Below are 113,072 nucleotides of genomic sequence, written 5' to 3'. Positions count from 1 at the left end.
GCCAGGCGGCGTTGGTATCAATAATTTGCCCGTGCAGCACCTCATCGCCGGTGCTGAGCATCTCCACCCTTAACATTGATCTCTCCCACATTTTTTGGTCATTCCACTATAGAAGCCCGTAAATAACTTTTCACTAGCCTCCTTCGGATAATTTCAGCCTTGGGTCCGTTTCTCATGTGCCATGCCGGCCGCCGCAATGTAAATATTTATTTACATCATGCGTAACGTCGGTTTGACACAAATTAGGGCTTCCACTATCCTGCCATCCTCATAAATCGTTACCTATAATTTTCAAAATCTTTCGGCTGGTAGAGAAAAAACGTGAAGAATCGCACTCTTGGCAGTGTTTTTATCGTGGCGGGCACCACCATTGGCGCCGGGATGCTGGCGATGCCGCTGGCGGCGGCCGGCGTCGGCTTCGGCGTCACGCTGGCCTTACTGGTCGGGCTGTGGCTGTTGATGTGTTACACCGCGCTGCTGCTGGTGGAGGTTTACCAGCATGAGCAGGCGGATACCGGTCTGGGCACGCTCGCCAAACGTTATCTCGGCGGCGGCGGCCAGTGGCTGACCAGCTTTAGCATGATGTTCCTGATGTACGCCCTCACCGCCGCCTATATCAGCGGCGCCGGCGAACTGCTCGCCACCAGCATCAGCCAATGGACATCGCAGGACTTCCCGGTGTCGCTCGGCGTCCTGCTGTTCACCCTGGTGGCCGGCGGCGTGGTGTGCATCGGCACCCACTCGGTCGACTTGTTCAACCGCATCCTGTTCAGCGCCAAAGTGGTATTTCTGGTGGTGATGCTCGGCCTGATGTTGCCAAATATCCACCAAACCAATCTGATGACATTGCCGCTGGAGCAAGGCCTGGCGCTGTCGGCCATTCCGGTGATCTTCACTTCTTTCGGCTTCCACGGCAGCGTGCCGAGCATTGTCAACTACATGGGCGGCAACATTCGCAAACTGCGCTGGGTATTTATCATCGGCAGCGCCATCCCGCTGATGGCCTATATCTTCTGGCAGCTGGCGACGCTGGGCAGCATCAGCTCCGACACCTTCGTCGGCATTCTGGCGCAGCAGGCCGGGCTGAACGGCCTGTTGCAGGCGGTGCGCGACGCGGTGGCTTCGCCGCACGTTGAACTGGCGGTGCACCTGTTCGCCGATCTGGCGCTGGCGACCTCGTTCCTCGGCGTGGCGCTCGGGCTGTTCGATTTCCTGGCCGACCTGTTCAAGCGGCAAGATAACGTGCGCGGCCGCCTGCAAACCGGCGCCATCACCTTCCTGCCGCCGCTGGCCTTCGCGCTGTTCTACCCGCGCGGCTTCGTGCTGGCGCTGGGATTCGCCGCCATCGCCTTGTCGGTGTTGGCGCTGCTGTTGCCTTCACTGCTGGTGTGGAAAACCCGCCAAAAGCATCAGGCGCAGTATCGCGTCTGGGGCGGTACGCCGGCGCTGGCGTTGGTGTTTGTCTGCGGGGTGACGGTGATCGCCATCCAACTGGGCATCGCCAGCGGCATGCTGCCGGCGGTCGGGTAAGCGACGAAAGACAAGAAATGATAAAGAGAAAGGGGCCGCAATGGCCCCTTTTTGCTGAGCCTCAGAAGCTCAGGCCCACGCCGACATAAGGGCCATCGGCCAGCGTATTGTCGCGACGCCCGTCTTTGCCTTCCATTTGCATGTAACGGTAGCCCACGTCCACGCTCAGCGGACGGAACTTCCAGCGCAGGCCGCCGCTGGCTTCGTTATAGGCCTTCACGCCGCTGGTGAAAGACTCAGGGGCAAAGTACCCTTCGCCGTGCAGGCTGAAGTAACGGTTAATTTCCCACTCCAGGCCGCCGCCCAGCGCCACCGCCCCGCCGCTCTTCCCGTCTTTCGGGCTGAGGTACAGCGCTTTGGCGCCCACGGTCGCCGTCAACGGCCCCAGCGGCACGCCGAAGTTCAACCCCACGCTGCCGACGTTGCCGTCGTGGTCGCTGCGCGCCCAGTTGCCGGTCAGGCCAAGACCTGAAGAGCCGGTGCTCATGCCGACGCCCAGGTTGGTGTAGTGTTGCCCGGCTTCGCCCGACACGCTGATGGCGTTCGCCGCGCCGGTCACCAACAGCAATCCTGCCGCGCACGCGACCCAAGTCTTTTTCATCATCTTTCCCTCTGGTTTGTCATCCGTACCGAATGATCGAATCAACGCATAATAATAACGTCACGAGTCTATACCAAAGCGCAATGAGTATTTAAGGGATAAAAGCGAAAAAATTCTTCAATAATCAAATAAATGTAAAAATTTGCAAACAAAAATCCATATTCGTCAAGGCGATGCCAACGATAACCGAGACCTATTTGCCGTCGCTCGGCAATAGGGCTACAACTAGTAGTGGCTTTGACCAAGGTCAGGGGAAGAAGCCCCGCCAAAGGACTATGCTGATGAACGCTTAAACCGCCCGAGTCTTTACTTAACTGCACTACGATAAGGAGCAAGTGATGAGCAAGAAAGGACTGACCACCGCAGCCGGCGCCCCGGTTGTCGATAACAATAACGTGATCACCGCGGGCAAACGCGGCCCGATGCTGTTGCAGGACGTGTGGTTCCTGGAAAAACTGGCCCACTTCGACCGTGAAGTCATCCCCGAGCGTCGCATGCACGCCAAGGGATCCGGCGCCTACGGCACCTTTACCGTCACCCACGACATCACCCGCTACACCCGCGCCAAGATCTTCTCCGAAATCGGTAAGCAGACCGACATGTTTATCCGCTTCTCCACCGTCGCCGGTGAACGCGGCGCCGCCGACGCCGAACGCGACATTCGCGGCTTCGCCATGAAGTTCTATACCGAAGAAGGCAACTGGGATCTGGTGGGTAACGATACGCCGGTGTTCTATCTGCGCGATCCGCTGAAATTCCCCGATCTCAACCACGTGGTGAAACGCGATCCGCATACCAACCTGCGCAATCCGGTCTACAAGTGGGACTTCTTCTCCCACCTGCCGGAATCACTGCACCAGCTGACCATCGACTTCAGCGATCGCGGCATTCCCAAGTCCTACCGCCACATGCACGGCTTCGGCAGCCACACCTTCAGCTTTATCAATGCCGCCAACGAACGTTTCTGGGTGAAATTCCACTTCCGCTGCGAACAGGGCATTGAAAACCTGATGGATGAAGAGGCGGAAGCGATCATCGCCAAGGATCGCGAAAGCTCACAGCGCGATTTGTTCGAGGCGATCAAACGCGGCGACTTCCCGCGCTGGAAGCTGCAAATTCAGATCATGCCGGAACACGAAGCCTCTCAGACGCCATATAACCCATTCGATCTGACCAAGGTATGGCCGCACGGCGACTACCCGCTGATCGACGTCGGTTATTTCGAGTTGAACCGCAATCCCGACAACTACTTCTCCGAAGTCGAACAGGTGGCGATGAACCCCGCCAACGTGGTGCCGGGCATCAGTTTCTCGCCGGATAAAATGCTGCAGGGCCGTCTGTTCTCCTATGGCGATGCGCACCGCTACCGCCTGGGCGTCAACCATCACCAGATCCCGGTGAACGGCGCCAAATGCCCGTTCCACAACTATCATCGCGACGGTGCGATGCGCGTGGACGGCAACAGCGGCAACGGCGCCACCTACGAACCGAACAGCTTCGGCCTGTTCCAGGAGCAGCCGGACTTCAGCGAGCCGCCGCTGAGCATTGAGGGCGCGGCCGATCACTGGAACCATCGTGAAGACGACGATTACTACAGCCAGCCGCGCGCGCTGTTCAACCTGCTGAGCGCCGAAGAGCACCAGCGCATGTTCACCCGCATCGCCGGCGAACTGTCGCAGGTGCCGGAACAGATCCAGCGCCGTCAGGTCGAGCTGTTCACCAAGGTGCACCCGGACTACGGCGCCGGCGTCGCCAAGGCGTTGGGGCTGAAATAACCCTCTGTTGCCATCCACTCAGCCGCCCTTTCGGGCGGCTTTTTTTATGCCGGACGCAGGCGCTCCGCCACCCACTGCTGCAACTGGCGGCGCGAAATCTTGATGCCGCCGTTTTTCAGCTCGTCAGGCAGCGGAAGCAATGCCGTCGGGCGTTGGAAATTGGCCAGCTGGTCCTGCGACCAGGCGAGCAGCGTCGCCAGCGACAGCGCCGGATCGCCGTCGATCACCGCCACCGGCCGCTGGCCGAATTCGGCGTCCGCCACCGGCACTACAAACGCCTGCGTGATCTGCGGATGCGCCGCCAGCACGCGTTCGATATCTTCCGGCTGCACCCCTTCGCCGCCGCTGAAAAACAGGTTGTCCAGCCGGCCGAGAATGCGCAGTTCCCCCTCGATCATCGCGCCGCGATCGCGGGTCGGGAACCAGCCCTGCTCATCGGCCAACGGCTGCAGATGGCCATGACGCCAGTAGCCAAGCGCCAGGCTGTCGGCGCGGATCCAGACCTCTTCATCCACCAATTTTACCTCGCGGCCGCCGAGCGGCAGGCCGACGCCCGGCCGCGCATCGGCGCGCTTGGCGCACACCGTGGAGGCCAGTTCGGTCAGTCCGTAGCCGCACCAGCAGCGGATCCCCGCCGCCTCCGCCCGTTCGGTCAGCTCCACCGGGATCATCGCGCCGCCGAGCAGCACCGCTTTCAACGTCATGCCCGTCAGGGGTTGCGCCAGCAGACGCCAGAGCTGCGTCGGCACCAGCGAAGCATGCGTGCATCCCGCCAATGCCTCCGCCAGCGGGTGCATCTCGCGCACTGCCAATCGGGCGCCCGCCGCCAACCAGCGCCAGACGATGCCCTGGCCGGAGACGTGAAACAGCGGCAGTGACAACAGCCAGCAATCCTCGCGTTGAAAATCCATCAACCGCAACACCCCGGCGGCGCTGGCCAGATGATTGGCGTAGCTGTGCGCCGCCGCCTTCGGCATGCCGCTGGAACCCGAGGTCAGCGTCAGCGTCGCCAGACGCTGCGCCTCCCACGTCGGCAGGTTCGGCCAACGCGGCTCGGTCGAGGGCGGCGTCAACCGAATCACCTCTTCCGGCAGCGCCGGCAACGGATCCGGGCCGAAAGCGAAGGCTATATCCAATTCCGGCAACAGCTGCGCCAACAGCGGCGTCGGCAAGGCGGGATTGAGCGGCAACAGGCGCGCGCCGCATTGCAGCAGCGCCAGATAGGCCAACAGCAACGGATAGCTGTTTTTGCCGCACAGCGCCACGCCGCAGCCCGGTTCTACGCCCTGGTGCTGAAAGTCCGCCGCCAGTTCATCCACCTGGCTTTGCAACGCCAGCCAGCTCAGCGGCCGTTCGCCGAGCAACAGCGCCGTCGCCTGCGGCTGAAGGCGCGCCCAGTGCCGCCACGGCCAATCGCTTAACCGCGCCATAGACACTCCAGCGCCGAGACATCCAGCAGCGGCAACGCGCTGCCCGGCCACGGGCGCAGCACCTGCGCCTGCATCAACCCCAGCGTGTCCAGGCCCGGCACGGTGTCCGGCGTCAGCCAATGGGCGATGCGCGCCAGCTGGGTCAACCCCAGGCTGGACTCGATGCTGGCGCTGATCACCGCCGTCAGCCCCGCCGCGTGCGCCTGCGCCACCAGCGCCTGGCAGCGCGTCAGACTGCCGACCAACGTCGGCTTGATCACAATGGCCGCCACGCCCGGCTCGGCCTGCACCACAAAGTCCGCCTCGCGCACGCTCTCATCCCAGGCGATGGCGATGCCGGTCGCCCGGGCGAAATCGCGCGATTCATCACGGGTCTTGCAGGGCTCTTCCAAAAAGGCGATGCGATCGCGCCACGCCGGGTTGACGTATTTGGCGAAGCCGTCGGCTTTGGCGCGGGTCCAACTGCGGTTGGCATCCAGCCGCAGCCGCAGATCCGGCAGCGCCTCCAGCAGCACGTTGACGATCATGCCGTCGCGCACCGCCTCATACAGCCCTACTTTCACCTTGGCGACTTTCTCGCCCGGCAAAGCGCTCAATGTCTCGAACAGCTCGTCCGGATCGCCGGTACACAGCGGCGCCTTGCGAAAATCCGCCTGCATCGGCAAGCGCTGCTCCAGCTCGGCCTGTGCACAGCTGAGCCCAAAGGCCACCGAGGGCAGCGCGCTGTCATCCGGTTCGTTGCCCGCCAACCAGGCCTGCAGCCAGCCCAACGCGGCCTGTTCGGCCTGCGCCAACGTTTCCCGACTGAATTCCGGCAGCGGCGCGATCTCGCCCCACCCCTCACGCTCGCCCTGGCACAGTTGCACCACCCATCCGTCACGCGTTTTCAACCGCTGATTGCGCAGCACCACGCCCGCCTCCATCGGCAGGCTGTAACGGTATAGCGCCGCGCTGCGGTTTGCTCCGCTCATTACGGGTTACGCTTGAATTTGCTGAAGTCCGGTTGGCGCTTCTCGTTGAACGCGTTGCGCCCTTCCTGCCCTTCGTCGGTCATGTAGAACAACATGGTGGCGTTGCCCGCCAGCTCCTGCAAACCGGCCTGGCCGTCGCAGTCGGCATTCAGCGCCGCCTTCAGGCAGCGCAGCGCCATCGGGCTGTTCTGCAGCATTTCGCGGCACCAGCGCACCGTCTCTTTTTCCAGATCGGCCAGCGGCACCACGGTATTGACCAGGCCCATGTCCAGCGCGGCGGCGGCGTCGTACTGACGGCACAGGAACCAGATTTCGCGCGCCTTCTTCTGGCCGACGATGCGCGCCATGTAAGACGCCCCCCAGCCGCCGTCAAACGAGCCCACTTTCGGGCCGGTCTGGCCGAAGATGGCGTTATCCGCCGCGATGGTCAGATCGCACATCATGTGCAGCACGTGGCCGCCGCCGATCGAATAGCCGGCCACCATCGCCACCACCGGTTTCGGGCAGGTGCGGATCTGGCGCTGAAAGTCCAGCACGTTGAGGTGATGTACGCCGCTGTCGTCGCGATAGCCGCCGTAGTCGCCGCGCACTTTCTGGTCGCCGCCGGAGCAGAAGGCCCTATCGCCGGCGCCGGTCAGAATAATGACGCCGATGCCGTCGTCGTAACGGGCGTTGGCCAGCGCGTCGATCATCTCTTTGACCGTTTGCGGACGAAACGCGTTGCGCACCTGCGGCCGGTTGATGGTGATTTTGGCGATGCCGTCGGCGGACTTGTGATACAGAATGTCTTCGAAATCGCCGGTGCAATCCTGCCAGGCGATGGCGGCATACAGGTGTTCTTCATTCGGATAAAGCATGTTCGGTTCCTTTAACCAGGGTTAACGAGAAAGGTCTGCAGCTCGGCGACGAAATCCTGCGGATTGGCCAGATGCGCGTTGTGGCCGGCCTGCGGCACGATGCGCAACGGCAACCCGGCGTCGCGCGCCAGCCGTTGAAATTTGGGGTCGTTCTCACCGCACAGCACCCGCAGCGGCACGGTCAGTTGGCGCAGCTGCGGCGCCAGATAGGGCTGCCGCCCGAGCGACGTGGCTTCGAGCATGTCGGCAATCGCCGGGCCGCTGTTGACCGAACGCGCGGCGATCAACGCCTGACGGTGCACATGGCTAAGCTCTTTGAACACCGGCTGCTGATACCAGTCCGCCAGCACCTCGGCGATCGGCTCACTGCGAAAACGCGCCGCCCACAGAGCATCCTGCTCGCAGCGATGGCGGCGCTGTTGTTCGTCCTCCAGCCCCGGATTGCCGCCCTCGACGATCACGCCTTGCAGGCCGGCATGGCGGCCGTGGCAAGCGTGATACATGGCGATGCGCCCGCCGAGCGAATAGCCCACCAGCCAATAACGTTCAATATTGCGCAGCTGCAGCGTAGCGGCGATTTGCGCGCTGATGTCGTCGAAGCCGCGGCAGGTCACCGCCACGGAATCGCCGTGGCCGGGCAGATCGATGGCCAGCGACGGCCATTCCGGGCAGCGCGCGGCGATCACCCGCCATTCGTTGTTGTTGCCGAGCAGGCCGTGCAGCCACACCAGCCACGGGCGGCCCGCTTCGCCCTGTTGCAAAATTCGCGTCGCCAGCATCATGGCACCGCCATCTGTTGCACCAGGTATTGCAGGCTTTCGGCCCCTGCGCTCGGTGGCACCTGCAGTTCTATCAGCGTGGCGCCGCCGCGCCGCCAGCCTTGCTCAACCGCCTGTTGCAGCTGGCTCCAGTTTTCCGGCCGCGCGTAGTCAAGCTGGAACATCGCCGCCGCGTGGCTGAACTCGACGTTCTGCGGCATGCAGTAAAAGCGTTGGCGCTCCTCGTCCGGCGTCGGCAACAGCGAGAAAATTTGGCCGCCGTTGTTATTGACGACGATCAGCACCGTCGGCGCCGAACCGTGGCGCAACAACGCCAGCGCATTGAGGTCATACAACGCGGAAAGGTCGCCCACCACCGCCAACGTCGGCCTCGCGGTGGCGCGCTGTACGCCGGCGGCGGTGGAAATCAGACCATCGATGCCACTGGCGCCGCGGTTGCTGAATACCGGGTAAGCGGCAGGCAGCGTCGTTAACGCGTCGATCAGTCGCACCACCAGGCTGTTGCCGAGAAACAGCTGGCCGTTCTCCGGCAGCAGCTCCGGCAGGCGGTGCGCCAGCTGCGCTTCGCCAAAGTTATCGTGCAGATGCGTGGACGCCGCCGTCAGCGCCTTATCCGCCAAGGCCGCCAGCCCGGCGGCCCACGGCGCGCGCGGTTGCGCCGGATGCTGCGCCAACCACTGCGCCACCCCGGCGCGCAAGCGCCGCCCCCGGTGCTGGGCCGGATCGAGCCGCCCCGGCAGCTCGTCGATAACCCAATACTCTTCCGGCCGGCACTGCGTCTGCCACTGCAGCAGGCGTTTGCCGGTCAAGCTGCCGCCGAACTGCACCACCAGCTGCGCGTCTTGCAACAGGCGCTGCGCCTGCGGATGCGCGAGCCATAAATCGGCGCAGGGCAGCGGTTGCCCGGTCTGCGACAGCACATCGCCGATCAGCGGCCAGCCCAGCGTCTCGGCCCAGTCGGCCAGCCGCGCGCCCTCTTCCGCGCTCATGCGGCCGGCCAGCACCACGCCGCGTTTTTGCCGCCAGAAGAACCAGTCCGGCTGCGGCGACGGCGCCGCACGCGTCTCGCTTTCCTGCAGCCACGGACGATCGCCCTGCCACCAGTCGCCCAGCGCGGCGGACCAATCGGCATACTGACGCTCATCGCCGCCGTACAGCGGTTCGGCGAACGGGCAGTTGATATGCAAAGCGCCATGCTGCAGGCGCGCCATCGCGCTGTCGACGCTGGAGGCCAGCCACGCGGCCGGAATATCCGGCGTCGGACGCGGCAGATCGATCGCCAACGTCGGGTGACTGCTGTAGAGACCGTTTTGACGGATCGCCTGATTGGCGCCGCAGTCGATCAGTTCCGGCGGCCGATCGGCGGTGAGAAACACCAGCCGTTCACCGGTCAGGCCGGCTTCGATCAACGCGGGATAAAGGTTCGCCGCCGCGGTGCCGGACGTGACGATCACCGCCACCGGCTCATGCGCCGCCTTCGCCAGACCGAGCGCCAAATGGCCGAGCCCGCGCTCATCAAAATGGGTATGGCAGATAAACGATCGGTTGGCCGCAGCGGCCAGCGTCAGCGGCGTGGAGCGCGATCCCGGAGCGATACAAACATGCCGCACCCCATGGCGGGCCAGCGCCTCGAGCAGCACAGCCGCCCACCGGCGATTAAAAACACTTGTCGACATAGTTCGCTCACAAGTCAGTTAGCAGAGATCGTCTCCGGCGCAGCCGACGGACGCCGCGCCTGTAGTTACGCTCTGTATTATATGAGGTGTTATTTTCACGGCTTTTGCGCCAGCGCAAAAACGCCGTATATCCCTGAGTGTTTACACCAGATAATTATTTGATTTAGAACAAAAAATAAACAATTAAAACACAAATACTTTACACTTGCGGCGACGCCGGCTCAATCCGTCCATACAAAAACAAGGGAAATAGAGGCGCTCCAACGGCGGCTAGCGGGAAGTATAGGCGGGATAAGGGCAAGCGATCGGGGAAACGGCGGGATGAACGACACAGTCTGCAGAAAAGCACGAGGCGGCCTGCGCCGCCCCGATGACATGATTTATTTGCGGGCCAGCAGCAGCCCCAACACCAGCCCGACGGTGGCGCCGATGCCCACGCCGTGCCAGGGTTTGTCCCGCACGTAGTCGTCGGTGCGGTGCACCGCTTCTTTGGCGCGCGCATAGTAGGATTCGCCCGTGTTCGCCCAGCGCGCCTTGACCTCACTCAGCGCCTGCTCGGCGTGCGACTTGATGTCGATATAGGCCTGATCCGCACGATCGCCGGTGTATTGCAGCACTTCTTCCAGCGTCTCGGTCAGCATTCTCAGATCGTCATCCAGCGTAGTTTGCTCAGCATCCGTATGTCTTGCCATCGTGAGATCTCCGTGGTTGAAAAATTAAGCGTTCCTACACTATAGACAAGGATCACCGCCTGCGGCCATCGGACTTTTACCCTAAAACACCAATTGCACCTTGGCGGCCTGGCGTTTATCGCCGGCAAACGTCAGCGCCTGCGCCAACTGCCCGCTGGCGAATTCCGCCGACAGCAACGGCAGCGGATCGATCACGCCGTCGGCCAGCCAGGCCACCGCCAACGCGAACTCCGCCACGAAGCGGAACGATCCAAGCAGATTCAGTTCCTTGGCAATCAACAACATCAGCGGAAAATCGGGGAAGCTGCCGCCCATGCCCACCTGCACCACAGTGCCTTTGGCGCGGGTGAGCTCCAGGCAGCGCTGCAGCGACAGCGGATGTCCCGCCACTTCGAAGGCGACGTCGAAATAGCCCTTGTCCTGCTGATAGTCGCTAAAATCGTCGTCCGCAGCATGCAGGCACCGATTCGCCCCCATTTGCCTCGCGATCGCCAGGCAGCGCGGACTGAGATCGGCGCAGACAATCTCGGCGGCGCCCAGCGCTTTCAGCGCCGCCACCAGCAGACAGCCGATCGGGCCAACGCCGGACACGAAAATCTTTTTCCCCGTCACATCGCCGGGCTGCTTCGCCGCGTGGACAGCCACCGCCAGCGGTTCGGCGAACACCATCACCCTGTCGTCGCGATCGGCGGCGTAAGGAATGCACTGCGCGCTATCCACCACTTTGTATTGGGTAAAAGCGCCGTCGACGTGCGGAAAATACATCGCGCTGCCGAAAAAACGCATCTCGACGCATTGATTGCTTTGCTGCGCCAGACAGTATTTGCACTGCCCACAGGGTTTGCTGGGATTGAGCGCCACCTTCTGCCCGACCGGCAGCTGCGGCGAATCGCTGGCGACCACCTCACCGATCACCTCATGGCCCAGCACCATCGGCTGACGCACCTGAAAATTGCCGACCTTGCCTTCCTGGAAGTAATGCAGATCCGAGCCGCAGATGCCGCCGCGGCTGATTTTCACCAGCGTTCCCTGCCCCCGATAATCCACTTCTTGCGCGATCACCGCCACGTCTCGCTTGCCGTTGACCACGCAGGACTGGGTTTGAATTTTCATCTCCAGACTCCACGGAAAAAGGTTACACCGCCGCCGACATGCCGCCATCGACAAACAGCAGTTGCCCGTTGACGAAGGCGGAGGCGTCGGCGGCCAGGAACACCGCCGCACCGATCAGCTCCTGCGGATCGCCCCAGCGCGCGGCGGGCGTGCGTTGGGTCAGCCAGGCGGTGAAGGCCGGATCGTCGGCCAGCGCCTGCGTCATCTCGGTTTTGAAGTAGCCGGGGGCGATGCCGTTGACCTGAATATTGTAGCGCGCCAGCTCCACGCACATGCCGCGCGTGAGCATTTTCACCGCCCCTTTGGACGCCGCATAAGGGGTGATGGTGTCGCGGCCCAGCTCACTTTGCATCGAGCCGATGTTGACTATCTTGCCGCGCCGGCGCGGCACCATGTAACGCGCCACGGTCTGTGACACGATGAAGACCGCCTTCTGGTTGACGGCGATGATGTCGTCCCAGTCTTGCTCCGGAAACTCGGTGAACGGGTGGCGGCGCTGGATGCCGGCGTTGTTGATCAAAACGTCTATCGCGCCGATGTCCGCTTCGATACGGTCGATGGCGGCATGCACCGCCTGAGAGTCGGTGACGTCGAACGCCGCCGCCTCGGCGCGCAGCCCCTCTTCGCGCAAACGATCGGCGGCGTGCCGGGCATGTTCTTCGGTGGTGGCGTTGATCAGAATATGCGCGCCTTGCTGCGCCAGGCCGCGTGCCAGCAGAAAACCGATGCCGCGCGAGGCGCCGGTGATCAAGACGGTCTTGTTATCCAGTGAAAACAGATTGTTCATGGTGATTCCCGGCCATCAGGCCTCCAATCGGACAGGCCTCTATCTCAGCCGATTGTTACCGGTAAAAACGTGATGGAAATCACTGAAAATCATGTTACGAAACCCTGTTACCCTTAACGTGATCTCACGCAGGCAGCAAGAGGGGAAAGATCATCTATCCGATTGAAAAATGGCTATTTCCAATAGAAGTGCATTCATTTTTATCGCCAAATCGATGGGTTAAAATACCGCTATCCCCCTTGCCGCGCCGCCTGTGAAGGCCACCGAATGAAACACCTCCGCGTTACGCGACAGGACATCACACAATGGGCCGGCGTAACCCAAACGCCGGGTGACCAAACGCTGGTGGTGAACTGCCGTCTCTCACTCGGCGGCACCGTTTGAGCCGACATTCGGGCCAACCGGCGGCGTAGCGCGGGCTTTTTCGCTGCGCGCCGCCCACCACAGACCGCTGTTTTTCATCGCATAGCCGAATAGCAGCCCCACCAGCAGGGAAAGCGTCACCAGCGGCCAATCGCCGCCGCCGGCGAAGGTCGCGCAGGCACCGATAAAGGTGCCGGGCACGAACCCCAACCACTGCTGTTTGGCCTGAATGCACATCAGGAACGCCACGACGCCGGTCAGCAGATACCCCAGCAGATTCCACTGCGGGGCCAGTTCGCTGCCGCGGATGATCGCCATTGCCCAGAAGACGCCGCTGCAGCAGGTCAACGCGCTAATCAACAGCCCTTTCAGCCCGCCCTGCGGGCAGGCGAAATACGCCGTGCAGCCCAGAAAACCGGCCCAACCGATCAGCCCCAGGCTGACGGCAACCCAGCCCCAAACGCCGGAGAGGATCCCGGTAGTAACGGCAATGGCGAAAAGAACGTTCATAAAGTGACCCGCGGCAAAAATAAAGCGCGCAGTTTAACCGAAGCGAGTGATTTTTTCGTGACTAAAATCACGAAAAAAATGCAAATAAGGAAATGTAAATATCAAAAAATCAATGTGTATCACAAAAAAAGCCAGCGTGACGAGCACGCTGGAATAACACAACACCAGGGAAATCACGATCTCAAATGAAATGCCTACATGCGACGCCTGTCGCCTCCCTCCCGAACGCCGGTTTCAGCGTGGGAAGCCCGCACGCGTTACCATGACGCTCAACGTCAAACAAATCACGGCGCTGCTCAGGAATAACAAGTGGGTCGCCAAATGCAAATCGGCGTGGTCGATCACAACGCCCAACAGGATCGGCACCCAGTTAGCAATATAAGCGATCACGTAGAACAGGGAGATCAAACGCGCATGGCTGGCTTTCGGTGAAATCAGATTCACCAGCGTGGCGCTGCCGACGAAGATCGCGCCATAGGCGTAACCGGCGATCACCATGCCTGCGGCGGCCAGCGCCAGCGAATGGATCTGAATCGCCACGGCGAACACCCCGACCGACAAAGCCTGAGCCAGGCAACCGAACAACAGCGAATGGCGGGCGTTGATGCGACGACTCAAAATCTGGCTGATGCCGGCAATCACCAGATAGACGGCGACCACATAGCCAAAGACGCCACGGCTCTGCATATCCAACAGCTTTTCGGCGACGCTCGGCCCTATCGCCAGAATGCTGGCGGCAACCGCCCAACAAATGAACAATGCCCCGGCGCACAGGAAGAATTTGCCGCCGGTCGCGCGCAGGCCATCCGCCAGAGAGCTCTTCGCCACCGGCGCGTTATCCGCCGCTGCGCTATCGGCCTGCGCCGCCACCGCCTCTCGCGGCCAACGCAGCATCACGCCCAGTGCGGCGACGGCGGCGATGGCCATGATGATGATGAACGGCAATGACGTGGTATGAAAACCGGTTTGCAGGGCGACGCCGCTAAAGATCGGGCCCAGGGCCAATCCGGTGGTAAAGGACAGCGTCGCGATCAACGCCGCATTTTTTCCGCCGTCCTGCGGCCCGAAACGCACCAACGCGATATTCGCCGCACCGGTCAGGGCGCCGGTGCCGACGCCGGCCAGCAGCCGTGCCATAAACATCATGAAGAACGATGACGCCACCGAAAACAGCAGCGCGCCAAGCAACACCACCAACAGCGCCGGCACGATCATGCTGCGCAGGTCTTTTACTTTCCCCGCCATATTGCCTACGCCGAACAGCGAAATCAGCACGCCGGCGGCATAAGCGCCGTAGATGATCGTCAGGCTGACCGAGCTCAACGCCAGCTCATGTTGATAAAGCGGATAAAGCGGCGTCGGCGCGCTGCTGTTCAACAGCGCTGACATCAATGCCAACGCCAGAAACAGCAAGATAGCGAAATGCGATGTACCCGCCTTCGCTTTAGCCGTTTCTTCAACGGCGATACTTTCTGACATGTTCAACTCCCGAATCGATCAGGCATTCGCCCTAAATAAATGCGCCTTCCCGTAGGCCACGCGGCTTAAGGAAGCGCGCTTATCATAGCGTTGGGCTATCACGCCCAAAATAGCCAAGAATGCATCATCGTGATTCATTAATGCAGCATCGCAGCGTCAGGCATGCATTTCTGCAGCATGCGACGCCGCCAGGCGATGGCGCAACCGCCCAATGCCACGCCATACACTGCATGGTTGGCCAGGCTGGCGATCAGCAAAGCCGGATTTTTACCGGCCATTCCCCAAAGCCCCAACCCCACCGAGGGATAAATGAAGCACAGCGAGATCAGCGAGCAGGCCAGGCCATACGTCAGCGCCCCGACGAACAGGCCGCCCCCGGACTTAATGCGCGGGCAGATCAGGCAATAGAACGGGATCGCCAGGCTAATGCCGGCAAAATAGTGCGCGCCGTAGCCCATCATCAGAGCCTCTGGCACATCGGGAATGTCGCCAGGCCGCAAAAACCAAAATTGCCCCTGCAGCCATTGATTCATCAGTTTGCCGATGAAGGCCAGGTTGAGCTTGCCGATGAGACCGACGCTGGAGGCGACACTGTTCACCCCATCCATCACCAACGTCGCCACCATGCCAAACAAGACCGCCATCGCCATGCCGCCAACCGGACGCATGTTCATTGTTTCGTTCCTTATCACGTTATGCCACCGCCGCCTGCTCGGACTTGGCCGAAGCACGCTTGCGCACCGCCAACGCGCCGGACAACACGATCAGCGCCATACCGGCGGCGGCGATATAAGACTGCTGTTCGCCAAATATCAGATAGCCAAGCAGCGTAGAGAAAATAATGGTGCTGTAAGAGAGAATGCTGACAATCACCGCATTGCCGCCCCCGTAGGCGCGAGTCATGGCGATCTGCCCCAGGCTGCCGAAGACGCCGATGGCGCAGACGCACAGCAGCATTGCGCCGTCCAGCAAGGAAAAGCCCAGTAACGCAGTCATCAGGCCGCCAACCAGCGTTCCCACCAGCGAGAAATAGAACACCACGCGCAGTTCCGGCTCTCCGCGCCGCACCAGCTTGCCGACGTTAAAGTAAGCCAGCGCGGTCAACAGACCGGCCGCCAGCCCGACCAGCGTGGCAACGTACTCCCCGTTGGGGGCGTCGGGGCGCAGCAATACCAAAATGCCGGCAAAGCCCAACAGCACGGAAAACAACAGCCGACCGGTCAGTTGCCCTCGGGTCGTGATAAACGCGATCGCCGACTGAAAGAGGGGATTGGTATAACCCAACGTGGTGGCGGTGGCGATCGGCAGATGTATCAGCGAATAAAAACCGCAGTACATCGCCGCATTGCCTATCGCCGCCCGCTTCATATGCAATCCGAGATGACGGGTGCGAAAACCGAGGCGCTGGATCTTGATCAGCGCCGCGACGATCAGCACATTGATGAGAGAACGATAAAAAATGATGTCGAAAAATCCGACCGTCGTCGACGCCAACTTGATGCAAGCACCCATCAGCGCAAAGAACCCGCTGGCGACGACCATCCACAAAGCTACCATGATCTTCTCTTATTAACGGCCTTTGGTCTGGGCCGTATCAACACTACCCGGCGGCTTTCACCGTCAACGGTTTATCGTCCGCGCAAGCGAAGAACACCAGCATTTCGGCGCCTTGCTCGCCGGAAACGCCCTGGTGCACGATATCCACGGTATCGGTAAACGAATCCCCCTGCCGGAACGTGCGGCGTTCACCGGTTGTCCTGACGGTGAGCGAAACGCTGCCGCCGCTCATGTACACTGCGCTGATGCAAGGATGCGTATGCCAGGCCAGTACCTTGTTCGGCTCTACCGTCACCTTAAGCATGGTGATCTGCGGTGCGCCGGCGGGATACTGACGATATGCCGAGCCCTCCCACGCGCTGTCGGTCTTGAGCAACGTCGTTTTGACGATGCCTTCGCCATGCCCCTCGGCAGCCTGAACCGGCCCCTGAAATACTGCCAACAATGCCAAAATGCTCCACTTAACCATCTGATCGCTCCATGACTGCCGCGAGTAAAAATGCCAGGCGCCGCGCGCGGTGAACCTGGCGAGTTGAAAAAACAGCGTTGTGCTACAGTCCTTTGATGCGCTGCTCGTATTCCGCGATGCTCTCGGCGTAGTAGCGGTTAGGCGCCGCAAAGTTGCCCACCATCACTTCGATGAGGTACGGCCCCGGATGTTTCGCCGCGGCGTCGAGGGCTTCGTCCAGATCCTCCAGCGTCTCCGCCTTCGCGGAGGCGACCCCCAGGCTGTTGGCAAACGCTTTCCAGTCATGGCTGGGCAAGGCGGTATAGTCAGCGGAAATGCCGCGATTTTGCAGCGTGTCGATGTGCATGGCGCCGTGCGCGTTGTTGTTCATCACCACGAACACCACCTTCACGCCATAACGCGCGGCGGTCTGAATTTCGATGCCGTGCATCAGCATGCAACCGTCGCCTGTCACCACGACGCAATCCCGCTGCGGTGCCGCCAGCTTGATGCCGATGCCCGCGCAAATGGCCCACCCCATCGGCGCCAGGGAGCTGGAGGTGTGATAATCCCCCCGCCCGGCCGCCAGCCAGTGATGCGCCATGAAGATGCGGTGTGCGCCCGAATCGACCACGACGTTGGTATCCGGATTCATGCGGCTGCGAATGTGTTTAATCGCATCGCCGGGATACAGCCGGCTTTCGCCCTGGGCGATGCGCGCCTGCAACGTCGGCTGCGGCTGTTCCAGCGGCAGTGCGCGAACCCCTTCCAACCAGGCGTCACGCAAGTGAGCCGCGTCGCCAAGCCGCGCGTCCTCATCGCCAACCGCGGCCAACAAACAGTGCAACGTACCGCTCAGGCTGGAAAATATCTGCAGATCCGGCTGGTAATGCGAGCTCACTTTGTCGAAGTCTTCGTCGATCGCCACCAGCGTTTTATTGCCGTGCAGTCTCGGGTTCCAGTTCAGACTGTCGCGCTGGCTGAGATCGCAGCCCAGCACCAGCAGCACGTCGACGCCTTCACCGTTGAGGGTTTCTACCGCGCGGGCATGCCCGGCAAAACCGTAGACCCCTAATGCCAGGGCGTGCCCTTCGGGAAACGCGCCCTTGCCGGACAACGTCGTGGCGACAGGCAAGCGGTATTTTTCCGCTACCCGCAACAACAGCGCGGCATCCTGCGGATTGTTCATCCGGTTGCCCACCAGGCAGGCGACGTTGAGGCCGCGCAGCAGATAATCATGCAGCAGCTGTTCCACCGCTTGCACATCCACGGCCGCTTCACGGTGCTGCGGCACTCGCTCAGGCTGGTCGCGACGATCGCCGAACGCGGTTTTCTTCTGCATGTCGACCGGCACGCTCAGATAGGCGCGCCCTTTCCGCTGTGGGTTCAGACTGGAGAGGCTGCGGCGCAGCTCATGCTGCAAGGTCAGGTTGTTTTTCGTTTCTATCGCGGCGCAAAGCAACGGTTTGACGATGGTCAGCTCATCGATGCCGCTGTTGCTGCCGTCCTGAAAAGCGCCCTGCGCCTCGTGATAGGTGGCGATGCTGCCGGCCAGGTACAGCACGGGGATCTTATCGGCTTGCGCGGCGGCCATCGCCGGCAGGAAATTCATGGTGCCGGGGCCTGAAATGCCCAAGCAGACGCCAAACTTTCGGCTGGCGCGGGCATAGCCATCGGCCATAAATCCGCATGCGGTTTCATGGGCACCGACGATGCCGACAATCTCGGAACGGTCAATAGAAGTGATTAACGGGTAAACCAGTTTGCCGGGGACCAAAAAGATATGTTGAATGCCGCGCGCTGCAAGGCCTTGAATAATGATATCGGCGTTGTTGCGTTCCATCTTCTCGGCGCCTGGCGCCACGGTAACTCTGACTCCGTCCTCCGTCGCCAGCGCAACGGGGGGGCACAGCATCTCTGCGTGAGACTCCATTTTTTTATATCCAGTCATATCATCGTGAGCTAACTTGATTCAGAGTCGATCCCACTTGGCGGTCGCCCAGAAATAACGGGAACCGGCTCTTATTCGTATTGCTTATGCATTAGGGTAGCCTTGGTGTAAAATATGCGTCGGGTCGCAGCATAAGCGCCGATAAGAATAAGCATTACCAGACAAAAATAAAGGTGCAAAACCGCTTCACGGTGATGCATTTATACATATCCTGAAACATTATAAATAATGATGATACGAAGCATTTTTTTCGGTCTCCACACCAGAATAAACACCGCATCACACCGCTTCCTTCCTCCTCCCGCCAGTCTGTACAGAGGAGGTGCGCAATGAACTGGGACGACGCCCGATTTTTTCTCGCCGTTGCGCGCTGCGGCACGCTACGCAAAGCCGCCAGCCAGCTGCATGTCGATCAGGCGACCGTCGGCCGACGGCTCTCCGCTTTCGAAGACGCGCTCGGCTCCAAGCTGTTTATCCGCACGCCGAAATCCTTCGCCCTCAGCCCGCTGGGGGAAGAAATGCTGGCGGACGTGATGAAGATGGAAAATGCGGTGCAGGCGATCAACCGTAAAGCCGCCAGCGGTGACGAAAGCCTGTGCGGCAACGTGCGCATCGCCACTACCGATACCTTGGCCGAAGCCTTCGTGATGCCGGCGCTGCAAGATCTGCGGGAACGCTATCCGGCCATCACCGTCACGCTGCTGACGGCGGTCAACATCGCCGATATTTCTTACCACGGCGCAGATCTGGCGATCCGCGGCGCCCGTCCCGATGACGATGAGCTGATCATCAAACGGTTAGCCACCATCGAAATGGGCCTGTATGCCACTCAGCACTATTTGGCGCGGCGCGGCATGCCGGTCAAAGGCGAGCAGTTGCGCGGCCACGATCTGCTGATGTTCCCGCGCGAGCTGGTGCCGCGCCACTGGAACAATTTCTGCGGCGAGGCTCTGCACGAGCCCAACGTCGTGCTGCAATGCAATTCGCAGCTACTGCTGCGTTCCGCCACTCGCAGCGGGCTGGGCATCGGCTTGCTCTCCGCTTTTTTGGCGGACAAAGACCCGGAGCTGGTGCGCCTGTTCCCGGAGAACAAAGACTGGGTGGATATCTGGCTGGTGCTGCACCCCGATTTGCAACGCGCCGCCCGCGTGCGGGCGGTGGTGCAGGCGCTGGAAACGTCGTTTAGCGCCCATTACGGCTGAGTGCCGTTTCGCCCATAAAAAAAGGCCGCCGAAGCGACCTTTTTACTGTCTGAAGCGTTATCAGAACGTCGGCTGCGCCATCTGCACCAGCGAAATCAGCGGCTGCGGATAAACACCCAACAGCAGCACCAGCGCGGCGGAGATCAGCACCACGACGCCACCGGCGGTCAACGCCCAGTTGTTCGGGGTGTCGCGCTGCAGCGATTCCGGCGCGCTGAGGAACAGACTGACGGTCACGCGCAGGTAGTAGTACAGGCCGATGGCGCTGCCTACCACGACTGCGCCGGTCAGCCACCACAGGTGTGCGCTGACGCCCATCGCGATCACGAAGAACTTACCGATAAAGCCCAGCGTCATCGGAATACCGGCCAGCGACAGCATCATCACCGTCATCACCGCAGACAAGATTGGCTTATGCCAGAACAGGCCGCGGTAAGAGAACAGCGAATCCGCATCCGGGCCGCGGTATGGGCTGGACATCAGGCTGACCACGCCGAAGGCGCCCAGGCTGCTGAACAGGTAACCGGCCAGATAAACGCCGGCGGTTTCCAGCGACAGCTGATGAGTTTGCACCGCAATCAGCGCCACCAGCAGGTAGCCCAGGTGAGCGATCGACGAGTAACCCAGCAGACGCTTGATGTTGGTCTGGCTGATGGCCATCAGGTTGCCGAACAAGATAGAACAGAACGCGATGATCGACAGCACCAGGCGCAGCGCTTCGTTGTCGGCGGCCGGGGCATACAGGAACAGACGCATCACGACCGCGAAGATCGCGATCTTGCTGGCGGTCGCCAGGAAGGTCGAAACCGGCGCAGGCGCGCCCTGATACACGTCCGGCGTCCACAGTTGGAACGGCACCAGCGACAGCTTGAAGCCCAGACCGACGATCATCATGCCCATGCCGGCCAGAATCAGCGGCTGGTGCATCATGTTTTCCTGCAGGCTCTTGCCGAGGCCGGCCAGCGACAGATCGCCGGATTCGGCGTACAGCAGCGCCATGCCGAACAGCAAGAACGACGACGCGGCGGCGGACAGCAGCATGTACTTGATGGCGGCTTCCAGCGGGCGCTTCTGGCGATAGGCGTAGCCCACCAGGCCGAACAGCGGCAGCGAGATAAGCTCAATGCCGATGAACAGCGAAGCCAGATGGTTGGCGCTCGCCAGCAGGATGCCGCCCATGGCGGCGATCAGCACCAGCAGGTAGAACTCTTCGCGGTTATCCGGATAGCCGACCAGCCACGGATAGGCGAAGGTGCAGGTCGCCAGACTCGCCAGCAGCACCAGCCCGGTGTAGAACATCGAGTAGCCGTCAACCCGCAGCAGCGGGGTGACGTCCATTGGGCCTGCCTGGCCGACAAAGTACAGCGAAAGCAGCGCCAGGTTGAGACCGATCACGGTCAGGGTGGCGTTGATAAAGTGGTCGCGTCGCCACGCAATGCCTAGCATCACAACCACCACCGTCAATCCGACGATCAACAGCGGCAGCAGTGCGATCAGTTGTTGAGGAGTTATTGTCATGGCGAATTACGGCCTTGTTGTTGAAATTGCTGAAACTGACGAACCGAACCAGTGTTGCACGTTGCTCATCGCCGCGTTGGAAGTATCCAGAATCGGCTGCGGGTAAACCCCCAGCAGAACCAGCAACACCACCAGCAGCAGAATGATGAACAATTCGCGCGCGGTCATGCCCTGCAGCGGCTGGTCTGACTTAGGCGCACCGTAGTAAGCGCGCTGCATCATGATCAGCGAGTAAACCGAAGCGAACACCAGACCGAAGGTGGAGATCACGGTGATCACCGGCACCACCTGGTAGCTGCCGAACAGAATCATGAATTCGCCGACGAAGTTACCGGTACCCGGCATCCCCAGCGTAGCCACGGCGAAGAACAGCGACAGCGCAGGGATGAACTTGATACGCCCCCACAGGCCGCCCATCTGACGCATGTCACGGGTGTGCAGACGCTCATACAGCTGGCCGCAGATGATAAACATACCGGCGGCGGACAGACCGTGCGCGATCATCTGGATCACGGCGCCCTGGTAAGCCAGCTGGCTGCCGGTGTAGATGGCGATCAGCACGAAGCCCATGTGCGATACCGAGGTGTAGGCGATAAGACGCTTGATGTCGGTCTGCGCGAACGCCATCCAGGCGCCGTAGAAGATGCCGACCACGCCCAGCCACATGGCGATTGGCGCAAACTCGTGCGAAGCCTCAGGGAACAGCGGCAGGCTGAAACGCAACAGGCCATAGGCCGCGGTTTTCAGCAAGATGCCCGCCAGGTCGACGGAACCTGCGGTCGGCGCCTGGCTGTGCGCGTCCGGCAACCAGCCGTGCAGCGGCACCACCGGCATTTTCACCGCGAAGGCGATGAAGAAGCCCAGCATCAGCAGATATTGCACGTTGTGGGACATCGGCGTTTGCAGCAGGTCTTCGTAATCGAAGGTCCACACGCCGGTGGCGTTGTAGTGCACGAACACCAGGCCCAGGATCGCAATCAGCATCACCAGACCGCTGGCCTGGGTGTAGATGAAGAACTTGGTCGCCGCGGTGATGCGGGTTTTACCGTCCGACGCCTTGTGGCCCCACAGCGCGATCAGGAAGTACATCGGCACCAACATCATTTCCCAGAAGAAGAAGAACAGGAACATGTCGATGGCGAGGAACACGCCGATAACGCCGCCCAGGATCCACAGCAGGTTGAGGTGGAAGAAGCCCTGATATTTCTGGATTTCACGCCAGGAACAGAGGATCGCCAGCACGCCCAGCAGACCGGTCAACACCACCATCAGCAGCGACAGACCGTCCAGCGCCAGGTGGATGGAGATGCCGAAGCGCGGGATCCACGGCAGCAGGAATTCGCTCTGCCACTGCGGAATGCCTTTCGGCGTGGTCAATGTATAGCCGCCCTGCATCCACAGCTGCAGAGAGAGCGCCAACGTCAGCCCCATTGCGATCAGCGCTATCCAGCGCGGCACCTTAGTACCGAAGCGCTCAAGCTGCCAGCACAGCAGACCGCCGATAAAGGGGATAAGAATTAGCCAAGGTAATAGCATGGCGTTTTGTGTCCCTTATACGAATAATTTCAAACTTTGTACGTAGCGCCTGCCCGGCGCTACGCCCGAAAAATGCGTCTGTTTAAATTATTCAATTAAACCAAAATCAACAGAGCCAATACGACCACTGCACCCACACCCATAGACGCTATATACCAACGCACCTGGCCATTCTCGCTCACCGTCAGACCGCGGTTCCCCCAGCGGGAGAAGACGGCCGGCAGGTTCATCAGCGAGTTCAGCGGATCGCGCTGCAGCAGCTTCGCAATGCCCAGGTACGGCTTGACGAACACTTTGTCATACAGCCAGTCGAAGCCCCAGGCATGGAACCACCAGGTCGAGAAGAAACGACCCGGCGCGCTGTTGGCGATGCTGTTGACCAGGCTGCGTTTGCCCAGCCACAGCGCGGCCGCCAGCAGAATGCCGACGATAGCCACCACGCCGGAGGTGATTTCCAGCGTCAGCACGCTGCCGTGCGCCAGTTCGGTCGTCTCCGGCAGCACGCCCTGCAACGGCGGCACGATCATCGCGCCGACGAAGGTGGACAGCACCAGCAGAACCAGCAGCGGCAGGTGGTGAGTGAAGCCTTTACCGGCATGCGCTTTGATTTTCTCTTCGCCATGGAACACGATGAAAATCATTCGGAAGGTGTACAGCGAGGTCATGAACGCACCGACCAGGCCGGCAACCATCAGGTTGATGTGGCCGTTAGCCATCGCGCCCGCCAGGATCTCGTCCTTACTGAAGAAGCCGGCCGTGACCAGCGGCAACGCGGACAGCGCCGCGCCACCCACCAGGAAGCAGACGTACACCAGCGGGATGCTCTTGCGCAGACCGCCCATCTTGAAGATGTTTTGCTCGTGGTGGCAAGCCAGGATCACCGAACCGGACGACAGGAACAGCAGCGCCTTGAAGAACGCGTGGGTCATCAGGTGGAAGATCGCCGCGTCCCATGCCTGCACGCCCAGCGCCAGGAACATGTAACCGATCTGGCTCATGGTGGAGTAAGCGAGCACGCGCTTGATGTCGGTCTGCACCAGCGCGGCGAAGCCGGCCAGCAGCAGAGTGACCGCACCGACGATGCCCACCAGGTGCAGCACTTCCGGCGCCATCAGGAACAGGCCGTGCGTGCGGGCGATCAGATAGACGCCCGCGGTCACCATGGTCGCCGCGTGGATCAGTGCGGAAACCGGGGTTGGGCCCGCCATCGCGTCCGCCAACCAGGTTTGCAACGGCAGCTGCGCCGATTTACCGACCGCGCCGCCCAGCAGCATCAGGGTCGCCCAGGTGATGGCCGTATCGCCCACCGCCAGTTTCTGCGGCGCCAGGATCATCAGCTCGCGGATGTTCAGCGTGCCCAGCTCGTTGTAGAGGATGAACAGCGCGAACGCCAAGAACACGTCGCCCACGCGGGTGACGATAAAGGCTTTCATCGCCGCCGCGCCGTTGGCCGGATCTTTATAGTAGAAACCGATCAACAGGTAGCTGCACAGGCCCACGCCTTCCCAACCCAGATACATCAGCAGCAGGTTGTCCGCCAGCACCAATACCACCATGCTGGCGATAAACAGGTTGGTGTAAGCGAAGAAGCGCGAATAGCCCTCTTCACCGCGCATGTACCAGGAAGCGAACATGTGGATGAAGAAGCCGACGCCGGTGACCACCGACAGCATGGTCAGCGACAGGCCGTCCAGCACCAGGGTCACGCCGATATTGAAGTTGCCGACGGCCATCCAGGTCCACAGGCTTTGCTCGAACAGCTGCACGCCGGCGGCTTTCTGGGCGAAGAAATCCATCGCCACATACACCGTGACCAGCGCAGCCAGGCCGATAGAACCCACGCCGACGGTGGCCGCCGTGTTTTCAGACCAACGACCGCGGGAAAATGCCAACAGCAGGAACCCGATCAGCGGTAGCAGAATTGTTAAATATAATAGGTTCATCCGCGCATCTCACTGACAGTATCAATATTCAGGGTATGACGACGACGGTAGAGCTGCAGCAGCAGCGCCAGGCCGATACTGGCCTCGGCTGCCGCCAGGCTGATCGCCAGGATGTACATCACCTGCCCGTCCGCCTGGCCCCAGTAGCTTCCCGCCACGATAAACGCCAACGCCGCAGCGTTGATCATCACTTCCAGGCTGATCAGCATAAACAGCAGGTTGCGGCGCACCAGCAGCCCGGTCAACCCGAGCACAAACAGGATAGCCGCCAGGATCAGGCCGTGTTGAAGAGGGATCATGCTTGCTCCTCCGATTTTCTTCTCGCCATTTCGCCACCCACCGGCGCGTTGCTCAGCACCTCGCCAGGCTTGTGCTCGCGGCCGATATGGAAGGCGACAACCAGACCCGCCAACAGCAGCATTGAAGCCAGCTCAACCGCCAGTACGTAAGGCCCGAACAGGCTGATGCCTACCGCCTTCGCGTCAACCATCTCACCGCTGATGCCCTGATCGGATACGCTGCGGATCGCAACGATCAATACCACCAGCAGCGCCAGCGACAGCAGGCCAGGCCCGATCCACACCGTCGGCTTCATCCAGTCGCGCTCTTGCTGCTGCACGTTGCCGAGGTTCAGCATCATCACCACGAACACGAACAGCACCATGATGGCGCCCGCATAAACGATGATTTCCAACGCGGCGGCAAAGTAGGCGCCGAGAGAGAAGAAGACTGCCGAGATCGCCAATAACGAGACGATCAGATACAGCAGCGCATGCACAGGGTTGGTATGGGTGATCACGCGAATCGTCGCGGCCACCGCAATCAAACCTGCCAGATAAAATGCAATTTCCATGCTTGCTGGCTCCTTAGGGCAACAGACCTTTGACGTCGATCGGTTTGGCTTCGTTTTCGGCTTCGCCTTTGGCTTTGCCGTCAATCGCCATACCGGCCATCCGGTAGAAGTTATATTCCGGATATTTACCCGGCCCCGAGATCAACAGATCCTCTTTTTCGTACACCAGATCCTGACGCTTGTACTCGCCCAGTTCGAAATCCGGCGTCAGCTGGATAGCGGTAGTTGGGCAAGCCTCTTCGCACAGGCCGCAGAAGATGCAGCGCGAGAAGTTGATGCGGAAGAACTCCGGATACCAACGGCCGTCTTTCTGTTCTGCCTTTTGCAGCGAGATACAGCCGACCGGGCAGGCAACCGCACACAGGTTACAGGCGACGCAGCGCTCTTCGCCGTCCGGATCGCGCGTCAGCACGATGCGGCCGCGGTAGCGCGGCGGCAGGTAAACCGGTTCTTCCGGATACATCTGGGTTTCGCGCTTGGCGAAGGCATGCATGCCAATCATCCAAATGCTGCGCACCTGGGTGCCGAAACCAACCACTAACTCTTTCAATGTCATGGTTTATTCACCCCTTATTGAGCGTTGTACAAAATGACCGCGGCGGTTGCCAGCAGGTTCAGCAGCGTCAGCGGCAGGCACACTTTCCAACCGAAGGACATCACCTGGTCATAACGCGGACGCGGCAGCGCGGCGCGGATCAGGATGAACATCATCATGAAGAAGGCCGTTTTCAACGCGAACCAGATGAATGGCGGCAGGAACGGACCCTGCCAGCCGCCGAAGAACAACGTCACAATCAGGGCAGACACGGTGACGATACCGATGTATTCCCCCACGAAGAACAGACCGAACTTCATGCCGGAATATTCGATGTGGTAACCGTCAGCCAGTTCCTGCTCGGCTTCCGGCTGGTCAAACGGGTGACGGTGACACACCGCCACGCCGGCGATCGCGAAGGTCACGAAGCCGAAGAACTGCGGAATGACGTTCCAGACGTGCGCCTGAGATTCAACGATGGCCTGCATGTTGAATGAATCCGCCTGCATCACCACGCCCATCAGCGACAGGCCGATGAACACTTCGTAGCTCAGGGTTTGCGCGGAGGCACGCATCGCGCCCAACAGCGAGTATTTGTTGTTGCTCGACCATCCGGCGAACAGCACGGCGTACACCGCCAGGCCGGCCATCATCAGGAAGAACAGAATACCGATGTTGAGATCGGACACCGCCCAGGTCGGGCTGACCGGCACGATGGCAAATGCCAGCAACAGGGAAGTAAAGGCGATCATCGGCGCCAGGGTGAAGATCACCCGGTCGGAGAATCTCGGCACCCAGTCTTCCTTGAAGAACATTTTGATCATGTCGGCGACAAGCTGCAGCGAGCCGCCCCAGCCTACGCGGTTCGGTCCGTAGCGGTTCTGGAACAGGCCGAGCAGACGGCGTTCGCCGAAGCTCATGAACGCCCCGCACGCCACGACCACCAACAGGATCACGACCGCTTTAAGAGTGGCGATCAAGATGTCGATCACCTCAGGGGTAAACCAGCTCATCGTGCCGCCTCCCGCAGATTGTCTACCTTAGCACCCACCAAGATCGGCGGGATCCCTGGCAAGCCGAGCGGCAAACCAACCTGGCCCTGGGTCAGGGTTTCACTCAGACGCACCGGCAGACGCAGGGTCTGGCCCGCGCAGTTGAACTCCACCAGGCTGCCCGCGTTGACGCCAAGCGTCGCCGCATCGGCCGGGTTGACCATCACGTAGGCTTCCGGCATGCGCTGCTGGATCACGTGAGAGCGCTGCGACATTTCATCGCTGCCGAACAGGTGGTAGTAAGGCGCGACACGCCAGCCGTCGTTCGGATTGAAGGCGGCAGGCACGCGATCGAAGTAACCGAGGCTGCCCTCCCCCGCTTCGATCAAGCGCACGCCCGGATCGCCGTGACGCAGTTTGCCGCCCACTTCGGCCTGGAACTTGTTCCATGCCTGCGGTGAGTTCCAGCCTGGCGCCCAGGCGAACGGGATCTGCTGACGATCGGCCAGCGGGCTGTTGTTCCCTTCCATCGAGAAGGCGAACATGGTGTCTTTATCCTGCGGCTGACGCGGCTCGTGCACGCTGATGTTGGCGCGCATGGCGGTACGGCCGCTGGAGCGGTGCGGCGAACGCGCCAGCTTCTGACCGCGAATGCGGAACGTCGCGTCCGGCGCGGCGTCGACGATGCCCTGCAGCTGCGGCAACGCGGCGACGCAAGCGGCGATCACGTCATCGAGCTGGGTCCAGTCCACGTGGCGGCTGGTGTAGGTGGAGTGCAGCGAGTGCATCCAGCGCCAGCTTTCCAGCATCACGGTGAACTGATTCTTCTTGGCGTCGTCGTAGTAAGCCGGATCGTACACCTGGAAGAAGCGCTGCGCGCGGCCTTCCTGGTTGATCAGCGTACCGTCGCTCTCGGCGAAACTGGCCGAGGAGAGGATCAGGTTGGCTTTGTCCATGATCGCGGTGCGCTGGTGGTCGGCGACGATCAGGTTGTTGACCTTGGCCAACGCCGCGTCCACCTGCGCCGCCGGCGCATGACGATAGAGATCGTTTTCCATCACGATGGCGGTGTCGGCTGCGCCGCTCGCCAGCTGTTCCAGCGCCTGATCGAGCGAACCGCCGCCGATCATCGCCAGGCCCATGCTGTTGGCTGCGCCCGCCACGAAGGTGATGCCGACGTCGGCACCGCGGCCCTTCAACGCTTTGGCGATGTTGGCCGCCGCTTCGATGATGGCTTCGCTGCCGGCATTGCTGCCGGTAATGATCAGCGGTTTGCGTGCGCCGGTCAGCGCCTGCACGATGATATCGACTTTCTTGTTCAGGCCTTCAGCCAGATCGTTCACCGCCGGCGCTGCGCTATCCAGCGCGTGAGCGATGGCGAAGCCGAAGCGCGCCTGCTCGTCAACCGGCGCGCGGTAGTTCCAGGCGGCGATGTCGTCCAGGCGGGTGTTGTCGACGTTGGTGGTGAACAGCGGGTACTTAGCGTGCTGGCCGATGTTCTGCACCGCCGCGATCTGCCAGTCGGCAACGCGCTGCGCCGCCGCCATCGCGCGGGCTTTCCCCTTGACGGCCTGACGCACGGACAGCGCGATGCGCGCGCCGGTTTGCGTCAGGTCTTCGCCCAGCACCAGCACCGCGTCGTAATCCTCGATCTCGCGCAGCGCCGGCGTATGAACGCCGCCGTTTTTCAGCACGTTCAGCATCAGCGCCAGGCGTGATTGCTCAGCCTGAGCGATACCGGTGTAGTAGTTCTCGGCGCCGACCAGCTCGCGCAGTGCGAAGTTGCTTTCCAGGCTGGCGCGCGGGGAGCCGATGCCGATGGTTTTCTTCGCCTGACGCAGGATGTCCGCCGCGCCCTGCATCGCCTGCTCGGCGTTCAGGGTGATCCAGTCATCGCCGCGCAGCTGCTGCGGTTGACGCGGACGATCTTTCTGGTTGACGTAGCCGTAACCGAAACGGCCGCGGTCGCACAGGAAGTAGTGGTTCACGCTGCCGTTGTAACGGTTTTCGATACGGCGCAGCTCGCCATAGCGCTCGCCCGGGCTGGTATTACAGCCGATGCTGCACTGCTGGCAAATGCTCGGCGCGAACTGCATGTCCCATTTACGGTTGTAGCGTTCGGAGTGCGTTTTGTCGGTGAAGACGCCGGTCGGGCACACTTCCACCAGGTTGCCGGAGAACTCGCTTTCCAGCGTGCCGCTTTCCGGGCGACCAAAGTAGACGTTGTCGTGCGCGCCGTACACGCCGAAGTCGGTGCCGTCCGCATAGTCTTTGTAGTAACGCACGCAGCGATAGCAGGCGATGCAGCGGTTCATCTCGTGCGAGATAAACGGCCCCAGCTCCTGGTTGTTGTGGGTGCGCTTGGTGAAGCGGTAGCGACGGAAGCTGTGGCCGGTCATTACCGTCATATCCTGCAGGTGACAGTTACCGCCTTCCTCACAGACCGGGCAATCGTGCGGGTGGTTGGTCATCAACCACTCGACCACGCTTTCACGGAACTGCTTCGCTTCGCCGTCATCGATGGAGATGAAGGTGCCATCGGATGCCGGGGTCATACAGGACATCACCAAACGGCCGCGCGTATCTTCCGCGTTTTGGTATTGCTTTACCGCACATTGGCGGCAAGCGCCGACGCTTCCCAGCGCCGGATGCCAGCAAAAGTAAGGAATATCAAGGCCGAGGGAGAGACAAGCCTGCAGCAGGTTGTCCGCCCCGTCTACCTCATACTCTTTGCCGTCTACATGAATCGTAGCCATAGTCAGCATGCTTCCAAGTGGCCTGCCTTGCGGCAGGCGTTAATCAAAAATTCTGGCCGTGTTCGGGCGAGTCGGCTTACCAGCGTTGCTTCAGCAGATTGTTCGGCTGAATGCCGCCAATCGCATGCGCGTTGCCGAAGTGCTGCACGGCGATACCCGCCTCGAACTCTTCACGGAAATATTTAATCGCGCTTTGCAGTGGCTCTACGGCACCTGGCGCGTGGGCGCAGAAGGTTTTGCCCGGGCCGAGGGAACGGCACAGCTGTTCGAGGGTTTCGATATCCCCCGGCTGCCCTTCGCCGTTTTCCAACGCGCGCAGGATCTTCACGCTCCACGGCAGGCCATCGCGGCAAGGCGTACACCAGCCGCAGGACTCGCGGGCGAAGAACTCTTCCAGGTTGCGCACCAGCGGCACCATGCCGATCTCGTGGTCAACCGCCATCGCCAACGCGGTGCCGAGACGGCTGCCGGCTTTGCCGATCGCGCCGTATTCCATCGGCAGATCGAGGTGATCGGCGGTCAGGAAGTCGGTGCCCGCGCCGCCCGGCTGCCAGGCTTTGAAACGCAGACCGTCGCGCATGCCGCCGGCGTAGTCTTCCAGGATTTCGCGCGCGGTGGTGCCGAACGGCAGTTCCCAGACGCCCGGATTTTTCACCCGGCCGGAGAAGCCCATCAGCTTGGTGCCTTTGTCTTCACTGCCGGAGATGCCGGTGTACCACTCTACGCCGTTCGCCAAAATGGCCGGCACGTTGCACAGCGTTTCGACGTTGTTGACGCAGGTCGGCTTGCCCCAGACGCCGGCGCTGGCCGGGAATGGCGGCTTGGAGCGCGGGTTGGCGCGGCGGCCTTCCAGCGAGTTGATCAGCGCGGTTTCTTCGCCGCAGATGTAACGGCCGGCGCCGGTGTGCACGATCAGCTCGAAATCAAATCCTGTGCCGAGAATGTTCTTGCCCAGATAGCCGGCTTCGGTGGCTTCCGCGATAGCGCGACGCAGGTGCGCCGCCGCTTCGATGTACTCGCCGCGCAGGAAGATGTACCCGCGGTAGGCTTTCAGCGCGAACGCGGAGATCAGCATGCCTTCCACCAGCAGGTGCGGCAGCTGCTCCATCAGCAGGCGGTCTTTGTAAGTGCCCGGCTCCATCTCATCGGCGTTACACAGCAGGTAACGGATGTTCATGGATTCGTCCTTCGGCATCAGGCTCCACTTCAAACCGGTGGAGAAGCCCGCGCCGCCGCGGCCCTTCAGCCCGGAATCTTTCACCAGGCCGACGATCTCGTCCGGGGCCAGGCCTTTGAGGGCCTTCTCTGCGCCGGCATAGCCGTTTTTGCTGCGGTATTCGTCCAGCCACAGCGGCTGCTTGTCATCGCGCAGACGCCAGGTCAGCGGATGCGTTTCGGGAGTGCGTACAATGTGCTTGGTCATTGATACTGCTCCAGTAGCGTCTCGATATCTTCAGGCTTCAGCTGACTGTGCGTGTCCTCGTCAATCATCATGGTCGGCCCTTTATCGCAGTTGCCCAGACAACAGGTCGGCAACAGCGTGAAGCGGCCATCAAAGGTGGTTTGACCCGGCTTGATGTTCAGCTTCTTCTCGATAGCGGCCTGAATGCCCTGGTAACCGGTGATGTGACAAACAACGCTGTCACAATAACGGATCACGTGACGTCCTACTGGCTGACGGAAAATCTGGCTGTAGAACGTGGCCACGCCTTCTACGTCGCTGGCGGGGATGCCCAGCACTTCCGCGATGGCGTAAATCGCACCGTCCGGAACCCAACCGCGCTGCTTCTGCACAATTTTCAGTGCTTCGATGGACGCGGCGCGCGGATCCTCGTAATGGTGCTTTTCGTGCTCGATCGCATCACGTTCTTCCGCGCTCAGTACAAATGCATCAACGCCGCTCTGAGGAGCGGCTGCGTTGATGGGCTCGAGCGCATCATTAACTGCGTGATTGTCTTTTTGATCATGCATAGTTAGCGGTCCACATCTGACATTACAAAATCGATACTACCCAGATAGACGATCAGGTCGGAAACCAGGCTGCCACGGATGACCGATGGGATCTGCTGCAGGTGCGCAAAGCTCGGCGTACGTACCCGGGTGCGATAGCTCATGGTGCTGCCGTCGCTGGTCAGGTAGTAGCTGTTGATCCCTTTGGTGGCTTCAATCATCTGGAATGATTCGTTGGCTGGCATCACCGGGCCCCAGGAAACCTGCAGGAAGTGGGTGATCAGCGTTTCAATGTGCTGCAGCGTGCGCTCTTTCGGCGGCGGCGTAGTCAGCGGGTGATCGGCCTTGAACGGGCCTTCCGGCATGTTATTCAGGCACTGTTCGAGGATGCGCAGGCTCTGGCGCAGCTCTTCCACCTTCAGCATCACGCGGGTGTAGCAGTCGCTGGTGCCGTCGCCGACCGGCACTTCGAAGTCGAAGTTCTCGTAGCCGGAGTACGGACGCCATTTACGCACGTCGAACTCCACGCCGGTCGCGCGCAGGCCGGCGCCGGTCACGCCCCACTCCAGCGCTTCTTTGGCGTTGTAAGACGCGACGCCGATGGAGCGGCCTTTCAGGATGCTGTTCTTCAGCGCCGCTTTCACGTAGGAGTCCAGACGCTTCGGCATCCAGTCGAGGAATTCACGCAGCAGGCGATCCCAGCCGCGCGGCAGATCGTGCGCGACGCCGCCGATGCGGAACCAGGCCGGGTGCATACGGAAACCGGTGATCGCTTCCACCAGATCGTAGATTTTCTGACGATCGGTAAAGGCGAAGAACACCGGGGTCATCGCGCCGACGTCCTGAATGAAGGTGGAGATGTACAGCAGATGGCTGTTGATGCGGAACAGCTCGGACAGCATCACGCGGATGGTGTCGACGCGCTCGGGCACCTTGATGCCGGCCAGCTTCTCGACCGCCAACACGTAAGGCATTTCGTTCACGCAGCCGCCGAGGTACTCGATGCGGTCGGTGTACGGGATGTAGCTGTGCCAGGATTGACGCTCGCCCATCTTCTCGGCGCCGCGGTGGTGATAGCCGATATCCGGCACGCAGTCGACGATCTCTTCGCCGTCCAGCTGCAGAATGATGCGGAACGCACCGTGCGCGGACGGGTGGTTTGGGCCGAGGTTGAGGAACATGAAGTCTTCGTTCTCGGTGCCGCGCTTCATGCCCCAGTCTTCCGGCTTGAAGGTCAGCGCTTCCATTTCCAGATCTTCTTTCTGCTTGGTCAGCACGAAAGGATCGAATTCAGTGGCGCGCGCCGGGTAGTCCTTGCGCAGCGGGTGCCCTTCCCAGGTCTGCGGCATCATGATGCGCGACAGGTGCGGGTGGCCGTCGAAGGTGATGCCGAACATTTCCCAGGTTTCGCGCTCGTACCAGTTGGCGTTCGGGAACACCTTGGTCGCCGTCGGCACGTGCAGGTCTTTTTCAGACAGCGCCACCTTCAGCATGATGTCGCGGTTGCGCTCGATGGAGATCAGATGGTAGAAAACGGAGAAATCCGCAGCGGGCAGGCCGTCGCGGTGGGTGCGAAGGCGTTCATCCACGCCATGCAGATCGAACAGCATGACATACGGCTTCGGCTGTTTTCTCAGGAACGTCATTACTTCCAGTAACTGGTCAGGTTTAACCCATACCACGGGCATGCCGGTACGAGTGGCCTGAACAGTAAAGGCTTCCGGCCCAAAACGGTTGCGCAGTTCGCCGATCACCGGGTCGTCAAGGTGATCTCGGGTCTGCCAGGCAGGCAAGGCGTCGTGCGTCGTCAAATCTGTCATAATTTTTTTTCACCACACTAAAGGGTTATTCGCCGCAAGTTTCACTTTTCGCTGTGTTAACCAATAGCGCACTAAGATGGACGTTAAATGAACGTCTTAAATCTCGTCAGGCGTCCGGAGGTTGGTCACCGCGATGCGCTCGCCGTGTTTACGCTCTCTTTCAGACTGCATATTGGCGCGGTAAACGCCCTGATCGCCGACAACCCACGACAGCGGGCGACGTTCTTTGCCAATGGATTCCTGCAGCAGCATCAGCGCTTGCATGTAGGCTTCCGGACGCGGTGGGCAGCCGGGAATGTACACGTCGACCGGCAGGAACTTGTCCACGCCCTGCACTACGGAATAGATGTCGTACATGCCGCCGGAGTTGGCGCAGGCGCCCATCGAGATCACCCACTTAGGCTCCAGCATCTGCTCGTACAGGCGCTGGATGACCGGGGCCATTTTGGTGAAGCAGGTCCCGGCTACCACCATCAGGTCAGCCTGACGCGGGGAGGCGCGCAACACTTCCGCACCGAAACGCGCCACGTCGTGAACGGCGGTAAACGACGTCACCATCTCCACGTAACAGCACGAAAGGCCGAAGTTATACGGCCAAATAGAGTTTTTACGCCCCCAGTTCACCATGTCATGCAGCGCATGTTCGAGTTTACCCATGTAAACCGTGCGGTGAACCTGTTGTTCCAGGGGATCGGCGACGATCTCCTGTTTTTGCAGGGGATAACGGTCGTTCTCACCGTTCGGGTCTATGCGGGTGAGCGTATAGTCCATCTTAATGCCTCGCTGTTACTGCGGATGACTGTTGGTGTTAGTGATCGTGCTCGGTTTGCTGCGGCGTTGGGAACGCGCCGGAGTCCAATCCAACGCGCCGATGCGCACCAGATAAACCAGACCGGCCAATAGCACCAAAATGAAAATGGCGGCTTCGATAAAGCCCACCCAGCCGCTCTCGCGAATCGAGACCGACCAGGCATACAGGTATAAGGCTTCAACGTCGAAAATAACGAAGAACATGGCCACCAGGTAGAACTTGGCGGACAAGCGCATGCGCGCCGTGCCGACCGAGTCGATGCCTGATTCAAACGGGGTGTGTTTGGCGCGCGCCCGGGCTCTCCCGCCCAAGAAGAACGCACCCAGCAGCATTAAGCCGCAAAGCCCGATAGCCACGACGAGAAATACGGCGAGCGCCCAGTGATGAGCGATAACTTCAGTGGTTGTTGACATACTCTATGCTTACTCATCAAAAGTGGCGTCGATCGCACTGCTCTTGTCACCGGCAGTTAGTGCGCCACATCGATTTAAGGGAAGGATAAATAACCACACAAACAAACTGCTTTTACAGCGAGTTAGGCAGCGTTTTTCTGTGGGCTTTTTACTCCTTTCTATAACCTTTTGTCAACTTTGACAAAAGTATCTACACACTAGTTTACATACGTATCATTTGATTAACATTTGATGCGCCAGGGACAGGCTAAATCGTGTCAGTTAATTTTTGTGTAGAAACAGATAGATATAAACCAACATGCACATTTCAGTTTTACTATACCATTGTCTCAGGAATTCCCTGTTCTTCCACTCACTACCTAGGGGTATTTTTTTGATCCAGGACACGTTTTCAGCATAAATCCTCAAAAAAAGTGTGGCCCTTTAACAATTTTCCTCAAATTAAGCCGCAAAAACGACCGCCATAAGCTAACAAAATAACCCTGCTATTACCATGCCTTTAACTCATTCAATCTTATTGTGCAAAAAACGAACCCAGCATCTTAAATCCGGTCAAACTCTCTTTTCAGCAACGCTTAAAAGTTAATAAAACAGACGACTCATAACAAAATCACACTTAAACCTCTATAACAGTAGAAATCATCAAAAAACGGCCAAAAAAAACCTCCGCCGAAGCAGAGGTTTTTCATCAGATATCACGTCGCGGCGTTATTCTTCTTCGTCCACCAGGCTGGCATCATCCTGATCGCTCTGGAGACCGGCTTCCGCGCCGTTGAAGCCATAGCCGTCATCGCCGCCCTGCATCGCGCTGAAGATGGCCATGGCCAGTTCGTTGCTGCACTGCGCGTTTTTGCACAGCACATACTGGGTATCCGGCAGCGGCGGCAAACCTTCCACCGCGCCCAGCACCCGCAGATCGGGGCTCATCATCTCGATCGGCCGCGCGGTCACGCCCAGGCCGGCCTTACAGGCCGCCCGCACCGCGGACAGCGTGGAGGCGACGTAGGCGATACGCCACGGGATACCGGCTTCGTCCAACTGTTTGATCGCCAGCGCGCGGAACGGGCTTGGTTCATCCATCACCACCAGCGGGATAGGTTCGCCGGCCTGATAGTGATAATCGGCAGCGCAGTACCACAGCGTCGGCGACGTGCGCAGCACGATGTGCGGGTGCCCGGCCGGATCGGCCGTGGTCACCGCCAGATCGATCTCCCCCTCTTCCAGCAGATCGACCATCGTCGTGCTGCGCTTTACGCGCACGTCAATGGCCAGCTTCGGATAAATGGCGGTCACGCGGTTCAACAAGAAAGGCAGAATGGTATCGGCGGTGTCGTCGGAAGCGCCGATGGTCAGAACACCTTTAATATTGTTGTACATCAGCGAGGTACAGGCTTCGTCGTTAAAGCGCAGGATCTTCCTGGCATAACCGAGAAGCTGAATACCATGCTCAGTCAGGAGTTTGTTGCGCCCATGGCGGGCAAACAGTTCTTTGCCGACCAGTTGCTCTAATCGCTGCATTTGTTGGCTGACGGCTGATTGCGTACGGCAAACGGCAACAGCCGCCGCCGCGAAGGTATTCAAATCAGCAACCGCAACAAAGGTTCTTAGCAGATCGAGGTCGAGATTAAGTATCGGACGATTTGCAGTTGTCATAGTGTATTCTTCACTTTTTTAAATTCTAATTTACGAACTACTACCCTGGTGTGTTTCTCAGACGCCGTTGAAAAGGACGGAGCCTGTTATGACAGTACCCCACTCATAAGTGGAGGGCAAAAAAATTACTTATGATTCGTTACCTCTATCGCTTTTTAAAATGCGATCTATCGATGGTGCTTATAGAACGCGGGGGACTGAATACCGGTGGGAAGGGAAAAACCCCACCGAACCTGAGATTTTACTCATTGATACTGCCTAATTTCCACTCCATTCGTGCTACTGAGAATCCTTATCAACCGGCGTTCAGGCTGCATTACAGAGTAAGAAAAATAAATAATTAACGGCACCAACGTCGTGTTATCACTCAATGAATTTAATAAATTCAATCAGTAAGATTTTTACTTTAAATAATAATCCTATAACCACATAAACAATGCTTAAGCTGAAATATAAAGTAAAGCTAATGTAAATATGCCATTTTTTTAGTGTGGTGCGCTAACCGGCAACCCGCTATCAGACAACTCCGGTATTATCGTTCCTTTACAGTTTATTGAAGCCTATTCTCACTTTCGGCTTATCAGTTCACTGCTGCCGGCCGCGATCGCCGACACGTCTCGTTTATCGACACGTGATTTTACAGAACAAAACCCTAGTAAAATTATAGTTCATGAAATTATGAACCACAAAATAACTTTACCTTTGCTTATCATAACTAAAATCCCCCGTTACGACATGCATTTGCACCAAAGGCGTGCAAAACCCTTCAAAAGCAACTACGCCAGGAGTACATTGGGCGGGTTGCGGCGTCCCACGGTAGGAGCGCCCCTATCCCAGCAAAAGGCTCAACTTTTTATGTCCCCCATTGAGAAATCCAGCAAACTGGACAACGTCTGCTATGACATTCGCGGCCCGGTGCTTAAAGAAGCTAAACGTCTTGAAGAAGAAGGCAACAAAGTCCTGAAACTGAACATCGGCAACCCTGCCCCGTTCGGTTTCGACGCCCCGGACGAAATCCTGGTCGACGTGATCCGCAATCTGCCCACGGCGCAAGGCTACTCCGACTCCAAGGGCCTCTTCTCGGCGCGTAAAGCGATCATGCAGCACTATCAGGCGCGCAACATGCGTGACGTGACCGTTGAGGATATCTACATTGGCAACGGCGTCTCGGAGCTGATCGTTCAATCCATGCAGGCGCTGCTCAACAGCGGCGACGAAATGCTGGTGCCGGCGCCGGACTACCCGTTGTGGACCGCCGCGGTCTCGCTGTCCGGCGGCAAAGCCGTGCACTATCTGTGCGATGAGCAGGCCGGCTGGTTCCCGGATCTGGACGACATCATCAGCAAGATCACCCCGCGCACCCGCGGCATCGTGATCATCAACCCGAACAACCCAACCGGCGCGGTGTACAGCAAAGCGCTGCTGGAACAGATCGTCGAGATCGCCCGTCAACACAACCTGATCATCTTCGCCGACGAGATCTACGACAAGATCCTGTACGACGAAGCGGAGCACCACTCTATCGCCGCGCTGGCGCCGGATCTGCTGACCGTGACCTTCAACGGCCTGTCGAAGACCTACCGCGTGGCGGGCTTCCGCCAGGGCTGGATGGTGCTGAACGGGCCGAAAAAGCACGCCAAAGGCTATATCGAAGGGCTGGAGATGCTGGCTTCGATGCGCCTGTGCGCCAACGTGCCGATGCAGCACGCGATTCAAACCGCGCTGGGCGGTTATCAAAGCATCAGCGAATTCATTCAGCCCGGCGGCCGTCTGTACGAACAGCGCAACCGCACCTGGGAACTGCTCAATGACATTCCGGGCGTCTCATGCGTGAAGCCGCAGGGCGCGCTGTACATGTTCCCGCGCATCGATGCCAAACGCTTCAATATCCATGACGACCAGAAGCTGGTGCTGGATCTGTTGCTGCAGGAAAAAGTGCTGCTGGTGCAGGGGACCGCATTCAACTGGCCCTACCCGGATCATGTGCGCATCGTCACCCTGCCGCGCGTAGACGAGCTGGAAATGGCGGTCGGCAAGCTGGGCCGCTTCCTTGAAGGCTACCATCAGTAATCGCCTGGGGCGCAGCGCCTTGCTGCGCCCTTCTCTCATTGCCCGGTTGCAAAATTCGCCGTCACTGCTTCACAATGGGGGCCTCACTTGCCGTTAAAGAGAGCACCATGAGCCAGAGCCATTTCTTCGCCCATCTGTCCCGCCTGAAACTGATCAACCGCTGGCCACTGATGCGCAACGTGCGCACCGAGAACGTCTCCGAACACAGTCTGCAGGTGGCTTTTGTCGCCCACGCGTTGGCGGTGATCAAGAACCGCAAGTTCAACGGCAATCTCAACGCCGACCGAGTTGCGCTGCTGGCGATGTATCACGACGCCAGCGAAGTGATCACCGGCGACATGCCGACGCCGATCAAGTACTACAATCCGCAGATCGCCCACGAGTACAAGAAGATCGAAAAGATCGCCCAGCAAAAGCTGCTGGACATGATCCCCGCGGAACTGCGCAACGATTTCCGCACCATTCTCGATGAGCACTATTACAGCGAAGATGAAAAGCAGGTGGTAAAGCAGGCGGACGCATTGTGCGCCTACCTGAAATGCCTGGAGGAGCTGTCTGCCGGTAACAACGAATTTACCCTGGCCAAGGCGCGGCTGGATAAAACCCTGGAACAGCGCCGCAGCCCGGAAATGGACTACTTCATGGAAGTGTTCATTCCCAGTTTCAGTCTGTCATTGGACGAAATCAGCCTCGACAGCTCGCTGTAACCCCGCCGGCGCAGCCTCGTTGCGCCGTTAAAAACCGTAGAGCCACGGCACCACAATCACGCTGACCGCCATCACCAACAGGGTGAACGGCACGCCGAGCCGCACGAAATCGCCGAACTTGTAATTGCCCGGCCCCAGCACCAGCGTATTGACCGGTGAAGAAACCGGCGTCATAAAGGCGGCGGATGCGGCGACGGCGATAATCATCGCGAACGGGTATGGCGATACCCCCATTTCGCGCGCGGCGGCGATGGCGATCGGCGCCATCAGCACCGCCGTCGCGGTATTGGAAATAAACAGGCCGATGGTGGCGCACAAGACGAACAGGCACAGCAGCATCACGCGCGGCCCCGCGCCGCCGGCGACGTCCATCAGCCCGCTGACGATCAGATCCACCCCGCCGGTCTTTTGCAGCGCCTGCGCGAACGGCATCATGCCGACGATCAAAATAATGCTCGGCCAATGGATCGATTTATAGGCGCTCTCCATATCGATGCAGCGGAACTTGCCCATCAGCAAACAGGCGATCAGCGCCGCGATCGGGTTGGGGATTTCGTCGGTCAGCATCATCGCCACCATCAGCGCCAGGCAAAACAGCGCATGCGGCGCCTGCGTGATGGCCGGCGCCACTTCGTCCACCTCGGCCGGCAGATTGAGCACGATAAAGTCGTGGGTTTTGGCCTGCAGCTGACGAATCGCCTTCCAATCGCCGATCACCAGTAAGATGTCGCCCAGTTCCAGCGGCTCGTCCACCAACTTGCCGCCCAGCGTCTCGCCGTGGCGGCGGATGCCCACCACGTTCAGATCGTAACGGCTGCGGAACGCCGCTTCGCGCAGGCTTTTGCCCAGCAGCGCCGAGTCCGGGATCAGCGACACCTCCGCCATGCCGACGTTGCGCGACTGTTCCGAGAAGTAATCGCCGCGCAGCACCATCGGCTCCAGCCGCTGCTCGCCGCAGAATTCGCGCAGATCGACCTGGCTGTCCGACATGTCGATCAAGAGGACGTCGCCCTCGCGCAGTTCGGTGCTGCCGGAGGCGCTGACCATCACCCGCCGGAAGCGTTTCCAGCGCTCGATGCCCACCACGTTGGCGCCATAGCGCGCGCGCAGGTGCAGCTCGTCCAGCGAACGCCCGATCAGCGGCGAAGCGCTGCGGACAGCCAACCGCCGCGCGCGGCCGGTCAGCTTGTAATCGCGGATCAGGTCACGGAAGGTGCGGCGCTGCCAGTCGTCGCCTGCTTTGCCCGTGTCGCAGCTGCCCAGCCAACGCCGGGCGATCAGCATGTAACCGACGCCCAGCGCCAGCACCGCCAGGCCAATGGGCGTCACGCTGAAGAAACCGAAACCATGGATGCCTTCACGCACCAGTTCGCTGTTGACCACCATGTTGGGCGGCGTGGCCACCAGCGTCATCATGCCGCTGATCAGCCCGGCGAAGCTGAGCGGCATCATCAGCCGCCCCGGCGCGATCTTCATTCTCGCCGTCACGCTGAGCACCACCGGGATAAAGATCGCCACCACGCCGGTCGAGCTCATAAATGCCCCCAATCCGGCGACCGTCACCATCAGCAGCATCAACATTTTGGTTTCGCTGCTGCCGGCCACTTTCACCAGCCAGTCGCCCACCTGATAAGCCACGCCGGTGCGCACCAGCCCTTCGCCGATCACGAACAGCGCGGCGATCAAAATCACATTGGGATCGCTGAAACCGACCGTCGCCTCCTGCAAGCTGAGCGTGCCGCTCAGCACGAAAGCGATGATCACCAACAGCGCCACCACGTCCATCCGCAGCTTGTTGGTGGTAAACAGCACGATGGCAATCAGCAGTAAACTCAGCACCCACAGTAATTCGCTGTTCAAAACGGCCTCATCCGGCAAATGTCCAAGGGTCTAAAAAATAGCATAAAAAAACCCCGCCGAAGCGGGGTCTAATCAATTAGGGTGAAGATCATGCCGCTTAAACCAGCCGGCGAACGATCGCGCCCTGCGCCGTTTTATCGACGGCGATCTGCGCCAGCGAATCCAGCCGCAGGTCGACCTGCTCCAGCTTCGGCGCATCGGCCGGGGCGTTGACCGCAATCACCTGGCAACCCGCCGCCAGGCCGGAGAGAATGCCGGCCGGCGCGTCTTCGACCACTACGCACTCGTGCGGCGCCAGCCCCAGGCGCTCGGCGCCCAGCAGATAGGCGTCGGGCTGCGGCTTGCCATGTTTAACCTGCTCGGCGGTGATGAACACCGCCGGCTGCGGCAAACCGCCGGCCTGGCGGCGAGCGCCGGCCACCGGCACCGAACCGGAGGTGACGATCGCCCAAGGGATGCCGAGCGCGTTCAGGCGCTCCAGCAACGCAATCGCGCCCGGCAGCGCGCGAACGCCATCGGTATCCTGCGCTTCCACCTGCTCCAGCAATTGGAATTCGCGCTGAATTTCCGCTTCGCTTTCGCCCGGCATAAAATGGCGCAGAGAAGTAATGGCCTGTTTACCGTGAATGAAGTCCAGCACCGCTTGCGGCTCGACGCCGCGGCGCTCGGCCCAGTGCGTCCAGGCGCGCTCTACCGCCGGCAGCGAATCCACCAGGGTGCCATCAAGATCGAACAGAAAACCCTTACACTCCACAGAAAACCTCTTCTTAATCAAGCATTGATGATTTGCGCTATCTCAACGGCGCTCAAGTGATACTGGCGCGGACAGGCCAACCAGATCGCCAGCATACGCTGGTATTTTTCCCACATTTTGGTCTGGGCGTTAAAACCGTGGCTGCCGGAATCAAAGTGAGTATAGCGCCCCTCGGTGCTGACCAGGAAACGCACGTAACTCAGGTAGCGCGCCTCGGTCGCGGCGTCGAAGCCGAGGAACGCCAGGCGGCGCTCGTCCAGATCCTGCTTCTCTTTCAGGTTGCCCCAGGAAACCTGCAGCGCATGATGCATTTCCATCACGTTGATGATGGTGCGGCACACCTCTTCGCTCAGTTCGCCGAAGTCGCGATCCAGCTCGCGCATTTGCAAACCGAAACCGCGTTCGACGATGGTTTGCAACCGGCGATAACGATCGCCGTTGTCCGGATCGAGCAAGGTCATCATCTTGTACTGATTCGACAGGATCAGCCGCTGGGCGTTGGTCATTTCCATCAGGATTTCCTCATTTCTGTGTGATGGCGGGAGCATCGCACAGCGCAAGAACGCAGGAAATCACAACTCGACCGTTCTTTGATTTAAACCGGGGTTATTGGCGCTTAGACGAAAAAGGCCGCACAACGCGGCCTTTTTTCATTTACAGATCGTCGAGGAAGGTTTTGTCCAGCTGCTTGAAGGCGCGCTTGAGCAAATCAGCCAACGTCTGATAGGTCGGCGTGCCTTCGAGCGGCGCCACCGCCTGTCCGGCTTCCGTCAGCTTGTTGCGCACCTCATGGAACCATTGCAGCAGCGTCGGCGGCAGCGGCGTGACCGAACGGCGCCCCAGCCACCACAAGCCCTGCATCGGCAGGCTGCAGGCGAACAGCGCGGTGGCGATCGCCGGGCCCAGTTGGCCGCCGAGCGCGATCTGCCAGGTCAGCGTGAAAATCGCCAACGGCGGCATGAAACGGATAGCGAAACGGGTGGCACGCGCAACGCGGTTCTCCGGAAAGACCGGTGCCAGACGTTTGTCTGACGGCCAGGTTTTCATATAATGCTGCCCGCGCTGGAAGACCTGAAACCAGCTTACGGAACCGGACGGTTTGCTCGTCATTGCGTACCTCAACGTCACGTAAAGAAACTAAAAGCGTGCTGCCAGAGACCATACTAAAAAATTTGAAGCTTTAAATTTATTTTGTGTTTGCACCGGGCTATCGGTATCCTAAGCCGGCCTTGTGGCCGGTAGAAGATGACGTAAATTTTGTCAACTTTTAGCCCTATAAAAATCAAGATTATTTAAACCGCAGAGAAATCATCGGTTTTTCCATCATCCTGTGATTTGTGCACTTCACATGATGTTAATCATAAATGTCATCGGCACTATGCGCTACGCTTGTTGTCTGATTGACGATTAATTCACCACGTGTGTTCGATTTTCTTTTAACAACACGACTATTTAAGTAGGTACTTCCATGTCGAGTAAGCTAGTACTGGTTCTTAACTGCGGCAGTTCTTCTCTGAAATTCGCCATCATCGATGCCGTTAACGGCGACGAATTCCTCTCCGGTTTGGCCGAGTGTTTCCACCTGCCTGAAGCTCGCATCAAGTGGAAAATGGACGGCGCCAAACACGAAGCTGCCCTGGGGGCCGGCGCTGCACACAGCGAAGCGCTGAACTTCATTGTTAATACTATTCTGGCACAAAAACCAGAGCTTTCCGCGCAGCTGACCGCTATCGGCCACCGCATCGTGCACGGCGGCGAGAAATTCACCGCCTCCGCCGTGATCAACGACGAAGTTCTGCAGGGTATCAAAGATTCCGTGCCGTTTGCACCACTGCACAACCCAGCTCACCTGATCGGCATCGCGGAAGCGCTGAAATCCTTCCCTCACCTGGCTGACAAGAACGTTGCCGTGTTCGACACCGCGTTCCACCAGACCATGCCGGAAGAATCTTACCTGTACGCCCTGCCGTACAGCCTGTACCGCGACCACGGCGTTCGCCGCTACGGCGCACACGGCACCAGCCACTTCTACGTGACTCAGGAAGCCGCGAAGATGCTGAACAAGCCGGTGGAAGAAGTGAATGTGATCACTTGCCACCTGGGCAACGGCGGTTCCGTCACCGCAGTGCGCAACGGCCAGTGCGTTGACACCTCCATGGGTCTGACCCCGCTGGAAGGCCTGGTAATGGGCACCCGCAGCGGTGACATCGATCCGGCTATCATCTTCCACCTGCACGATTCTCTGGGCATGAGCGTTGACCAGATCAACAAGATGCTGACCAAAGAATCCGGCCTGCTGGGCCTGACCGAAGTCACCAGCGACTGCCGTTACGTTGAAGACAACTACGACAGCAAAGCCGACGCCAAACGCGCCATGGACGTGTTCTGCCACCGTCTGGCCAAATACGTCGGCGCCTACAGCGCGCTGATGGAAGGCCGTCTGGACGCGGTGATCTTCACCGGCGGCATCGGCGAGAACGCCGGCATGGTGCGTGAGCTGACCCTGAACAAACTGGGTCTGCTGGGCTTCGAAATCGACCACGACCGCAACATGGCCGCTCGCTTCGGCAAATCCGGCGCCATCACCAAAGACGGCAGCCGCCTGGCGCTGGTGATCCCGACCAACGAAGAGTTGGTCATCGCGCAGGACGCATCCCGCCTGACCGCGTAATGCTCTCAAAACACCGTCAGCCCAGGCTGACGGTGTTGTTTTAGCCTCATGTTAATCGTGAAGAGGACTATTCTGTGTCACGTACTATTATGTTGATCCCCACCGGCACCAGCGTCGGCCTGACCAGCGTCAGCCTGGGTGTCATCCGCTCCATGGAGCAAAAAGGCGTTCGTCTGAGCGTGTTCAAGCCTATCGCTCAACCGCGCACCGGCGACAACGCGCTCGACCAGACCACCACCATCATCCGCAGCAACTCCACCATCCCGGCGGCCGAACCGCTGCGCATGGATTACGTTGAAGGCCTACTGAGCTCCAACCAGCAAGACGTGCTGATGGAAGAGATCGTGGCGCGCTACCACGAGAACACCAAAGACGCGGAAGTGGTGCTGATCGAAGGCCTGGTGCCGACCCGCAAACACCAGTTCGCCAACGCGCTGAACTACGAGATCGCCAAAACCCTTAACGCCGAGATCGTCTTCGTACTGGCGCTGGGCAACGACTCCCCGGCGCAGCTGAAAGAGCGCATCGAACTGGCGCGCACCAGCTTCGGCGGCAGCAAGAACAAAAACATCACCGGCGTTATCATCAACAAGCTGAACGCGCCGGTCGACGATCAGGGCCGCACCCGTCCTGACCTGTCCGAAATCTTCGACGACTCCACCAAAGCCAGCATCGCCCACGTCGATCCTGCGCAGCTGTTCGCCAACAGCCCGCTGCCGGTTCTGGGCTGCGTGCCGTGGAGTTTCGATCTGATCGCCACCCGCGCCATCGACATGGCTCGCCACCTGAAGGCCCGCGTGGTCAACGAAGGCGACATCATGACCCGCCGCGTGAAGTCCGTGACCTTCTGTGCGCGCAGCATCCCGCACATGCTGGAACACTTCCGCCCAGGCTCCCTGCTGGTGACCTCCGCAGACCGTCCTGACGTGCTGGTCTCCGCCTGCCTGGCGGCGATGAACGGCGTGGAAATCGGCGCCATCCTGCTGACCGGCGGCTACGCCATCGATGAGCCGATCAAGAAGCTGTGCGAACGCGCCTTCCAGACCGGCCTGCCGGTGTTCATGGTCGACACCAACACCTGGCAGACCTCGCTGAGCCTGCAGAGCTTCAACCTCGAAGTGCCGGCGGACGACCACCAGCGCATCGAGAAAGTGCAGAACTACGTGGCCAGCCACATCAGCACCGAGTGGATCGACTCGCTGACCGCTACCTCCGAGCGTTCACGCCGTCTGTCTCCACCGGCGTTCCGTTACGAACTGACCGAACTGGCGCGTAAAGCCGGCAAGCGCATCGTGCTGCCGGAAGGCGACGAGCCGCGCACCGTGAAAGCGGCGGCCATCTGCGCCGAACGCGGCATCGCGGAATGCGTGCTGCTCGGCAACCCGGACGAGATCCAGCGCGTCGCGGCAGCGCAAGGCGTTGAGCTGGGCAAAGGCATCGAAATCGTCGATCCGGTCGCCGTGCGTGAAAACTACGTGCCGCGTCTGGTTGAGCTGCGCAAGAGCAAGGGCATGACCGAAGTGGTCGCGCGCGAGCAGCTGGAAGACAACGTGGTGCTCGGCACCCTGATGCTGGAACAGGGCGAAGTCGACGGTCTGGTCTCCGGCGCGGTTCACACCACCGCCAACACCATTCGTCCGCCGTTGCAGCTGATCAAAACCGCGCCGGGCAGCTCGCTGGTGTCCTCCGTGTTCTTCATGCTGTTGCCTGACCAGGTACTGGTCTACGGCGACTGCGCGATCAACCCGGATCCGACCGCCGAGCAGCTGTCTGAAATCGCCATCCAGTCTGCGGATTCCGCCGCGGCCTTCGGCATCGAGCCGCGCGTAGCGATGATCTCCTACTCCACCGGCAACTCCGGTGCGGGCAGCGACGTTGAGAAAGTGCGCGAAGCGACCCGTCTGGCGCAGGAAAAACGCCCGGACCTGATCATCGACGGCCCGCTGCAGTACGACGCCGCCATCATGGCCGACGTTGCCAAGTCCAAGGCGCCGAACTCGCCGGTGGCCGGCCAGGCGACCGTGTTCATCTTCCCGGATCTGAACACCGGCAATACCACCTACAAAGCGGTACAGCGTTCCGCTGACCTGGTCTCCATCGGGCCGATGCTGCAAGGCATGCGCAAGCCGGTGAACGACCTGTCGCGCGGCGCACTGGTTGACGATATCGTCTACACCGTCGCGCTGACGGCGATCCAGTCTTCCCAGGCTGACGCTGCCGCCAAGGCCTGATATTCTTCAGGTTGAGCGATAAAAAAGCGCCGGTCATTGACCGGCGCTTTTCTTTTGCGTTCCCTAACGCGCCAGCAACTGCCCGGCAGCCTCCAAAATATGTTCGGCAGTCAGGCCATACTCCTGCTGTAAAAACGCCTGGGTGCCCACCTGGCCGTAACGCTCCTTCACCCCCACGCGCCGCATCGGCGTCGGGCACTCTTCCGCCAGCACCTCCGCCACCGCCGATCCCAGCCCGTTATGAATGCTGTGGTTCTCACAGGTGACGATGCGTCCGGTCTTGGCCGCGTAGGTTTTGATCAGTTCACGGTCGATAGGCTTGAGGGTGAACATATCGATCACCGCCGCGCTGACGCCCTGCCGCGCCAGCATCTCCGCCGCTTTCAACGCCTCCGCCACCATGATACCGTTGGCGATCAGCGTGACGTCGTCGCCATCGCGCAGCAGGTTGCCCTTGCCGATGGTAAAGCGCGAGCCTTCCTGGTAGATGCGCGTCGCCTGCTTGCGAATGGTGCGCACCCAGTAGAAGCCGCGCAGATCCATCAGTTGGCGCAGAACGTCGGCGAACATGGTGGCGTCGGTCACTTCCAGCACCACCGAATGCGCCAGCCCGCGCACAATGCCCATGTCCTCGAACGACATGTGGGTGCCGCCGTTGTGGCAGGCGCTTACCCCGGCGTCGGAAGCGATCACCTTGACGTTGTTGCGCTGGTAATCCAGCGACATGAACAGCTGATCGAAACAGCGGCGGCTGGCGAAGGCGGTGAAGGTATGCACGAACGGCACCCGGCCGGTAAGCGACAGCCCGGCGGCGACGCCGATCACGTTGGCCTCCATGATGCCGCAGTTGATCACGTGCTGCGGGTGATCCTTGTGCACGCCGTCCATCGCCATCGAGCTCATCAAATCCGCCTCCAGCGCGATGATCGGCGCGCCCGCCTCAATCTGCCGCCGCACCGCGCCGGCGTAGACTTTGCGCATTTCGACGGCGTCGTTTTCCAACTGCGTCACTACGTTAAACATGGGCGGCCTCCAGTTCGGCGATGGCTTTTTCGATCTCCAGCTGCACGTCCGGCGTCAGGCGCAGGTGGTGTGAGTTCGACAGGTTTTCCAGATAGGTCACGCCCTGTCCCTTGATGCTGTCGAGCACGATCGCCAGCGGCCGCTGTTCGCCGCCGCGCGCCGGCGCTACCGCCGCCAGCAGCGCCGCGATGTCGTCGCCCTTGATGGTTTGCACCTCAAAGCCGAAGGCGCGGAACTTGGCGGCCAGATCGAACGGTTGGATCACCTCGTCCAGCGCGCCGTCCAGCTGTTGCTTGTTGTAATCGATGAACAGCGTCAGGTTGTTCAGGTTGTGGTGGGCGATAAACTGGAACGCCTCCCAGCACTGCCCTTCATTCAGCTCTCCGTCGCCGAGGATGCTGAACACCCGGTTGCGCCGCCCCGCCAGCCGATGGGATAACGCCATGCCGGCGGCGATCGACACGCCCTGCCCCAGTGAGCCGGTGGTGGCGTCCACGCCGCGCGTGCGCAGCCGGTCCGGGTGGCTCGGCAGGCGCGTGCCGTTCTGATTGAGGGTCTTCAGTTCCGCCAGCGGGAAGTAGCCCTTGATCGCCAGCGTGCTGTACAGCGCCGGGCCGGCGTGCCCTTTCGACAGCACGAAGTCATCGCGCTCCGGCCAGTCCGGGTCCGCCGGATCGATGCGCATCACGCCGCCGTACAGCACCGCCAGCGTCTCCACCACCGACATGCAGCCGCCGTAGTGGCCGAAGCCCAGCCCGGTCAGCGCTTTCAGCGTTTCCAGACGGATCGCGCGCGCCAGAGTGCGCAGCTCTTCAATTTCCGTTTCGCTCGTTGTGTCGTTCATCAGTCTGCCCTCGTTATTTCTCGACGCGGTCAGCGGCCGGCGCGCCTTTGCGTTTTCTCAAGAAGTTATGCGCCACCAGCAGCGCGAACACGGCGACGATCGCCAGCATGATCATCTCCTTCGACATAAAGCGCGCCATATTGCCCAGCAGGATGCCGATCACGCCGAAGTCGGCGTCGGAGAAGGTGGTGTTGGCAAAGCCAAGCGCCCCCAGCACCGGCAACAGCAGCACCGGCAGGAAGGTGATCAGCAGTCCGTTGGCGAAGGCGCCCAGCATCGCGCCGCGCCGCCCGCCGGTCGCGTTGCCGAACACCCCGGCGGTAGCGCCGGTGAAGAAATGCGGCACCACGCCGGGCAGGATCAGCACCATCTTCAGTTGCCCCAGCAGGAACAGCCCGGCCAACCCGCCAAGGAAGCTGAACAGGAAGCCGATCAGCACCGCGTTGGGGGCATAGGGATAAACCACCGGGCAATCCAGCGCCGGCCGCGCGTTAGGCACCAGTTTTTCCGAGAAGCCGGTGAACGCCGGCACGATCTCCGCCAGAATCAAGCGCACGCCCTGCAGAATGATGAACACCCCGGCGGCGAAGGTGATGGCCTGGATAATCGAATACACCAGGTAGTTCTGGCCGCCACTGAGCTCGCTTTCCACATAGGCCCGCCCGGCGCAGATCGCCAGGATCAGGTAGATGACGATCATGGTCATCGAGATCGAAATGGAGCTGTCACGCAGGAAGCTGAGGTTTTTCGGCAGGTTCATCTCCTCGGTCGAGCGCGAGTTCTTACCCACCTTCGAGCCGATCCAGCCGGACAGCACATAGCCCAGGGTGCCGAAGTGGCCGAAAGCGATATCGTCGTTGCCGGTGATGCGGCGCATATAGCGCTGGGCGATCGCCGGGAAGAACGCCATCACCAGCCCCAGGGTCAACGCGCCGGTAAACACCAGTTGAACGCCCTCGAAGCCCGCCACCGTCAGGATGATGCCGATCATGCAGGCCATGTAGAAGGTGTGGTGGCCGGTGAGGAAGATGTATTTCAGCCGGGTGAAGCGCGCCACCACGATGTTCGCCACCATGCCGAACGCCATGATCAAGGCGGTGGAAGCGCCGTATTTCTCCAGCGCGATAGAGACGATCGCTTCGTTGTTCGGAATGATGCCCTGAATATTAAATGCGTGTTCGAACATGCCGCCCAACGGATTGAGCGACCCGACCAATACCGTGGCGCCGCCGCCCAAAACGATAAAGCCGAGAATGGTTTTTACCGTGCCTTTCACCACGTCGGAAAAGGATTTCTTTTGCGCCAGCAAACCGATCAGCGCAATAAGCCCGACCAGCACCGAAGGCACCTTTAATATATCCACCACAAACTTAAGCGTTTCCTGGATAAACATATCCACCTCGCCAATCGTTTTATTCAGAGGATTGAGTGGGCTTCGAAGTAAGCGCGCAGCTTGGCTTCCAGCTCATTGATGTCGATGATGTTGCTGATCACCACCAGCTGCTCGGCCGGCACGCTGGCGCTGTCGGCGATGTCTTTCGCCATCACGAACACGTCGGCTGCGCCGGGGGTGGCCGACGACAGATCGGAGTGTTCGACCTCGGCCTCCACGCCCATTTTTTTCAGCACCTTTTTAATATTCATTTCCACCATAAAACTGCTGCCGAGACCAGAACCGCAAATCGCCATGATTTTCATGATATCCACCTGTTGAATTTAGCGTGTAGGGTAGCGCCGCCGGTCATATTCCCGGCGTTGTTAGCATTAATCGTGCTCCTGGTGATTAAACGTTAATAGCGGGCGATAATATCCTCGATTTGTCGTTTATCTTTGGCGTGAAATAACGCCTCCATTGCCTGATTGTCTGAAAATAATTCAGCCAGTTGCGAAATCAATTCGATGTGGCTGTTGCCGTCAGGCGCGGAAAGCGTCACCACCACCTGAACCGGATCGTTATCCGCGGAATGAAAGTTCACCCCCTGATGGATCTTCAACAGCGATAACCCCAGCGCGTTGGCGCCCTCCTCGGGCCGGGCGTGTGGCATGGCGATGCCCGGCGCCAGGACGAAGTAAGGGCCGAGCTTCTCCTGCTGATGAAAGATGGCCGTCAGATAATTCGGCGTAATCACGCCGTCTTGCAGCAGCGGCTGCGCGCTCAGCGTTACCGCCTGGCGCCAGTCCTCCACCCGTTCGCACAGCTGTATATGATCGGCGGTCAGCCACTCTTTCAGCACGTTATCCTCCCGAGAATCGATGATTGCGGCCGGTGATTAATTCACCGACGACGGTAAAACTTTAATCAACCCCTCCCGGCCACACAGTGATGGATATCACAAAGATAGCGCTACCAAAGCGCTATCATGCAGATCTGTGATAGCGCTATCAAAACGCCGCGCCGCGGCATGACGTTAACCACAATTTTTTCTCGCTCTTTCGGGTAACGGGGTAGAATGTGCCACATACGGGGATCGTCGAAGCCGCGCCGTCGGCTTCCCACCCTCACCATTTTTATGCGCCGCGCGCGCATTTCAGTCGGGATTTGGCATGTCGATCGGTAAAAAACGACGCAGCACGGGCAGGGTGACGTTGGCTGACGTAGCGCAGCTGGCGGGCGTCGGCACCATGACGGTGTCGCGCGCGCTGCGCACGCCGGAGCAGGTTTCAGACAAACTGCGCGAGAAGATTGAAGCCGCGGTGAGCGAGTTGGGGTATCTGCCCAACCTGGCCGCCAGTTCGCTGGCGTCGGCCTCCTCCTACACCATCGCCATGGTGGTGCCCAGCCTGTCCGAATCCGGCTGCGCCGAGATGTTCGCCGGTCTGCAGAAAGTGCTGCAGCCCGCCGGCTATCACATCATGCTGGCGGAGTCGCAGCACCACCTGGAACGCGAGGAGAGACTGCTGGAGACCCTGCTCTCTTACAACCTGGCGGCGGCGGTGCTGCTCAGCGTCGAGCATTCGCAAAATGCCCGCAACGCGTTGATCGCCGCCAACATTCCGGTGGTGGAGATCGGCGCCGTGCGCGCCGATCCGATCGACATGAGCATCGGCATCGATTACGTGGCGGCCATGTATCAGCTGACGCAAACGGTGATCGCCGGCGGCTATCAGAATATCGGGCTGCTGTGCGCCAATCAGGAACAGTGGATTTTCCAGCAGCACCTGCAGGGTTGGCACAAGGCGCTTCTGCGCAACCATATGTCGCCGCATCGGGTGATCAACGCCGCGCAGCCCGCCAGCTTCAGCACCGGCGCGCAGCAGCTGCCGGAATTTTTGCTGGCCTGGCCGGAGCTGGACGCGCTGGTGTGCGCCTCGGACGAACTGGCCGGTGGCGCGCTGTATGAATGCCAGCGGCGGCGCATCAAGGTGCCGGACAATCTGGCGGTGGTGGGGTTCGGCAACAGCGAGTTCAGCCGGGTGTGCCAGCCGCCGCTGACCACCATGACCATTCCGCATCGCGACATCGGCATTCAGGCCGGCCAGGCGCTGCTGGCGCGGCTGAACGAGCAACCCTGGCAACCGGCGGGCTCCCTGCCCGCCACGCTGTGCCGCCGCGACAGTTGCTGAATCCACAGCATAAAAAAAGCCGGTCGATGACCGGCTTTCTCACGCGTTGGCGTCTCAGTGGTTGTCGAGCGGCTTACCGTAATCCTGTTCGTTGTTGCGCGTCAGCCACAGCGACAGCGCCTTCAGCGAATCCGGGGTAAACTCGTCGCAGCGCGCGGTGATCTCTTCCGGCGTCAGCCAGCACACTTCAGCCACTTCTTCTTCCTGCAGCGCGAACGGGCCGTGCGATACGCAGCTGAACAGCGCCCCCCACACCCGGCACTGCTCTTCTTCGAAGTAGAACAGACCGTGTTCGGCGAAAGGCACGCCGGCGATGCCCAGCTCTTCTTCCGCCTCGCGGCGCGCCGAATCCAGTACGTTTTCACCGCTTTGCACTACGCCACCCGCCGTCGCGTCCAGCCAGCCCGGGTAGAAGTCCTTGATCTCGGTGCGACGCTGCACCAGAATTTTTCCCATCCCATCATGCACCACAATATAGGTAGCACGATGACGCAGCCGCTCCGCCCGCATCTGTTGACGACTGGATTGCGCAATCACCTCGTTTTGCTCGTCGACGATATCAACCCATTCGGTATCTGCAGCCTGACCCTGTTCCGCCATCCTCTAAAACCTTCTATTTTGGCGCGATGCATCCCGCGCGCTGGTTAATCAATGAGTGTTTTTCAAAGATTTTTATTGTGTGTGTATAAATTAGTGCGTTTAGCGTGTTAACGCCACCTCCGCGACGACCTTGCCGTCGTCGAGCGCCAGCACGCGCAAAGTGCCCCGATCCAACATGCCGTAGCTGGCCGGAAAGCCCCCTTTCGGGATGCTGACCGAGCCTGGATTGAAGCAATAGATCTCACCCTGCCGCTCCGCCTGCGGCAGATGCGTATGGCCGTAGGCCAGGACGTCACCGCGGGATAACGGCGGCAGTGCCGAGGGATGATAAAGGTGACCGTGGGTCAAAAACAATCGTCTTTTTTGCAGTAAAACCTGTTGCCAGGGCGCCTCGATGGGAAACGTCAGCAGCATCTGATCGACCTCGCTGTCGCAATTGCCGCGAACGGCGATGATCTTGTCGCTATAGCGATTCAATCGTTCGGCAACCTGAGCGGGCTGATACCCGGCGGGCAGCGCGTTGCGCGGGCCGTGATTCAGCAAATCACCCAGAAGAATCAGCCAGTCGGCGCCGTGTTGTGCGAACAATTCCAGCACGCGTTCGGTAGCCGGCAGCGATCCGTGGATATCCGAGGCGAACATCAGCTTCATAACCTTGTCCTATAGAGGGAAATAAGCGCCATTTTACCGCGCCGGCGCCGTGCGGCAAACCGCCGCCCGCCCCGGTGGAGAATTGTGATCCAACTGCGCAGATAGCATCGGACGAATCCCACATAGCCTGCTATCCTTAGCTGCTATTGTTGGATCTCTGATATACCTTTTTGTGCGCGGCGAAGACCGCAGCAACGTGTAATGAATTACAGATCACCTTACCGCAGGAGGCAACATGATTGACCTGTATTACGCGCCTACTCCCAATGGTCACAAGATCACCTTGTTTCTGGAAGAGGTCGGCTTGCCCTACCGTATCCATCGCGTAAACATCAGCGCCGGCGAGCAGTTCAAACCGGACTTTCTGAGCATTTCTCCCAACAACAAAATCCCGGCGATCGTCGATCAGCAACCGGTGGACGGCGGCGCGCCGATCAGCCTGTTCGAGTCCGGGGAAATCCTGCTGTATCTGGCGGAGAAGACCGGCAAGCTGCTGAGCAAGGGCCTGCGCGAACGCGCCGCCACCCTGCAGTGGCTGTTCTGGCAGGTGGCCGGGTTCGGGCCGATGCTCGGGCAGAATCATCACTTTAATCACTACGCGCCGCAGCCGGTGCCTTACGCCATCGAGCGTTACCATCTGGAGACCAAGCGGCTGTACGGCGTGCTGGAAGCTGAACTGCAAAAACACCCGTACCTGGGCGGCGACAACTACAGCATCGCCGATATCGCCACCTACCCGTGGGTGGTGTCGCATCCGCGCCAGCGCATCGATCTGGCAGATTACCCGGCGGTGCGCAACTGGTTCGAGCGTATCAGCAACCGCCCGGCAACCGAGCGCGCCTACAAACTGGCCGAACAAGCCTAAGCGCCTCCCCCGACTCCCCGTCGGCCGGGGAGTCACATCGTCCTCACGTTATCATTTCCTTACTTTCCGTGTATTCTGAACGCTAATAATCAGACCTATGGAGAATCTCTGATGTCTTTCAGTCAACCCGACGCCGTTATTCGCATTAAAAATCTGCGGCTGCGCACGTTCATCGGTATCAAGGAAGAGGAAATCAACAACCGACAGGACGTTCTGATCAACGTGGTGATCCACTACCCGGCGGATAAGGCGCGCAACAGCGAAGACATCGCCGACGCGCTCAACTACCGCACCATCACCAAAGCGATCATCCGCCATGTGGAAGATAACCGTTTCGCATTGCTGGAAAAATTAACGCAGGATGTGCTCGACATCGTAAAAGAACACGCCTGGGTAACCTATGCTGAAGTGGAGATAGATAAACTTCTGGCTCTGCGCTACGCCGATTCGGTCTCCATGACCATGAGCTACCGCCGGGGCTAACTCAGGGAGGTCGACCATGCGGATCCTGATCACCGGCGCAACGGGATTGATAGGCAGCAGCCTGACGGCAAGACTGCTGGCGCTTTCTCACCACATTACGGTACTGACCCGCGACGAGCGGCGCGCCCGAGCCAGGCTGGGCGACCGGCCGAGCTATTGGCAAACGCTGGACGACCGGCAGTCGCTGGATGACTTCGACGCAGTGATCAACCTCGCCGGCGAACCTATCGCCGACAAGCGCTGGAGCGCGCAGCAGAAAGAGCGCCTGTGCCGCAGCCGCTGGGATCTGACCGAACGGTTGGCGCAGCTGATCAAGGCCGGCAGCACGCCGCCCGGCGTGCTGATTTCCGGTTCCGCCGTCGGCTACTACGGCGATCAGGGGCAGGCGGTGGTCACCGAAGAGGAGCCGCCGCACGACGAATTCACCCACCAGCTGTGCCAACGCTGGGAAACGCTGGCGCTGCAGGCGCAGAGCGACGCCACCCGCGTCTGCCTGCTGCGCACCGGCGTGGTGCTGGCGCCACAAGGCGGCGCGCTGGCCAAAATGCTGCCGCCGTTCCGCTTCGGGCTGGGCGGCCCGATCGGCGACGGCCGCCAATATCTGCCGTGGATCCATCTCGACGACATGGTCAACGGCATTATTTATCTGCTGGATCACGCCACGCTGACCGGCCCGTTCAACATGGTCGCCCCCTACCCGGTGCATAACGAACAGTTCGCCGCCCAACTGGCCAACGTGCTCGATCGCCCGGCGTTTCTGCGGGTGCCGGCGTTCGTCATGCGCTTGTTGATGGGGGAAGCGGCGGTGCTGGTGCTCGGCGGCCAGCGGGCGGTGCCGAAACGGCTGGAAGAAGCCGGCTTCCACTTCCGCTATCTGGAGTTGGAACAGGCGTTGGATGACGTGATCAATCAGCGGGCCGAAGCCCGCTGATCTGACGTTACTTCAACGCGCCGGACAGGAACTGCTGCAGGCGCGGGCTTTTGGGGTTGCCGAACAGCTCGGCCGGCGGCCCCTGTTCTTCAATCAACCCTTTGTGCAGGAAGATCACGTGGTTGGAAACGTGGCGCGCAAACTCCATTTCGTGCGTCACCACCACCATGGTCTTCCCCTCCTCCGCCAGCTTCTGCATGATGCGCAGCACCTCGCCCACCAGTTCGGGATCCAGTGCCGACGTCGGTTCGTCAAACAGCAGCACCTCCGGCTCCATCGCCAATGCGCGGGCGATAGAGACGCGCTGCTGCTGGCCGCCCGACAGGTGCACCGGGTATTTGCCGCGCGCCCGCTCGTCGATGCCCACTTTGTCCAGGTAGCGCACCGCGCGCTCGTGCGCGTCGGCCTTGCTCAGCCCCAGCACCTGCACCGGCGCTTCCATCACGTTCTCCAGCACCGTCATGTGGCTCCACAGGTTAAAGTGCTGAAATACCATGGTCAGGCGGGTGCGCAACAGCTGCAGCTGCTTCTTGTCGAATACCTTCAGTTGGCCGTCCTTGTCGCGCACCATGCGAATATCTTCGTTGTTCAGACTGATCGAACCTTCGCTCGGCTTCTCAAGGAAGTTGATGCAGCGCAGAAAGGTGCTTTTGCCGGAGCCGGAGGAGCCGATGATGCTGATCACATCCCCGGCGTTGGCCGCCAGCGAGACGCCCTTCAGCACTTCGTGGTCGCCATAGCGTTTGTGCAGTTCCGTGACGGCTAATTTATTCTCAGACATGGTTTTCTTCCCGTCATTTATCAGTGACTAACGTGTGCCATCCAGCGTTTCTCAGCTTTGCGGAACAGGCTGATTAACACGTAGGAGATGATCAGATACAGCACCGCCGCAATGCCGAAGGCGTAAAACGGCTGATAGGTCGCGGCGTTGATGTCGCGCGCGATCTTCAACAGATCCGGCACGGTGGCGGTAAACGCCAGCGCGGTGGAGTGCAGCATCAGGATCACTTCGTTGCTGTAAGCCGGCAGCGCGGTGCGCAGCGCCGAAGGCAAAATGATGCAGCGATACATCTTGAAACGCGAGAAACCGTAGGCGTTGGCGGCCTCGATTTCACCGTGCGGCACCGAGCGGATCGCCCCGGCGAAGATCTCGGTGGTATAAGCGCAGGTGTTGAGCGTCAGCGCCAGGATGGTGCAGTTGAGCCCGCTGCGGAAAAACGCATTGAGAAACTCGCTGCCGCGCACGATCTCGAGGCTATACATGCCGGAGTAGAACACCAGCAGTTGCACGTACAGCGGCGTACCGCGAAACACATAGGTGTAGAGCCACACCGGGAAACGCACCCAGCGAAGGGAAGAAACGCGCGCCACCGCCATCGGGATCGCCAGCAGCCCGCCCATCACCACCGAGGCAATCAGCAGCCACAGCGTGATCGCCACGCCAGTGAAGCGGTAGCCGTCACTCCACAGCAGCGACTGCCAATACTGTTGCAGGATCTCGATCATAGTTCGGCCCTCTTGACGCCCAGTGAGTAACGCCGTTCAAGCCACAGCAGCACGCCGTTGGAAACGGTAGTGAAGATCAGATACACCACGCCGGCCACGATGGCGAAGAAGAACGGCTGATAGGTGCCTTTTCCCGCCAGCTGCGTGGCTTTGACCACATCGTTCAGGCCGAGAATCGACACCAGCGCCGTCGCCTTCAGGATCACCTGCCAGTTATTGCCGATGCCCGGCAGGGCGAAACGCATCATCGCCGGGAACAGAATGCGCCGGAAGATCTGCGCGCCGCTGAAGCCATAGGCCGTCGCCGCTTCGATCTGCCCTTTCGGCACCGCCAGATAAGCGCCGCGGAAGGTCTCGGTAAAATAAGCGCCGTAGATAAAGCCGAGGGTAATGATGCCGGCGCCGAGCGGATCGATATCGATCTGCGCGAAGCCCAGCAGCGTAGTGATATTGTTCAGCGCGATTTGCAGACCGTAAAAAATCAGCAGCATCAGCACCAGATCGGGCACGCCGCGGATCAGCGTGGTATAGGCGCCGAACAGGCCGGAGATAAAGGGGTTATGAGACAGTTTGCCACCGGCGCCGATCAGGCCGATCACCACCGCCAGCAACACGGAACTGAGGGCCAGCTCCAGCGTCACCAGAGCCCCCTCGAAAATCAGTTGGGAATAGCCTTGCAGCATCTACTTCACCCTGTGGTCTAGGATCCGAACCATCGGGGCCGGCACGCCGGCCCCGCAGTCACAGCATGGAACGGTAAGCGGATTACCCGCCGTAGACGTCAAAGTCGAAGTACTTTTTCGCGTATTTGTCGTAGGTGCCGTCTTTGCGCATCTCGGCGAAGGCTTTGTCCAGCGCCGCTTTCAGCTCGGTATCGGTCTTGCGCAGCCCCATGCCGGTGCCGACGCCGAAGAACTTGTCATCCTTCACCGATTCGCCGGCGAACGCATAGTCTTTGCCCGGCGGCTGTTTCAGGAAGCCGTCGCTGCCCGCCACTTCATCCTGGAAGGCGGCGTCGATACGGCCGGAAGCCAAATCGGCGTAAACCAGATCCTGGTTCTGGTAAGGCACGACGGTGATGCCCTTCGGCTGCCACATGGCGTTGGCGTAGGCTTCCTGGGTGGTGCCCTGCAACACGCCCACACTCTTGCCTTTCAGGGCGTCCACGGTAGGCAACAGCTTGGACCCTTTCGGCGCGATCAGACGCGCGTTGGCGGCATACAGCTTGTCGGTAAAGGCGATTTCCTGCTGGCGTTTTTCGGTGATGGACAGCGAAGAGATGATGGCGTCGATTTTCTTCGCCTTGAGGGATGGGATGAGCGCGTCGAAGTCGCTCTCCACGAAGGTGCATTGGGTATTGATGCGTTTGCACAGCTCTTTGGCCAAATCGATGTCAAAGCCAACCAATTCGCCTTTGGCGTTTTTGGATTCAAACGGTGCGTAAGTCGGATCGGTGCCAATCTTCAGCGTGGAAGGAATGGCGGCAAAGGCGCTGCTGGCGGCGCTCAAAGCCAGAACTAACGGCAAAATCAAAACCCGCTTTTTCATAAATTACCCTCAAATTGATTTTTTGATGCCACTACGGGCATTACTTTTCCCCACCAAATCAATTTGCAGTAATCGTGCCACATTAGGTGCTACGGGCGGAGGGAACGGCTCCGGCCTTCACAATACTGTTTCCTGGGACGATAACCGCAAAATTAAATCGGCCGCTCGGGGCCGCGCCACTGGCAGCCGCGATAAGGCGGCGCCATGAAACAGTGAACGTGATGAAGTGGGATCATTATGGTGCATACGTCGCCCTAATTCAGTGCGGTGTTGCACAAATGTGCCAATTTGGGGATAAAAATGTTAATCAGCACCCTGCCAGCGGGTGAACAGATCGGCCGGCAGTTCGATATCAAACTGATCGATCACCCGATTGACGGTCTGATCGATGATGTCTTCCACGCTTTTCGGCTGGTGGTAAAACGCCGGCACCGGCGGCATGATCGCCGCGCCCATCTCCGCCGCCTGCGTCATCAACCGCAGGTGTCCCAGATGCAGCGGCGTTTCCCGCACGCACAGCACCAAACGGCGGCGCTCTTTGAGCACCACGTCGGCGGCGCGGGTCAGCAGCCCGTCGCTGTAGCTGTTGACGATGCCGGACAGGGTTTTGATCGAGCATGGCAGGATCGCCATGCCCAGGGTTTTGAAGGAACCGGAAGAGATGGCGGCGGCGATATCGCGCGCATCGTGCACCACGTCGGCCAACGCCTGCACTTCACGCAGGCTGTACGGCGTTTCCAGCGCCAGCGTCTGCCGTGCAGCGTTGCTCATCACCAGATGGGTTTCCACCTCTGCGACGTCGCGCAAAACCTGTAACAGGCGCACGCCGTAGATCGCGCCGCTGGCGCCGGAAATGCCGATGATGAGTCGTTTCATGGAAAATGGCCTCTGCCGTAAAAAGTAAGATCAGGCAGACTTTGCCGCAATGGCGAGGGATAAGCAAGTTCACAGGAGCAAGGCGCACCGCCGCAGACGCGGCGATGCCCCCCCGAGTAATCAACGCGGCCGGTTAGCCTTCGTTGTGCAGTTCCAGATTTTCCGCTTCGGTTTGCCCTCGCAGCGCCTTGGCGTCGTCGCTGCGCAGCGACTCCAGATATTCCAGATAGCTTTGATCGACGTCTTTGGTCACGTAGATGCCGTTGAACACCGAGCATTCGAACTGGGTGATGTCCGGGTTCTCTTCGCGCACCGCTTCGATCAGATCGTCCAGGTCCTGGAAGATCAGCCCGTCGGCGCCGATAATCTGGCGGATTTCATCCACTTCACGCCCGTGGGCGATCAGTTCGTTGGCGCTCGGCATGTCGATGCCGTAGACATTCGGGAAACGCACTTCCGGCGCGGCGGAAGCCAGGTACACACGCTTGGCGCCCGCTTCGCGCGCCATCTCGACGATCTGTTCCGACGTGGTGCCGCGCACGATGGAGTCATCCACCAGCAGCACGTTCTTGTCGCGGAACTCGGCGCGGTTGGCGTTCAGCTTGCGGCGCACCGACTGACGACGCGCCTGCTGGCCCGGCATGATAAAGGTGCGGCCGACGTAGCGGTTCTTCACAAAGCCCTGGCGGTAGGGTTTCTCGAGAATGCGCGCGATCTCCAGCGCGATGTCGCAGGAGGTTTCCGGGATCGGGATCACCACGTCGATGTCCAGATCTTCCCATTCGCGGGCAATCTTCTCACCCAGCTTCTGGCCCATGCGCACGCGGGCGCTGTAGACCGAGATCTTGTCCATAAAGGAGTCCGGGCGCGCGAAATAGACGTATTCGAACAGGCACGGGTTGGTTTTCGGGTTCTCTGCGCACTGGCGGGTGAACAGCTGGCCCTTGGTGGTGATATACACCGCTTCGCCCGGCGCCACGTCGCGCAGGAACTCAAAGCCCAGGGTATCCAGCGCCACGCTCTCTGAAGCCACCATGTACTCGCTGCGGCCATCCTCCAGCGTGCGTTTGCCGATCACCAGCGGACGAATACCGTTCGGATCGCGGAACGCCAGCAGGCCATGGCCGATGATCATCGCCACGCAGGCGTAAGCGCCGCGCAGTTGCTGATGCATGGCGGCGACCGCGGTAAAAATGTTGTCGGCCTCCAGCGGATAATGCGGGAAGCGATCCAGCTCGCTGGCCAGCACGTTCAGCAGGATTTCCGAGTCGGAGGTGGTGTTGACATGGCGGCGGCCGCTTTCGAACAGCTTTTGGCGCAGCTCATGGGCGTTGGTCAGATTGCCGTTGTGGGCCAGCGTAATGCCGAACGGCGAGTTGACGTAGAAAGGCTGGGCCTCAGAGGCGCTCGAGCTGCCGGCCGTCGGGTAACGCACATGGCCAATGCCCATGTTGCCCTGCAAGCGTTGCATATGGCGCGCCTCAAACACATCTTTCACCAGGCCGTTGGCTTTACGCAAACGGAACCCGTTGTGGGCGTCAATGGTGACGATGCCTGCGGCATCCTGGCCACGGTGCTGAAGCACCGTCAGCGCATCATAAATCGACTGGTTTACCGGCATGAAACCGGCGATACCGACAATACCGCACATGTTGTCTTTTCCTCATCAGCGCTACCGCCCCGGCAATTGGGTCGGCAAGAAACTCGACGTGCTCTGCAGGTAGTCAAAGAACCACCTGATGACGTAACTGAACTGGGGAATGAGCTGTGACTGTTTCCAGTCGGCACTCTGTGAAAAGCCGGTAAAGGTATCCAGGAAGAACAGGATCGCTGCGACGATCAATACTCCGCGCAGCGCGCCGAAGCAGATGCCCAACACCCGGTCGGTGCCCGACAACCCGGTTTTCTCTACCAGTGAGCTAATCACATAGTTAACAATAGCCCCTACGATCAAGGTCGCGATGAACAAAATCGCGATCGCGATGCCGTTTCGCACCAGTTCATCTTCAAAACGAGTGAAATAGACCGCAAGGTAAGAGTAGAAATGGCTGGCAACAAAAAACGCACATCCCCATGTCACAAGTGACAATGCTTCGCGAACAAACCCTCGGATCAGGCTCACCAGAGCCGAAAATCCAATCACCGCTATAATGACGTAATCAATCCAGACCATGAACTATTCCAATGATGAATCGCCCCTGCATCCAATTCGCGGCGAATTCTAACAGAAAAAGAAAACGTTTGCGTAGGGGATTTCCTACCACGTTACAAATAAAAAGCGGCGATCAAAAAATTCCCAATCGCCGCGCCTACATAGGTGATTTCGCCTGTAAAAGGCGCGGTTTTTCTCGCTTTATCTCCACCACTCCTTAATTCAGGGGCGCATCGTGCTGCGCCCCTGCGGGGTTTAACGGCCGTACGGCTTCACCTGCCCGCTCAGCCCGCTGATCGAGTTCAGCGACGGCAGCGCCGCCTGCAGCTTCTGCTTGGAAGCGTCCGGGCCGACGTAGATACGGGTGATCTGCCCCTGCACCGGCGTTGACGGCACGGTAAAGGCGCGATAGCCCGAGAGGCGCAGCGAGGCGACAATCTCGTTCGCCTTGGCGGCATTTTTCAACGCCCCGAGCTGCACGACGTAGGCTTGCCCGGCAGGCGCTTTTTCTTCCGCCGGTTTCGGCTGCGGCGTCGGTTCAGGTTTCGGCGTCGGCTCCGGTACCGGCTTCACTTCCACCGGTTTCGGTTGCGGCACCGGTTTCGGTTTCACTTCCACCGGTTTGGTTTCTACCGGTTTCGGCTTGGGCTGCGGCACCGGCTGAGGACGCGTCTCGACCGGTGGCGGCGCCACCTGCGCTGGCTGCTGAGCACCTTGCCGCACCGCCTGTTGCGCCGCCGCTTCGTTGGCCGCCTGCTGTTCGACCAGCGCGCCCGCCCCTTCCGGCGGCTGCGCCGGCAACGGTTGAGTCACCGGTGGCAGCACGTCGTTCTCTTCGACGTCGCCCGCCTTCGGCACCAACGGAATGGCCGCGAATTCATCCTCGTAATGCTTCTTTTTGCCGTCCAGCAACCCTGGCAGGATGATCACCCCCAGCGCCACCAGAATCACGGTTCCGACCAGTCGGTTCTGAAATTTACTCGCCACTCACACTCCCCGCATCTCGTCTAACGCCGCCATCACCTGCGCCACGGTGTGGAACGATCCACAGACGATCACAATATCCTGTTTATCAGCATCCTGCATAGCCTGCCGCCAGGCAGTTTCGACATCATTAAAGCGGCGCGGTTCCGTCAGATGCTGCGCCAGCTGTTCGACGCTGGCGCCGCGCGGCCCGTCGAGCGGCGCGCAGTACCATTCATCCACCTGCTCGCTGAGGCAGGCCAGCGTGCCGGCGATATCCTTGTCCGACAGCATGCCCACCACCGCGCGCACCTTGCCGCCGTTGCGCGGCAGTTGGGCCAGACGCCCGGCCAGATAGCCGGCGGCATGCGGGTTGTGCGCCACATCGAGGATCAGCGTCGGCTCCCGTCGCACGATCTGGAAACGCCCCGGCAACGTCGCCTGCTGCAGCCCGGTGAAAATCGCGCGTTCGTCGATTTCCAGCGGGCTGCAGTTGAGCGCCGCCAGCGCGGTAGCGGCGTTGGCCAGCGGTACGTTCGGCGTCGGCAGATCGGTCAGCAGCGTGTCGCCGCCCAGCCACTGCCAGCGATCGCCCTGCTCGCTGAAGCGCCAGGTTTCACCACGGCGAGACAGCGGCGCGCCCAGCGTTTCGGCAACCTGACGAATGCTGTCCGGCATATCGGGTTCACCGACCACCGCCGGTTTGCCGCTGCGGAAAATGCCGGCCTTTTCACGGCCGATGCTTTCGCGATCGTTGCCCAGCCAGTCGGTGTGATCGAGCGCAATGCTGGTGATCACCGCCACGCTCGGATCGACGATGTTAGTGGCGTCGAGACGCCCGCCCAGCCCCACTTCCAGGATCACCACGTCGAGTCGCGCCTGTTTGAACAGCTGCAGCGCCGACAGGGTGCCGAATTCGAAATAGGTCAGCGACGTTTCGCCGCGGCCGGCTTCAATGGCGGCGAACGAGCGGCTGTGCTCCGCTTCGCTCAGTTCTTCGCCCTGAATGCGCACGCGTTCGGTATAGCGCACCAGATGCGGTGAACTGTAGACGCCGACGCGCAGGCCGGCGGCCAGCAGAATAGCTTCAAGGGTGCGACAGGTGGTGCCTTTGCCGTTGGTGCCGGCAACGGTGAACACCGTGGGTGCGGGGGTCAGTAAATCCAGATGCGCCGCGACGCGCTGTACGCGCTCAAGGCCGAGTTCGATCGCCTGGCTGTGCAGACGTTCCAGATAGTAAAGCCACGAGCTCAATGGCGACGTGGCTTGGGGAATTTGGTGGTTTTGCATGAGTCCCATCACTGAACTTGGGTTCATTAATCCATCAGGGCACCACCCTCACCGCGGTAAAGGCGATGCGCTTCGTGACTGCCGCCAGCCTGCAAACCGCAGCGGAAAGGCTACGGCCGGCAGGGAGCGGGCATCAGCCGTCACTTAGCCACAAAGTGGCGGCTGAACCCGGGCGGGATCTGTCTTTGCCTCAGGCGTCGGCCTGCGGCTCCGGCTCAATGACCGGCGCGGCCTCATCGAAATGCGGCTGCGGCTGGTTTGTCAGCTTGGACAGAATGCTCGCCAACGTTTGGCGCATTTCCGGACGGCGAACGATCATGTCGATCGCGCCTTTTTCGATCAGGAACTCGCTGCGCTGGAAGCCTGGTGGCAGTTTCTCGCGCACGGTTTGCTCGATAACGCGCGGGCCGGCAAAACCGATCAGCGCTTTCGGCTCGGCGATATTGATGTCGCCCAGCATCGCCAGGCTGGCGGAGACACCGCCCATGGTCGGGTCGGTCAGCACGGAGATATACGGCAAGCCGCGCTCCTGCATTTTGGCCAACGCCGCGCTGGTTTTCGCCATCTGCATCAGCGACATCAGCGCTTCCTGCATGCGCGCGCCGCCGCTGGCGGAGAAGCACACCAGCGGACAGTTGTCCTCCAGCGCCTGCTCAACCGCACGCACGAAACGCGCGCCGACCACGGAAGACATCGAGCCGCCGATGAAGGCGAATTCGAAGGACGCGGCGACGATCGGCATGCCGTACAGCGTGCCCTTCATCACCACCAGCGCGTCTTTCTCGCCGGTCGCTTTCTGTGCGGCGACCAGACGATCTTTATAGCGCTTGGAATCCTTGAATTTCAGAACGTCCTTCGGCTCCAGATCGCTGCCCAGCTCCACTTCGCTGCCTTCGTCCAGCAGGGTATGCAGACGCGCGCGCGCGCTCATACGCATGTGGTGGTCGCACTTCGGGCACACTTCCAGATTCCGCTCCAGCTCGGCGCGGTAGAGAACCTGGCCGCAGCTGTCGCATTTAGTCCAGACCCCTTCAGGAATGCTCGCCTTACGGGTTTGTGTGATATTGCTCTTGTTAAGAATTCGTTCAATCCAGCTCATCGATGACCTTTCTGTTTGAACCTGGCACACGCCAGTCCGCTGTTCATGCTTTAACAATCCCCCCGAAAACACCCCAATGAAAAAATGCCCGTTCGCGGCGCGGCAAGCGCGGCGACTGAGGCATCGGCTTCAGGGTTGTTCGCAGGAACAGACCATAATGTCGCTCATTAAACCATATCGGCCCGACGCTGTGGACAAAAAACTGGTCGAACCGACAGGTTAAGCGATGTTTTTACTGTTTTTGCTGGCGGGCGGCCGCGCGCTTGTGGCGCCAAATTTCAATCACGCCCGGTAGAATCGAAACGATGATGATCCCGACGATCAACAGCTTCAGGTTCTCCTGCACCACTGGCAGATCGCCGAACAGATAGCCAGCATAAGTGAAGAGCAGCACCCAAACCAGTGCGCCAATCACGTTGTAGGCGGCGAAGTGGCGATAGGACATATGCCCCATGCCCGCGACGAACGGCGCAAAAGTACGCACGATCGGCACGAATCGCGCCAGAATAATCGTTTTCCCACCGTGCTTCTCATAGAACTGATGCGTCTTGTCCAAGTAGCTGCGGCGGAAGATTTTCGAATTCGGGTTGCTGAACAGCTTCTCGCCGAACAACCGCCCGATAGTGTAGTTCACCGCATCGCCGATGATCGCCGCCACGGCCATCAACGCCACCATGGTATGCACGTTCAGATCGTTGGTCGGCAACGCCGCCAGCGCGCCGGCGACGAACAGCAAAGAATCCCCCGGCAGGAACGGCGTCACCACCAGACCGGTTTCGCAAAACAGGATCAGGAACAGAATAGCGTAGACCCACATGCCGTATTGTGCGACCAGTTCGGCCAAGTGCACATCAATATGCAGAATAAAATCAATAATAAACTTGATGATGTCCATAAATTCTCTCATTGATGCCGGGCGTTTCAATCACCCGGCAGAAGCACAAGGGAGCAACGCTTTCAGGCGTGCCGGCGTTTAATCGTCGGGCAAAAACAGCGGCCCCATCGGCGGCCGCGGTAGACCAAAGTGGTCAGGGTAATCCACGGCAACCAGATACAGCCCCTCGGCTCGCGCCGTCGCCGCCGCCAGATTGCGATCCTTCAGCGCCAGCAACTCGGCCATCCAGTTCTCACCCTGATTGCCGCAGCCGATCTCCATCAGGCTGCCGACGATGTTGCGAACCATATGATGCACAAAGGCATTCGCCTTGATATCTACCACAATATATTCGCCGTAGCGCGTAACCTTAACGTGTTTTACGCAACGCCACGGGGTGCGCGACTGACATTGCACCGCGCGGAACGACGTGAAGTCGTTCTCGCCCAGCAGCGCCTGCGCCGCCCGGTGCATGCGATCGGCGTCCAGCGGGTGATAAAAATGCGTCACCCCCTGCTGCAGCACCGCCGGCCGGTAGCGATGGTTGAAAATGATATAGCGGTAGCGGCGCGCGGTGGCGCTGAAACGCGCGTGAAAATCGTCGGCGACGGGGCTCACCCAACGCACCGCGATGTCCGGCGGCAAATGGGTATTCACCCCCATCGTCCAGGCGGCATCCTTGCGGCGCGCAGTGGTTTCGAAATGCACCACCTGCCCGGTGGCGTGCACCCCGGCGTCGGTGCGCCCGGCGCACAGCACGGTAATCGGCGCATCCGCCACCTTGCTCAACGCCTGCTCCAAGCGTTCCTGCACGCTGGCCACTTCTTGCTGCCGCTGCCAGCCGTAGTACCGGCTGCCGTCATATTCGATGCCCAGCGCTACCTTCAGCGTCGGCTGAGCGGGCGAGACCACCTCAGACATCAGTACATCTGCTCCTGCACCAGACGCTCGGCGGTTTCGATAGCCATCAACGCGCCGCCGAAGCGCACATTGTCCGCTACCGTCCAGAACTGCAGCAGCTCGGGGATGCCGTAATCGTTACGCAGGCAACCGATGCTGAGCGCATCGCTGCCGGAAGCGTCGGTGACCTGGGTCGGGTAATCGTCCTCTTCGCTCAGCTGAATGTCTTCGACCTCTTCGAGCTCGCTGCGCGCCTCTTCGGCGGACAGCGGGCGCAGCGCTTCCAGGTGCACCACCTGCGCGTGGCCGTAAAACACCGGCGACTGAACGCAGCTCACCGAAATCGGCAGCCCTTCATCCTGCAGCACCTTGCGCACCTGATCGACGATCAGGCGCTCTTCGCGCACGCTGCCCTGCTCGTCGGCGACAAGCGGCAGCAGGTTGAACGCCAGCTGTTTACCGAAGACGCCTTCCTCGGCCGGAATGCCATTCAGCAGGCGCGCGCTCTGGCCGGCCAAGTCGTCCACCGCCACCTTGCCGCGCGACGATACCGACATCAGCGTGGTGACGTGCAGACGCGACAGCCCCGCCTGTTCGGTCAGCGGTTTGATCGCCGTCAGCAGTTGGCTGACCATGCTGTCGGCCACCGCCACGATATTGCGGTTACGGTAATCCGCCAGCACCTGCGGGTTCACGCCCGGCACCACCAGCGGCACATCCGGCTCCATGGCGAACAGGCCGCTGGTGTCGATCACCAGGCAGCCCATGTTGCCGGCTTCTTCGGCATAGCGCGCGGAAGCGTCGCTGCCGGCGACGAAGAAGGCCAGCTGCGCCTGCGACCAGTCGAACTCTTCGGCGTTTTGCACCAGAAGAGACTTGCCGTTGAAGCGCACATTGGCGCCCGCGCTGCGTTCGCTTGCCAGAGGATAGAGTTCACCCACCGGGAACTGGCGTTCCTGCAACAATTCCAGCAACGCTTCACCTACCGCGCCAGTGGCGCCGAGCAGCGCGATATTCCAGCCGTCAGACATCGGGTTTTCTCCAGAGTATTTCATTCATAAAAGCACACGGGCAGTGCAATCACCGCCCGATAATCTTTACCGCTCACTGTAGCGGCGTTGGCTTAAGACAACCTTACGCTACGCCACGCTGAAGCCCAGCTTGCCGAGCAGCTCGGCGCTGGCGCTGTCATCGCATTGCACGGCCAGCGAAGACCACTCGCGGCGCTCCTGGTAGTGCTTGCGCAGGCGATCGAATTCGCCCGGTTGCCCGGCGACTTTGCGCAGTGGCGCATCATCGCGGCGCACATCATACACCAAGTGCATCAATCGTTTTAACCGCGCTTCATCCAGCGGGCCGTTGAGGCGGATCAGGCTGAACTCCGGCACCGGCAGCAGCGAGGCCAGCGCCACCTGCTGCGGCTGCCCCAGATGGCGGCTGAACGCTTCGAACACCTGGGTGGTGCCGCGCGCCTTGCCTTCCAGCGTATACCCGGCGATATGCGCGGTGCCGATATCCACCCGCGCCAGCAGCGGCAAGGCGAGATCCGGCTCGGGTTCCCACACGTCCAGCACCGTGCTCAACTTTTTGCCCTTTTCCAACGCCTGCAGCAGCGCGGTGTTATCCACCACCGGCCCGCGACAGGCGTTGATCAGAATGCGGTTGTCCGGCAGCGCCGCCAACAGATCCGCATCCGCCAGATGCAGCGAATGGTAAGGGCCGGATTTATTCAGCGGCGTATGGAAGGTCAGCACATCGGCCTCGGCCACCAGCTTCTCCAACGGCCAAAACTCCCCGGCGTCGCCGCGATCGGCACGCGGCGGATCGCACAGCAGCGTGCGCACGCCCAGCGCTTTGAGGCGCGCGTCCAGGCGGGAACCGACGTTGCCCACGCCGACGATGCCGACGGTTTTATCCCGCAGTTGGAAGCCGTCGCGTTCGGCCAGCAGCATCAAGGCGGAGAACACATACTCGACCACCGCGATGGCGTTGCAGCCCGGCGCGGCGGAAAACCCGATGCCCTGCCGTTGCAGCCAGGCGTCATCAACGTGATCGGTGCCGGCGGTGGCGGTGCCGACAAAGCCAATGCGGCTGCCGGCCAACAAGGCTTCATTGACCTTGGTGACCGAACGCACCATCAGCGCATCGGCATCCGCCAGCGCCTCGCGCGGGATCGGACGCCCCGGCACCGCCTGCACGTCGCCCAAGCGGCTGAACAGCTCGGCCGCGTAGGGCATATTTTCATCAACCAGAATTTTCACTGCGTTCTCCGACGGTTTACGGCTATTTGTCTGCGAAATAGTGTGCCACTGAATCAGGCACGGCGAAAGCGTTCAGGGGTGGTGCCGGCGATCTGCTGGAACATGACGATAAAGGCCGACGCGGAGCTGTAGCCGACGTCCAACGCCACGTCCTGCACGGTTTTGCCCTGCTCGAGCAACGACACGGCATGCAGAAAACGCAGGCGCTGGCGCCACTCGCTGAACGACATGCCCAGATCCTGCTGGCAGCGGCGCGACAGCGTGCGCTCGGTGGTGTAGACCCGCGCCGCCCACGTCGCCAGCGAGGTGTTGTCCGCCGGACAATGCTCCAGCGCTTCCAGCACCGGCGCCAAAAATTTGTCGTCCGACGACGGCAGATAGGTTTGCTGACGCGGCGACAGGCGCAGCTGATCGATCAGCACCTGGCACAGGCGCAAATCCTCCTCCGCCTGCGGAATGTACTGCTTGCGCGCATAGAAATCCTCGGCGATGGCGCGGAAGATGGGCGTGACGCTCACCAGACAGGGGTCGGCCGGCATACCGGCGCACAGCGCCGGCGTGATGTCCACCATGCGGCACTGCGCCAGTCGCTGGTTGTAGCAGGAGTGTTCGATGCCCGCCGGCGCCCACAACACGAACTCCGGCGGCGCCAGAAAGCGCTGCCCGCCGATGCGCAGCACCATCACCCCGGCCTTGACCCACATCAACTGGCCCCAGGTGTGGCTGTGCGGCTGGAATTCGGTGCGCGCGTTAAACTCTTCGCAGCGGAACTGCACCGGGTTGGGCGCCGGGATCAGCGACTCGGGGAAATGGCGGATTTCTGGCATGGTTTCGTCCCGTGATTTGTCTTGTTTACGCCGATTTTTGTCTGGATATCGCTATATATGATAAACCGGACACGCGTAGACTAGCCAGCATGTTGGACGTTATTGAGAATAATTATCATGAATATGCTCTTCCCGCTGTTGGCCGTGCTGATTTGGTCGATTAACGCCGTCGTCAGCAAACTCTCCGCCACCGCCATCGATCCGGCGGCCATTTCGCTCTACCGCTGGCTGCTGGCGCTGGTTGCCCTGACGCCGTTCGTGCTGCCGGGCGTGCTGCGCAATTGGGCGCAGGTGCGCGCCAACTGGTGGAAGTTGATGATCCTCGGCCTGCTGGGCATGGTGCTGTATCAAAGCCTGGCCTATTACGCGGCGCACAGCGTCAGCGCGCTGTTTATGGGCATCATCGTGTCGCTGATCCCGCTGCTGACCATCCTGATCAGCATCGTCCTGCTGCGCATTGCGCCGACCGTCGGTGTGCTGCTCGGCAGTATTCTCTCCTTCGGCGGTTTGATCTGGCTGGTCAGCGGCGGCCAGCCCGGCGTACTGCTGCAGCACGGTATCGGCAAGGGGGAATTGATGATGCTACTCGCCACCGCCTCTTACGCGCTGTATGGCGTGTTGACCAAACGCTGGGCCATCGCGCTGCCGAACTGGCAATCGCTGTACGTGCAGATCCTGTTCGGCGTGCTGCTGCTGCTGCCTAATTTCCTGATGGCGCAGGATGTCGGCTTGAACGGCCATAACCTGCCGCTGGTGCTGTTCGCCGGCATTCCGGCTTCGATCATCGCCCCGTTCCTGTGGATCCAGGGCGTGATGCGCCTGGGCGCCAACACCGCCTCGATCTTCATGAACCTGGCGCCGGTGTTTACCGCCGCTATCGCCGTGCTGTTCCTGCATGAGCAGTTGCACGGTTACCACCTGATCGGCGGCGGCATTACCCTGCTGGGCGTTATCCTGTCGCAGCGGCTGCGCACGCCGCTGACGCGTAAAGCCAAAGTCCCGGCGGCTGACGTCGAGTCCTGCAAAGAACAGGCTTAAGACAACAGCCTGAAACGCACCCGCACCAACAGGCCGCCCAGCGCGGCGGAGCTCAACAGCTCCGGGCGGGTGCCGTGATACGCGGTGATATCCTTCACCAGCGCCAGCCCCAGGCCGGCGCCCGGCTGATCGCCCACGTTGTCCAGCCGGTGAAACGGCTGCAGCGCCAGCGCCTTGTCCTGTAAGGCGATGCCGGGGCCGCTGTCTTCAATCTCCAGCACGCCTTCCCCCGTCTCCTTTCCCTGCGTGAGGCGAGCGGTGACCACGCCCTGACGCGGTGTGTATTTCAACGCATTGTCCAACAGGTTGGCGCACAGTTCGGCCAACAGCAGCGGTTCCCCTGCCACCTGACACGCCGCTTCACCTTCGAAACCGAGATCGATCTGTTTGCTGCGCGCCTGCGGCAAGCGCGAAAAACAGGCGTCGCGCAGCACCTGCGCCAGGTTGACCGGCTGCAGCTTGCGCTCGGCCTGGTGCTCGCTGGCCTTCAGGCGTGAGAGATACAGCAGGCGGTCGGTCAGTGCCACGGTATTGTCCAGCGTCGCGCTCATCGCCTGCAGGCTTTCACGCCACTGCTGCGGCCGATCGCTGGCCAGCGCCACCCCGACCTGCGTCTTCAACACCGCCAGCGGCGTGCGCAGCTGGTGGGAAGCGTCGGCGCTGAAGCGTTCCTGACGCGCCACCATCAGCCGCAGCCGTTCGATATAGCGATTGAACGCCACCAGCAGCGGCTGCATCTCCGACCACGGCAATACCCGCGGCAAGGGCGTCAGCTCGCCCGGATCGCGCCGCAGCATGATGCCGGAGAGTTTACGCATCGGCTTCAACACCCGCTTGAGCAGCGCGAACGCCAGGATCAGGGTCAACACCACCACCGTGCCCTGGCTCAGCAGCGCCGCGATCATCATCTGCCGCGCCAGGTAACGGCGCGATTCCAGGGTTTCCGCCACCAAAATGGTCGCCATGCCGCTCACCCCCGACTCGTTGACCGGTTGAAACAGCGCCGCCACGCGGATCGGCCGGCCGAGGTATTCCGCATCATAAAAATGCACCAGCGCCGGGTAGAGCGTGGAGCGCGGGATATGGGGCGGCAGCGACGGCAAATCGTCATAGCCCGAGATGCTTTTTCCCTGCGGCGAAATCACCTCGTAATACAGCTGATCGTTCATGTTGCGCTCGAAGCTGTCGAGCACTACATAGGGCACATCGACCGCCAGCTTGCCTTCGCGCACCACCAGTCGCTCCGCCACGGTGCGCGCCGACGCCAGCAGCGTGCGATCGTAAGCCAATGTGGCGGCGCTCATGGCGCTGAAATAGTGGGTGTAGATAGAGATACCGCCCAACGCCAGCAGCGGCAGGCCAAAAAACAGCAGCAGTTGATAGAACAGCGAACGCGGCGCATTAAACCACCGCATTGCAGAGCTCCAGGCTGTAGCCCAGACCGCGCAGCGTGACGATCGCCACATCGCTGCCCTGCAGCTTTTTCCGCAGGCGGTGTACGTAAAGCTCGATGCTCTCGGGATTGGCCTCGTCGGACAGCGTAAACACCTGCTCGAACAGCTGTTGTTTGGCCACCGGGCGGCCGCGCCGATGCATCAGCGCGGTCAACACCGCCAGTTCGCGCGGCGTCAGCGCTAGCGGCTTGCTCTCCAGCAGAAAATAGCCTTCGTCATGGTAGGTCAACGCGCCGTACTGCAACGCCGGCTGCGGGGCGCCGACGCTGCGGCGCAGCAGCGCCCGAATACGCGCTTCCAGCTCGTCCAGTTCGAACGGCTTGGTGAGGTAATCGTCCGCCCCCAGATTCAGGCCCTTTACCCGATCGGCCACGTCGGTGCGCGCCGTCAGCAGCAACACCGGCAGATCCTGCCCGCGCTTGCGCAGGCGCGCCAGCAAATCCAGGCCGTTCAAACGCGGCAGCGCCACATCCAACACCGCCAGCGCATAACGCTCGTTGAGCAACAGATGATCGGCCGCCACGCCGTCCGGAGCGACGTCGACGGCAAACCCGGCGCCGGTCAGCGCCTTTTGCAACCAGTGAGACAGCTCGGGGTGATCTTCAACCAATAACAGTCGCATGTTCCCATTCCATTGATTTATCTGAACAACCTGGCTCCGACACGGCGTCCGTTAACAGGCTGATAACAGAGAATGGCATGGAAAATAAGGGGATAAAAGAGCGCCGCGCCGCCAGTTTTGGGAGCTGGCACACAATTATGCGTATGGAGCGCGATCGCAGGGCGGCGTCAGATCAGCGGAATGGGGCTATCGGCCACGGCAATGTCCAGCACCGAGCGCAGCTTGTCGGCGGTAAACGGTGCAGAAACCAGCACGGAGCGATTGTTGACGGCAAATACCAGATCGATGCCGGTCACGCAGGCGGTCATCTGGCAGGCATATCTTTCACCGGCGGCGTTGACGAAATGCAGCTCAAACACGCCAACCTCGGCGCGCAGTCGCTTCAAACGGCACTGCCCGGTTCCACCGACCATCTCCGCGTAGACCTCAGGCAACCGTTTAATCGCGCATACTTTGGCGCTGTCCCTGCCGCTAAACAATTTCCCTAACGAAAACATATCACTGCGTCTCTATTCATTTCACTGATCATGATTTTATCGCGAAAGCAAAACGGCAAACCTGATATTACGCAGGATTTTGGCCGGTTTTGCGCCCTGTTCCTGCCAGCATTTCTATGGTAGCGCACCCGTGATTCGCTAGCGACAAGAGACCCTAATCACAGACTGGAAACTTTTCCGGCCACTGAAAGGTAAATGAAAGGTTGTTGTTTTAACAATCCTGCAACCGCGCTCAGCGGGATTCACAACCAGAACAATACCGAGGGCAAGCCACAATGAAAAAAATAATGACCCGTACCTTGACCGCCGCCGCACTGTTGCTGGCGGCCTCTCAGGCCTTTGCCGGGGAAGCGCCCAAACGCACCGAATGCATTGCGCCGGCCAAGCCCGGCGGCGGCTTCGATCTGACCTGCAAGCTGATTCAGGTGTCGTTGCAGGACACCAAGGCCATCGATAAACCGATGCGCGTCACCTATATGCCCGGCGGCGTCGGCGCGGTGGCCTACAACGCCATCGTCGCGCAGCGCCCGGCGGAGTTCGGCACCGTGGTGGCCTTCTCCGGCGGTTCGCTGCTCAATCTGGCTCAGGGCAAGTTCGGCCGCTATAACGTGGACGACGTGAAATGGCTGGCGGCGGTCGGAACCGACTACGGCATGATCGCGGTGCGCGCCGACTCGCCTTACAAAACCCTGAAAGACCTGATGGACGCCTTCCAAAAAGATCCCAACAGCGTGGTGTTCGGCGCCGGCGCCTCCATCGGCAGCCAGGACTGGATGAAAACCGCGCTGCTGGCGCGCGAAGTCGGCGTGGATCCGCGCAAGATGCGCTACGTGGCGTTCGAAGGCGGCGGCGAGCCGGTCACCGCGCTGCTGGGCAACCATATTCAGGCGGTTTCCGGTGACCTGAGCGAGATGGTGCCTTACCTGCAGGGCGACAAAATCCGCGTGCTGGCGGTGTATGCCGAGCAACGTTTGCCGGGCCAGTTGGCCGACATTCCGACCGCCAAAGAACAGGGGTACAGCCTGGTGTGGCCGATCATTCGCGGCTTCTACGTCGGGCCGAAAGTCAGCGATGAAGAGTATCAGTGGTGGATCGACACCTTCCAGAAAATGATGGCGACAGACGAATTCAAGCAGCAGCGCGATCTGCGCGGCCTGTTCGAATTCAATATGACCGGCAAAGAGCTGGACGCCTACGTGAAGAATCAGGTTGCCCAATACCGTGAGCAGGCGAAAGTGTTCGGCCTGGCCAAATAACCGCAGGGGAAAACCATGAGCGATCGTATTTTTGCCGGCTTTTGGCTGCTGCTGTGTATCGGCGGGCTGTTCATCGGCTGGGGCATTCAAAGCGAATACAGCTATGAACCGCTGGGGCCGCGCCCGTTCCCGCTGGCGATCCTCAGCCTGATGGCGCTGTGCGCGGCCCTGTTGCTGCTGCGCCGCCCACAGGCGGTGGAATGGCCGCACCACAAGGTGCTGCAGCGGCTGCTGGTGCTGGTGATCACCCTGGTGCTGTATGCCTGGGGCTTTGAATGGCTGGGCTTTCCGCTGGCGACCGCGCTGCTGACGTTCAGCATCGGCCTGTTGTTTCAGGCCAGCCTGCCGGCGGCGGCCATCTCCGGCGTCGTCATGGGCGCAGCGCTGTACTACGCCTTTGACCAACTTCTCGATGTCACACTGCCGCTCGGCATCTGGCTGAGCTAACGGGAGCGATGATGGATACCTGGATGTATTTGACCCAAGGGTTTGAAGTGGCGCTGGTGCCGCAGAACCTGATTATCGCCCTGATCGGCTGCTTCGTTGGCACCATCGTCGGCCTGTTGCCGGGGCTGGGGCCGATCAACGGCGTGGCGATCCTGCTGCCGCTGGCGTTCGCCCTAAAACTGCCGGCCGAATCGGCGCTGATCCTGCTGGCGACGGTGTATATCGGCTGCGAATACGGCGGGCGCATCTCGTCGATTCTGCTCAACGTGCCAGGCGACGCGGCGGCGATCATGACCGCGCTGGACGGCTACCCGATGGCGCAGCAGGGGCGCGCCGGCGTGGCGCTGTCCATCTCGGCGGTCAGCTCGTTTGTCGGCTCGATGATCGCCATCGGCGGCATCATTCTGTTCGCGCCGCTGCTGGCCCGCTGGTCGCTGGCCTTCGGCCCGGCCGAGTATTTCGCCCTGATGGTGTTCGCCATCGCCTGCCTCGGCAGCATGATGAGCCAGAACCCGCTAAAATCGCTGCTGGCGGCGCTGATCGGCCTGGGATTGGCGACGGTGGGCGTCGACGCCAACACCGGCGTTTACCGCTTTACCTTCGACAGCGTGCATCTCTCCGACGGCGTGCAGTTTATCGTGGTGGTGATCGGCCTGTTCTCGGTCAGCGAAATCCTGCTGATGCTGGAAAGCACCAGCGCCGGGCAAAAGCTGGTGCGTAAAACCGGCCGCCTGCTGTTCAACCGTAAAGAGGCGGCGCAGTGCGCAGGCCCGACCCTGCGCTCGTCGGTGATCGGTTTCTTCGTCGGCATTCTGCCGGGCGCCGGCGCCACCATCGCCAGCGCGTTGACCTACATGACCGAGAAGAAAATCAGCGGCAACAGCGACACCTTCGGCAAGGGCGACATTCGCGGCGTAGCGGCGCCGGAAGCGGCCAACAACGCCTCGGCCTGCGGCTCGTTCATTCCGATGCTGACGCTGGGGGTACCGGGTTCCGGCACCACGGCGGTGATGATGGGCGCGCTGACGCTGTACAACATCACCCCCGGCCCGGCGATGTTCACCGAACAGCCGGATATCGTCTGGGGGCTGATCGCCGCGCTGCTGATCGCTAACGTCATTTTGCTGATCATGAACCTGCCGCTGGTCGGCCTGTTCACCCGCATGCTGACCATCCCGCTGTGGTTCCTGGTGCCGGCGATCGCCGCGGTGTCGGCGGTAGGGGTTTATGCGGTGCACAGCACCACCTTCGACCTGCTGTTGATGGTCGGGTTGGGCGTGTTCGGCTACATTCTGCGGAAAATGCATTTCCCGATGTCGCCGCTGATTCTGGGCTTTGTGCTGGGTGAGATGCTGGAACAAAACCTGCGCCGCGCGCTGTCGATCAGCAACGGCGAGTTCGGCATTCTGTGGAGCAGCAGCATCGCGCAAACGCTGCTGGTATTGGCGGTCGCGGTGCTGGCGTTGCCGCCGCTGCTGCGCCTGATGCGCAAACGCCGCCAACCGGCGGCCGAGGCCAAGGCCGAATAACGCGAAACGGGCGGGGATCCCCCGCCCGTGGTGTTTAACGGCGCAAGGCCGCAATTCCCTTTTCCAGCGCCCCGATATCGTCATCGGCAAGCAGAGGCTGGATCACCGCAAAGTCCGCCTCGGACAAGTCATAGAGGCGCAACGCAAGCAACCGCGCGATGATTTCCGGCGTGAATCGCCAACGGATAAACGTCGCCGGGTTACCGCCGACGATGGCATAAGGTTCAACATCGCCGGCCACCACGCTGCCGGCGGCGACGATCGCCCCTTCGCCTATCGATACCCCCGGCATCAACATCGCCCGCATGCCGATCCAGCAACCGTCACCCAGCCGGGTATCGCCTTTGGGACGGTATGCCTGCTTGATGGTTGCCATAAACGGGTACAGGCTCAGCCAGTCGATGCGGTGGGTGTGATTACCGCCCATCAGGATCACCGCTTCGGCCGCGATGCACACGTAATCGCCGATCAGCAAACGGTCTATTTCGCCCAGCGGCTGCCATTGCCGGCTGACCGCGTCGCCGTGCAGATAGCGCACCACCGAGCGTTCGAAGCCGTTGTCCCAGCAGTCGCTGTAGTAGCTGTGGGTGCCTTTGACGATTATATTCGGGTTGGTCACCGTCTGATGCAGCAGCTCGGTTTTGGACCAGTGTTTTTCGGACATGGCGTATTCTCTTGTTACGGGAATAAAAGCCACGGAACGGAGTGTCTGTGGCCGTGTTGTCGTTCACTCAACACGGCCATTCAAGCGATAAGCGCTCGTTTCAATCTCGGGTTATTCATCATTACCGCCTCTCTTGCGAGGCGTAATGCTAACCGATCACGCCTCGGCGGTCTTGCTTTTCAACAGCAGCACCCCGCCCATCACCAACGCGCTGCCCAGCAGCTGCAGCTGATTCATGTTCTCCCCCAGCAGGAAATAGGCGATCACCGCGGTGAACACTAGCTCCAGCGACAGGATCAGGTTGGCTACCGCCAGCGGCAGCGTTTTCAGGCTGATGTTATACAACCCGAAACCCAGCAGCGTCGGCCCGGCGGCCAACGCCAGCAGCAACAGCCAGCCGCTCCACTGAATGCCCTGCGCGCTGTGCGACAGGAACCACAGATCGCCGGCCATGCCGTGGAACGCCGCCAACGGGAACGCCGTCAGCGCCGCATTGAACGCCAGCTGATACAGCGCCGAAAACCCGAACACGTACAGGATGGTGTTCCACACCGGATAGCCGCGTTCGCTGGCCACCCGCCCGCCGAGGGTATACAGGGTATAACCGATGCCCGACAGCATCCCCACCAGCAGCCCCAGCAGATCGAAGTGGCTGTTCCCCATGCTGTCGCCATTGCTGACCAGGAAGCAGCCGCCCAGGCTGATGGCGATCACCAGCAATTGGCGCAGCGTCAGGCGTTCGCTATACATCACCCAGCCGAGGAATACGGTAAAGCCCACCGAACAGTAGGTCAGAATGGTCGCCACCGACGCACCGTTCAGCGCCACCGACAGCGTCCACAGGCTGTTGAACAGCGCCAGCAGCAGCCCGTAAAGCGCGTAGAACACCACCTGCTCACGGCGCAGACGCGCCCACTGCGGTTTCACCAGCAACAGCAGCGGCAACAACACCAACGCCACCAGCGCCGCGCGCCAGAACGCCAGCACGAAGGTCGGCAGGTGGTAATACTCGGTCAGCGCGCGGATGATGATGGCGGTAAAGGCCAGCAGCATGGCGCTGATAATGGCGATGACGTACCCCTGGCTGCTGCCCTGAAAGAGGCGCGCGCCGGGCAGCGCCGGCCGGGCGGAAACGCCTGACGATAATGACATGAGATCCTCGGAGAAATGGCGACATAAATACTCAGGCACAGAGTGTAACGCGGCCATTTTTTCTCACTATAGCCACTTTGCGGCGTTGTCATGCAGGCCACTTTTCTGCGCTTGAAGCCCTGTTGACATGGGGTATAGTGAAAATATCTCTCCCTAACCGGGCCAATTTCGCATGCACATCCCGTTAGATCGCGAACAGGACGTTCCGCTCTATTTACAGATCGAAGAAGCGCTGCGGCGCGCCATCCTCACCGGCGTGTTCGTCGATGGCGACAAGCTGCCCTCGACGCGCACGCTGGCGACCGAGCTGGCGGTCAGCCGTTTAACGGTGGATAACGCCTACGCCGAGCTGGCGGCCAAGGGCTTTTTGCATCAGCGGCGCGGCAGCGGCGCCTATGTCGCGCACCCGCAGGCGCAAACTCGCCCGGCCCGCCCGACCAGCGACGCCCCTTTCCCGCTGGAGAGCTTCACCACCCTCACCTCGCGTCTGGACGGCTACGCCGACGCCCCGCTGCCGGAGGGGCTGATCAACTTCGCCGCCGGCGTCGGCAGCCCCAAAATATTTCCGCTGGAGGCGTTTCGCAAAGTGCTGCTGTCGGTGCTCAGCCGCCACGCGGAAGAGGCCTTCAGCTACGGCGAATACTGCGGCTACTATCCGCTGCGCGATACGCTGAGCCGCATCCTCAGCGCCCAGGGCATCCCCACGCAGGCGGAACAGGTGCTGATCACCAACGGTTCGCAGCATGCCATCAGTCTGGTGGTGCAAAGCCTGCTGGCGCCGGGTGATACGGTGATCGTCGAAGAGCCGACCTACGCCGAAGCGCTGGGTCTGCTGCGCCAGCACCGCATCAATATCGTCACCGTGCCCGGCGACCGCCACGGCATGCGGGTGGATTTGCTGCCGGAGTTGTTGGAACGCCACCGCCCCAAACTGATCTACACCATCCCCAACTTCCACAACCCGACCGGCCGTTGCCTGAGCGAGACGCGCCGGCGACGTCTGCTGGCAATCGCCCAACAGGCCGGCGTGGTGATCCTGGAAGACGACTTCGTCGGCGATCTGCGTTATCAAGGCAAACAACTGCCGTCGCTGCGCGCGCTGGCGCAGCCGGGCGCGGTGATCTACGTCAGCACCTTCTCCAAAATGCTGCTGCCCAGCATGCGCATCGGCTATCTGGTGGCGGACAGCGAACACTATCAGCGTTTCGCCAGGCTGAAGCACGTCGACAGCTTCACCAGTTCCAGCCTGATCCAGCGGGCGCTGGACGCGTTCGTCACCGTCGGCCGTTACGATAAGCAGCTGCGGCGCGCCGGGCGCGTCTATCGCCTGCATCTGGAAGTGATGATCGACGCGTTGCAACGGCAGCTGCCGCCGGGGTGCCGTTTCGAAACGCCGCAAGGCGGCTTGTTTATCTGGCTGACGCTGCCCGCGACGGTGACCACCGCCGAACTGATGCCGGCGGCCTGGCGGCACGGTGTCACCTTTGCCCGCGGTGAATGCTTCTATGCGCAGGAACAGCTGGGCGCACACGGCCTGCGGCTAAACTTCGCCGCCAACTCGCCGCCGCAGATTGAAGAAGGTATCGCCCGGCTGTGCCGGGCGATTGAGGAAGTGATAGCGGAGAAAAGCGCCGGTTAGACGGCGGCCCACCACAGCCGCAGCTTCATCCCCCAGTAGCTGGTCCAGCCGGTGGTGCTCTGCACCACCTTGCCCTGCGAGATCACCACGAAGGTCGGCGTCACGCCAATCCGCCACTGTGCCGACAGCGCGCCGGCCGGATCGTTGACCACCGGCAGCGCCAGCCGTTTACGCGCCAGCCACTGTTTCACCTGGGTATCGTCGCCCGAGCGCAGCGCGACGGTCAGCACGTTGCCGCCCTCCGCCTGCAAGCGGGCGACGTCCGGCGTGGTGAAACGGCAAACGCCGCACCAGCTGGCCCAAAAGTAAACCAGCAGCGGCCGCTCATGGCTAAGCTGCGCCAACGACACGCGCTCGCCGTCCAGCGAGGTCAGCGTCTGGGCATCGAAGGCCGGCGGCGCCTGCGGCGCGTTCAGCCAATCCATCACCGTGACCACCGCCAATGCGATCAGCGCCAGCAGCAGCAACTCGCGCCCCCAGCGCTTGAGCTTAGCCATTGTTGGCCTTCGCCAGCTGCTGCTTCACCATCGTTTCCAGCTCTTCATACGACACCGCTCCCGGCAGCATCCGATCGCCGATCAGCGTCGCCGGCGTTCCTTGTACGCCCAGTTGCTCCGCCAACGCCATATTGCTGCGCAGCGTGGTCATGCTCTGTTCGCTCGGCGCCACCGCCTTGACGCCGGTTTTCTCCTGCGCGGCGGCGATGCTGGCATTGTCGTGGAAGCCCTTTTTCGCCATCAGCCGCTGATGCAAGGCCCAGAATTGCTCCGGGTGCTGCTGCCAGGTGGTGAGCGCCACGCGCGCCGAGCTGACCGAACTTTCGCCCTTGAACGGCAGCAGCTTCACCACCAGCGCCACATCCGGGTATTGCTTGACGATCTTCTCCAGCATCGGATCAAACCGCTTGCAGTACGGGCAGTTATAGTCGGTAAAGGTCACCAGCGTCAGTTTGGCGTTGGCGGCGCCCAGCCGCGGGCTGGCCGGATCCTGATACAGCGTTTTGGCGTTCTGCTTGATAGCCTGGCTGATTTGCTGGCTGGCGGTTTGCTGCTGCCAGGCGTCCACCGCCTGCGCCAGAATGTCCGGGTTGGACACCAGCGTTTCGCGGATCATCTCTTTGATACGCGCCTCTTGCGCCGGGGTGAAAGGCTCGGCGGCCCACACCGGGGCGGCGATGATCATCAGTAAAATCAGTAGTTTTTTCATTGTTCGGTTCCTTTGGCATGGGAAAGCGTTTGCAGCACGGCGTCACGGGTCAACAGCGGGGATAACACCTCGCCGTCCGGGCTGCCGGGGCCATAGATTTGGTTGAAAGGCACGGCGACGCTGCCGCGCCTTTGCAGGAAGGCGCTGATGTCGGCCGACGGGCGGCTCCAGTCGCCGCGCAGCGCGACCACATCATCGGCGCTCAACGCCCGCTGTATGTCATCGCGCAGCAGCACATTGAATTTGTTGGCTTTGCAGGTCACGCACCAGTCGGCGGTCACGTCGACGAACACCCGCTTATGCTGCGCCAGCGCCTCGGCGATCGCCTGTTCGCTCAGCGGTTGCCACTGCACCCGATCCTGCAAGGGTTGACGCCACAGACCGGCGGTCAGCGAGCCGGCCAGCAAGGCCGCGCCCGCCAGCACCAACGTGCCCGCCGCCAGCTTGGCCGCCAACCGTGCCCCTTGCTGGCGCCACACCGCCAGCAGTAATGCCAGCAACGCCAGCGCCCCCAGCCACAGCGTGGCCTGCGCGCCGATATGATTGCTCAGCAGGCTCAGCAACCACAGCGACGACGCCAGCATCAGCAATCCCATCGCCAGCTTGACGGTATTCATCCAGCGGCCGGGGCGCGGCAACCGCAGCGCCAGCGACGGCCAGGCGGCGATCAGCAGCCACGGCAGACTCATGCCGATGCCGAGCGCGATGAACATGCCCCACAGCACCGGCAGCGACGCCGCCAGCGCGAAGGCCACCGCCGTGCCGAGAAACGGCGCCGAGCACGGCGTCGCCAGCAGCGTGGCGAACGCGCCCTGCCAGAAATGGCCGCTCAGACCGTGCCCGTTATGGGTCGCCAGCGAGGTATTCAGATCGGATGAGAGTCGCAGATGGAACAGGCCGAACAGGTTGGCGCTGAACAGCAGCGTCACCAGCACCATAAAGCCGATAAACCACGGATTCTGGAACTGAATGCCCCAGCCGAGCGCGTGGTTGCCGAGCCGCAGCAGCGTCATCAGCAGGGCCAACGCCATAAACGAGGCGACGATGCCCAGCGACGACGCCAGAAACTGCAGACGAACGCTGCGCCGATCGCGCCGCTCCACCTGCAGGATGGAGCCGAGTTTGATGCCCAACACCGGCAGGACGCACGGCATCAGATTGAGGATCAACCCGCCCGCCAGCGCCATCAATACCGCCTGCCATAGCGGGAACGCCGCACCGGCCGGCGCGGCCAGCGGCTCGCCGATCGGCAGCGTTATCTGCTGCGCCATGCCGCCGTCGTCGATCACCAACGTCAGCGTTTTGCCGCGCAGATCCGGCGCCGCATCGCCCCAGCCATCGCTGACCGGCACTCGCGCCAACAGCTGAGCGCCGTCGGTCTCGACCTGCGGCTTGCCGAGATCGGCATCCGCCAGGGTATCGAAGAACAGCGCAGGCTGTTGCCAGCCGGCGGCGCGTTCGGCGGAAATCTGCAGCTCGCCGCTGCGATACCCGGCCTTGACGCTTTCCGCCAACCCGGCGGCGATCGGCACCTGCCCCATTGCCTGCGCGAAGTCATGGTTAAACTGCGGATCGTTCGGCGTGGTCAGATCCAGACTGAACGGGTAGTCGGTCAGAATGCAGACGTTGCTGCAGGTGGACAGCGTCAGCGTACCCGCCAGCGGGCCGGACACCTGGCCTGGCATCACGATCGGCAGCGTGACCCGATCGTGATAGCCCTGGGTGGAAATGCCGGCCACTTCGAAACGCTGCGGCGTCGGCCAGTGCCAGGTCGCCGGCGGCGGGTTACCCTGCCAGACGATAGCCGGCGCGATGCCGCCTTCGCCTGGAGAGCGCCAGTAGGTTTTCCAGCCTTTTTGCAGCTCGACCGACAGCAGCAGGCGGGTCTCTCCCGGCTGTGACGTGTCGGCGCGCAGCCGCACCTTGGCATGATCGTTGGCCGGATTTTGCAGCCAGCCGCTGTCCGCCGCCTGCAAGGCAGGCAGCCACAGCATAAACAGGCAAGCGCAGGCCAGCCTGATAATTTTCAACATGTTAATTCTCCATAAATGATTAATTCACCGCGAAAAACGGGCGATTAACTCATTCACGGAAGACGCATAATCGAAGGTGCACCCTGAGGGTGGGCGGTGAAATGGCGCGGGGAGGAGGAATGCGCAGACGCGCGGCAATGGTCGGCGCCAACAGCGCCAGCAGCAGACCCAGCCCGAACAGCACGGTTTCGAACATTACCGGCGGCGCGGCCAGCAATGATTTGGCGCTCAGCTCACAGGGCGTCGGCTGCGCTTCGGCGGCGGCGTCACTGGATTGCACGGCAGTGGCGGCCGGGATCCCCAGCGTTTGCTGCAGCGCATGCAGGCCCGCCATGCGCTGGGTCATGCACGTCAGCACCACCAGGCAAGCCAGGCATAAAAACCATTTTGCAATCCGCTGCCGTTTAACCATGCCATCCTCATGTTCAGATCTGGGGTTATCTTAGCGACGCAGACGCGTTTAGCAACGTTTTGTCGGTAAAGAAATGTCTGAGCGGCGGTATTGATGGCGGCGATTTACAGGTATCATAGACGGTAAGCCTGCGCTTTTCGCCGGGTACGATGACGATTCTCTCCTCCAGGCACACTGCGGGGATACACAGCGAAGGACTGGTGATATGCAACCTTTGAGTGGGCCGGGCACCCCAATCGCCGGCGAACGCCCCCTCTCCCCGGGCAAAACGGCGGCCACTGACGATCAACCCCTCTCTCCGGCGCAGCGCACGACGCTGGAAAAACTGATCGTGAAAATCATGACGCTCAGCCCGGCCAAATCGGCGGAGATCTGGGCGTCTCTGCGTCACGATCTCGGCGCCGACAAAGGCGGCGAACTGCTGGCGCGCCATTTTCAACCGGCGGAACAGCTGCTGCAAACGCGCCTGACGCAGGCGCAACAAAACCATGCCGGGCGCCAACTGCTGCAACAGCTGGCCGAATTGCTGCCGCAGGGCAATAACCGCCAGGCGGTCAGCGACTTTATTCGCCAGCAGTTCGGCCATACGGTGTTGAGCCAGCTGAGCCCACCGCAATTGCAGCAGGTGCTGAATCTGTTGCAGACCGGCGGCCTGACCATTCCCCAGCCGCAGCAAACCGCCACCAGCGATCGCCCGCTGCTGCCCGCAGAGCATCAAAGCCTGCAGCAGCAGATCACCAAACTCAGCGCCGCGACCGGCGAAGCGCCGGCTAAAATCTGGCAAACGCTGTTCGATCTGGCGGGCGTGAAAACCAACGATCCGCTGCCGGCGCGCCACTTCCAGCTGCTGAACCAGTTTTTACAGGTGAAGGTGGCGCTCAGCCCGCAGAACGCGCCGACGCTGAACAACCTGCTGGCGGCGCTAAAACAGCCGGCGGATGAGCAAGAACTGCAGCAGATGAACGACTATTGCCAGGCGCGCTTCAACTGCGGTGCCAATGCACCGCTGACGCACCCGCAAATGAGCGACGCCATTCATCAGCTGTTTGCCCGCCGTCTGGATAAAGCCGGCCAGGCGCAGCCGATCGCCAGCCACCCTGTCGAACCGCAGCCGCTGCTCAACCCGCTGATCGCCGCTCTGCCTCTGCCGCTGCAGAAAGCGCTCAGCAAGCCGGCCGTGGCGCTGATCCTGTTGCTGTTGGCGTTGGCGGTCGTGCTGGCGCTGGTGTTTTAACGCCTCAGGCGCAGCCACAGTCCTCAGCAGCCGCCCGATCGCGCAGCGATCCCGGCTGTTCTCCGATGGCCAATGGATGGCCATCACGCAGCCAGAAGTCCAGCCCGCCGATCAGCTCCTTCACCCTGAATCCCAGTTTCGCCAGCTTGTAAGCGCCTTTGGTGGATCCGTTGCAGCCAATGCCGTCGCAGTAGGTCACATACACCTTTTTACGATCCAGATGCGCCGTGCCGGCTTCATCCATCAGGCGATGCGGCAAGCTGAACGCGCCGGGAATATGCCCGGCGGCGTACAGCGCCTCCGCGCGGGTATCGATCACCACTATCCCGTCCACGCCTTTGCGCAGATCTTCCGCCACATCCCAGGCATCCGCATAGCGGCTCAGTTTGGCCGCCAGGTAGGCCAAACTCTCTTCCGGCGCCGCCGGCGGAAAAGCCAGCACCAATGATTCTTTCGACATATCACTTACTCCCGTGCATCAAGACAGATGACAATAGTGCCCCATTTTGGTCTTATGATTGATACCCATTATCCACAGATGATAAGACCCATTATGCGGCACACGCTGATCACGCTGTTTCAGCAATCGCCCCAGGCCGTCGGCACACTGCGCGATCGTTTGTGCGCGGCATTGCGGCAAGCCATCCACCACGGCGCATTGAGCATTGGGCAACGCCTGCCCTCCAGCCGAGTGCTGGCTGGGGATCTGAGCCTCTCAAGGGTGACCGTCGAAGCAGCCTACGGCCAGTTGGAGGCGGAAGGATATTTGCAGCGCCGCGTCGGCCAGGGCACCTTTGTGGCGATTACCATCGCCAAATCACCGCCGCCGGCAGCCGGCTCCGGCTTGCCGCGCCTTTCGCAGCGCGGCCAACAGATCGTGCAAACCGGCGGCTGCCGCGATCCGCAGCAGCCACAGGCGTTTGCCGCCGGCTCGCCGGATCTGCGCGCGTTTCCGCTGGCCTTGTGGAAGCAGCTGACCGCGCAGCGCCTGCGGCTACAGGGGGAAAGCCTGCTGCGCTACGGCGACCCGCAGGGCTATTTGCCGCTGCGTGAAGCGATTGCCGCCCACGTCAACCAAACGCGCGGCGTAATCTGCGATGCAAACCAGGTTATCGTGCTGACCAGTTCGCAGCAGGCGCTGCAGCTGATCGCCACGTTGCTGCTGGACAGCGGCGACAGCGTCTGGATGGAAGAACCGGGTTACGCCGGGGCGAGAAACGCCTTTATCAGCGCCGGCGCCGCCCTGACGCCGGTGGCGGTAGACGGCGACGGCCTGCACGCTGAGCCCTCCTTGCCCGAGCCGCGTTTGATTTATCTGACGCCCTCGCACCAATACCCAACCGGCGCAGCGCTCAGCCTGGCACGCCGATTGGCATTGCTGACGCTGGCGGAAAGGCAGCAGGCCTGGATCATTGAGGACGATTACGACAGCGAGTTTCATTACGACGGCCTGCCGATACCGGCGATGCAGGGCCTGGATCGCCGTGGCCGGGTACTGTACCTCGGCACCTTTTCCAAATCGCTGTTCCCTTCGTTGCGGTTGGCGTACCTGATCGTACCGCCCACGCTGGTTGAAGCGTTCGTCACCGCGCGCACGGTGTATGACGGCCACAGCGCGCAGCTGATGCAGGCGGTCACCGCCGAATTCATCCGCCAGGGGCACTTCGCCGCGCATATCCGCTACATGCGCCAACTCTACCATAGCCGGCGCGATGTGTTGCTGGCGGCAGTGCGCGAAAAACTCGGCCACTTCGCCACACCCGCTCCCGCCGCCGGCGGCCTGCAGCTCAGCGTCTGGCTGCCGCCCGGCCAGGAGGCGGCGCTCAGCCGGCAGGCGCGGCGGCTCGGCGTCCTTACGCCCGGGTTAACTGCGCAATACCAAACGGTTCAGGCCCAGCGCGACGGATGGCTGCTGGGCTTTTCGGCCCTGACGCCGGGCGAGATCCGCAGCGCCGTCGAGCGGCTGGCGCGGATCGCCGCGGCTTAGCCCTGCCCCGGAGAGACGCCGGCCGGCTTATTGCTCGGTCAGGCGCATCTCCGCAACCAGCGGCAGGTGATCGCTCACCGCCGGCCAGTGCACGCCGTTCCAATCGCCGCTGGCGTTCGGCACCGTCAGGCTGTCCAGATGCCAACGCTGCGCATTGCCGCTAAAGATGTAATCCACCTTGATTTCGGCGTTTTCCGCCGGCCAGCTGCGGCCGTCCTGCCCGTTGGGCATGATATCGTTCCAATAGCGGCTCAGCTCCAGCCAGGTGACGCTGCCCGGCACGTCGTTCATATCGCCGAACAGCAGTTTGATGCCGCGCACTTCGATGGTGCGATCGTTCAGCTCCCGTACCTGATCCAGACGCATCGTCGGATCTTCCTTGGTATCGAGGTGGGTGTTGAACAGGGTGATCGGCGTCGGGAACTCCGGCACATCGACCTTGGCGCTGAAGGCGATGCGCTGCTCGCGCTGGCCGGACGGCAACGGATAGATCACGGCATCGTGCAGCGGATACTTCGAGAGAAACGCCAGGCCGTATTCACCGCCGTCGAAATCGATCGCCCGGCCGAACACCGCCTGCATGCCGGTAAGCTTCGCCAGTTCCGCCGCCTGATCGACCCGCCCGCTGCGGGCGGTGAGTTTATCCACCTCCTGCAGCGCCACCACGTCGACGTTCATCGCGCGAATCGCCTTGGCGATGGCGGTCATATCGCTGACCTTGCCGGCGGCGATATTGAAGCTGGCGACGCGGATCTTCGGCGCCTGTTCCAGTTCGTAGGTTTTGTTCTTCAGGCCGCCCAACGCGCTGGCCACCTCGCGGCTGTTGGCGTTGCTGTTGGCGTGCCCGGTATCGGCAGACGACCAGGCGCTGTGAGAGATACCCAGGGACAGTAAGGTGATAAGCAGAGCGTGACCGGTGTGCATGAATTCTCCTTGAGGGACAGATAAGTGTTATGTGGGCGCATCCCGGCCCACAGCTAATACCGATTTTGCCGCAGAAACCTGCGACTATTTCCTAGTTGCACCGCTATTTTTCGTTTCTGCGCGATACTTCGCATTCTGGCGGTTTACGCATTGCACCGTTGGACAAACGGCTGATTTCGTTTTAAAACCGGTAGATTGCCAACCGCGAGGAGTTCCGATGACCAGCCCGATTGCCGAACAGCTTACCGAACGTTTCTTCCGCTATCTGGCGGTGACCAGCCAGAGTAACGCCGCCGCAGCCACCCTGCCCAGCACGCCGGGGCAGCATGAGATGGCGCAACTGTTGGCGGACGAGCTGCGCCGGCTCGGCCTGGCCGACGTGCAAATCGACGAGCACGCCACCGTGACCGCGCGCAAGCCCGGCACCCAACCCGGCGCGCCGCGCATCGGCTTCATCACGCATATCGACACCGTGGACGTTGGCCTCTCGCCCGAGATTCGCCCGCAGCGCCTGCGCTTCACCGGCGAAGATTTATGTCTGAACGCCGAGCAAGACATCTGGCTGCGGGTCGCCGAGCATCCGGAGATCCTGCCCTACCGGAACGAAGAGATCCTGTTCAGCGACGGCACCAGCGTGCTGGGCGCCGACAATAAGGCGGCGGTCACCGTGGTGATGACGCTGCTGGCCAACCTGACCGCGGCCGATCGCCACGGCGATATCGTGGTGGCGTTCGTGCCGGACGAAGAAATCGGCCTGCGCGGCGCCAAGGCGCTGGATCTGCAGCGCTTCCCCGTCGATTTCGCCTACACCATCGACTGCTGCGAACTGGGTGAAGTGGTATACGAGAATTTCAACGCGGCGGCGGCGGAGATCCTCATCGAGGGAGTGACCGCCCACCCGATGTCGGCGAAAAACGTGTTAATCAACCCAATACGCATCGCCAACGACATCATAAACCGATTCGACGTGCAGGATACCCCGGAGCACACCGAGGGGCGCGAGGGTTATTTCTGGTTCACCGATCTGGCCGCCAACGCCAATCAGGCGACGCTGAAGGTGTCGATTCGCGACTTCGATCGCGCGGCGTTCGAGACGCGCAAGGCCCGCCTTGAGGAGACGGTGCGCCAGGTGGCGGCCAACTATCCGCGCGCCAACGTCAGCTGCAGCGTCAGCGACATCTACAGCAACATCAGCAACGCCATCGGCGAGGACCGGCGCGCTATCGATCTGATCTTCGGCGCCCTCGCCGCCCACGGCATCCCGCCGAAGGTGATCCCTATGCGCGGCGGCACCGACGGCGCGGCGCTCTCCAGCCGCGGCATCCTGACGCCCAATTACTTCACCGGCGCGCATAACTTCCACTCGCGCTTCGAGTTTTTACCCGTCAGCGCCTTCGTGAAATCCTATCAGGTGACCCGCAGCATTTGCCTGCTGGCCGCGCGGCAAAGCGGCCAACCGGCTTAGCTCATCACCCAACCGAGCAACGCGGCCCATACCAACAGCGGCAGCGAATAATAGTGGAAGCGCAACCAGATCATGCGCTCCCCCGCCATGCGCAGCGCAATCAGGTTGGCGAGCGATCCGATCGCCAACCCGAAGCCGCCGGCGTTGACCGCATAGGCCAGCTGAGCGCTGGAAGGCACATAGTTGAGCAACAGTATGGTGGCCGGCACGTTGCTGACGATCTGCGACAGCCCAACGCCCAACGCATACACGCCGCCCTCGCTCAGCCCGGCGATGGCGGCGAACGCCGGCTGAAGCGGCGGCAAACGGGTAAACAGGCCGACATCGATGAACATGGCGGCGAACACGAAAATCAGGCTCCAGTCGATCTGCAACAGCACCCGGCGCGCCAGCAGCAAGAAACCGGCGAACACCGCCAACAGCCCATACAACGGCAGATCGAAATCGAGACTCAGCAGGAAAACCGCATACAGCCCTACGCAGCTCAGCAACAGCGGCCGCTGGTAGGGATACCCCTCGGTATTCGGCGCTTTCACAATGTCGCGCGCCGGGAAGCTTAACCAGGTCAGCGCCAGCAAGCTCAACATCATTGCGGCGCCAAACGGCGCCATCTGGCCGATGAAACCGAGGAAAGAGAGGCCGGAGCGGCTCCACAGCAGGATATTTTGCGGGTTGCCGATCGGCGTCAGCAACGAACCGGCGTTCACCGCCAGCGCCTGGAAGATGATCAAGCGGCCAACCGGCAGCGCCGACAGCTTTTTCAGCGTGATGGTGAGCGGAATGACGATAAACAGCGCCACATCGTTGGTAAGAAACGACGACAGTAGCGCAGCGGAAAACACCAGGAACAGCGCCAGCCGCCGTTCGCTGAGCAAGCGGTTGATAATCTTGCGGCCGACAAAATCGAAGTAACCGCTGACCTCCACGCCTTTGGTCAGCAGCATCAGCCCCAACAGGGTGATGAGGGTACGGCCGTCGATAAAACCACCCAGCGCTGTCAGCGGTTGCGGATGAAAAGCGAACATCGCCACGCCGGCCAGCAGCAATGCATGCAAGAAGCGATCTTTGATAAAGGGGTGGATAAGCCGAGAAATGGCGGTTGAACTCATGGTGGCTGCGTGAACCTCACCGAAAAGAATGGGCAGACGTTAGCTCAGACGCGGCTTCAGCGCCAGCAAAATGCTATTTTACCTTTATCCACTTTTCATTTGCCGCGCTTTACTTTATTTGTAGCGGCTTTCTCGTTTTCAAAGGACATGTTATGGCTTCCCTGTTCGCCAAAGGGGCGTTGCTGAGCGCCTTATGCGCCCTGCTCGTCGCCTGCGACAATGCCTCCTCCTCCCGCCCGCAAATCGATATCGACGGCAAGACCATGGGCACCTTCTACAGCGTTAAGGTCAGCGGTGACGTCGCGATCGGCAAACAAGAGCTGCAGCGGCAGATCGACACGGTGCTCGAACGGGCCAACGACGATATCTCTACCTACCGCGCCGATTCGGTGCTGTCGCGGTTTAACCGCAGCGCCAGCCTCGGGCCGCAGCCGATCCCACGCGGCATGGCGGACATCGTGTTGATGGCTCAACGCATCGGCCGCGATACCGGCGGCGCCATGGATATCACCGTCGGCCCGCTGGTGAACCTGTGGGGATTCGGCCCAGACAAACATCCGGTCAAGGTGCCGGAACAGGCGCAGATCGACGCGGCGAAGCAGCGCACCGGCCTGCAGCACCTGAAGCTGATCAGCGACAACCGCGGGGAGTGGCTGCAAAAAGATCTGCCGGACATGTATGTCGATCTCTCAACGCTGGGCGAAGGCTATGGCGCGGATGAGTTGGTGCGCCTGATGAACCGCAACGGCATTACCAACTACCTGGTATCGGTCGGTGGCGCGGTCTCTTCGCGCGGCGTCAACGGCCAGGGCAAACCCTGGCGGGTGGCGATCCAAAAGCCGACCGATCGTGAAAATGCGGTGCAGGCGCTGGTTGATCTGCACGGTTACGGCATCAGCACCGCCGGCAGCTACCGCAACTACTTTGAACAAAACGGCCAGCGCTACTCCCATGTCATCGATCCGACCACCGGCAGGCCGATCAACCACCGGCTGGTTTCCGCCACGGTGATCGCCCCGACCGCGCTTGAGGCCGACGGCTGGGATACCGGTCTGATGGTGCTGGGCACGGAGAAAGCGTTGCAGCTCGCGGAAGAGAAAGGGCTGGCGGTCTACCTGATCAGTAAAACCGACGACGGTTTCAGCGCCGTGATGACGCCGCAGTTCAAAGCGTTTTTGGTGCAGTGAGATAAAAAAAGCCCGGCACGCCATGGCCGGGCTTAGTCCTGTTCCGCGCCGATCACTTGGTCAGCGCGATGATGCCGAGGGTCAGACCGGCAACCGCCGCCGCGCCGCCGGCGATCGCGCCCGCGGTTTCCCAGTTATCCTGAGTGGTGCCCTTCATGCAGGTGTTGGTATGCACCAGACGCCCCTGGTCATCGTAGACCGGCACGCAGGGAGAATCGGTGGCGCATCCGGCCAACACGGCCGACAGTAACCCAACCGCAATTAACTTTTTCATACTTCTTGCCTCAATGTTCGATCACTTTATAAAGCTACGCCGAGCGATAATCACGCTACCAGGCTATTGTATGCCCAACGCGTGTAATGGCGAGGTAATGATGTGTCAGGGGATGTGATTTGGGAAAACTCCGAGCGCTCGGCAAGTGGGCTTTGAGCAATAAAAAGCCCGCGAAAACGCGGGCTTGATGGCGAGGTGAGGCTCAGGCGGGATTATTTCGCCAGTTTGCGCATCACCAGGGTGGCGTTGGTGCCGCCGAAGCCGAAGCTGTTGGACATCACGGTGGTCAGCTCGCGCTGAGTCGGCTGAGTCACGATGTTCATGCCAGCCGCCTGCTCATCCAGCGTTTCGATGTTGATGCTCGGTGCGATAAAGCCGTGCTCCAGCATCAACAGGCTGTAGATCGCTTCCTGCACGCCCGCGGCGCCCAGCGAGTGACCGGTCATCGCCTTGGTGGAGGAGATAGCCGGGGTATTGTCGCCGAACACTTCGCGAATGGCGCCCAGTTCTTTCACGTCGCCCACCGGTGTGGAGGTGCCGTGCACGTTGATGTAGTCGATCGGCGCGTCCAGATCCTGCATCGCCATCTTCATGCAGCGCACTGCGCCTTCGCCCGAAGGTGCAACCATGTCGGCGCCGTCAGACGTTGCGCCGTAGCCGACGATTTCTGCGTAGATGTGCGCGCCGCGCGCCAGCGCGTGCTCCAGTTCTTCAACCACCACCATGCCGCCGCCGCCGGCGATGACGAAACCGTCACGATCGGCGTCGTAGGTGCGGGAGGCTTTTTCCGGCGTGTCGTTGTACTTGGTGGACAGCGCGCCCATCGCATCGAACTCGCAGGCCATTTCCCAGCACAGCTCTTCGCCGCCGCCGGCGAACACGATGTCCTGTTTGCCCAGCTGGATTTGCTCAACCGCGTTGCCGATGCAGTGTGCGGAGGTCGCGCAAGCGGAGCTGATGGAGTAGTTCACGCCGTGGATTTTGAATGGCGTCGCCAGGCAGGCGGAAACGCCGGAAGCCATGGCTTTGGTGACCACGTACGGGCCAACCGCTTTCAAGCCGCGCGGGCTGCGCATCGCATCGGCGCCGAACACCTGGAAACGCGGAGAACCGCCGCCGGAACCGGCGATCAGGCCTACGCGCGGGTTGTTTTGATACTCTTCTTCCTTCAAACCGGAAGACGCGATCGCTTCTTGCATCGCCAGGAAGGCATAAATGGAAGCATCGCTCATGAAACGCACCGCCTTGCGGTCGATCAGGCCGGTCGTGTCGAGCTTAACTTGCCCCCATACGTGACTACGCATGCCGGAATCTTTCAGTTCCTGGGAGAAAGTGATCCCAGAACGTCCTTCCTGCAGGCTCGCCAGGACCTCCTGCTGGTTATTACCAATGCTGGAGACAACTCCCAGGCCAGTAATCACTGCACGTTTCATTCAATACCTCTTCCACTATTTACCTACGGGATTTTGCATCGCACTTTAGCGTACAGATGTAAGCCGAACAAGTCCGATCAGCGTTTTTCAGCTTTATTGTTGTCCAGTTTGCGCCAGGGCGCCAGCGCCGTTAGAATTCGCGGCATCCCTTGAATTTCGAGCCATTGACCGTGAACCATGCCCCCATCCAAACCGCAACGCTAACCTGGAACGAACAGGGTACACCTGTTTCGAAACAGTTTGATGACGTCTATTTTTCCAATCAGGATGGGCTGGAAGAAACCCGTTATGTCTTCCTGCACGGCAATCGGCTGCCGCAGCGTTTCGCCGTCCACCCGCGCTCGCTGTTTGTCGTGGCGGAAACCGGGTTTGGCACCGGGCTCAATTTCCTCACGCTATGGCAGGCCTTCGCCGGCTTTCGCCAGGCCGAGCCGGACGCAACGCTGCAGCGCCTGCACTTTATCAGCTTCGAAAAATTTCCCCTGCAGCAGGCTGACCTGGCGGCGGCGCATGCGCGCTGGCCGGAGCTGGCGCCTTACGCCGACGAACTGCGCGCCCAATGGCCGCTGCCGTTGCCGGGTTGCCATCGCCTGCTGTTAGCCGAAGGCCGCATTACGCTCGATCTGTGGTTCGGCGACGTCAACGATCTGCTGCCGCAGTTTGACGCCAGCATGAATAACCAGGTGGATGCCTGGTTCCTCGACGGCTTCGCGCCGGCAAAAAATCCCGACATGTGGACCGATCAACTGTTCGCCGCCATGGCGCGTTTCGCCCGGCCGGGAGGCAGCTTCGCCACCTTTACCGCCGCCGGCTTCGTGCGCCGCGGCTTGCAACAGGCCGGTTTTCAGGTCAACCGCTGCAAAGGCTTCGGCCAAAAACGTGAAATGCTCGCCGGCGAGCTCCCGGCCGATGCGCAGCCCGCCGCACACCCAGCGCCCTGGTATCGACGCCCGGCGGCGGACAACACCGCCGACATCGCCCTGATCGGCGGCGGCGTCGCCAGCGCGCTCACTGCGCTGGCCTTGCTGCGGCGCGGCGCCACCGTCACGCTGTACTGCGCCGATGAACAGGCGGCCGAAGGCGCATCCGGCAACCGCCAGGGCGCGATTTATCCTTTGCTGAACGGCAGCGGCGACGCGCTGGAGAGTTTCTTCAGCGCCGCGTTTCCCTTCGCCCGCCGCCAATACGACGCCCTGTTGCAACAAGGCGTCGCCTTCGATCACCAGTGGTGCGGCGTCAGCCAGTTGGCCTATGACGAAAAGAGCAGCGCCAAGATCGCCAATATGCTGAAAACCGACTGGCCGCAGGCCTTGGCGATGGCGGCCGACCGCGAGACGCTCAGCGAACGCTGCGGCGTCGATACCGGCTTTGGCGGCATCACCTACCCGCTAGGCGGCTGGCTGTGCCCGGCCGAGCTGACGCGCGGCGCTATCGCGCTGGCGCAGCGCCAGGGCTTGGTCTGCCGCTACCGGCACGATGCAAAGATGCTGACGCAGGAAGAAAACGGCTGGCGCATCGATTTCGCCAACGGCGACAGCCGGCGCCATGCGACGGTGATCCTGGCCAACGGCCATCGGTTGGCCGAGCTGGCGCCGACAGAAGCCCTGCCGCTGTATTCGGTACGCGGGCAGGTGTCGCATATCCCGACCTCGCCGGCCCTCGGTCAACTGAAGCAGGTCTTGTGCTACGACGGCTACCTGACGCCGATTAATGCCAACAACGGCCAGCACTGCATTGGCGCCAGCTATCAGCGCGGCGACATCGCCACCGACTACCGCGAGCAGGAGCAACAGGAAAACCGCGAGCGCCTGCTACGCTGCCTGCCGGAGCAGGCCTGGCCGCAGCAGGTGGACGTCAGCGCACGCCAGGCGCGCTGCGGCGTGCGCAGCGCCACCCGCGATCATCTGCCGATGGTCGGCGCGCTGCCGGACTATCAGGCCACGCTGACGCAGTATCAGGATTTGCAGCGGCAAAATCAGCGCGGCGAAACCGTCGCCGATGCGCCGGTCTATCCCGGCCTGTTCGCTATCGGCGGATTAGGCTCGCGCGGGCTGAGCTCGGCGCCGCTGGCGGCGGAAATTTTGGCGGCGCAGCTGTTCGGCGAGCCGTTGCCGGGCGATGCGCGCCTGCTGGCGGCGTTGAATCCGAATCGGATGTGGGTGCGGAAATTACTGAAGGGACGTGCGGTTTAATCAACCCGGAGGGGCGCGGCGATCGCGCCCCGGCATGGCGGTCAGGCGGCAGGGGTGGCAGCCTGATAGAGGTTTTCCCACATGCCGCGCACCAGGATCTGATCCGGCGGCGAAAGTTCACCGGCGGCGATCGCCTTGTGCAGGCTCTCCTCCACCCGCGCTTTCAGCGCTTCAGCGGTGTGTTCGCCCTGCTCTTCCGCTTCGGCCACCGCCAGCGTCAGATGACCGCGCAGGTAGCCACCGGCAAACAGTTCATCATCGCTGGCGTGCTCTACCATGTCATCAATCAGCGCCAAAATGCGCGCTTCAAATTCTGCGATCATCAAATTTCCTCATTAAATAACGGACTGTGGCGTCAGTTGAGATCTTCCGGGTACGGAAAATGCTCGGCCGCCAACGGTGGCGTATTGTAGAACGATTGCAGCGCCTGAATAAAGCGCGCAGGCCTTGTGGGTATTCCCTGCTCCAGCAGCGTCAATACCCGGTCGCGCACCTTGCGTTGGAACGCAATGCGATCCGGCTCGCAGTCGCCATTCAGGTTGTCGCAGCTGACGTTAAACGGGAAACCGGCCGCCACGCAGAACATCCATTCCAGCGCCTGCGGTTTTATCTCCACGGCTTCGAATTCGCTCTGGGTCTGCGCGTCGCGCCCGTCCGGGCAATACCAATAACCGAAGTCCACCAATTGACGGCGCGCTTCACCGGCGATGCACCAGTGCGAGATTTCGTGCAGGCCGCTGGCGTAGAAACCGTGGGCGAACACGATGCGGTGATACGGCAGTTCATCGTCGGCCGGCAGGTAAATGGGTTCGTCGTCGCCCTTCACCAGGCGAGTGTTGTAGTCATCGCTGAAGCAGCGATTGAAGATCTCGATCAGCTGTTCATAGCGATGACGGGTCTGCGTGTCTGACATAAAAACTCTATAACCACAAAAATAAAGAGGCCATTATACCCGATAAGACAGGGCGCGTAAGCAGCGCCCCCTTTTCATCTTTAACCGTGCATCAAGGCGGTCAACCACTGCTGAATTTCCGCGCCGTGATTGTCGTACAGCAGCTTGAGGCTCATCACCAGCGAAACGATCACGATCATCGGCCGAATCAATTTCTGGCCGCGGGTCAGCACCATGTGCGCGCCCAGACGCGCCCCCAGCACCTGCCCCACCAACATCACCAGACCGATGCTCCACACCACCTTGCCGCCGATGATGAACAGCGCCAACCCGCCAACGTTGGAGGTAAAGTTCAGCACTTTGGCGTGCGCCGTGGACTTGGCGAGGTTGAAACCGCACAGCGTCACGTAGGCCAACGCGTAGAATGACCCGGCGCCGGGGCCGAAAAAGCCGTCGTAAAACCCGACGCAACCGCCGGCCACCAGCCCGAACGGCAAGGCCCCGAGACGGCGTTGACGATCTTCCTCACCCAGTCGCGGCATCAACAAGAAATAGAGACCGATGCCGATCACCAGCAGCGGCAACATCTGCCGCAGCAAATCGGCGCGCATATGCTGCACCAAAATGGCGCCGGCGATCGAGCCGATCAGCGTCAGAAAAATCGTCAGCTTCTGGTCGTTGAGATTCACCGCTCGCCGACGAATGAAGTACAGACTGGCGGAGAAGGAGCCGCCGACCGACTGCAACTTATTGGTCGCCAGCGCCTGCGCCGGAGGAACCCCCACTGCCAGCAAGGCCGGCACCGTCAGTAATCCGCCGCCGCCGGCGATGGAGTCGATAAACCCCGCCAACAGCGCTACCGCAAACAACACCCCGAGCATCTCGGGGCCAATGACGAACCAGTCCATGTGTTATTCCGCTGAGAAATGGTGATCCAGCAATGCCTGACAGGTCGGCGGTAGCGGCGGCGGCACGGGTTTGCCCGGCTTCGCGTTCGGCTGATGCGGTACGAACCAGCTCGCCAGTTCGGCGCCGCAGCCGTCGCCCGGCGGCGGCGTATCCTGCTCCTGGCACTCCAGGCTGCCAGCCGGACAACGCAGACGCACGTGCATGTGCGCACGGTGGCCGAACCACGGCCGCACCTTGTGCAACCAGGCCCGATCGGCGCCGGCATCCAGGCACAGGCGCTGCTTGATCGCCGGATTGACGAAGATGCGCGTCACCTCCGCATCCTGTGCCGCCAGCTTAATCAGCGACTCAATTTGCGGTTGCCATTGGCGCGCCACCACCTGCTTGCCGTCGCCCGACACCAGGTCGATCGGCTGCGGCTTCAGCAATTGCTGCGCGCTCCAGCGTTGGCGCGGCAACTGCAGCCAGATGTCGACATCGAGCCCCGACTGGTGGCTGGCGTGGCCGCTGCTGAAACGCCCGCCGGCCGGCATCGCCATGTCGCCGATCAGCACCGTGCCCAGCGCTTTCTGATTCGCCTGGCTGCTGAGACGCTGAATGAACGCCAGCAGATCCGGGTGGCCGAAATAGCGGCGCTGGTCGGTACGCATCACCTGGTAGTTCGGTGAGTTCAGCGGCAGCGGCTGCGCGCCGATGACGCAACCGTTGGCGAAACCGCCCACCGCCTGCGGCGCGCCGGCCACCGGATGGTCGATTTTCTGCCACGGCGTCAGCGCCATGGCGGAAGCGGAGGCCGTCAGGGCCAGCAGGCCCAACATCCAGTTTTTCATGGCGATTACCAGCGCGGCACGTCGGAAACCACATCACCGTTTTGCGCACGCTGGCGCAGCAGGTGATCCATCAACACGATCGCCATCATCGCTTCGGCGATCGGCACGGCGCGGATGCCCACGCACGGATCGTGGCGACCGCGGGTCACCATTTCCACCGCTTCGCCCTGGCGATTGATGGTGCGCCCCGGCACCATGATGCTGGAGGTCGGTTTCAGCGCCAGATGCGCGATCACCGGTTGGCCGCTGCTGATGCCGCCGAGGATGCCACCGGCATGGTTGCTCTGGAAGCCTTCCGGGGTGATTTCATCGCGGTTTTCGCTGCCGCGTTTGGTCACCACGGCGAACCCGTCGCCGATCTCCACGCCTTTCACCGCGTTGATGCTCATCAGCGCGTGTGCCAGATCGGCGTCGAGGCGGTCAAACACCGGCTCACCCAGGCCAACCGGCACGTTTTCAGCGATCACGCTGACCTTGGCGCCGATGGAGTCGCCCTCTTTTTTCAGCGCGCGCATCAGTTCGTCCAGCGCTTCCAGCTTGTCCGGATCCGGGCAGAAGAACGGGTTCTGCTCGACCTGATCCCAGTCTTTCAGCTCACAGGTCACGTCGCCGATCTGCGCCAGATAGCCGCGCACCTGCACGCCGAACTTCTGCTGCAGGTATTTCTTGGCGATAGCGCCCGCCGCGACGCGCATGGCGGTTTCACGCGCCGAAGAGCGGCCGCCGCCGCGATAGTCGCGCAGACCGTATTTCTGTTCGTAGGTGTAGTCGGCATGCCCCGGACGGAACACGTCTTTGATGGCGCTGTAGTCTTGCGAGCGCTGATCGGTGTTTTCAATGATCAGACCGATGCTGGTGCCGGTGGTCACGCCTTCGAATACGCCGGAGAGAATACGCACCTGATCCGGTTCGCGACGCTGGGTGGTGTAACGCGAGGTGCCCGGACGACGGCGGTCCAGATCGTGTTGCAAATCGGCTTCGGTAAGCGGGATGCCTGGCGGCACGCCGTCGACGATACAACCCAGCGCCACCCCGTGAGATTCACCGAAGGTGGTGACGCGGAAAATCTGCCCAATACTGTTTCCTGCCATCACGGCTCCTTACCGTTAGTCTTTTATCGTTATGAGGCCCGCCATACGGGCCTTGGAAATGCGGCTTAGCTGCGATAGAGGTTGAAGTGTTCCTTGCAATCCACCAACTGCTGTTTGGTCAGCATGAACACGCCGTCGCCGCCGTTTTCGAACTCCAGCCAGGTGAACGGAATGTCCGGATATTGTTCCATCAGATGTACCATGCTGTTGCCCACTTCACAAATCAGCACGCCGTCGTCGGTCAGGTAGTCCGGCGCGCAGGCCAGGATGCGGCGCACCAGCTTCAGGCCATCGCTGCCCGCCGCCAGGCCCAGTTCCGGCTCAAAGCGGAACTCCTGCGGCAGATCCGACATGTCTTCCGCATCGACGTACGGCGGGTTGGTGACGATCAGATCGTACTGGATCGCGGGAACGTCGCGGAACAGATCGGAACGGATCGGGATCACCTGATGTTCGACGCCGTGCGCCTGAATATTGCGCTCGGTTACCGCCAGCACTTCGCTGGAGATGTCCACCGCGTCCACTTCCGCTTCCGGGAAAGCGTAGCCGCAGGCGATGGCGATGCAGCCGCTGCCGGTGCACATGTCGAGGATATGGCGCGGCGGGTGCGGGATCAGCGCGCTGAAACGATCGTTGATCAGCTCGCCGATCGGCGAACGCGGCACCAGCACGCGCTCGTCGACGTAGAATTCCATGCCGCAGAACCAGGCCTTGTTGGTCAGGTAAGCGACCGGGATGCGTTCGTTGACGCGGCGGATCACGCGCTCAACGATGCGATGGCGCTCGCTGGAAGTCAGACGGGCGGTGTGCATGTCCTCCGGAATGTCCAACGGCAGGAACAGGCTTGGCAGCACCAATTGCACCGCTTCGTCCCACGGATTATCGGTTCCGTGACCATAATAGATATTGGCGGCGTTGAAGCGGCTTACCGTCCAGCGCAGCATATCTTGAATGGTGTGCAGTTCGTTCACTGCTTCGTCGACGAAAATTTTGTCCAATTTGCCCTCCGGCAGGCGCTGTGTTTCATGATTTAGCCGCATAGTTTGCCATGAAGCCCGCGACAAATCACGCTTGCCCCTCGCGCTTTTCACTCTGGCCCGAGTTTTGCGTCGACAGCGCTCATTCACAAGGTAAACTAGCGAAATAAACGATTTCCGGTGAATGAAGCATGAAGAACAAGCCCCCTCTGAGCAAAGACGAACAACAGCTCTTCAGAGAGTCGGTGGCGGGCGCGAAAAAGCTGCGCCAGGACACCATCGTCCACCGCCCGCCGAAGCCCAAGGTCAAACAGATTGCGCCGCAGCGATTGCTGCAGGAGCAGGTCGATGCCAGCTATTATTTTTCAGATGAATACCAGCCGCAGTTGGAAGAGGAAGGCCCGACGCGCTACGTGCGCCCCGGCAGCAGCCCGTATGAGCTGAAGAAGCTGCGACGCGGCGATTATTCGCCGGAACTGTTTCTTGATTTGCACGGCCTGACCCAGCTGCAGGCCAAGCAGGAGCTGGGGGCGCTGATCGCCGCCTGCAAACGCGAGCACGTGCACTGCGCCTGCGTGATGCACGGGCACGGCAAGCACATCCTCAAACAGCAAACGCCGCTGTGGCTGGCGCAGCATCCCGACGTGCTGGCGTTCCACCAGGCGCCGAAGGAATGGGGCGGCAACGCCGCCATCCTGCTGTTGGTGGAACTGGCCGAGTAGTTCCTGCAAAAACGACTCAGGGCGATGTCAGACATCGCCCTGAGTTTATTCCGCACCGCATCCGCGGTTCACACTTTGGCCATCACCTGCGACGGGCTGACCTGCCATTCAAACTTGCCGTAGCTGCCGTCGGCCGGCAGATCGACGTTGGCAATCGCCGAGGTCGCGAACATCGGCGGGCACTCGCCCGGGCACAGTTCAGCCACCAGATACCCCACCAGCGGCAGGTGCGACACGATCAGCACCGAGCTCACACCTTGCATCGCCAGCGCCTGAAGATAGCTGCCGACCTGTTCGGCGTTGCCGCCCGGCGTCAGCTCGGGCAGCACTTCTTCGCCCTCCGGCAGCGTCAAGGCTTCACGCACCGTCGCCAGCGTCTGTTCGGCCCGCAGATAGGGGCTGACCAGCACGCGTTCAATATCCACAGACTTGGTGTTCAACCAGGCCGCCATCTGACGGGACTCGTCGCGGCCACACAGGGTAAGGGGCCTTACCGCATCGCTGGCTGCCTCGAGCGCCGCCTCTCCGTGACGCATAATCAAAACTTGCATATTGCACCGCTGTTGTTGACAAAGTAACGCTATACAGAAACGCCGTGCGTGCTGTACCGCCGAGTTTTCCAACCCAAAGCCAAAGCTTTAAAACGATAACGCGCCGTCTCTTTATGGCGGCCGGGCATTTTGCCTGAAAGTTTGCCTAAAGAAAATGCTGTTTTTTACAGCAACCCTCCCCTGGCAAACCTCGATTGCTCACAGAACAATCAATTCAACGGGTTAAATTTTAACCTTGCCGCCATGAAATTTATTGATGACGGTCAAGCTAACTTACCGCTGCCTGCGCCTTGCTGTACAGCCTCACCGGCTGACGCTGTTGCAAGGAGTGATGGCGATCACAACGCGACCCTGTTGCAACTATAGTGCAAATCGGGCCGTCCTGCGTTCAGCTCCCCTGCGGGTAAAAACGCTCGCCCTGCTGCGCCATGCGCTGCAAGCGTTCGCACGGCGCAAAGTGCTCGCCGTGCTGCTGGCGCAGGTATTCCAACGTTTTCACCACTTTTTCGGCGCCGAGCTCGTCCATATAGCGGAACGGGCCGCCGAGGAACGGCGGGAAGCCGATGCCGAACACCGCACCGATATCGCCGTCGCGCGCGCTGCGGATCACGCCTTCATCCAGGCAGCGCGCCGCTTCGTTCAGCATCATCATCACGCAGCGCTGGGCGACGGTCGCCGGCAGCATGTGCGACTTCGGCGTGACGCCGAGCAACGTATACAATGAGGTATCCGCACGTTTACGCCGCTGCCGCTGCTGCCCTTCGCTCGGGTAGAGATAGAAGCCGCGGCCGTTCTTGCGCCCTTTACGCCCGTCCTTCAGCACCGCATCGAACGCAGCCGGCGCGGCGAAACGCGGCCCCAGCGCCTCGACCAGCACGGGAATGATTTTGGTGCCAACGTCGATGCCCACTTCATCCAGCAGGGTAATCGGGCCGACCGGGAAACCGAAGTCCACCAACGCCTTGTCCAGCGACTCCATCGGCTCGCCTTCCAGCAGGCAGCGCGCCGCTTCGTTGATGTACGGCGCCAGGATGCGGTTGACGTAAAAACCGGCGCTGTCGCCCACCACGATGGCGGTCTTGCCCTGCTTGTGCGCCAGCGCCACGGTGGTGGCGATGGTCTCTTCGCTGGTGCCGGCGTGCGGGATCACTTCCACCAGCGGCATTTTATCCACCGGGCTGAAGTAGTGCAGACCAATCACCTGCTGCGGCCGCTGCGCCTTTTCGGCGATGTGGCCGATAGGCAGCGAAGAGGTGTTGGAGGCGAACACGGTATGCGGCGCGCAGTTTGCTTCGACCTCGGCCACCATCTGCTGTTTCAGCGCCAGATCCTCAAACACCGCCTCGACCACGATATCCGCCTGCTCAAAGCCGGTGTAATCGGTAGAGCCGGAGATCAGCATCATCTGTTTTTGCCGCTCCGCCGGGCGCATGCGCTTGCTGCGTACCCGTTTGCCGAGCACATCCCAGCTGTATTTCAGCGCGTGATTGATGCCGGTTTCATTGATGTCTTTGATGCGAACCGGCAAACCGCCGCGCGTGGCGGTGACACAGGCGATGCCGCCGCCCATCAGGCCGCCGCCGAGAATGCCGACGCGATGCAGGGCATGCGGCTTGGCATTGCCGCCCCGCTCTTTTTTCAGCGCGGTGGAGGCGAAGAACAGGCTGCGCAACGCCGCCGACTGAGGCGTCATCGCCAGCTCGCCAAAGGCGCGCGCTTCGGCCTCATAACCGCTGGCGCTGCCGTGATCCAGCCCGGTGCGCACCACCTGAATAATGCGCTCCGCCGCCGGGTAGTTGCCGTGGGTTTTCGCCAGCGTTTTTTTGCGCACGATGCTGAACAACAGATTTCTGCCCAGCGGGCCATTGAGCAGGCGATCCTGCCACGGCAGCTCGCGCTGATGCTTCCAGCCCTGTTTCACCCGCTCGATGGCGGTCTGCAACAGGATCGACTGCGGCACGGCGTCGTCCACCAGCCCCATGCGCAGCGCCTGGCGGGCGCGAATGTGCTTGCCGGTCAGGATCATGTCCAGCGCCTTGGCGGCGCCGATCAGGCGCGGCAGGCGCTGAGTGCCGCCAGAGCCCGGCAGCAGGCCCAGCTGCACTTCCGGCAGACCGAGCGCGGTTTTGTCATCCAGCGAACAGACGCGGCCGTGGCAGGCCAGCGCCAACTCCAGGCCGCCGCCAAGGCAGGCGCCGTGGATGGCGGCCACCACCGGCACCGGGAACGCGGCGATCTGCGCCAGCGTGCTCTGCCCTTTCTTGGCCAGCGTTTCCGCCTCTTTGGCGCTGGTGCAGGCGGCGATCATGGTGATGTCGGCGCCGGCGATAAACGAGTCCGGCTTGCCGGAAACGATCACCAGCCCTTCCAGCGCGGTATGCTGCTGCGCCCGGATCAGCACGTCATTCACCTGTTCGACGAACTCGGCCTTGAGCGTATTGACCTTGTCGCCCGGCACGTCGATGGTGATCACGCCGATATTGTCGGGGCGAATCGTCAGCTGAAAGGCCGACGGTTTGGCCCGCTGTTCGTGCAATGCGTTTTCGGCACTCATTATTCCACCTCCACGATCATCGCGGCGCCTAACCCGCCGGCGGCGCAGGCGGTGGTCAGGCCCAACCCGCCGCCGCGGCGTTTCAGCTCGCGCAGCGTCTGGGTGATCATGCGCGCGCCGGTGGCGGCGAACGGGTGGCCATAGGCGATGGAACCGCCCAAGACGTTGAATTTGTCCATGTCCACCTCGCCGATCGCCTGGCTGCGGCCAAGCTTCTCGCGGGCGAACGCTTCGCTGGCGAACATCTTCAGGTTAGCCAGCGTTTGCGCGGCGAAAGCTTCATGCATGTCGATGAGCGTCAGATCGGCCAGACCGATGCCGGCGCGATCCAGCGCCAGCGGCGTGGCGTAAGAAGGCCCCAGCAGCATGTCTTCCCACACGTCGATGGCGGCGAAGGCGAAACTGCGCAGATAGCCGAGCGGCTGCAGCCCCAGCGCTTTGGCGCGCGATTCGCTCATCATCAATACCGCCGCCGCGCCGTCGGTCAACGGCGTGCTGTTGGCCGCGGTGACGCTGCCATGCTTGCGATCGAACGCCGGTTTCAGCTTGGCGTAGGAAGCCAGGCTGGAGTCTTTGCGGATATTGTTGTCTTCGGAAAGCTGCGCGCGGTAAGGCGGCACGTAGGCCGTCATCACCTCATCGCGCAGCCACCCCTCACGCCAGGCTCTGGCCGCCAGTTCGTGGGAACGGTGCGCCAGCGCATCCTGCGCTTCGCGGGTGATGCCGTGGCTTTTCGCCATCTGCTCAGCGGTATCGCCCATGCGCAGACCGGTGGAATACTCCGCCACCGCCGGCGGCACCGGCATCAGATCGCGGAATTTCAGCCGGCTGAACAGTTTGAGACGCTGCGACAGCGTGCGCGCCTTGTTGACGTCCACCAGCGTGCGCGCCAACGCCTTGCTGACCCCGATCGGCAAGACGGAAGAAGAGTCCGCCCCACCGGCGATGCCGACGCTGATGCTGCCGGCCATGATGCTCTCCGCCACGTTGGCGATCGCCTGGAAGCTGGTGGCGCAGGCGCGCGACACGCTGTAAGCGTCGGTATGAACGCTCATACCGGTGCCAAGCACGATTTCACGCGCGATGTTCGGCGCCTCGGGCATTTGCACCACCTGGCCGAACACCAGCTGTTCGATCAGTTTTGGATCGATGCCGCTGCGCGCCAATAGCTCGCTCACCGCCGTTTTCCCTAAATCCACCGCCGGAATGCCGTGATAGGCAGTCGCCTGTTTGGCAAAGGGGGTACGCAGTCCATTCACAATCGCAATGCGGTCACCATGACGGGTCACCAACGGCAGTGCCTTACTCATAAATGCTCCTGAAGAAAATAACGTCAGCGCAATGGGCAGAAAGAGGTCTGACCTGATGAGGTCATTGTTAACCAAACGGTTACATTTGGCAAACCGGCAGAGATCAAAACTGCGAGCAGGCGCACTTTCTATGGGGAACGAGGCGAAGAAGGAAATCCCCGGCGCGCAGCAGGCGGCGCCGGGGGTAAAGCGGGGATTAACGCAGGCCGAGCTGGAAGATCAGGGTTTCCGCCTGGCAGGCGAAGGTGAAATCGGCCTCCAACTGCACGCCGCCGTCAACCGGTTTAATGCTACTGCTGATGTCACAAGGATCGGACTCGACAGCGCGCGCCTTTTCGCTCAGGGCCGCCAGCATCGCCTCCGCATCTTGTTGATTACCGAACACCTGGCTGTAGGACGCGGTGCAATCGGTGTTATCCATCACGGTGCCGACATCCACGCAGCAACACGCGGCGGTTTCCTGGGCGCTGCATTTATTAATTGCATCTGACATGATTGGTTCTCCTCAAGGGCCTCTGTTATCAGCCCAAATTGCCGTTTCACTCACCGGCACAAAGCCACAAAATTCTGCGGGTATTTTACGCTTCCACGCCGGCAATCACTAGCACTTACTTTTACTGGGTGTTTTAAGTGATGGAAATCACAAATAAAAATGAGCGTCTGCTAAGGAACGGTAAGAATTTTGTTATTTACCGCTGTCTTTTTGTTAAGCAGATCTCTTTTTTGATATCAGGTTGGAAATATTTCAAAAACAAACTTGCAACAATTTCACAGGTCAGACCTATACTTCAGCCACTGGTCTGATTTGTCTGAACGATAACGGACCCTACAATCCCGCGCTCCTTGTTACTTCGTGTAACAATAGTTTAAATAATAAACACATAATGAGGTTTTGGTCATGAGCCAGAAAAACCTATTGACTAAATCAGCTCTCGCAGCTGCAGTGGCAATTATTTCTTCAAACGTGTCTGCCGCAGGATTCCAGCTGAATGAGTTCTCATCAGCTGGTTTAGGACGTTCGTATTCTGGCGAAGGCGCCATGGCGGATACGGCGGCTTCCGCAAGCCGCAACCCGGCGTTGTTGATGATGTATACCCGTCCCGAGCTGTCCATCGGCGCAGTCTTCATCGACCCGGACGTTGACATCACCGGCAAATCGCCTTCCGGCGCCAGCCTGGACTCCAAAAATATCGCCCCTGTCGCCTGGGTGCCGAACCTGCATTATGTTCACCCGATTAACGATCAGTTCGCCGTAGGCGGCTCGGTCACCAGCAACTTCGGTTTGGCGACCGAATTCAACGACGGTTATACCGCCGGCGCTTACGGCGGTAAGACCGATCTGACTACCGTTAACCTCAACCTGAGCGGCGCCTACCGTCTGAATCAACACTTCAGCTTCGGTCTGGGCTTCGATGCGGTGTACGCCAAAGCCAAACTGGAACGCTACGCCGGTGAATTGCCGAAACTGATCGCAGGTTCCGGCCAATTACCGCCGCAGCTGGCCGGTCCGGTATCACAGATCCCGGCTGATACCCAGATTTCGCATCTGAAAGGCGATAAATGGGGTTACGGCTGGAACGCCGGCATTCTGTACGAAGTGGACGAAAACAACCGTTACGGCTTCACCTATCGCTCCGAAGTGAAAATCAAGTTTGACGGCGATTACAAGAGCAGCCTGCCATCGGCCTATAACCCAATTCTGGGTTCCCTCGGCCTGCCTTTGGGCACCAACGGCAGCACCATTCCGGGCTCTCTGGATCTGAACCTGCCGGAAATGTGGGAGCTGTCCGGTTACAACAAAGTGGCGCCGCAGTGGGCTATCCACTACAGCCTGGCTTACACCAGCTGGAGCCAGTTCCAGGAGCTGAGAGCCACCGGCAACAACGGCCAGACCCTGTTCGAGAAGCATGAAGGCTTCCGCGATGCCTACCGTATCGCGCTGGGCACCACCTACTTCTACGACGACAACTGGACCTTCCGGACCGGTATCGCCTTCGATGACAGCCCGGTGCCCGCCCAAAACCGTTCGATCTCCATTCCCGATCAGGACCGTTTCTGGCTGAGTGCCGGTACTACCTATGCGTTCAACAAAGACGCCTCGGTTGATGTCGGCGTGTCCTACATGCACGGCCAGAAAGTCACCATCAACGAAGGCCCTTACACCTTCAACTCGGTGGGTAAAGCCTGGCTGTACGGCGCCAACTTCAACTACCGCTTCTAATCTCGCCTGAGATGGATGCCAAAGCGCCCCCTGGGGCGCTTTTTCTTTGCCTGCCGCTTGCCGCCGGCATAAAAAAAACCCGCCTGACGGCGGGTTTTCATTGGCATAATGCCCGGGATCACTGCGAGTCGATCTCGTCCAGTTCGCCCTGAATCGCCTTGGCGTTCGGGTTCTCTTCCGGCTTGAGCGAGCCGCCGTTGGCGATGAAATCGTGGCGCTGGAAGTAAGCCTCGCGCACCATGACATAAGGATCGGAAGAGTTGCGCAGCAGGCCGTCGGAATCCAGCAGTTGAGCGCGGGTTTCGATACCCTCGACCACCCATTTGCCCGCCGACATCCAGAAGGTCAGGTAGCTCAGCATCGGATACAGCGTATCCGCAAAGTCGCCGCCTTCGTCACGCAGCGTGAAGCTGCCGTAGCCCGGCAACATCACGTACGGGCCGTAACCCACATCGTAATGGCCCAGCGTACTGCCGAAGCGGTTCGGTTCTTCGCGCGCCAGTTTCGGGTTGGCCATGCCGGCCACGTCGATCAGACCGCCCATCCCAAGCAGGGTGTTCAGGAAGAAACGGTTGAAGTGGATCATCCCGCGGTAGGGATCGCCCTTGAGGAAGGCGTTGACCATGCTGGCCGGCTCTTCCAGGTTGGAGGTGAAGTTGCTGATGCCGTTACGCGCCGGCATCGGCACGTAGTCGCGCCAGGCCACCGCGACCGGACGCAGAATATAAGGATCCAGGACGTTGTAGTTGAAGTCGAACATCGTCCGGTTAAATCCTTCCAGAGGATCGGAACGCCCTTGCGGCTCATTGTCTGGCGTGCTGGCACAGCCCACCAGTAATACCGCTGCGAATGCCACCCCAGTCAGGCGAAAGTTCATATTTTTCTCCATAAAAACACGTTCGGTCTTATTTTTCAGGGACCTGCTTGTTTATCTGAACGCTAACCTGCTCTTTACCGCTGAATGTCTGCAGCGAGCTTTCGCCGAACCAGTCCCCCGGCTGCGGCGTGGCCAATCCGTCCTGTGAGAGGCGCACACGCACCTGCACCTGATGCTGTGCCGAGAGTAGACGCTCGGGCATCATGGCGTTGCTGTCGTCCAGAGAGAAAGACAGCGGAAAACGGCTCAACGGCAATTGTTTTACCGCGACCGGCACCGGGCTGACGCCGTCGGTCACCGAGATAACCAGCGTCCCCTGCGGCGGCATGGCTTTCGCCGCCTGCGGTGACAGTGAAACAGTCACATTCAGTTTAACAGTTTCTCCGCCGGCCTGGGCTTTTGCTTGTGCAATACTGCGCTTTATCACTTCCGCGCGCGGATCGTTAGCCGGCAGCAGCTGCAGCATCACTTGCCAGGCGCCGATCGCCTGTTTGAAATCGCCCTGTTCGAAGGCATTGAACGCCAGCAGGCTCAGCACCCGCGGATCGCTGTGGTTTTCCGCGATCATGCGCCGCAACAGCTGCGTCGCCTGCTTGTTATCCTCCGGATCGTTGGATCGCGTCAAGACCTCGGCATAGCCGAGCCGCACTTCCAGACTATTCGGATCCAATTGATAAGCATGAGCAAAGGCCTGCGTGGCGGTAGTGGCATTGTTCAACGCCATGCCGACGCGCCCCAGCATCATCCAGTCGTTGATATTGCGATCGTCCTGCTGCAGCGCGGTGCGCAGCCCCAGCCCGAGACGGGCAATCTCTTCCATGCTCAGCGGTTTGGCGCGCTCATTGGCGACGCGCTCGCGCAATTCCGGCATTTGCGCCTGCACCATGCGCCAGTCCAGCACCTGCGCCAGCCCGCCGGTTTTCAGATAAAAGCCAACGGTCACCACCAGCAATAACAGCACGCCCGGCACCAGCGCCCAGCGGTTGATCGGTTTCGCCTGCGCCATCTGCTCGGCCGGGATATCGTTCAACAGGTTCTGTTGCAGCTCTTTGACCAGTTCCGGACGCTCGGCTACCACGCCCTGCTGCTCATCCTGCTCCAACTCGCTGAGGCGATCCTGATAAAACGCCTTGTTCAACGCATCGCGCGTGGCGGCGCTCTGCTTGCCGTGGCGCATCGCCGGCACCACCAGCAACGCGGCGGCGCCGGCCAGCAACACGCAAATAATCAGCCAAAAAGCCATTAGGGTTTCTTCCTGTCAGTCTCTTGCAACAGCGCCGCCAGGCGCTGCCGTTCCCGTTCGGAGAATGCATCGTCCACCGCCGCCTCGGGCTTGCGACGGGTGCGCAGGATCACCACCGCCCCGCCGATCAATACGAACAGCAGCGGGCCGATCCACAAGATCAGCGTCGCCGGCGTTACCGGCGGCTCGTAGGTGACGAAGTTGCCATAACGCGCCACCATGTAATCGATGATCTGCTGCTTGCTTTGCCCCTGCATCATCAGCTCGTACACTTTGGTGCGCATGTCGGCGGCGATAATGGCGTTGGAATCGGCAATGCTGTTGTTCTGGCATTTCGGGCAGCGCAGCTGTTCGGTCAACTCGCGATACTGCTGCTCCTGCTCGACGGAGTTGAAGCGATAGGTATCGATCGCCGCGGCGGCGCTCCAGCTCAGCAGCGCGGCGCACAGCAGAACAATCAACCTCATGCCTCACCCCCGTACTTTTTATACAGCGGCAGCACTTCCTGCTGCCAGACGCGCTCATTCATGTCGCCGGCGTGGCGATAGCGAATGATCCCCTGGCCGTCGATAAGAAAGGTCTCAGGCGCGCCGTACACCCCGAGATCCAACCCCAGCATGCCGTCGCCGTCGTACAGGCTGAGCGCATAGGGATTGCCCAGGGAATTCAGCCAGGCCACCGCCTTGGCGCGATCGTCTTTATAGTTCAGGCCGACCACCCGTACGCCGCGCGCCGCCAGCGTATTGAGATACTGATGTTCCGCGCGGCAGGTCGGGCACCAGGTGGCCCAGACGTTGAGCAAGATCGGCTTGCCGTCGCGCAGCACCGCCTGATCGTAGGTTTTGCCGGGCTGATCCAGCGATTCCAGCGTGAAGGTCGGCACCGGTTTGCCGATCAGCGCCGACTCCAGCATGGTCGGATCTTCGCCGCCCGCGTTGCGCGTCAGTTGCACCATCAGGGCCGCCACCAACAGCAGGAAAAGTATCAATGGGATAAACAGCAGCTTACGCTTCATGATTGCGCCTCCAGCTTGCCTTCGCGCTTGAGCTTTTTGCTCATGCGATAACGCGGGTCGAGAATGCACAGCAGGCCGCCGATCGCCATAAAGACGCCGCCGAACCAGATCCAGCGCACGAAGGGTTTGTAATACAGACGCACCGCCCAGGATCCGTCTTCCAGCTCCTCGCCCAGCGCCGCGTACAGATCGCGGCTGAACCCGCCGTCGATCGCCGCCTCGGTCATCATGCTGCGCGCCACGCTGTAGTAGCGTTTCTCCGCATGCAGCGTCGCCTCCGGCTTGCCGTTGCGCGTCACGTCGATGATGCCGACGCCGCCGCTGTAGTTCGGGCCGCGAATGTCGTGCACGTCGCGGAACACGAAGTGATAATTGTGGATATCCACGCTGTCGCCGGCCTTCATCCGCACGTCGCGCTCCACGCTGTAGTTCTGGCTGAAGGCGATGCCGATCACCGTCACCGCCACGCCGAGGTGGCCGAGCACCATGCCCCAATGGCTGCGAGACAGCTGCCGCAGACCGCGCCAGAAACCGTGGCGGTGGGTGGCGCGCTCATGCAGCTCCATCAGCGTCAGGATGATCACCCACAGCGCCATGATCAGGCCCACCACCGTCATGCCGGCGATGCTGTCCTGCAGCAGCCACGGCAGCAGAATCGACAGCACCAGCGTCACCAGCAGCGCCACGCCGAGGCGGCGCCACAGCTTGCGCGGCTCATCGCGGCGCCAGCGCACCAGCGGCCCGATACCCAACAGCAGCGCCAACGGCGCCATCAGCCAGGTGAACATGGTGTTGAAGAACGGCTCGCCGATCGAAATGCTGCCCAGCCCCAACTGTTTGTGCACCAGCGGCAGCAGCGTGCCCAACAGCACCACCAGCATGGCGGCGATCAGCAACACGTTATTGCCCAGCAGGAAGGTCTCGCGCGAGAAAGTCTCGTGCTGCACCCGGCTGCGCACCTGGCCGCCCTTGACCGCGTACAGCAGCAGCGAACCGCCGATGACGATCACCAGATAGGCGAGAATAAACATGCCGCGCGCCGGATCGGAGGCGAAGGAGTGCACCGAGACCAGCACGCCGGAGCGCACCAGGAAGGTGCCCAGCAGGCACAGCGAGAAGGCGGTGATCGCCAGCAGCACCGTCCAGGCTTTGAACGTGCCGCGTTTTTCGGTCACCGCCAGCGAATGCATCAGCGCGGTGCCGGCCAGCCACGGCATAAAGGAGGCGTTCTCTACCGGATCCCAGAACCACCAACCGCCCCAGCCCAACTCATAGTAGGCCCAGGCCGATCCGAGCACGATGCCCAGCGTGAGGAACACCCAGGCGGCGGTGGTCCACGGGCGCGACCAGCGCGCCCAGGCGGTGTCGAGCCGGCCGGCCATCAGCGAGGCGATGGCGAACGCGAAGGCGACCGAGAAGCCGACATAGCCCATGTACAGCAGCGGCGGGTGGAAGATCAGGCCGATATCCTGCAGCAGCGGGTTGAGATCGCTGCCGTCGATCGGGAAGTTAGGCAACGTGCGGGTGAACGGGTTGGAGGTCATGATGATGAACAGCAGGAAGCCGGCGGTGATCATGCCCATCACCGACAGCACCCGCGCCACCGCGTCCTGCGGCATCGCCCGGCTGCACAACGCCACCGCCAGCGACCAGCAGCTCAGCAGCAGCACCCACAGCAGCAGCGAACCTTCGTGCGCCCCCCAGGTGGCGGCGATGCGGTAATACACCGGCAATTGGGTATTGGAGTTGGTGGCCACGTAGGCGACGGTAAAATCGTTGACCACGAAGGCATGCACCAGGCACAGGAACGCCAGCGCAATCGCCGCGAACATGCCGTAGGTCAGCGGGCGGGCCACCGCCATCATGCGGCTGTCCTGCCGCGCCGCGCCCCACTGCGGGTAAATGCTCAGCAGCAGCGCGATCGCCAGCGCCAGGCACAGCAGAAAACTGCCCAGTTCCGGCATCATGACTTGGCGCCCTCCGCCTGCGGCGCGTTATACGCTTCCGCCGGCCCTTTGTGATTCTCTTTCATCGCGTCGGCCACTTCCGGCGGCGTATATTTCTCGTCGTGCTTG

Annotated in this window: 109 protein-coding genes (2 of these 109 cut by a window edge); 23 read left to right on the top strand and 86 right to left on the bottom strand. The window is 60.9% G+C overall.

Annotation, left to right across the window (positions count from 1 at the left end; all coding sequences use genetic code 11):
• Positions 1-76, bottom strand: the 5' portion of a protein-coding gene (locus ACJ8PL_RS08980; RefSeq protein WP_442531077.1) for a nicotinamide mononucleotide deamidase-related protein YfaY. It extends 1,121 nt beyond the left edge of the window; 76 of the gene's 1,197 nt are visible here — the first part of the coding sequence; its start codon is at positions 74-76; its stop codon lies off the left edge, out of view.
• Positions 77-321: 245 nt separating this feature from the next.
• Between ACJ8PL_RS08980 and tyrP the strand changes: the two genes are divergently transcribed.
• On the top strand, positions 322-1,530 hold the full coding sequence (gene tyrP / locus ACJ8PL_RS08975; protein ID WP_015378562.1) for a tyrosine transporter TyrP: 1,209 nt from the start codon (positions 322-324) through the stop codon (positions 1,528-1,530).
• Between the two features lie 61 nt (positions 1,531-1,591).
• Here tyrP and ACJ8PL_RS08970 read toward each other — a convergent pair whose 3' ends face one another.
• Positions 1,592-2,131, bottom strand: coding sequence for a YfaZ family outer membrane protein (locus ACJ8PL_RS08970; RefSeq protein WP_004935943.1), 540 nt, complete (start codon positions 2,129-2,131; stop codon positions 1,592-1,594).
• A 338-nt stretch (positions 2,132-2,469) separates the two neighbouring features.
• On the opposite strand from ACJ8PL_RS08970, the gene katA reads away from it, so the two are divergent.
• Entirely contained in the window at positions 2,470-3,906 is a 1,437-nt protein-coding gene (gene katA, locus ACJ8PL_RS08965; RefSeq protein WP_015378563.1) for a catalase KatA, read from the top strand.
• Between the two features lie 44 nt (positions 3,907-3,950).
• Here katA and menE read toward each other — a convergent pair whose 3' ends face one another.
• The 14 genes from menE to ACJ8PL_RS08895 all read right to left on the bottom strand — a co-directional run bounded on the left by menE (position 3,951) and on the right by ACJ8PL_RS08895 (position 18,501).
• Positions 3,951-5,336, bottom strand: a complete 1,386-nt coding sequence (gene menE / locus ACJ8PL_RS08960; RefSeq protein WP_305177877.1) for an o-succinylbenzoate--CoA ligase — start codon at positions 5,334-5,336, stop codon at positions 3,951-3,953.
• A complete protein-coding gene (gene menC / locus ACJ8PL_RS08955) occupies positions 5,324-6,307 on the bottom strand; it encodes an o-succinylbenzoate synthase (protein WP_016926921.1) in 984 nt (327 codons plus the stop codon). The genes menE and menC overlap by 13 nt, the downstream gene beginning before the upstream one ends.
• Positions 6,307-7,164, bottom strand: coding sequence for a 1,4-dihydroxy-2-naphthoyl-CoA synthase (gene menB, locus ACJ8PL_RS08950; RefSeq protein ID WP_016926920.1), 858 nt, complete (start codon positions 7,162-7,164; stop codon positions 6,307-6,309). Before menB ends, menC begins: the two co-directional genes overlap by 1 nt.
• An 11-nt stretch (positions 7,165-7,175) precedes the next feature.
• Positions 7,176-7,946 (bottom strand): 2-succinyl-6-hydroxy-2,4-cyclohexadiene-1-carboxylate synthase, encoded by a 771-nt coding sequence (gene menH, locus ACJ8PL_RS08945; RefSeq protein WP_033639795.1) that lies wholly within the window; start codon positions 7,944-7,946, stop codon positions 7,176-7,178.
• On the bottom strand, positions 7,943-9,619 hold the full coding sequence (menD, locus tag ACJ8PL_RS08940) for a 2-succinyl-5-enolpyruvyl-6-hydroxy-3-cyclohexene-1-carboxylic-acid synthase (protein WP_442531075.1): 1,677 nt from the start codon (positions 9,617-9,619) through the stop codon (positions 7,943-7,945). Before menD ends, menH begins: the two co-directional genes overlap by 4 nt.
• A gap of 380 nt (positions 9,620-9,999) precedes the next feature.
• Positions 10,000-10,311: a stress response protein ElaB gene (gene elaB, locus ACJ8PL_RS08935; protein WP_028127745.1), complete on the bottom strand. Its 312-nt coding sequence runs from the start codon at positions 10,309-10,311 to the stop codon at positions 10,000-10,002.
• Positions 10,312-10,392: 81 nt separating this feature from the next.
• A complete protein-coding gene (gene idnD, locus ACJ8PL_RS08930) occupies positions 10,393-11,424 on the bottom strand; it encodes an L-idonate 5-dehydrogenase (protein ID WP_033639792.1) in 1,032 nt (343 codons plus the stop codon).
• Positions 11,425-11,446: 22 nt separating this feature from the next.
• Complete coding sequence (idnO, locus tag ACJ8PL_RS08925) at positions 11,447-12,211, bottom strand: gluconate 5-dehydrogenase (RefSeq protein ID WP_016926915.1); 765 nt, start codon at positions 12,209-12,211, stop codon at positions 11,447-11,449.
• A 363-nt stretch (positions 12,212-12,574) separates the two neighbouring features.
• A complete protein-coding gene (locus tag ACJ8PL_RS08920; RefSeq protein WP_016926914.1) occupies positions 12,575-13,084 on the bottom strand; it encodes a DUF1097 domain-containing protein in 510 nt (169 codons plus the stop codon).
• 234 nt (positions 13,085-13,318) lie between these two features.
• Positions 13,319-14,563, bottom strand: a complete 1,245-nt coding sequence (locus ACJ8PL_RS08915) for an MFS transporter (protein WP_016926913.1) — start codon at positions 14,561-14,563, stop codon at positions 13,319-13,321.
• A 137-nt stretch (positions 14,564-14,700) separates the two neighbouring features.
• Positions 14,701-15,237: a DUF2938 family protein gene (locus ACJ8PL_RS08910; RefSeq protein WP_049300061.1), complete on the bottom strand. Its 537-nt coding sequence runs from the start codon at positions 15,235-15,237 to the stop codon at positions 14,701-14,703.
• A gap of 19 nt (positions 15,238-15,256) precedes the next feature.
• The gene (locus tag ACJ8PL_RS08905) at positions 15,257-16,120 is read right to left on the bottom strand and encodes a DMT family transporter (protein WP_016926911.1); all 864 of its coding nucleotides are present in this window, start codon (positions 16,118-16,120) and stop codon (positions 15,257-15,259) included.
• 43 nt (positions 16,121-16,163) lie between these two features.
• Complete coding sequence (locus ACJ8PL_RS08900; RefSeq protein ID WP_016926910.1) at positions 16,164-16,589, bottom strand: cupin domain-containing protein; 426 nt, start codon at positions 16,587-16,589, stop codon at positions 16,164-16,166.
• Between the two features lie 82 nt (positions 16,590-16,671).
• Positions 16,672-18,501, bottom strand: a complete 1,830-nt coding sequence (locus ACJ8PL_RS08895; protein ID WP_028127746.1) for a thiamine pyrophosphate-binding protein — start codon at positions 18,499-18,501, stop codon at positions 16,672-16,674.
• A gap of 347 nt (positions 18,502-18,848) precedes the next feature.
• Here ACJ8PL_RS08895 and ACJ8PL_RS08890 point away from each other — a divergent pair, with 347 nt between their 5' ends.
• On the top strand, positions 18,849-19,721 hold the full coding sequence (locus tag ACJ8PL_RS08890; protein WP_004935995.1) for a LysR family transcriptional regulator: 873 nt from the start codon (positions 18,849-18,851) through the stop codon (positions 19,719-19,721).
• Between the two features lie 60 nt (positions 19,722-19,781).
• On the opposite strand, the gene nuoN is transcribed toward ACJ8PL_RS08890, so the two are convergent.
• The 14 genes from nuoN to lrhA form a co-directional block, all read right to left on the bottom strand.
• On the bottom strand, positions 19,782-21,239 hold the full coding sequence (gene nuoN / locus ACJ8PL_RS08885) for an NADH-quinone oxidoreductase subunit NuoN (RefSeq protein WP_025303659.1): 1,458 nt from the start codon (positions 21,237-21,239) through the stop codon (positions 19,782-19,784).
• Positions 21,240-21,245: 6 nt separating this feature from the next.
• Positions 21,246-22,775 carry an NADH-quinone oxidoreductase subunit M gene (nuoM, locus tag ACJ8PL_RS08880; protein WP_004936002.1) on the bottom strand — a complete coding sequence of 510 codons (1,530 nt, stop codon included), beginning with the start codon at positions 22,773-22,775 and terminating at the stop codon, positions 21,246-21,248.
• Positions 22,776-22,870: 95 nt separating this feature from the next.
• Entirely contained in the window at positions 22,871-24,718 is a 1,848-nt protein-coding gene (gene nuoL / locus ACJ8PL_RS08875; protein ID WP_442531073.1) for an NADH-quinone oxidoreductase subunit L, read from the bottom strand.
• A complete protein-coding gene (gene nuoK / locus ACJ8PL_RS08870; protein WP_004936014.1) occupies positions 24,715-25,017 on the bottom strand; it encodes an NADH-quinone oxidoreductase subunit NuoK in 303 nt (100 codons plus the stop codon). The genes nuoL and nuoK overlap by 4 nt, the downstream gene beginning before the upstream one ends.
• Entirely contained in the window at positions 25,014-25,571 is a 558-nt protein-coding gene (nuoJ, locus tag ACJ8PL_RS08865; protein WP_004936018.1) for an NADH-quinone oxidoreductase subunit J, read from the bottom strand. Before nuoJ ends, nuoK begins: the two co-directional genes overlap by 4 nt.
• Before the next feature lie 13 nt (positions 25,572-25,584).
• Positions 25,585-26,127, bottom strand: a complete 543-nt coding sequence (nuoI, locus tag ACJ8PL_RS08860) for an NADH-quinone oxidoreductase subunit NuoI (protein ID WP_025160170.1) — start codon at positions 26,125-26,127, stop codon at positions 25,585-25,587.
• A 14-nt stretch (positions 26,128-26,141) separates the two neighbouring features.
• Positions 26,142-27,119, bottom strand: coding sequence for an NADH-quinone oxidoreductase subunit NuoH (gene nuoH / locus ACJ8PL_RS08855; RefSeq protein WP_442531071.1), 978 nt, complete (start codon positions 27,117-27,119; stop codon positions 26,142-26,144).
• Positions 27,116-29,854, bottom strand: coding sequence for an NADH-quinone oxidoreductase subunit NuoG (gene nuoG / locus ACJ8PL_RS08850; RefSeq protein ID WP_089185341.1), 2,739 nt, complete (start codon positions 29,852-29,854; stop codon positions 27,116-27,118). Before nuoG ends, nuoH begins: the two co-directional genes overlap by 4 nt.
• Before the next feature lie 76 nt (positions 29,855-29,930).
• A complete protein-coding gene (gene nuoF / locus ACJ8PL_RS08845) occupies positions 29,931-31,277 on the bottom strand; it encodes an NADH-quinone oxidoreductase subunit NuoF (RefSeq protein ID WP_015378579.1) in 1,347 nt (448 codons plus the stop codon).
• Positions 31,274-31,825 carry an NADH-quinone oxidoreductase subunit NuoE gene (nuoE, locus tag ACJ8PL_RS08840; protein WP_004936034.1) on the bottom strand — a complete coding sequence of 184 codons (552 nt, stop codon included), beginning with the start codon at positions 31,823-31,825 and terminating at the stop codon, positions 31,274-31,276. The genes nuoF and nuoE overlap by 4 nt, the downstream gene beginning before the upstream one ends.
• A 2-nt stretch (positions 31,826-31,827) precedes the next feature.
• Positions 31,828-33,624: an NADH-quinone oxidoreductase subunit C/D gene (nuoC, locus tag ACJ8PL_RS08835; RefSeq protein WP_004936036.1), complete on the bottom strand. Its 1,797-nt coding sequence runs from the start codon at positions 33,622-33,624 to the stop codon at positions 31,828-31,830.
• A gap of 96 nt (positions 33,625-33,720) precedes the next feature.
• The gene (locus ACJ8PL_RS08830) at positions 33,721-34,395 is read right to left on the bottom strand and encodes a NuoB/complex I 20 kDa subunit family protein (RefSeq protein ID WP_004936039.1); all 675 of its coding nucleotides are present in this window, start codon (positions 34,393-34,395) and stop codon (positions 33,721-33,723) included.
• A 15-nt stretch (positions 34,396-34,410) separates the two neighbouring features.
• Positions 34,411-34,848 carry an NADH-quinone oxidoreductase subunit NuoA gene (nuoA, locus tag ACJ8PL_RS08825; RefSeq protein ID WP_004936040.1) on the bottom strand — a complete coding sequence of 146 codons (438 nt, stop codon included), beginning with the start codon at positions 34,846-34,848 and terminating at the stop codon, positions 34,411-34,413.
• 708 nt (positions 34,849-35,556) lie between these two features.
• On the bottom strand, positions 35,557-36,501 hold the full coding sequence (lrhA, locus tag ACJ8PL_RS08820; RefSeq protein WP_079450293.1) for a transcriptional regulator LrhA: 945 nt from the start codon (positions 36,499-36,501) through the stop codon (positions 35,557-35,559).
• Positions 36,502-37,356: 855 nt separating this feature from the next.
• Between lrhA and ACJ8PL_RS08815 the strand changes: the two genes are divergently transcribed.
• Positions 37,357-38,571, top strand: a complete 1,215-nt coding sequence (locus tag ACJ8PL_RS08815; protein WP_004936047.1) for a pyridoxal phosphate-dependent aminotransferase — start codon at positions 37,357-37,359, stop codon at positions 38,569-38,571.
• Positions 38,572-38,678: 107 nt separating this feature from the next.
• The gene (gene yfbR, locus ACJ8PL_RS08810; protein WP_015378582.1) at positions 38,679-39,278 is read left to right on the top strand and encodes a 5'-deoxynucleotidase; all 600 of its coding nucleotides are present in this window, start codon (positions 38,679-38,681) and stop codon (positions 39,276-39,278) included.
• Between the two features lie 27 nt (positions 39,279-39,305).
• On the opposite strand, the gene ACJ8PL_RS08805 is transcribed toward yfbR, so the two are convergent.
• From ACJ8PL_RS08805 to yfbV, 4 genes are all read right to left on the bottom strand, one after another.
• On the bottom strand, positions 39,306-41,156 hold the full coding sequence (locus ACJ8PL_RS08805; protein WP_442531069.1) for an SLC13 family permease: 1,851 nt from the start codon (positions 41,154-41,156) through the stop codon (positions 39,306-39,308).
• 79 nt (positions 41,157-41,235) lie between these two features.
• Positions 41,236-41,892, bottom strand: coding sequence for a sugar phosphatase (locus tag ACJ8PL_RS08800; RefSeq protein ID WP_110147212.1), 657 nt, complete (start codon positions 41,890-41,892; stop codon positions 41,236-41,238).
• Positions 41,893-41,909: 17 nt separating this feature from the next.
• Entirely contained in the window at positions 41,910-42,404 is a 495-nt protein-coding gene (locus tag ACJ8PL_RS08795) for a YfbU family protein (protein ID WP_016926898.1), read from the bottom strand.
• 142 nt (positions 42,405-42,546) lie between these two features.
• Positions 42,547-43,002, bottom strand: coding sequence for a terminus macrodomain insulation protein YfbV (gene yfbV, locus ACJ8PL_RS08790; RefSeq protein WP_004936061.1), 456 nt, complete (start codon positions 43,000-43,002; stop codon positions 42,547-42,549).
• 358 nt (positions 43,003-43,360) lie between these two features.
• Between yfbV and ackA the strand changes: the two genes are divergently transcribed.
• Both ackA and pta read left to right on the top strand, forming a co-directional pair.
• Positions 43,361-44,563: an acetate kinase gene (gene ackA, locus ACJ8PL_RS08785; protein ID WP_004936063.1), complete on the top strand. Its 1,203-nt coding sequence runs from the start codon at positions 43,361-43,363 to the stop codon at positions 44,561-44,563.
• 74 nt (positions 44,564-44,637) lie between these two features.
• A complete protein-coding gene (gene pta / locus ACJ8PL_RS08780; protein ID WP_028127748.1) occupies positions 44,638-46,794 on the top strand; it encodes a phosphate acetyltransferase in 2,157 nt (718 codons plus the stop codon).
• Between the two features lie 63 nt (positions 46,795-46,857).
• On the opposite strand, the gene ACJ8PL_RS08775 is transcribed toward pta, so the two are convergent.
• The 5 genes from ACJ8PL_RS08775 to ACJ8PL_RS08755 form a co-directional block, all read right to left on the bottom strand.
• Entirely contained in the window at positions 46,858-47,817 is a 960-nt protein-coding gene (locus tag ACJ8PL_RS08775; RefSeq protein ID WP_089184851.1) for a transketolase family protein, read from the bottom strand.
• Positions 47,810-48,661: a transketolase gene (locus tag ACJ8PL_RS08770; RefSeq protein ID WP_033639778.1), complete on the bottom strand. Its 852-nt coding sequence runs from the start codon at positions 48,659-48,661 to the stop codon at positions 47,810-47,812. The genes ACJ8PL_RS08775 and ACJ8PL_RS08770 overlap by 8 nt, the downstream gene beginning before the upstream one ends.
• Positions 48,662-48,674: 13 nt before the next feature.
• On the bottom strand, positions 48,675-50,054 hold the full coding sequence (locus ACJ8PL_RS08765; protein WP_016926891.1) for a PTS ascorbate transporter subunit IIC: 1,380 nt from the start codon (positions 50,052-50,054) through the stop codon (positions 48,675-48,677).
• Positions 50,055-50,077: 23 nt separating this feature from the next.
• A complete protein-coding gene (locus tag ACJ8PL_RS08760; protein ID WP_015378585.1) occupies positions 50,078-50,359 on the bottom strand; it encodes a PTS sugar transporter subunit IIB in 282 nt (93 codons plus the stop codon).
• Positions 50,360-50,451: 92 nt separating this feature from the next.
• A complete protein-coding gene (locus ACJ8PL_RS08755; protein WP_016926889.1) occupies positions 50,452-50,895 on the bottom strand; it encodes a PTS sugar transporter subunit IIA in 444 nt (147 codons plus the stop codon).
• A 310-nt stretch (positions 50,896-51,205) separates the two neighbouring features.
• On the opposite strand from ACJ8PL_RS08755, the gene ACJ8PL_RS08750 reads away from it, so the two are divergent.
• Positions 51,206-52,225 (top strand): LacI family DNA-binding transcriptional regulator, encoded by a 1,020-nt coding sequence (locus ACJ8PL_RS08750; RefSeq protein WP_016926888.1) that lies wholly within the window; start codon positions 51,206-51,208, stop codon positions 52,223-52,225.
• Between the two features lie 54 nt (positions 52,226-52,279).
• On the opposite strand, the gene yfcD is transcribed toward ACJ8PL_RS08750, so the two are convergent.
• Positions 52,280-52,825, bottom strand: a complete 546-nt coding sequence (yfcD, locus tag ACJ8PL_RS08745) for an NUDIX hydrolase YfcD (protein ID WP_004936086.1) — start codon at positions 52,823-52,825, stop codon at positions 52,280-52,282.
• A 99-nt stretch (positions 52,826-52,924) separates the two neighbouring features.
• Positions 52,925-53,476 (bottom strand): phosphodiesterase, encoded by a 552-nt coding sequence (yfcE, locus tag ACJ8PL_RS08740; protein WP_016926887.1) that lies wholly within the window; start codon positions 53,474-53,476, stop codon positions 52,925-52,927.
• Between the two features lie 235 nt (positions 53,477-53,711).
• Between yfcE and yfcG the strand changes: the two genes are divergently transcribed.
• The 3 genes from yfcG to ACJ8PL_RS08725 all read left to right on the top strand — a co-directional run bounded on the left by yfcG (position 53,712) and on the right by ACJ8PL_RS08725 (position 55,755).
• Positions 53,712-54,341: a GSH-dependent disulfide bond oxidoreductase gene (gene yfcG, locus ACJ8PL_RS08735; protein WP_016926886.1), complete on the top strand. Its 630-nt coding sequence runs from the start codon at positions 53,712-53,714 to the stop codon at positions 54,339-54,341.
• A gap of 111 nt (positions 54,342-54,452) precedes the next feature.
• On the top strand, positions 54,453-54,824 hold the full coding sequence (folX, locus tag ACJ8PL_RS08730) for a dihydroneopterin triphosphate 2'-epimerase (protein ID WP_004936094.1): 372 nt from the start codon (positions 54,453-54,455) through the stop codon (positions 54,822-54,824).
• A gap of 16 nt (positions 54,825-54,840) precedes the next feature.
• Positions 54,841-55,755 (top strand): TIGR01777 family oxidoreductase, encoded by a 915-nt coding sequence (locus ACJ8PL_RS08725; RefSeq protein ID WP_016926885.1) that lies wholly within the window; start codon positions 54,841-54,843, stop codon positions 55,753-55,755.
• A gap of 7 nt (positions 55,756-55,762) precedes the next feature.
• On the opposite strand, the gene hisP is transcribed toward ACJ8PL_RS08725, so the two are convergent.
• The 15 genes from hisP to ACJ8PL_RS08650 form a co-directional block, all read right to left on the bottom strand.
• Positions 55,763-56,536: a histidine ABC transporter ATP-binding protein HisP gene (gene hisP / locus ACJ8PL_RS08720; protein WP_004936098.1), complete on the bottom strand. Its 774-nt coding sequence runs from the start codon at positions 56,534-56,536 to the stop codon at positions 55,763-55,765.
• 20 nt (positions 56,537-56,556) lie between these two features.
• Positions 56,557-57,261, bottom strand: a complete 705-nt coding sequence (locus ACJ8PL_RS08715) for an ABC transporter permease (protein WP_004936100.1) — start codon at positions 57,259-57,261, stop codon at positions 56,557-56,559.
• Positions 57,258-57,944, bottom strand: a complete 687-nt coding sequence (locus ACJ8PL_RS08710; protein WP_016926884.1) for a histidine ABC transporter permease HisQ — start codon at positions 57,942-57,944, stop codon at positions 57,258-57,260. Before ACJ8PL_RS08710 ends, ACJ8PL_RS08715 begins: the two co-directional genes overlap by 4 nt.
• Positions 57,945-58,026: 82 nt before the next feature.
• Positions 58,027-58,809 carry a histidine ABC transporter substrate-binding protein HisJ gene (gene hisJ / locus ACJ8PL_RS08705; protein ID WP_004936109.1) on the bottom strand — a complete coding sequence of 261 codons (783 nt, stop codon included), beginning with the start codon at positions 58,807-58,809 and terminating at the stop codon, positions 58,027-58,029.
• 303 nt (positions 58,810-59,112) lie between these two features.
• Positions 59,113-59,685: a UbiX family flavin prenyltransferase gene (locus tag ACJ8PL_RS08700; RefSeq protein WP_016926883.1), complete on the bottom strand. Its 573-nt coding sequence runs from the start codon at positions 59,683-59,685 to the stop codon at positions 59,113-59,115.
• A 133-nt stretch (positions 59,686-59,818) separates the two neighbouring features.
• Positions 59,819-61,336: an amidophosphoribosyltransferase gene (gene purF, locus ACJ8PL_RS08695; RefSeq protein ID WP_004936117.1), complete on the bottom strand. Its 1,518-nt coding sequence runs from the start codon at positions 61,334-61,336 to the stop codon at positions 59,819-59,821.
• A 21-nt stretch (positions 61,337-61,357) separates the two neighbouring features.
• On the bottom strand, positions 61,358-61,858 hold the full coding sequence (cvpA, locus tag ACJ8PL_RS08690; RefSeq protein ID WP_004936119.1) for a colicin V production protein: 501 nt from the start codon (positions 61,856-61,858) through the stop codon (positions 61,358-61,360).
• Positions 61,859-62,092: 234 nt separating this feature from the next.
• Positions 62,093-62,824 carry a cell division protein DedD gene (gene dedD, locus ACJ8PL_RS08685; RefSeq protein ID WP_261104677.1) on the bottom strand — a complete coding sequence of 244 codons (732 nt, stop codon included), beginning with the start codon at positions 62,822-62,824 and terminating at the stop codon, positions 62,093-62,095.
• A complete protein-coding gene (gene folC, locus ACJ8PL_RS08680) occupies positions 62,825-64,090 on the bottom strand; it encodes a bifunctional tetrahydrofolate synthase/dihydrofolate synthase (RefSeq protein WP_274985012.1) in 1,266 nt (421 codons plus the stop codon).
• A 190-nt stretch (positions 64,091-64,280) separates the two neighbouring features.
• Positions 64,281-65,189, bottom strand: coding sequence for an acetyl-CoA carboxylase, carboxyltransferase subunit beta (gene accD, locus ACJ8PL_RS08675; RefSeq protein ID WP_028127750.1), 909 nt, complete (start codon positions 65,187-65,189; stop codon positions 64,281-64,283).
• Positions 65,190-65,421: 232 nt separating this feature from the next.
• A complete protein-coding gene (locus ACJ8PL_RS08670) occupies positions 65,422-66,084 on the bottom strand; it encodes a DedA family protein (protein WP_004936130.1) in 663 nt (220 codons plus the stop codon).
• A gap of 78 nt (positions 66,085-66,162) precedes the next feature.
• Positions 66,163-66,984, bottom strand: a complete 822-nt coding sequence (gene truA, locus ACJ8PL_RS08665; protein ID WP_004936132.1) for a tRNA pseudouridine(38-40) synthase TruA — start codon at positions 66,982-66,984, stop codon at positions 66,163-66,165.
• The gene (locus ACJ8PL_RS08660) at positions 66,984-67,994 is read right to left on the bottom strand and encodes an aspartate-semialdehyde dehydrogenase (RefSeq protein ID WP_004936134.1); all 1,011 of its coding nucleotides are present in this window, start codon (positions 67,992-67,994) and stop codon (positions 66,984-66,986) included. Before ACJ8PL_RS08660 ends, truA begins: the two co-directional genes overlap by 1 nt.
• 108 nt (positions 67,995-68,102) lie before the next feature.
• Positions 68,103-69,224, bottom strand: coding sequence for a 4-phosphoerythronate dehydrogenase PdxB (pdxB, locus tag ACJ8PL_RS08655; RefSeq protein ID WP_016926879.1), 1,122 nt, complete (start codon positions 69,222-69,224; stop codon positions 68,103-68,105).
• A gap of 53 nt (positions 69,225-69,277) precedes the next feature.
• The gene (locus ACJ8PL_RS08650) at positions 69,278-70,051 is read right to left on the bottom strand and encodes an AraC family transcriptional regulator (protein ID WP_015378596.1); all 774 of its coding nucleotides are present in this window, start codon (positions 70,049-70,051) and stop codon (positions 69,278-69,280) included.
• Positions 70,052-70,168: 117 nt separating this feature from the next.
• Between ACJ8PL_RS08650 and ACJ8PL_RS08645 the strand changes: the two genes are divergently transcribed.
• Positions 70,169-71,089: a DMT family transporter gene (locus ACJ8PL_RS08645; RefSeq protein WP_016926878.1), complete on the top strand. Its 921-nt coding sequence runs from the start codon at positions 70,169-70,171 to the stop codon at positions 71,087-71,089.
• Here ACJ8PL_RS08645 and ACJ8PL_RS08640 read toward each other — a convergent pair.
• From ACJ8PL_RS08640 to ACJ8PL_RS08630, 3 genes are all read right to left on the bottom strand, one after another.
• Positions 71,086-72,504 carry a sensor histidine kinase gene (locus ACJ8PL_RS08640; protein ID WP_016926877.1) on the bottom strand — a complete coding sequence of 473 codons (1,419 nt, stop codon included), beginning with the start codon at positions 72,502-72,504 and terminating at the stop codon, positions 71,086-71,088. The two genes, ACJ8PL_RS08645 and ACJ8PL_RS08640, sit on opposite strands and share 4 nt — an antisense overlap.
• Entirely contained in the window at positions 72,491-73,165 is a 675-nt protein-coding gene (tctD, locus tag ACJ8PL_RS08635; protein ID WP_016926876.1) for a transcriptional regulator TctD, read from the bottom strand. The genes ACJ8PL_RS08640 and tctD overlap by 14 nt, the downstream gene beginning before the upstream one ends.
• Positions 73,166-73,332: 167 nt before the next feature.
• Positions 73,333-73,662 carry a hypothetical protein gene (locus ACJ8PL_RS08630; protein WP_016926875.1) on the bottom strand — a complete coding sequence of 110 codons (330 nt, stop codon included), beginning with the start codon at positions 73,660-73,662 and terminating at the stop codon, positions 73,333-73,335.
• Between the two features lie 275 nt (positions 73,663-73,937).
• On the opposite strand from ACJ8PL_RS08630, the gene ACJ8PL_RS08625 reads away from it, so the two are divergent.
• The 3 genes from ACJ8PL_RS08625 to ACJ8PL_RS08615 are packed head-to-tail and all read left to right on the top strand — an operon-like array spanning position 73,938 to position 76,894.
• Entirely contained in the window at positions 73,938-74,918 is a 981-nt protein-coding gene (locus ACJ8PL_RS08625; RefSeq protein ID WP_028127751.1) for a Bug family tripartite tricarboxylate transporter substrate binding protein, read from the top strand.
• Positions 74,919-74,933: 15 nt separating this feature from the next.
• A complete protein-coding gene (locus ACJ8PL_RS08620) occupies positions 74,934-75,365 on the top strand; it encodes a tripartite tricarboxylate transporter TctB family protein (protein ID WP_016926873.1) in 432 nt (143 codons plus the stop codon).
• Between the two features lie 11 nt (positions 75,366-75,376).
• Positions 75,377-76,894: a tripartite tricarboxylate transporter permease gene (locus tag ACJ8PL_RS08615; RefSeq protein WP_016926872.1), complete on the top strand. Its 1,518-nt coding sequence runs from the start codon at positions 75,377-75,379 to the stop codon at positions 76,892-76,894.
• 34 nt (positions 76,895-76,928) lie between these two features.
• Here ACJ8PL_RS08615 and ACJ8PL_RS08610 read toward each other — a convergent pair whose 3' ends face one another.
• Positions 76,929-77,558 carry a CatB-related O-acetyltransferase gene (locus ACJ8PL_RS08610; protein ID WP_016926871.1) on the bottom strand — a complete coding sequence of 210 codons (630 nt, stop codon included), beginning with the start codon at positions 77,556-77,558 and terminating at the stop codon, positions 76,929-76,931.
• Between the two features lie 156 nt (positions 77,559-77,714).
• A complete protein-coding gene (locus ACJ8PL_RS08605) occupies positions 77,715-78,710 on the bottom strand; it encodes a DMT family transporter (protein WP_421086002.1) in 996 nt (331 codons plus the stop codon).
• A 172-nt stretch (positions 78,711-78,882) separates the two neighbouring features.
• Here ACJ8PL_RS08605 and pdxR (ACJ8PL_RS08600) point away from each other — a divergent pair, with 172 nt between their 5' ends.
• The gene (pdxR, locus tag ACJ8PL_RS08600) at positions 78,883-80,349 is read left to right on the top strand and encodes a MocR-like pyridoxine biosynthesis transcription factor PdxR (protein WP_123867373.1); all 1,467 of its coding nucleotides are present in this window, start codon (positions 78,883-78,885) and stop codon (positions 80,347-80,349) included.
• On the opposite strand, the gene ACJ8PL_RS08595 is transcribed toward pdxR (ACJ8PL_RS08600), so the two are convergent.
• From ACJ8PL_RS08595 to ACJ8PL_RS08580, 4 genes are read right to left on the bottom strand one after another with little or no spacing between them, the layout of a single operon-like run.
• Positions 80,346-80,846 carry a protein disulfide oxidoreductase gene (locus ACJ8PL_RS08595; protein ID WP_016926868.1) on the bottom strand — a complete coding sequence of 167 codons (501 nt, stop codon included), beginning with the start codon at positions 80,844-80,846 and terminating at the stop codon, positions 80,346-80,348. The two genes, pdxR (ACJ8PL_RS08600) and ACJ8PL_RS08595, sit on opposite strands and share 4 nt — an antisense overlap.
• Positions 80,839-81,555 carry a DsbA family protein gene (locus tag ACJ8PL_RS08590; protein ID WP_049300074.1) on the bottom strand — a complete coding sequence of 239 codons (717 nt, stop codon included), beginning with the start codon at positions 81,553-81,555 and terminating at the stop codon, positions 80,839-80,841. The genes ACJ8PL_RS08595 and ACJ8PL_RS08590 overlap by 8 nt, the downstream gene beginning before the upstream one ends.
• The gene (locus ACJ8PL_RS08585; RefSeq protein ID WP_261419517.1) at positions 81,552-83,588 is read right to left on the bottom strand and encodes a protein-disulfide reductase DsbD family protein; all 2,037 of its coding nucleotides are present in this window, start codon (positions 83,586-83,588) and stop codon (positions 81,552-81,554) included. The genes ACJ8PL_RS08590 and ACJ8PL_RS08585 overlap by 4 nt, the downstream gene beginning before the upstream one ends.
• A gap of 49 nt (positions 83,589-83,637) precedes the next feature.
• Positions 83,638-84,000, bottom strand: coding sequence for a hypothetical protein (locus ACJ8PL_RS08580; RefSeq protein WP_033639760.1), 363 nt, complete (start codon positions 83,998-84,000; stop codon positions 83,638-83,640).
• A 205-nt stretch (positions 84,001-84,205) separates the two neighbouring features.
• Between ACJ8PL_RS08580 and flk the strand changes: the two genes are divergently transcribed.
• Complete coding sequence (gene flk / locus ACJ8PL_RS08575; RefSeq protein WP_261419518.1) at positions 84,206-85,234, top strand: flagella biosynthesis regulator Flk; 1,029 nt, start codon at positions 84,206-84,208, stop codon at positions 85,232-85,234.
• Between the two features lie 4 nt (positions 85,235-85,238).
• On the opposite strand, the gene ACJ8PL_RS08570 is transcribed toward flk, so the two are convergent.
• Positions 85,239-85,694, bottom strand: a complete 456-nt coding sequence (locus ACJ8PL_RS08570) for a rhodanese-like domain-containing protein (protein WP_016926863.1) — start codon at positions 85,692-85,694, stop codon at positions 85,239-85,241.
• 93 nt (positions 85,695-85,787) lie between these two features.
• Between ACJ8PL_RS08570 and pdxR (ACJ8PL_RS08565) the strand changes: the two genes are divergently transcribed.
• Positions 85,788-87,221, top strand: a complete 1,434-nt coding sequence (gene pdxR / locus ACJ8PL_RS08565) for a MocR-like pyridoxine biosynthesis transcription factor PdxR (protein ID WP_016926862.1) — start codon at positions 85,788-85,790, stop codon at positions 87,219-87,221.
• A 27-nt stretch (positions 87,222-87,248) separates the two neighbouring features.
• Here the strand turns inward: pdxR (ACJ8PL_RS08565) and ACJ8PL_RS08560 are convergent, their stop codons facing one another.
• Positions 87,249-88,145 (bottom strand): endonuclease/exonuclease/phosphatase family protein, encoded by an 897-nt coding sequence (locus tag ACJ8PL_RS08560; protein WP_016926861.1) that lies wholly within the window; start codon positions 88,143-88,145, stop codon positions 87,249-87,251.
• Positions 88,146-88,362: 217 nt separating this feature from the next.
• Between ACJ8PL_RS08560 and pepT the strand changes: the two genes are divergently transcribed.
• Positions 88,363-89,610, top strand: coding sequence for a peptidase T (gene pepT, locus ACJ8PL_RS08555; RefSeq protein WP_116403458.1), 1,248 nt, complete (start codon positions 88,363-88,365; stop codon positions 89,608-89,610).
• Here pepT and ACJ8PL_RS08550 read toward each other — a convergent pair.
• Positions 89,607-90,719, bottom strand: a complete 1,113-nt coding sequence (locus tag ACJ8PL_RS08550) for an SLC13 family permease (RefSeq protein ID WP_016926859.1) — start codon at positions 90,717-90,719, stop codon at positions 89,607-89,609. The two genes, pepT and ACJ8PL_RS08550, sit on opposite strands and share 4 nt — an antisense overlap.
• Positions 90,720-90,871: 152 nt before the next feature.
• Here ACJ8PL_RS08550 and apbE point away from each other — a divergent pair, with 152 nt between their 5' ends.
• Positions 90,872-91,906 (top strand): FAD:protein FMN transferase ApbE, encoded by a 1,035-nt coding sequence (gene apbE, locus ACJ8PL_RS08545; RefSeq protein ID WP_016926858.1) that lies wholly within the window; start codon positions 90,872-90,874, stop codon positions 91,904-91,906.
• Between the two features lie 52 nt (positions 91,907-91,958).
• Here the strand turns inward: apbE and ACJ8PL_RS08540 are convergent, their stop codons facing one another.
• Positions 91,959-92,180: a hypothetical protein gene (locus tag ACJ8PL_RS08540; protein ID WP_004936201.1), complete on the bottom strand. Its 222-nt coding sequence runs from the start codon at positions 92,178-92,180 to the stop codon at positions 91,959-91,961.
• Between the two features lie 212 nt (positions 92,181-92,392).
• On the bottom strand, positions 92,393-93,613 hold the full coding sequence (gene fabB / locus ACJ8PL_RS08535; protein ID WP_016926857.1) for a beta-ketoacyl-ACP synthase I: 1,221 nt from the start codon (positions 93,611-93,613) through the stop codon (positions 92,393-92,395).
• A gap of 170 nt (positions 93,614-93,783) precedes the next feature.
• Here fabB and mnmC point away from each other — a divergent pair, with 170 nt between their 5' ends.
• Positions 93,784-95,805, top strand: coding sequence for a bifunctional tRNA (5-methylaminomethyl-2-thiouridine)(34)-methyltransferase MnmD/FAD-dependent 5-carboxymethylaminomethyl-2-thiouridine(34) oxidoreductase MnmC (gene mnmC / locus ACJ8PL_RS08530; protein ID WP_161544923.1), 2,022 nt, complete (start codon positions 93,784-93,786; stop codon positions 95,803-95,805).
• 41 nt (positions 95,806-95,846) lie between these two features.
• Here the strand turns inward: mnmC and ACJ8PL_RS08525 are convergent, their stop codons facing one another.
• The 6 genes from ACJ8PL_RS08525 to prmB form a co-directional block, all read right to left on the bottom strand.
• Positions 95,847-96,128 carry a YfcL family protein gene (locus ACJ8PL_RS08525; protein WP_016926855.1) on the bottom strand — a complete coding sequence of 94 codons (282 nt, stop codon included), beginning with the start codon at positions 96,126-96,128 and terminating at the stop codon, positions 95,847-95,849.
• Between the two features lie 32 nt (positions 96,129-96,160).
• Positions 96,161-96,718 (bottom strand): elongation factor P hydroxylase, encoded by a 558-nt coding sequence (locus ACJ8PL_RS08520; protein ID WP_016926854.1) that lies wholly within the window; start codon positions 96,716-96,718, stop codon positions 96,161-96,163.
• 80 nt (positions 96,719-96,798) lie between these two features.
• Positions 96,799-97,605 carry a sulfite exporter TauE/SafE family protein gene (locus tag ACJ8PL_RS08515; protein WP_016926853.1) on the bottom strand — a complete coding sequence of 269 codons (807 nt, stop codon included), beginning with the start codon at positions 97,603-97,605 and terminating at the stop codon, positions 96,799-96,801.
• A 3-nt stretch (positions 97,606-97,608) separates the two neighbouring features.
• Complete coding sequence (gene mepA / locus ACJ8PL_RS08510; protein WP_033639752.1) at positions 97,609-98,436, bottom strand: penicillin-insensitive murein endopeptidase; 828 nt, start codon at positions 98,434-98,436, stop codon at positions 97,609-97,611.
• 5 nt (positions 98,437-98,441) lie between these two features.
• Positions 98,442-99,527: a chorismate synthase gene (aroC, locus tag ACJ8PL_RS08505; RefSeq protein WP_004936219.1), complete on the bottom strand. Its 1,086-nt coding sequence runs from the start codon at positions 99,525-99,527 to the stop codon at positions 98,442-98,444.
• 65 nt (positions 99,528-99,592) lie between these two features.
• On the bottom strand, positions 99,593-100,525 hold the full coding sequence (prmB, locus tag ACJ8PL_RS08500; RefSeq protein WP_442531064.1) for a 50S ribosomal protein L3 N(5)-glutamine methyltransferase: 933 nt from the start codon (positions 100,523-100,525) through the stop codon (positions 99,593-99,595).
• A gap of 170 nt (positions 100,526-100,695) precedes the next feature.
• On the opposite strand from prmB, the gene smrB reads away from it, so the two are divergent.
• A complete protein-coding gene (gene smrB / locus ACJ8PL_RS08495; RefSeq protein WP_004936226.1) occupies positions 100,696-101,226 on the top strand; it encodes an endonuclease SmrB in 531 nt (176 codons plus the stop codon).
• A gap of 68 nt (positions 101,227-101,294) precedes the next feature.
• Here smrB and sixA read toward each other — a convergent pair whose 3' ends face one another.
• From sixA to ACJ8PL_RS08475, 4 genes are all read right to left on the bottom strand, one after another.
• Entirely contained in the window at positions 101,295-101,777 is a 483-nt protein-coding gene (gene sixA, locus ACJ8PL_RS08490; RefSeq protein ID WP_004936230.1) for a phosphohistidine phosphatase SixA, read from the bottom strand.
• 388 nt (positions 101,778-102,165) lie between these two features.
• A complete protein-coding gene (gene fadJ / locus ACJ8PL_RS08485) occupies positions 102,166-104,331 on the bottom strand; it encodes a fatty acid oxidation complex subunit alpha FadJ (RefSeq protein WP_016926849.1) in 2,166 nt (721 codons plus the stop codon).
• Complete coding sequence (gene fadI, locus ACJ8PL_RS08480; RefSeq protein WP_016926848.1) at positions 104,331-105,641, bottom strand: acetyl-CoA C-acyltransferase FadI; 1,311 nt, start codon at positions 105,639-105,641, stop codon at positions 104,331-104,333. The genes fadJ and fadI overlap by 1 nt, the downstream gene beginning before the upstream one ends.
• Positions 105,642-105,837: 196 nt before the next feature.
• The gene (locus ACJ8PL_RS08475; protein WP_072270911.1) at positions 105,838-106,134 is read right to left on the bottom strand and encodes a YfcZ/YiiS family protein; all 297 of its coding nucleotides are present in this window, start codon (positions 106,132-106,134) and stop codon (positions 105,838-105,840) included.
• A gap of 405 nt (positions 106,135-106,539) precedes the next feature.
• Between ACJ8PL_RS08475 and fadL the strand changes: the two genes are divergently transcribed.
• Positions 106,540-107,862 (top strand): long-chain fatty acid transporter FadL, encoded by a 1,323-nt coding sequence (gene fadL, locus ACJ8PL_RS08470; protein WP_033634181.1) that lies wholly within the window; start codon positions 106,540-106,542, stop codon positions 107,860-107,862.
• A gap of 118 nt (positions 107,863-107,980) precedes the next feature.
• On the opposite strand, the gene mlaA is transcribed toward fadL, so the two are convergent.
• The 6 genes in view from mlaA to ccmE are tightly spaced (at most 28 nt apart) and all read right to left on the bottom strand, a layout consistent with a single transcriptional unit that may run on beyond the window.
• Positions 107,981-108,739: a phospholipid-binding lipoprotein MlaA gene (gene mlaA, locus ACJ8PL_RS08465; RefSeq protein ID WP_416170315.1), complete on the bottom strand. Its 759-nt coding sequence runs from the start codon at positions 108,737-108,739 to the stop codon at positions 107,981-107,983.
• Positions 108,740-108,767: 28 nt separating this feature from the next.
• Positions 108,768-109,982, bottom strand: coding sequence for a c-type cytochrome biogenesis protein CcmI (gene ccmI / locus ACJ8PL_RS08460; protein WP_116403456.1), 1,215 nt, complete (start codon positions 109,980-109,982; stop codon positions 108,768-108,770).
• Positions 109,982-110,449 (bottom strand): cytochrome c-type biogenesis protein, encoded by a 468-nt coding sequence (locus ACJ8PL_RS08455; RefSeq protein ID WP_049300083.1) that lies wholly within the window; start codon positions 110,447-110,449, stop codon positions 109,982-109,984. The genes ccmI and ACJ8PL_RS08455 overlap by 1 nt, the downstream gene beginning before the upstream one ends.
• Positions 110,446-110,997 carry a DsbE family thiol:disulfide interchange protein gene (locus ACJ8PL_RS08450; protein ID WP_442531061.1) on the bottom strand — a complete coding sequence of 184 codons (552 nt, stop codon included), beginning with the start codon at positions 110,995-110,997 and terminating at the stop codon, positions 110,446-110,448. The genes ACJ8PL_RS08455 and ACJ8PL_RS08450 overlap by 4 nt, the downstream gene beginning before the upstream one ends.
• Positions 110,994-112,964 carry a heme lyase CcmF/NrfE family subunit gene (locus ACJ8PL_RS08445; protein WP_016926841.1) on the bottom strand — a complete coding sequence of 657 codons (1,971 nt, stop codon included), beginning with the start codon at positions 112,962-112,964 and terminating at the stop codon, positions 110,994-110,996. The genes ACJ8PL_RS08450 and ACJ8PL_RS08445 overlap by 4 nt, the downstream gene beginning before the upstream one ends.
• A protein-coding gene (ccmE, locus tag ACJ8PL_RS08440) for a cytochrome c maturation protein CcmE (RefSeq protein ID WP_004936264.1) crosses the window boundary here: on the bottom strand, positions 112,961-113,072 show its final stretch. 383 nt of this gene lie beyond the right edge of the window; only the last 112 of its 495 coding nucleotides appear in the window; its start codon lies beyond the right edge, outside the window; its stop codon occupies positions 112,961-112,963. The genes ACJ8PL_RS08445 and ccmE overlap by 4 nt, the downstream gene beginning before the upstream one ends.

The organism is Serratia sp. CY83965 (genome assembly GCF_052166375.1).
Lineage (GTDB): Bacteria > Pseudomonadota > Gammaproteobacteria > Enterobacterales > Enterobacteriaceae > Serratia > Serratia marcescens.
This window is presented reverse-complemented; position numbering and strand designations above follow the sequence as displayed.

Coding starts and splice junctions, on each gene's coding strand:
- ackA (WP_004936063.1), top strand. CDS start 43,361: ATGTCGAGTAAGCTAGTACTGGTTCTTAACTGCGGCAGTTCTTCTCTG.
- ACJ8PL_RS08595 (WP_016926868.1), bottom strand. CDS start 80,846: ATGGCTAAGCTCAAGCGCTGGGGGCGCGAGTTGCTGCTGCTGGCGCTG.
- ACJ8PL_RS08645 (WP_016926878.1), top strand. CDS start 70,169: ATGAATATGCTCTTCCCGCTGTTGGCCGTGCTGATTTGGTCGATTAAC.
- ACJ8PL_RS08445 (WP_016926841.1), bottom strand. CDS start 112,964: ATGATGCCGGAACTGGGCAGTTTTCTGCTGTGCCTGGCGCTGGCGATC.
- ACJ8PL_RS08605 (WP_421086002.1), bottom strand. CDS start 78,710: ATGTCATTATCGTCAGGCGTTTCCGCCCGGCCGGCGCTGCCCGGCGCG.
- pdxR (WP_123867373.1), top strand. CDS start 78,883: ATGCACATCCCGTTAGATCGCGAACAGGACGTTCCGCTCTATTTACAG.
- fadI (WP_016926848.1), bottom strand. CDS start 105,641: ATGAGTAAGGCACTGCCGTTGGTGACCCGTCATGGTGACCGCATTGCG.
- nuoK (WP_004936014.1), bottom strand. CDS start 25,017: ATGATCCCTCTTCAACACGGCCTGATCCTGGCGGCTATCCTGTTTGTG.
- yfbV (WP_004936061.1), bottom strand. CDS start 43,002: ATGACGAGCAAACCGTCCGGTTCCGTAAGCTGGTTTCAGGTCTTCCAG.
- ACJ8PL_RS08650 (WP_015378596.1), bottom strand. CDS start 70,051: ATGCCAGAAATCCGCCATTTCCCCGAGTCGCTGATCCCGGCGCCCAAC.
- idnD (WP_033639792.1), bottom strand. CDS start 11,424: ATGAAAATTCAAACCCAGTCCTGCGTGGTCAACGGCAAGCGAGACGTG.
- ACJ8PL_RS08715 (WP_004936100.1), bottom strand. CDS start 57,261: ATGATCGAGATCCTGCAACAGTATTGGCAGTCGCTGCTGTGGAGTGAC.
- katA (WP_015378563.1), top strand. CDS start 2,470: ATGAGCAAGAAAGGACTGACCACCGCAGCCGGCGCCCCGGTTGTCGAT.
- ACJ8PL_RS08815 (WP_004936047.1), top strand. CDS start 37,357: ATGTCCCCCATTGAGAAATCCAGCAAACTGGACAACGTCTGCTATGAC.
- ACJ8PL_RS08590 (WP_049300074.1), bottom strand. CDS start 81,555: ATGAAAAAACTACTGATTTTACTGATGATCATCGCCGCCCCGGTGTGG.
- ACJ8PL_RS08550 (WP_016926859.1), bottom strand. CDS start 90,719: ATGAGTTCAACCGCCATTTCTCGGCTTATCCACCCCTTTATCAAAGAT.
- ACJ8PL_RS08890 (WP_004935995.1), top strand. CDS start 18,849: ATGAACTGGGACGACGCCCGATTTTTTCTCGCCGTTGCGCGCTGCGGC.
- cvpA (WP_004936119.1), bottom strand. CDS start 61,858: ATGGTCTGGATTGATTACGTCATTATAGCGGTGATTGGATTTTCGGCT.
- folC (WP_274985012.1), bottom strand. CDS start 64,090: ATGCAAAACCACCAAATTCCCCAAGCCACGTCGCCATTGAGCTCGTGG.
- ccmI (WP_116403456.1), bottom strand. CDS start 109,982: ATGGCTTTTTGGCTGATTATTTGCGTGTTGCTGGCCGGCGCCGCCGCG.
- ACJ8PL_RS08520 (WP_016926854.1), bottom strand. CDS start 96,718: ATGTCAGACACGCAGACCCGTCATCGCTATGAACAGCTGATCGAGATC.
- ACJ8PL_RS08615 (WP_016926872.1), top strand. CDS start 75,377: ATGGATACCTGGATGTATTTGACCCAAGGGTTTGAAGTGGCGCTGGTG.
- ACJ8PL_RS08640 (WP_016926877.1), bottom strand. CDS start 72,504: ATGCGGTGGTTTAATGCGCCGCGTTCGCTGTTCTATCAACTGCTGCTG.
- ACJ8PL_RS08625 (WP_028127751.1), top strand. CDS start 73,938: ATGAAAAAAATAATGACCCGTACCTTGACCGCCGCCGCACTGTTGCTG.
- nuoF (WP_015378579.1), bottom strand. CDS start 31,277: ATGACCAAGCACATTGTACGCACTCCCGAAACGCATCCGCTGACCTGG.
- lrhA (WP_079450293.1), bottom strand. CDS start 36,501: ATGACAACTGCAAATCGTCCGATACTTAATCTCGACCTCGATCTGCTA.
- ACJ8PL_RS08570 (WP_016926863.1), bottom strand. CDS start 85,694: ATGTCGAAAGAATCATTGGTGCTGGCTTTTCCGCCGGCGGCGCCGGAA.
- nuoA (WP_004936040.1), bottom strand. CDS start 34,848: ATGTCAACAACCACTGAAGTTATCGCTCATCACTGGGCGCTCGCCGTA.
- ACJ8PL_RS08710 (WP_016926884.1), bottom strand. CDS start 57,944: ATGCTGCAAGGCTATTCCCAACTGATTTTCGAGGGGGCTCTGGTGACG.
- pdxR (WP_016926862.1), top strand. CDS start 85,788: ATGCGGCACACGCTGATCACGCTGTTTCAGCAATCGCCCCAGGCCGTC.
- ACJ8PL_RS08920 (WP_016926914.1), bottom strand. CDS start 13,084: ATGAACGTTCTTTTCGCCATTGCCGTTACTACCGGGATCCTCTCCGGC.
- menC (WP_016926921.1), bottom strand. CDS start 6,307: ATGAGCGGAGCAAACCGCAGCGCGGCGCTATACCGTTACAGCCTGCCG.
- fadJ (WP_016926849.1), bottom strand. CDS start 104,331: ATGAGTGCCGAAAACGCATTGCACGAACAGCGGGCCAAACCGTCGGCC.
- ACJ8PL_RS08750 (WP_016926888.1), top strand. CDS start 51,206: ATGTCGATCGGTAAAAAACGACGCAGCACGGGCAGGGTGACGTTGGCT.
- ACJ8PL_RS08560 (WP_016926861.1), bottom strand. CDS start 88,145: ATGCACACCGGTCACGCTCTGCTTATCACCTTACTGTCCCTGGGTATC.
- ACJ8PL_RS08700 (WP_016926883.1), bottom strand. CDS start 59,685: ATGAAACGACTCATCATCGGCATTTCCGGCGCCAGCGGCGCGATCTAC.
- ACJ8PL_RS08770 (WP_033639778.1), bottom strand. CDS start 48,661: ATGAACGACACAACGAGCGAAACGGAAATTGAAGAGCTGCGCACTCTG.
- yfcD (WP_004936086.1), bottom strand. CDS start 52,825: ATGGCGGAACAGGGTCAGGCTGCAGATACCGAATGGGTTGATATCGTC.
- folX (WP_004936094.1), top strand. CDS start 54,453: ATGTCTTTCAGTCAACCCGACGCCGTTATTCGCATTAAAAATCTGCGG.
- accD (WP_028127750.1), bottom strand. CDS start 65,189: ATGAGCTGGATTGAACGAATTCTTAACAAGAGCAATATCACACAAACC.
- ACJ8PL_RS08450 (WP_442531061.1), bottom strand. CDS start 110,997: ATGAAGCGTAAGCTGCTGTTTATCCCATTGATACTTTTCCTGCTGTTG.
- nuoN (WP_025303659.1), bottom strand. CDS start 21,239: ATGACAATAACTCCTCAACAACTGATCGCACTGCTGCCGCTGTTGATC.
- ACJ8PL_RS08630 (WP_016926875.1), bottom strand. CDS start 73,662: ATGTTTTCGTTAGGGAAATTGTTTAGCGGCAGGGACAGCGCCAAAGTA.
- hisP (WP_004936098.1), bottom strand. CDS start 56,536: ATGTCTGAGAATAAATTAGCCGTCACGGAACTGCACAAACGCTATGGC.
- ACJ8PL_RS08610 (WP_016926871.1), bottom strand. CDS start 77,558: ATGTCCGAAAAACACTGGTCCAAAACCGAGCTGCTGCATCAGACGGTG.
- ACJ8PL_RS08970 (WP_004935943.1), bottom strand. CDS start 2,131: ATGAAAAAGACTTGGGTCGCGTGCGCGGCAGGATTGCTGTTGGTGACC.
- aroC (WP_004936219.1), bottom strand. CDS start 99,527: ATGGCAGGAAACAGTATTGGGCAGATTTTCCGCGTCACCACCTTCGGT.
- nuoI (WP_025160170.1), bottom strand. CDS start 26,127: ATGACATTGAAAGAGTTAGTGGTTGGTTTCGGCACCCAGGTGCGCAGC.
- flk (WP_261419518.1), top strand. CDS start 84,206: ATGCAACCTTTGAGTGGGCCGGGCACCCCAATCGCCGGCGAACGCCCC.
- apbE (WP_016926858.1), top strand. CDS start 90,872: ATGGCTTCCCTGTTCGCCAAAGGGGCGTTGCTGAGCGCCTTATGCGCC.
- yfcE (WP_016926887.1), bottom strand. CDS start 53,476: ATGAAGCTGATGTTCGCCTCGGATATCCACGGATCGCTGCCGGCTACC.
- ACJ8PL_RS08765 (WP_016926891.1), bottom strand. CDS start 50,054: ATGTTTATCCAGGAAACGCTTAAGTTTGTGGTGGATATATTAAAGGTG.
- ACJ8PL_RS08540 (WP_004936201.1), bottom strand. CDS start 92,180: ATGAAAAAGTTAATTGCGGTTGGGTTACTGTCGGCCGTGTTGGCCGGA.
- ACJ8PL_RS08795 (WP_016926898.1), bottom strand. CDS start 42,404: ATGGAAATGACCAACGCCCAGCGGCTGATCCTGTCGAATCAGTACAAG.
- elaB (WP_028127745.1), bottom strand. CDS start 10,311: ATGGCAAGACATACGGATGCTGAGCAAACTACGCTGGATGACGATCTG.
- mepA (WP_033639752.1), bottom strand. CDS start 98,436: ATGAAAAACTGGATGTTGGGCCTGCTGGCCCTGACGGCCTCCGCTTCC.
- ACJ8PL_RS08660 (WP_004936134.1), bottom strand. CDS start 67,994: ATGTCTGACGGCTGGAATATCGCGCTGCTCGGCGCCACTGGCGCGGTA.
- ACJ8PL_RS08910 (WP_049300061.1), bottom strand. CDS start 15,237: ATGAACATGCGTCCGGTTGGCGGCATGGCGATGGCGGTCTTGTTTGGC.
- mlaA (WP_416170315.1), bottom strand. CDS start 108,739: ATGAACTTTCGCCTGACTGGGGTGGCATTCGCAGCGGTATTACTGGTG.
- ACJ8PL_RS08915 (WP_016926913.1), bottom strand. CDS start 14,563: ATGTCAGAAAGTATCGCCGTTGAAGAAACGGCTAAAGCGAAGGCGGGT.
- ACJ8PL_RS08620 (WP_016926873.1), top strand. CDS start 74,934: ATGAGCGATCGTATTTTTGCCGGCTTTTGGCTGCTGCTGTGTATCGGC.
- menD (WP_442531075.1), bottom strand. CDS start 9,619: ATGTCGACAAGTGTTTTTAATCGCCGGTGGGCGGCTGTGCTGCTCGAG.
- ACJ8PL_RS08830 (WP_004936039.1), bottom strand. CDS start 34,395: ATGGACTATACGCTCACCCGCATAGACCCGAACGGTGAGAACGACCGT.
- menE (WP_305177877.1), bottom strand. CDS start 5,336: ATGGCGCGGTTAAGCGATTGGCCGTGGCGGCACTGGGCGCGCCTTCAG.
- fabB (WP_016926857.1), bottom strand. CDS start 93,613: ATGAAACGTGCAGTGATTACTGGCCTGGGAGTTGTCTCCAGCATTGGT.
- ACJ8PL_RS08525 (WP_016926855.1), bottom strand. CDS start 96,128: ATGATCGCAGAATTTGAAGCGCGCATTTTGGCGCTGATTGATGACATG.
- hisJ (WP_004936109.1), bottom strand. CDS start 58,809: ATGAAAAAGCGGGTTTTGATTTTGCCGTTAGTTCTGGCTTTGAGCGCC.
- ACJ8PL_RS08895 (WP_028127746.1), bottom strand. CDS start 18,501: ATGGAGTCTCACGCAGAGATGCTGTGCCCCCCCGTTGCGCTGGCGACG.
- nuoC (WP_004936036.1), bottom strand. CDS start 33,624: ATGACAGATTTGACGACGCACGACGCCTTGCCTGCCTGGCAGACCCGA.
- sixA (WP_004936230.1), bottom strand. CDS start 101,777: ATGCAAGTTTTGATTATGCGTCACGGAGAGGCGGCGCTCGAGGCAGCC.
- smrB (WP_004936226.1), top strand. CDS start 100,696: ATGAAGAACAAGCCCCCTCTGAGCAAAGACGAACAACAGCTCTTCAGA.
- idnO (WP_016926915.1), bottom strand. CDS start 12,211: ATGAACAATCTGTTTTCACTGGATAACAAGACCGTCTTGATCACCGGC.
- ACJ8PL_RS08580 (WP_033639760.1), bottom strand. CDS start 84,000: ATGGTTAAACGGCAGCGGATTGCAAAATGGTTTTTATGCCTGGCTTGC.
- nuoM (WP_004936002.1), bottom strand. CDS start 22,775: ATGCTATTACCTTGGCTAATTCTTATCCCCTTTATCGGCGGTCTGCTG.
- nuoG (WP_089185341.1), bottom strand. CDS start 29,854: ATGGCTACGATTCATGTAGACGGCAAAGAGTATGAGGTAGACGGGGCG.
- yfcG (WP_016926886.1), top strand. CDS start 53,712: ATGATTGACCTGTATTACGCGCCTACTCCCAATGGTCACAAGATCACC.
- ACJ8PL_RS08670 (WP_004936130.1), bottom strand. CDS start 66,084: ATGGACATCATCAAGTTTATTATTGATTTTATTCTGCATATTGATGTG.
- ACJ8PL_RS08775 (WP_089184851.1), bottom strand. CDS start 47,817: ATGTTTAACGTAGTGACGCAGTTGGAAAACGACGCCGTCGAAATGCGC.
- nuoH (WP_442531071.1), bottom strand. CDS start 27,119: ATGAGCTGGTTTACCCCTGAGGTGATCGACATCTTGATCGCCACTCTT.
- ACJ8PL_RS08585 (WP_261419517.1), bottom strand. CDS start 83,588: ATGTTGAAAATTATCAGGCTGGCCTGCGCTTGCCTGTTTATGCTGTGG.
- yfbR (WP_015378582.1), top strand. CDS start 38,679: ATGAGCCAGAGCCATTTCTTCGCCCATCTGTCCCGCCTGAAACTGATC.
- ACJ8PL_RS08515 (WP_016926853.1), bottom strand. CDS start 97,605: ATGGACTGGTTCGTCATTGGCCCCGAGATGCTCGGGGTGTTGTTTGCG.
- ACJ8PL_RS08900 (WP_016926910.1), bottom strand. CDS start 16,589: ATGGTTAAGTGGAGCATTTTGGCATTGTTGGCAGTATTTCAGGGGCCG.
- purF (WP_004936117.1), bottom strand. CDS start 61,336: ATGTGCGGTATTGTCGGTATCGCCGGTTTCATGCCGGTAAACCAGTCG.
- pepT (WP_116403458.1), top strand. CDS start 88,363: ATGACCAGCCCGATTGCCGAACAGCTTACCGAACGTTTCTTCCGCTAT.
- ACJ8PL_RS08905 (WP_016926911.1), bottom strand. CDS start 16,120: ATGGTAGCTTTGTGGATGGTCGTCGCCAGCGGGTTCTTTGCGCTGATG.
- ACJ8PL_RS08725 (WP_016926885.1), top strand. CDS start 54,841: ATGCGGATCCTGATCACCGGCGCAACGGGATTGATAGGCAGCAGCCTG.
- nuoJ (WP_004936018.1), bottom strand. CDS start 25,571: ATGGAAATTGCATTTTATCTGGCAGGTTTGATTGCGGTGGCCGCGACG.
- menB (WP_016926920.1), bottom strand. CDS start 7,164: ATGCTTTATCCGAATGAAGAACACCTGTATGCCGCCATCGCCTGGCAG.
- fadL (WP_033634181.1), top strand. CDS start 106,540: ATGAGCCAGAAAAACCTATTGACTAAATCAGCTCTCGCAGCTGCAGTG.
- ACJ8PL_RS08760 (WP_015378585.1), bottom strand. CDS start 50,359: ATGAAAATCATGGCGATTTGCGGTTCTGGTCTCGGCAGCAGTTTTATG.
- ACJ8PL_RS08475 (WP_072270911.1), bottom strand. CDS start 106,134: ATGTCAGATGCAATTAATAAATGCAGCGCCCAGGAAACCGCCGCGTGT.
- tctD (WP_016926876.1), bottom strand. CDS start 73,165: ATGCGACTGTTATTGGTTGAAGATCACCCCGAGCTGTCTCACTGGTTG.
- nuoL (WP_442531073.1), bottom strand. CDS start 24,718: ATGAACCTATTATATTTAACAATTCTGCTACCGCTGATCGGGTTCCTG.
- nuoE (WP_004936034.1), bottom strand. CDS start 31,825: ATGCATGATCAAAAAGACAATCACGCAGTTAATGATGCGCTCGAGCCC.
- menH (WP_033639795.1), bottom strand. CDS start 7,946: ATGATGCTGGCGACGCGAATTTTGCAACAGGGCGAAGCGGGCCGCCCG.
- truA (WP_004936132.1), bottom strand. CDS start 66,984: ATGTCTGAGGTGGTCTCGCCCGCTCAGCCGACGCTGAAGGTAGCGCTG.
- ACJ8PL_RS08455 (WP_049300083.1), bottom strand. CDS start 110,449: ATGAGGTTGATTGTTCTGCTGTGCGCCGCGCTGCTGAGCTGGAGCGCC.